Genomic DNA, 114807 nt, shown 5'->3' with positions numbered 1-114807 from the left:
AAACACAAAAAACTGGGCCTGAGAATTGTTTTTCATGAAACTGTCAATGCAATTGAAATTATTGAAGTCATTGCTATTGGTAAGAGAAGTGATAACGAAATTTATACAATTTCTGAAAAACGTATAAGAAACAGATGAAGCTATTTTAACCAACCTACATAAAAGAAAGAAACACCTACTAACATATTCAAGAAATTAAAAGTAAATGAGATAAGAAAACTGGAACTACTTTCACATATAAAAAAATGAAAATTCATTCAAATTAAAGTATAATAAAATAAGAACAAGTTGTTACTAAAGATAAAATTTTTAGAATAAAAAATTACCGTAACTAATTAATATTTATATAAGAAAGTGGATGATTCCAATGTGCAAACTATAATTATCAATTCTTAATATCCAATTTTGTTATGAAATCTCGGTAGGTGATTAACATGAAAAAAATACTATTTACTCTATTATTTAGTTGTTTAGCATTATTTTGTCTCCCTATTTCTGTAAGCGCTGACACTACTGGTGACCTCACCGTAAAATTCAATGAATTACAATTTACTGTTGAGGATTATAATGTTCCTAATCCAGAAGTGATCTATTCAAAATCAGGGGTCACAGAAGTTGCGACTGTTATTGATCGCGATACTGGAAAAGTTGTTGAAACTATTGAACTTATCCCAGACCTTTCTCGCTCTACAATTACTTCACATACATTGATAAGAAGTGCAACATTTGCTAGAACTACACTTCAATTAAGTGTAAATATTGAGCTATATAATAATGGTTCTTTCCGTCAAATTAACTCAGTTAAAGGTTATTACCTAGGAATAACAAATTTTATTGCAAACACATTTATTGAAGGGAAAAATGTTAATGTTTGGTCTCCAAATGGATACCCTACAACAAGTATAAAGTATGCTTATAATGGTACTTTAACAGCAGTTATAGACAGTAATGCTTCAGGTCAAATTAAAGCAGAGTTGTTAGGAGCTGGTTTTAATTTTGGAGGTAGTATTGGAGGCAAAACTTATTATAGAGTCCCATTTAATCAAAACGGAACTATTAGTCTATACTAACTTAGGAGATAATCGATATTATGAATGAAAAAAAACGTACATATTTTATTTGTGCAAGTATTATTATTTCATCTATAATTTTAGGACTCTTTATTTATTACGGAATTTATAACGGATTTGACGTTTTGGGTCAATTTATACACGATGGCCTCAGGATAATTAGTAATAATCTTAATACTACTAGTAGTATTAACTAGTAGTATTAGGTAGTTAATAGTAATAGAATTTAAATAAAAAACGGTAATTTAGTGAATGCTGATTGCCGTTTTTTGATTGCTAATTCCAATAACCATTGATAGTGTAAAAAAGAATGTAAATGTTTAACAAAAGATTTGACAAATGGTTTGTACCGAAAAAGTCAGATTGGTTTTAGGAAATTATTCAAAGAAAATTAAAGCTACGTTGAAACATGATGATATTGGGGGCATCAAATCTTTCTTCTTTTAAGTTTTACAAAACAACATTTCAATATGTTCTACCAATTGAAGGCTATTTTTTAGAAAACAACCGTTGCCACCAGCTTTTTTTAGTTTCTAACAATAATGTTTCATTTTTCATCGTGAGAGCTCCAATAAGCTGCAGCTGGCTGTTGCTTGTTTCGATCATGTCAGCAATCTGCTTGTCTTTTTGATCGATTTGATCGACTAGTTGAGTGCGTTCACGCTCAAAATCCTCACGTAATTGATCGATTTGATCTTGTAGCATCTTTTCTACACGTGCGCTAGAATGTGTAGCATCATCTATATTTGTATCGACATCTTCTACAATACATCTATCCAATACATATTGCGTTAGACTTTTGTTTTGTTTTTTAGCCAGCTCTACAAGTTTTTCTTTTTGCTCTTTTGATACACGCATGCTGATTTGTACACTCATTTTTCTCACCTTTTTTTGTCAATTATATACGATATACATAATGTTATGTATATCAATTATAGCACGTTCTATACTTTTTCTGTACAACTATTTCATTAAAATCGATTCTAAGCCCCCATTTCCTTATCAAACCCTTTAAAAAATGAAATAAAGGGGGTTGGGAGGGTAAATATACCACCCCAACCTTTTAGGTTCTTAAAACGCATTATATAACGTTAAAAAGCGACATAAGAAAAAAGCATGGTTTATTCAACCGTGCTTTTTTCTGTTTTATAGTCTATAACTAGGCTATTAGACTAGTTAGAATTTTCTTCCGAAATAGTAACCGACTACAAAAGCAGGTAAAAAGAACAACATACGCAATCTCCTTTTTATTTATTTTAACACTATAGTATCATTAAAAGCACAGATAGTAAAGCCCTTTCAGAGTCTAAAAAGATGTTCTATAGGTTCTTTTAAAACTTTAGCTAATTTTAAAGCTATTTCTACGGATGGTATTGTTTTACTATTTTCTATTAAGCCTATCATTTGCCTTGAAGTATTTATTTTTTTAGCTAATTCTTCCTGTGTCAACCCCTCTCTAACTCTAAAATGCTTTATATTGTTTTGATAATTATTTTTTTCTGACACCCTGGCACCTCTTTCCATAATCGTTTATTAGTTCTGTTCTTTCTGTCGTTTTGTTACTCTAACCTCCCCAATATTTCTTTTTTCCGCTCCTCTAGGTCGATTTTTGTTTCTTCTGACGTCTCGTTAACATAATCAGGTTTGGACCACTTTGGTACGTTTGTTTCTTTTACTTTTGAACTGTACTTATTATCTTCCCACGCGTCTCGGGCTTCTTTATCAAAATGGAATCTGTAAGATGTGACTTTCGGTCTGCCACGTTCTCCCCTTTTGCGTTTTGCTTTTACTTCCTCTAACCTCAAGTTTGGATAGTATTTTTTTAATTCCTCCAAAGCTGGGTTTATGATTTTTTCTCTAATTTTTGTAGCACCGTAGCTGTCTGGGATCGCTAAATAACGTTTGAAATTTTCTACCGTTACGACCCAAAATCCTGTGTCTGCAAACTGACGCAAAAATTTGTATATGTCGATAGTGTACTGTTTACTAAAGCTGTTCCCGATCTGTAGCGGAAATTTTGTATATTCGTTCGCAAAGTCTTTTATCAGAGGAAAGTAATCAGGATTAACCCGTACCGTTATTTCTCCATTCTGTTTGTCGACTTTTCTAGCTGTAAATAACATGAACTCTTCGTAAGATGTTTCAGTTTCAATCTCTGTTATTGATAGAGATAAAATCTTACGAAAAGTCTGACGAATTAATCTGATTCCATCTTCTAGCGATTTTGGCTTTGCTTGTGTCAAATATATAAAACGTTCATAATCAATCGTAATCTCGCTGCCATCCGTTTCTTTAATCAGCCAAATCAACGTCATTAATATTTTCTTTTGTACTAATGAGAAGTCCTTCAACGGAACTGCATTAAAGTCATTAGAATACTTTGCTACTTCTCTAATTTCATTTTTTTCTTCTTCCATAGCAATAAAATCCTTTTTCATTTTATGCCACATATTGTATCACAAAATCATATTTAATTCAATAATAAAATCCTTTTTCATTTTATTTCGGAGAAAGTCACTTTATTCTCGGAGAAAGTCACTTTATTCTCGGAGAAAGTCACTTTATTCTCGGAGAAAGGGATTTTATTCGTCAGCTTTCCTTAGAGCCTCAAGGGATAGCCAGACCCTACAATATTACTTTACAATATATATATACAATATTAATTACAATAGCGCTTCGCGCTTATAACCATATCCATTTTATAACAATGAAAATTAAGTCGCTTCGCTCACTGCCTACAAGGGGAAGCTGGATAACTTAAAGTCTCATTATGGCATTATAGTTTAGATGAAAATTAAAGTTTTACTTATAAAGCCAATAAGAATTGATTAACTCTTTAATTTCGTATAGACAATAGATAATCTTTTTAAAAGTTAGTTTCATTAGCCTAAAGGTGATTAAAAGCATTGATATATCTAGATTACTAGACTAATTGAATACAACTTTGTTAATAAAATCCATAAGGATTTTATTTCGGAAAAAGGGATTTTATTACTAGGCTAATAATCAAGCTATCTACTCAAATCTAGGTCATCTCTATCAAATGTCCTATCTCCATCTTCCAACTCAAGATCCTTTCTCTGAATGATCTTTTCAGCAATCTCCTCACGTTCTTGTTCTGTCAGATAATATTTTTGGTCCTGCAATTGAGATCTGTATTTGTTTCTATCTTCAATTACAGCCGTTAATTCTTTAGATAAGCTATCATTTTCTCTAAGTAGACCAGCCATTTCTTCTTTTAGTCTAGCAATTGTAGCCCTCAGACGTTTTACAATTCCTAGACCGAGAATATGCTCTTTGAAATCACTCAGCAACTGCATCAGCGGGCCAGAATTAGCCCTACGTGCCAAGTCATCAAAATCCTTTTCTGGAACCATAACATAACGTTGTTTTTCCTCGCCAAATCCTTTCTCTTTGATTCGATAGTTCCGCTTATCGTCGATTGGTTTATCTGCAATCAGCTGCATCTTCAACATTGCATCGACAGTTTTATCTTCGATTCGTTTCATATCAAGCTTTTCAGACTCGCTCATGATCTCATCGTTCATCTGCTTAATAATTCTAGCTTGTTGCTTCTTACTAGCTTTAAAAGCTTCATCTCTTTTTTGGATCATTTCTTCTTGTTGTTTCAATCTCTCGTTTAACTCATTCATCTTTTCTTCATGAGCCTTTTCTTCTCGCTGGATTTTAACAACCTGACTTGATCTTCGATTCTCAATATATTCCATCGCGTCTTTATATTCACGCATATCCTTGATATCATTGGTTTGCCCAGCTTTTCTATCGATTCCGATTTCATGGACAAACTCATGCAGACGATGGACTTCTGCATCTCTAAACGCTTTAAACTGCTCGTGTCCAGATGGTCCAAATCCTTCCTGTTCCAACGCTTTTCTAAATGACGGTTGGACTGAAAGCCCATTTTTGTACCCATTCGCTGTTGGAACGACATTAAAATGTGCATGAGGGGCCCCACCTTCGTCCAGATGGACGATTGCGTTGTAAATAGTCATATTACCGTGTCGTTCGTTAAAATCGACCACGTAACGTTTTAGAGCCTCTCCAACTTCCTGCTTTTCTTCAAAACTCAATTTTTCCCAATCTGCCTTATTGCCGACTGCAACAATGAATTCCCTTTGTAGGTCCAAGTTTTTGGACTTCTGGACGTGTTTATAATAATCATCGATTTTACGATCCTTGCGCTTTTGCTTTGCGTTGTAAGCATTCAACGCATCGTCAAATAGTTCGTGATAAACGTCTTTGATATCGCGTTTGAAAATCTGAATATTGTATTTCGATTTTTCACGTTTAATGTGCTTGTGAGCGTCGCTTTTAAATTCCTTTTCTGTCAGCTCTCTGTTATTGTGTCTAATATTCGTTTTACGTGGATTCGTCTTAAAAGATAATGTCATTGTTTTATTCATAATTTAAACCTACCTTTTTAAAAGTTACTATTTTTAAAAGCTACTAATAGTATGCCATCTTTTGTTAAAAATAAAGACAAAACAGAAGAAAAAACGCAACACTCAAAAAGTTTAACTAGGCTAATAGCCTAGTTAATAAAAATCATGGATAGATATAGAGATCCATGATTTATCAATATCATGGGTTTGTATATAAGTCCATGAAAAATAAAAATTATGGTCTATATAGTTGTCCATTATTTGAATATAAAATGGACTATATAGAAGACCATAGAAATATAGAATAATGGGCTACATAGTAGACCACGAAATAATAAAATCATGGAACATGTATAAATCCATTATTTATATAAAAAATGGACTACATATAGGCCCATTATTGGGCTTAAACGTGGTCCAGTATACAAAACCATTAACCAGCTTTAAAAATGCGCAAGGTAGCCCGAAAAACGGGCTAAGACGCAGCGCTATCGCTATTCTGCGTCGCTATTGTCGATTGAAAACAGACGTAAAAATAATAATCTACAGTCGGGATTTAGCAGGAGTTTCTGTTACTCTTTGGCAAAGAGTAACGTTTTTGCACCTTTGACATTGCTTCGCAACGTACAAAGGTAAAACGCTCCTGCGGAGGACTTGGGTTGCACCCCTTTTTTGTCCCATCATGGCCCAAAAAATTCACTGCGTTTTTCGGCCCACTTTTGTGGTCTCGAAAAAAATCGGCGCGAACAACGCACCGAAAAAATTGCCCCCTGCAATTTTTGCTTGCCCATCTTTTGCTAATAAAATAATTTCAGTTCCGCTAAAATTATCAGCAAAAAATGGTCTTCGCCCGTCGCACGAACCAGCGTGCGATTTGTCCGCGAATCACGCAGACAAAAAAAGAGAGCTTGTAACTCCCTACCATCATTATTTTAACTAGGCTATTACTGTAGTTAATGTTTGCGATTCGACATATATTCATCGTATGAGATTTCCAATGGCTCATAAATTGAAATAGTATTAAGCTCAATTATCGGTTGTTTCGTGTCGTTTCTTTTTTTCCGTTTTGCTGTATTATCCAATGACATATTTGAAGCATCGTTATCAATCATCACTAAATTATTAAGCGACACATGACTTCGTTTATCCTTTTCATGATCGTAATAATTAAGACGATAACTGCTACCAGTCCGCGAAGAAACTCGAACAGCTCTATCTCCATCATATTTAGATAGCAGTTCAATTGCTGTATCATACTTTTTGGATAACTCTTTTAACGTTGATTCGTGTCTTTCAACTTCGAAATCTTGAGATGCAGCCAATTTTTCTAACTCTTCTGCATCAGTTGTTTTATTTTTGGCAAGATGTAATTCTTGCAGAATGACACGATGTTCGCTCATCTCTTTCTCAGTACTTTTGTTATAAATTCTATAAAGCAGATCAAGACACTTTTCAACTGACGTTGTATTCGTATGTTTAGAATCTTTGATGGATAAAGAGAGAGACGATGCAGAACGCAATCGGCTACGGCCAATTGTGATAGCATTGTTTGAATTTCCTTCGTTTGCGTTTTTTTCTAATGCAGCCACCTCTTTCTCTAGTCTATCCAAAACAGCAGTAGGAGCAATAACGATATACTTGCTACCAGATACAATTTTCCCGTTATTCATTTCGGCTAGTGGTTTTTCGTATACAACATATTCGTTATGTCTTCTAATCAAGTCGTCAAATCCTTTGTACATTTCGGACAAATTCATTTTTTCTTACCTTCTTTCTTGCTAGCTTTTTAAGCTAGTTTTTTCTTACGAAAGTAGTATGCCATCTTTTTGAAGAAAAACGCCTTTTTTTTTGTTTTTTTTTACTTGAGAAAATATTGTTAAAACATCTTCGTGATGTTATAATTAGTCGAGCATTTTATACGATAGTATAAAATGCACTAGGCGACCCCTAGAACTTGCTTCCTCTTTTGTGAGAGAATTGTCCATAGTTCTACCTCGCTTTGACCTTGGCCGAGGATTCAAGATTTTTTTGGCCCAAGGAGCAAAAGATGAAATTTTACTTACGTAAAACATCTAAGAGTCTAACTCTTAGCATCGAAGTGAATGCAACCTTAATTAGCTGGTTAATCGCTTCGTTCATCAGCTTTATTACAAAATAAAGCACTAAAGCCCACTATCACCCAATAGTGGGCTTGTTTTATATAAAAAAAAAGCGTTTCCCCAAACGCTTTTTTCTATGTCCATAAGTAGTTTGCCATTTCTTTTCTCCTTTTTTCAATGAAAAATAAACTTTTGATAGTTTATGATCCTGGAAGGAGCTTCATTCATCGCCAAGAGCGAAAGATGAAAAATAGCAACCTTAATTAGCTATTATTGTTATATCATAGTTAAGATTAAGAGTCAAATGATTTATAGAAATAATTTATTTTATTTGTAAAGCTTTTATAAATATATTTTGGCACCTAGTCGTACTTTACAACTTTCCGAAAAATTGATCTTTTTCGGAAAGTTGAACAATAAGCAAAAAAACAGCCCAACCGTTGGGGCTGTAAGTAATTTTAGCGATAGATTGTCCGCCCTCTAAACTGAAATCAGCTCAGAATGACTATCTCAGCATCATTTTTTGACAATTTATGCAAAAAAATTATCATTGAGAAAAAACAGTTTGAAAAAATCGTCTTTTTTGTGTATAATATACACAAAAAAGAAGAGGTGATTTAAATGGCTATTACAACTACAAAAGCAAGATTGAATCTAAGTATTGACTCTGAATTAAAACAGGAAGTTGGTGAGGTCTTAAACGAGATTGGACTTGACTATACTACAGCAATTAATTTATATTTCAATAAAATCAGACGTGATCGTAAAATTCCATTTGAACTTGAAGCACGAAAAAATTTAACTGTCGATGAATTTCTTGGTTCAAATTGGCGTGAAGGTTTGGAAAATGTAGAGGATGGTTGGGATTGAGTTATAAAGTTGAATTGATACCTGAAGCGCAAGATGATTTTTATAAATTAGATAATAGTCAAAGTCTTCATGTTAAAAAGTCACTTATCAAGTTAGAAAATCAAGGGATGCTTGCCGGAGAGGCTCTTCACGGTAATTTAGCAGGTTACAGGAAGTTAAAACACAAAAAATTGGGCCTGAGAATTGTTTTTCATGAAACTGTCAATGCAATTGAAATTATTGAAGTCATTGCTATTGGTAAGAGAAGTGATAACGAAATTTATACAATTTCTGAAAAACGTATAAGAAACAGATGAAGCTATTTTAACCAACCTGCATAAAAGAAAGAAACACCTACTAACATATTCAAGAAATTAAAAGTAAATGAGATAAGAAAACTGGAACTACTTTCACATATAAAAAATGGAATTTCATTCAAATTAAAGTATAATAAAATAAGAAAAAGTTGTTACTAAAGATAAAATTTTTAGAATAAAAAATTACCGTAACTAATTAATATTTATATAAGAAAGTGGATGATTCCAATGTGCAAACTATAATTATCAATTCTTAAGCTGTAAATAGTAATGCTTCAGGTCAAATTAAAGCAGAGTTGTTAGGAGCTGGTTTTAATTTTGGAGGTATTGTTGGAGGCAAAACTTATTATAGAGTCCCATTTAATCAAAACGGAACTATTAGTCTATACTAACTTAGGAGATAATCGATATTATGAATGAAAAAAATCGTACATATTTTATTTGTGCAAGTATTATTATTTCATCTATAATTTTAGGACTCTTTATTTATAACGGAATTTATAACGGATTTGACGTTTTGGGTCAATATATAAACGATGGCCTCAGGGTAATTAATAGTAATTTACCTAATATTTTTAGGTAGTTAATAGTAATAGAATTTAAATAAAAAACGGTAATTTAGTGAATGCTGATTGCCGTTTTTTGTTTGCTAATTCCAATGACCATTGATAGTGTAAAAAAGAATGTAAATGTTTAACAAAAGATTTGACAAATGGCTTGTACCGAAAAAGTCAGATTGGTTTTAGGAAATTATTCAAAGAAAATTAAAGTTACGTTGAAACATGATGATATTGGGGGGCATCAAATCTTTCTTCTTTTAAGTTTTACAAAACAACATTTCAATATGTTCTACTAATTGACGGCTATTTTTTAGAAAACAACCGTTGCCACCAGCTTTTTTAGTTTCTAACAATAATGTTTCATCGTGAGAGCTCCAATAAGCTGCAGCTGGCTGTTGCTTATCCAATCATGACGAAGTATTAAAAAAAGCTTCCAACACTATTAAAGCAATTAAAAGTGGGAAAACTTAATCCGTTTAGAAAGATAAACATTTGTCTTTTTTCACATTTTTGCATCGTCTAAATTAACTATTAAATAGTGAAAGGGGGTAGTAAATGGATAAAGTGATAAAAATCGTTGGCGTGTCTTAACGCTTTTATCGGTTGGCTTTTCGTCTTCTTCTATGAGACTGACCTAGTTTATAGTGTCACAGTGCCTCAGATATGAACGATAGCCTTCAAATAAAGATAATCAACAACAAAATAAACAAGAATAGGGAAAAGTCTTTAGGATCAAAAAACGCATAATATTAGGTTTTGAAGAACCTTGATACTATGCGTTTTATTGTGGGGAGATTTACTTTATTTTCTCCTGAAATTGAGTTTTTACCTAGTATCGTTTTACTTCCGATTAGAGATAACAAATTTATCAATGAATAGTAAGTGATATAATGCAAGTACAAATCCCCAGAAACTACCACGAAGAGAGAATTCTTGATGATTAAGAGGAAGCAAATCACGGTTTCCTATATAGATGCATGTTAAAATCACAAATAGAATCCAAAATAAATCAGTCCATTTATATTTTGAAAAATATTTTTTTAACATAATAACACCTTCTTTCTTTGCTATAATAACATTATATAATAAAATGTAAGCGGATACAAATAAGAAAGGAGAAAAGCTCATAAAAACTACTAAATTTTTTGTAGTTGCTATTTCTACAGGTATCTTAACTTTTAGTCTCGCTTCGACGTCTCTTGCCTTTGCGCAAAGTTTGGCACACCACCAAAATCTCATGATGCAAAACTCCAGACTAAGCGAGTTGTTCTTGAAGAAAGTAAAATTTATAGTTTACAGGATTTATTCAATTCTTCTAATTTAAGTGTTGAAGAACAAGAATAAATTACTAAAGAAAAACTAAAAATTTATGTACAATTGACTAAACTAAAGCTAAACCATTGATACAACTGATTTAGAAGCATAAAATACATTCTTTAAAAAGTGTATTTTATTTTTGTTTTGTAAATTATTCTGAAACTACTTTCACATATAAAAAATTGAATCCGAATTACTGCAGGCCTATAATAAAGATAGGAATAATAAGAATTCTTCCTAGAAAGGAGTATACTGTATCATATGTGACAGTATTATTAATGAATCATGAAAAAAATAATTACTATAGTACAGTGCATTTTGTTCCTCGTGTCTCCTTACATAGCTAGAGAACTATGCTTGATGAGTAAAAATCTGGTGGATAATATGTTCCTCACATTCTTTATCATGCTAACAATTTCTTTTTGGCTTGGTATTTGGAAGTTGGGAGATCTTGTGGGAAATCCAAAATAGAAAGTAAAAAGTTGTGCTAGAGATGAGATTTTTATTTATTTTAATTATTAATACACCTTATTTCTTTTATTTAAAATGGAAGGATAAGCCTAAACAAAAAAATAAGTCCTTTTGTTATCTTTATAAGTTTTACATGATTTACTTGTGGTTTATCCTCATAATTTCCGTAATGGCTATCGGTATTTTATCCCTTGGAGTAGTAGCTGGTATGGGAAGAAAACTTCCGTTTGGTTTCTTTGTTATATCTTTTTTATGTATAGTTCTATTTAGTTTCTATATTTTTAGTATTCTAAAAGAGATAAAGGACTTAAAGCAAATAAAAGGTAAGTAAATATTAACTAAGAGAACTAGCTAACTAGCTTAAGTAAAATATAACACGGCCATGATTCATGAGCCGTGTTTTTGTATGAATGTACAATTGAAAAATTTTTAGTTTTCACTTAAATAAAGTACATAATTGACAATGATTAGCTAAAAACATTTTTTGGTTATCTTAGAATTGAATGTTTAGAATGTGTGGTGGAGGATAAGAAGCCTTATTCATATTTGGATAGGCAAAAGGTTTTTTAGAAAGTAAAAGTATCTAACAACATCTTATGTCGTGAGCAATTATAAAATTAGTCAATTTCTTATAATTAATTTTTGAAATTTATTAACTATTATATAGTAAAAAAGGAGACTATGCGCTAGTCTCTTTTTTGTCGCTTAGATTTTTATTAGAAAAAATAAATTATTCTTTTGGTAATGAGTATACTTCGATATGATTTCCAAGTATTTTAATCTTGACTGGAAGTTTATCTGATTTATCACCGTCAACATCTGATTCTAACTCAGTATCAGAAGAAATTCTAATATTTTTTGCTTTAATATATTCGATGTGATCATTTGACACAACATCTCCTTTTAACAAATCTGGAATTGCAGATAGTTTAGAAAGGATGGAGGCATCTTTTAAAATTAAGATATTTCCATATCCATCTTTATTTTCGTCAAATAGTTTTTTATCAGCGTAATAGTTGGATAATAAGACTAAGACTTGACTGGCCTCACCGTTATAACTTCCATTTTAAGTTTCAATATGAATATTAAACACATCGTCTTTTATGATTGACTTCATTGTATTTAATGCATATGCGAAGATCCCAAATTTTGTTTTATTTTCTATATTTTGAAAAATTTGAACACAAAAATAATGCCATGTTATTAACTTTTTCCTCTTAATACACTGAAAAAATGGTAATGAAGATATTAAAGATTATTAGTTATCATTTTCTCTCTTTTGCATAGAGAGAAACTCTTGAAGGAATAGTTTTTTAGCCTCTCCATCTGATGAAGTATCTAAATCCTCGATAATCATTCTGGCTACTTCTTCGCGTGAGGTTGTTCCGTACTCTTCTAACAATTTATAATCAATCCGTTCTTCAACGTTTGTATACGGGTAACGATCAAGTAAGTCATCGATACGATTATCAAATTCATACTCAGTCCATAACTCTTCAAAGACATCCCTATAATTCTCTATATTAGACTCTGAAGCAATTAAAGATAATGTATCCAAAAAGCCAGATTTATATCCTTTTATTTCTGAACAGAGAGCTATGACTTCATCTTTATTAATTTTGGTTAAATCTTCTCGGATGTCTAACAAGTCCTTATCTCTAAAAAGTTTTTCAAAACCTTCAAGTTGAGTATTGAAGCTGCTTAGTTTTGAATGCTCTGGTTGAACCAATATTTCTCTAAAATCCATAATAATCTCCAAATTTCTCTAAATAAAATATTAGAGTGTCGTGAATAGACACTCTTGGAATGGTAGCTAAAAGTCAAATTAGCTTGTAAGGGCTTACATATAAATATTATACATTTTATAAAAGTATACGTCAAATTTTATAAAAAATTCTCTATAAAATATAGTATTTTAAAAAAATTTTTTAAAAAAGCTCAAATTTCTATCGAATAGAGACTGATATACCATCTTAAATTAAATATAAAATACAATAAAGTAAATCTTTTATTCATTTTATTAGTGATCGAGATAGAACAAATAATATAGAAAACAAACAAGACTAAACACGCTTTTATAGGAATATAAACAAATGAGTATAAAAATTAGCATAAATTAAAATGTTGTGAAAACGAAAACAATCTTACTATATAAAGGTTTGTTGTCGAATAAGAATATTTATGCTTTTTAAAAATACCCAAGCATTTTAGTTGACTTTGTTTGGGTAAAGGTTTATAGTTATACCAATCATAGAAAAATATTTTGGAAAAAATATCCAAAATAAGATTTTAGCTAAAATTCTACTATTTATTTTATCAATTCAAATTGATAATATTATTAATCAATGGAGATAGATAATATTTAAATAAATATTCTTTGATTTAGAAAGGTGGCCCATTATGCTATGGTCTATTATTGTAGGAGGCCTTATTGGTCTCATTGCAGGAGGAATTACTAAAAAAGGTGGTTCAATGGGTATCATTGCTAATGTTTTAGCAGGTTTAATTGGTTCATCAGTTGGACAATCCCTTTTGGGCACTTGGGGCCCATCTTTAGCAGGCATGGCATTGCTTCCTTCAATTGCGGGAGCTGTCATTGTTGTTTGTGTCGTTTCATTCTTCTTAGGGAAAAAAGAATAAAGTTCTTTTTCAAGAATAAATCATAATCTTTAAGACAGGGCAAGGTTATGATTTGATTGTATTCGTGAAAGGATTCAATATGTCAAAATCTAAGAAAATACTTTCTCTTATATTTTGTATTTTAATCTTGACAATTTTGATTCCTATTTTGCTAGATTATCATAAAGTTAGCGGTTTAGAGCTCCATTTGATTAATTGGAAGAGGATTTCTTTTTTAGGATATTATCTTTCTAGATACATTTTTTGGGGTACTTTAGTTCTTTCAATTTTAATTTTATTATCTATGTTAGTGATAGTTTTTTATCCTAAACAACATTTAGAAATAGAGTTAGAAAATGCTGGTGGTGAACTAAAACTAAAAAGTTCTGCTATTGAAGGATTTGTTCGTAGTGTGGTTAATGAAAATAACTTCATTAAGAACCCTAAAGTTCGTGTAAATAGTCGGAAAAATAAATGTTTAGTTTACGTAGAAGGAGAAATTCTTCCTTCAGATAATATTATTAAAAGAACCCAGTCTATAAAAGATGAAATCGGTAATGGATTAACACAGTTTTTTGGACTAAACCATGGTGTTAAGCTTGATGTTTCTGTAAAAGATTATAAGCCTAAAAAACCAACTAAAAAAACTGTGAGTCGTGTAAAGTAAGGAAATAAAAAATGGAATGGTTTAAAAAATACCAGTATCCACTCCTGTCTGGGTTAGCAGGTATTATTTTAGCTTGCCTCATTCTCTCCTATGGTTTCTTTAAAACATTATTTGTTTTAATCTTCGCCGTCTTAGGAGCTGGAGTTGGATATTATTTACAACAGAAAAATTTATTTAAATAAAAGGAGTTTCATATGTCAAACGAAAAAAATATCAAAGAAACTAATGCGAAAGCAGAAGATGTTAAACAAACTAATGTAAAATCAGAAGAAGTGAAGGGTGAATTGACTTACGAAGACAAAGTCATTCAAAAAATTATCGGACTTTCTTTAGAAAAAGTAAATGGCTTGTTGGCTGTTGACGGAGGATTTTTCTCTAATCTAACTGATAAGATTATCAACACTGACAATGTTGCTAACGGAGTAAACGTTGAAGTTGGAAAAGAACAAGTTGCTGTCGACTTGAATGTCGTGGTTGAATATCAAAAGAATGTTCCTGAAATATACAAACACATTAAAGATGTAGTTGTATCACAAGTTTCTAAGATGACTGACTTGGAAGTTGTTGAAGTGAATGTGAATGTTGTTGATATTAAAACAAAAGAACAACATGAAGCTGACTCAGTAAGCTTGCAAGATCGTGTGACTGGAGTTGTTGAATCAACAGGTGAATTCGCATCTGAACAGTTTGAAAATGTTAAAACAGGTTTAGGAAATGGATTCTCAGCAGTTAAAGAAAAAGTTGGTGAAGGCGTAGAAGCTGTAACTGACTCTTCATCAAATGAAAAACCACGTGTTCATTAATTTGAATTTGGATATATAAAAACATATACAAACGGAGGTAAGACCATGTCTACAGAAGAAAAAGTAAACCAAGCAAAAGGAGCAGTCAAAGAAGGATTCGGTAAATTGACTGGCGATAAGAAAACAGAAAAAGAAGGGGCTGCTGAAAAAGTAGTTTCTAAAGTTAAAGAAGTAGCAGAAGACGCAAAAGATGCTGTTGAAGGAGCAATCGAAGGCGTTAAAAATATGATTAAAGGTGACGACAAATAGTTGTCAAGATAAAAGATGGTAAATGGTCATAAGCCAACTAATAGGTTAAATGACGATCAGATTTAATTCGAGTAAAAATTATTCATAGAATAAATAAATTATAACGGAGGCAAGACTATGTCAACTGAAGAAAAATTAAACCAAGCAAAAGGTGCTGTAAAAGAAAAAGTTGGTGAACTAACTGGCGATGAAAAAACAGAAAAAGAAGGAACTGCTGAAAAAGTAATTTCTAAAGTTAAAGAAGTTGCCGAAGACGCAAAGGATGCTGTTGAAGGAGCAATCGAAGGCGTTAAAAATATGATTAAAGGTGACGACAAATAATAGTTATTTGTTATCATTCAATCAAAACTAGTCTATCCTAAAAAAGCACCCTAAATTCTATAGTTTTTATATCTACTATAGAAGATGGGGTGCTTTTTGATCAAATTTTTAAGAGGTTGTTACTATACAGATATGTTGAGAATCTAAAAAAATCTTTTAATGATATAAGCAATTAGCTACATTTCTGCTTTTCTTTAAAAATTAACGAAACACACACTTTGTATTTATTTTATACATTAAACAAATGTAAATAACTATAAAAAATAAAGTGAGATAAGACATAATTTAAAAGCAGAAAAATATATATAAATCAATATACAATAGAATGATTCAACATATATTTTCTATTTGTTTATCACAAACAATAATACTATTTAGGTATTTTGTTTTATAATTTAATATATTTAAACAATTTTAAAAAAGTCAAGTATTTTAGTTGACTCCATATAAAAAATAGTCTATAATTATATTATCCCTAGAAAAGTAAGCGCTTTAATTTTTTATTCAATAAGAGACTTTTAGTTAAAAAATTAAAATACAAAAATGTTATATTCATCATACTTGCTTATTGAATATGATTTAAATAGTGTTTCTTTGAGATAGAAAGGAGTCCTATTATGCTTTGGTCTATTATTGTAGGAGGTCTTATTGGTCTCATTGCAGGAGGAATCACAAAAAAGGGTGGTTCAATGGGTATCATTGCTAATGTTTTAGCAGGTTTAATTGGTTCATCAGTTGGACAATCTCTTTTGGGTACTTGGGGACCATCTTTGGCAGGTATGGCATTGCTTCCTTCAATTGCGGGAGCTGTCATTGTTATTTGTGTCGTTTCATTCTTCTTAGGGAAGAAGGAATAAATTTCTTTTTTCAAAAATAGATCATAATCTTTATAACAGGAAAAGATTATGATTTGATTGTAGTTTTGAAAAGATTCGTTATTTCAAAATTACAGAAGAAAAAGGCAACTAAGTAAAAGATGCTGTTTAAGGCGCAATCAAAGATATAAAGAATTTATTTAATCGTGATGACAAATAAGTCATAAGTATAATCGATTTTTCGTGTTAGATCAACATACTCTATACAATTTTTAGTTCTGTTCATATTAACTTTTACAATAAGATTATATAGGCTATAAGCCGATATAATCAAATAAACCTAAGTAAAGCACTATTTCAATTTAACTGAATGATGGCACACTTAGCATAAGATTTAAGCGAAAAATCGATTTTCTTTTGATATAAAATAAAATATATTACAGATGGAGGTAATAGTATGTCTACAGAAGAAAAAATCAATCAAGCAAAAGGTACAGTCAAAGAAGGATTCGGTAAATTGACTGGCGACAAGAAAACAGAAAAAGAAGGGGCTGCTGAAAAAGTAGTTTCTAAAGTTAAAGAAGTCGCAGAAGACGCAAAAGATGCTGTTGAAGGAGCAATCGAAGGCGTTAAAAATATGATTAAAGGTGACGATAAATAATTGTTAATAGTCATCTTTTAGTCCCTAATGACGCATTCTAATTAGCTCCACTATGGAGAATAGAGTGCGTTTTTGATTTTGTGAGATTAATTTGCTATTGTAACAGACATCTTTAAAAATTGCTGTTATCATAGATATTTTCGTAGTATTCCTGTAATGGTATTTTGTTATAACATAAACAATTAAGGAGGTATTACATTGGATAAACTATTGATTCTACTATTTTTAACGATTTTGAGTATGCCTTTAATTTCATGCTCTAATCAAAGAAATCAGACTTTGGATGGGGAATATTATTGGGTTAGTGAATCTAGAAATGAACGAGCATTTACTATCTCAGGAAATAAAGGGATACTTGATAGTAGTGTTGCTGACAACTTTGTAATTGATCGAAAGAATGAAACAATTGAGTTAATGGGCTCGCAAATGTTAAACCGTACAACAAGTTATATATACGAAGATGGTGTCTTTACTGTAGATATTTCTGGTGTAGAGCGTGATTATTATAAGAAAGATAGTGAGGCTTATAAGAAGGCACTGAAGGATTTAGATGAAAATTGACCACAATAATTAATCTTTTCTTTTGCTCTTGTCATTTAACGCTTATCCTATACAAAGGGATTGAGCGTTTTTATATTATAGTCTTTCTTGGTTATGAATTGATTCTCAGTTTTCCTAGTGTACCAAATCCTACGAATTTGACAAAACTATATAAATTTGCTATAATAAATTTATATAAGGAATTGAATTAAATTACTACAACTAAGAAATATCCTTTAAATAATAAGCTAGCCTTGTTGCTTACTGTTACTTATAAAATAGAACAAGTTGTATAAATAGAAAGTGAGATTACTAGATGAGAATAACAAGTTTTAGAGATATGGACACCACTGAAGATTTTGAATTTGTAGAAGAAAAAATGGGAGATTATTTCCGTTGGGGAATTGCTGATTTCTATTCACTTCAACAAGCTACATATTGGATTGGTGATCTTTTAAGAAAAGAGCCTAGCGCTAATTTTGAAGTAAGAGCACGCCTTTCAGGAAGTGAAGATGTAGATGACTATGAAAGAATTGTGTTGTACGAAGGAGACCAGTGTTTTGATTCTTGGTTTTTAGAAGAGAAAGCAAGCTTCATGGCACCATATTCTATGATACTATTTCTCAATAAGGATACAAATGTGGCGTATGCTATTGAGAAAAATGAATCTGATGAGCCTGGACATGTGAAATATTTATGTGAGATAAGAAAATAAGAGAGTTGAAAAACTCTCTTTAAATTTAGTTATTAGTATATTGACAATTTTATTTTTCAAAACCTTTTGATAAGAAGAAGGCGACCGACCATAAAATAGTTATGGAAATCAAACATAATAAAATACTTGCATTACTAATTATTAATCTCTTCTTGATTGTGCTGGTTTTATTACATACCCAAGAATGTAATAAAGCAGTATGAGCAGATAATGTTTTACTAGAAGCATTTACTTTTTCTGCGGATTAATTTTCATCAAAAGGGTCTCAGGCTATAGAAGAAGAGCAGTATATGGTCATACACTACAAGAGAAACTAAATGAAGAATTTGATAACGTTAGAAAACTTTTATAATTATTTGGTACAAAAAACAAAATGACAAGCAAAAAAGCCTTGGTTACCAAGGCTTTTTCCTGTTGATTTAGATGTCCCCTGTATGGATTTGGAAAGGAGTTTTCATATTGAGAGTAATTAAAAATATTGAAATATAAATGAATTTCGGAAGGTGCTTTTAGGTGTTTTCAATATCATGATTTAAAAATGGGGCAAAAAACCTACTGAATTGAACTGTTTAGTAGCTTAAATATATCATGGTGCTATCTAAAAAGTTAATTTTATAGAGTTTGTTGGGATAGTTACTGAGTTTTTTGTTTAACATTCAAACTTTATTATTATATCAAAAAAATAATTAGAAAAACAGACTTGTATTATTTTGAAATTTGTATATGATGAAGGTGTAAGAACTATAAAATAGCCTGGTAGAAAGGGGAATGAAAGAATTAATCAGGCTATATAAAATTGGTAATTGGTATTTAATGTTGGAAAACAAGAAAGGAAAAGGTAAAAAATGCAAATACATAAAAAAATTTTTATAGTGGCGTTGGTTTTATCTATTTGTATCTCACTATATTTTCTTATCAATCCGTCTAATATCTTCACCTTTCCGATCCGTGTGCATGAATTTGATGACACATTTAAATATTACATGTTTGTGAAGATTGGAATTGTATTATTATTTATCAAATTCTTACTGGATATATGCTTAGAGTATATCAAGAATTGGTTTAAAAAGTTTTGATATATCTTCACACAAAAGAGTCTGAGACAGTGTTTTGTCCCAGACTCTTTTTTGAGTTGTGAGCTCTGTTTTATAGATTCCACTGCTTGAGGGAAATTTCGCCACTATTGAGCCAGATTTCTTCTTGATTTTCTAACTGGACCAAGAGTTGGCCGGTATCGGAGATGTCTTTGGCGAGGCCCTGATAGGTCTGCTGGTTCTGCTCAAAGGTGACAGTTCGTCCTAAGACCAGGGAGCGCTCTTTGTAGAGGTAGACCAGTTCATCGATATCCCTATGAAGAAATTCTCTCCAAATCTCGCTGATGAGGTCATTGCGGGTGATGGGACAAGGGCCTTCAAATAAGGAACCAGCCTTACTTTCTAGCTCATCTGGAAAAGTAGAGATAGCCAAATTGAGACCGACTCCGATAATGACATCCGTGACAAGGCCAGTCTCGATGGATGTGATAGCTTCGGTTAGGATTCCCCCAATTTTTTTATGGCGATAGTAAATATCATTGACCCATTTGATATCGACATCGATCAGGGTCAGATTTTTAATAGCCTTATAGATGGCTCCTGCGACCATGAGGGTATAAGGGGGGAGCTCCGCAGGTGGGAGTTGGGGCTTGAGATGAAGAGACATATAGATGCCGCCTTGATCGGGAGAGTAGTAGTCGCGACCAAAGCGGCCCTTTCCAGCAGATTGGGATTTGGCCAGGTAGAGAGCCCTGCCCTCTTTATGGGCTTCCATGCCTAATTTTGCGTCCAATTGGGTAGAATGACATTCTTCATTCAAAGTAACGGTCAACTGGGTATTGTTTGCGATGACTTCAGGAAGCAGAATATCGCCTGAGACCAGTCTATAACCCTTCTTTTTTAGGGATTCGATGACGACCCCATCTTTTTCCAGGCGCTGAATAGCTTTCCAGATGGAGGTGCGAGAAACACCTAATTCTTTTGCCAACTGTTCCCCGTTGACGTAATCATCTGCCTGAGAAAGGGTTTGAAAGAGGATTTCGTGTGTTTTCATAAGACTAAGACCTCCTAGCGACTGCTGTCTCGAATCGTCAGTTTGGTGGCTAATTTGACCATGCAGGGAACACTTGATTGACTCCCTTGAAAGGTTTGCCGCAACAGCTGAATGGCTTGCTTGCCCATTTCTTCTGTGTATACGGTCACTGTAGAGAGGGCCGGAAAGACATACTTAGCAATCGAGGTATCATTGAAGGAAATGAGACTGACGCGATCAGGTACTGCGATTTGGTGCTCCTGAAGGGACCGAAGGGCCCCAACAGCTATGGCATCACTGGCCATGAAAAAGGCAGTTGGCAAGTCGTCGCCCAGTGCTTGAATCAGCTGCTCCATCATCTGATAGCCTGACTCAGTTGAGAACTGACCGACAGCGACAAAGCGCTCCTCATAAAGCCCTTTTTCCGTGAGAAACTGTTGAAAGATTCGTTGACGAGGATCCATCTGAAGCGGTGTCGCATCTGCGGTCTCTTCTTGCCCAACCAAGAGTCCGATCTCCTTGTGATGATGCTCAAGGAAATGCTCGAGAGCGGTGATAACAGAATCTTCTAAATCTGTCGTCACGCAAGAATGCCCCAGATAGAGGGTATTGCTATCGACAAAGATCAGGGGTTTGCCGTAGCTTTCTAGATCTTGAATGGTCTTGGGACTGAATTTCCCAAGAGCAATAATGCCGTCTGCCTCCTGAATCAAAGACCAATCGTCCTTGTTAAAGATACGAAAGATCTCATAGCCTAATTCCTGGGCTTGTTTCTCCAAGCCCATCCGAATGGCATAGTAGTAGAGGTCCTCTAATTCTTCTTCGCGCGTGTACCATTCAAAGATGACGATTTTATGAGAATCTTCGACTGGTTGAGGCGCTGTTTTGCGGCTTTTCTTTTGGTAATGCAGGTCCTCAGCGATGCGAAGAATCCGACTGCGCGTGTCTTCACCAACCGATAAGGTCGCATCCTGGTTGAGGACGCGAGAGACCGTTGCCTGAGAAACGCCTGCTTTTTCCGCAATGTCTTTAATCGTTGCCATAGTTCATCCTTTATTGATTTCTACTTCCAGTATACTCTAAAAATTAGTAAAAAGAAATAAAATTTTACTAAATTTTATGTTTGTTGCGATATTGGCTAGGAGTTAGGTGGCTATAGGCCTTAAAGGCCTTTGAAAAATAGAGGGGATCTGAAAAGCCAACAGAGTAAGCCACGATCTTGATGCTCTCGTCTGTATTGGTCAGTAACTGCTGGGCACGCTGCATGCGGACTGAGTGCAGGAATTCTTTGGGAGAGATCTGGTGAAACTCCTTAAAAACAGTTGTTAGGTAAGACCGATGGACATTGAGGTCATCGGCGATCTCTTGAATACTTAGATGATCTTTATTGTAATGCGTCTCAATCATATGCTTGCAGGTCAGATAGAGCTGATAGGTGGGAGATGGATGGCTCCGATGGATATCGGGAGCCACTTCACTGATAAGAAATAGCAGTTCATAGATCTGAGAGAGAAGGTGGAGTTGGTAGTGCGAGGTCATCTTAGAGTCCTCTGCCTTGTGGACAAGCTGCTCCATAAACAGCCCGATCCGCTCTGTGTCCACCTCTGTTTTCTTTAGAAAACCTTTGGCATGTATGGTTGAAAAGCGCATGAAATCACTCACCTTGGTGCCACTAATCCCAATCCAGTAGTAGGACCAAGGATCTTCCGCGTCTGCCTGGTAGTAGGTCACCATATTTTTAGGGAGAAGGAAGAGATCCCCGGCTTCTAAATGGATTTCATTTTTATTGATGTGAAAGACACCTTTTCCCTTGGTGATAAAATGCAGAACAAAATTGTCTCGAAAGCTAGGACCAATTTCATAATTCTTGGGGCAATCTTCGTAGCCGTAAAAATCAAGGGCTATATCAATGGTGTCGGTTTGGTATTCTGAAAAGACTAACATAGGTAAACCTCCTACCTAACATTTTACCATATAAGCCCAACAAAATTCCATTTTCGAAAGCGTTTACAACATTTAAAATAAAGACATGTGAAAAAAGAAAAATATTGGAACTGAATATAAAAATACATAGTGATATTTTTAGGGTCCAATGGAGGAAGATATGGCAATTCGTATCGAACAAAATTTGTTCTATGTAGAAAGTAAGGGACTGAGCCTCATCCTTGAAAATCGAGATGGCTACCTGATGCTCAAGCATCTGGGACGTCCGATCCCGTCTTATCATTTTTCCAATACCGTGCATGAGAAGGACCATGCTTTCGCTGGAAATCCAACACCTGACAATCGAACTTTTAGTCTAGATACCCAGCGACAGGTCTTGGGCCAGCACGGACTAGGAGATTTTCGAAAACCGTCTATTCAGATCCAACACGGTGCTACAGAAGTGACGGATTTCCTCTATGTTGGAGCTAATATCTACTCTGGCAGTGTCGAGGCAACTGGTCTTCCCAATTCACATACAGTAGATAGTGCTGAAACCTTGGCCTTGGTCTTTGAAGATGATCAAGCGGCCTTGCGTTTGACCCTCTACTACACCGCCTACGAGGATCGGGCAACCATCACTAGCTTCTCAAAGATTGAAAACTTGAGTGATGAAAAGGTTGTGATCCACAAGGCTCTCAGTGTGTTGGCCGATCTGCCAGCCAGTGATTACGATATCATCACTCTGCAAGGAGCTTATGCGAGAGAAAAAACAGTTCGCCGTCAGCAAGTGGAGCAAGGAATCTTCTCCATCAGCTCCAACCGTGGTGCTTCTGGACATGCCCAGACTCCAGCCCTCATTCTTGCCGATCATGAAGTGACAGAAGATGCGGGCTCTGCTCTGGCCTTCCAACTGCTCTACAGTGGAAATTTTGAAGGATTTGTTCAAAAGAATCAACTCAATGAAGTTCGGGTTGGATTGGGGATCAATCCAGAAAACTTCGCTTGGGAATTGGAACCAAATCAGAGCTTTGATACGCCAGTGGCCATGATCACATACTCCCATGAGGGCTTGACCGGTCTCAGTCAAGAGAGTCAAGCATTTGTCCAAAACCATATCATTCCTAGCCCCTTTGCTCATAAAGAACGTCCAATTCTTATCAACAACTGGGAAGCGACCTACTTTGATTTCAAGAAAGACAAATTATTGGAGCTAGCAGACGAGGCTCAAAAAGTGGGGATCGAACTCTTTGTTCTTGATGATGGCTGGTTTGGCAATCGTTATGATGACAATCGGGCCCTCGGTGATTGGACTGTCAATGAAGAAAAATTAGGTGGAAGTCTAGCAGAATTGATCCAAGGCATCCACGACAAGGGACTTCAATTTGGCCTTTGGGTGGAGCCCGAAATGATTTCTGTTGATAGCGACCTCTACCGGGCTCATCCGGACTGGGCTATTCAAGTCCCAGGCTATGAACACACCTATTCACGGAATCAACTGGTGCTTGATTTCGCAAATAAAGAAGTAGTAGCTTATATCAAGCAGGTCTTGGATGACTTGCTTGGAAACCATGAGATCGACTATATCAAATGGGATATGAACCGCAATATCACCAAGCTTGGAAATGGGAAAACCTACCTGGAAACTAAGATGCAATCCCATGCTTATATCTTAGGTCTCTATGAAGTGGTTTCGTACTTGACGGAGAAGTACGACAACATCCTCTTTGAGTCTTGCTCCGGTGGTGGTGGTCGCAATGACCTTGGTATGATGCGTTACTTCCCGCAGGTCTGGGCAAGTGATAATACGGATGCCATTGCCAGACTTCCGATCCAGTATGGTTCTAGCTACCTCTATCCTACCATTTCTATGGGGGCTCATGTATCAGCGGTTCCAAATCACCAGATGGGAAGGATGACACCGCTTGAAACGCGAGGTCATGTAGCTATGATGGGAAATCTGGGCTATGAATTGGATCTAACCAGTCTTCCGCAAGAAGAGTTGGATAAGATCGCAGCTCAAGTCGCTCATTACAAAACGATTCGACCACTTGTTCAATTCGGAAAACACTACCGCTTGATCAATCCAAGCCATGGTAGCAATCAAGCAGCCGTCCAGTTTACTTATCAAGACCGCACAGTTGTAACTTATGTACGAGTCTTATCAACGGTTGAGGAGATCGAGCCGACCCTGAAACTCAAAGGATTGGAAGAAGATGCGCTCTATAGCTTAAAAGGGACGGACCAAGTCTATTCAGGAGCTGAGCTCATGTATGCTGGCTTAACCGTCATTCTTCCTCAGGGAGATTTCCTCACTAAACAATATGTTTTTGTCAAAAAATAAAAGGAGACAGCCAAATGAAATGGTATAAAAAAATCGGACTTCTTGCGACAACAGGCTTAGCCTTGTTTGGGCTTGGTGCTTGCTCCAACGAAGGTAAATCGGCGGATGGCACAGTGACCATCGAGTATTTCAACCAGAAAAAAGAAATGACTAAAACTTTGGAAGAAATCGCTCGTGATTTTGAAAAGGAAAACCCAAAGGTCAAGGTCAAAGTTGTCAATGTACCGAACGGTGGTGAAGTATTGAAAACACGTGTCCTCGCAGGAGATGTACCAGATGTGGTTAATATATACCCACAGTCCATCGAACTACAAGAATGGGCAAAAGCAGGTGTCTTCGAAGATTTGTCGAATAAAGACTATCTGAAACGCGTGAAAAATGGCTATGCTGAAAAATATGCCGTGAACGGAAAAGTCTACAACGTTCCCTTTACAGCCAATGCTTATGGAATTTACTACAACAAAGATAAATTCGAAGAACTGGGCTTGAAGGTTCCTGAAACCTGGGATGAATTTGAACAGTTAGTCAAAGACATCGTTGCTAAAGGACAAACACCATTTGGAATTGCAGGTGCAGATGCTTGGACACTCAATGGTTACAATCAATTAGCCTTTGCGACAGCAGCAGGTGGAGGAAAAGAAGCCAATCAATACCTTCGTTATTCTCAACCAAATGCTATTAAATTGACTGATCCGATTATGAAAGATGACATCAAGGTGATGGATATTCTTCGCATTAAAGGTTCGAAGCAAAAGAACTGGGAAGGCGCTGGCTATACAGACGTTATCGGAGCCTTCGCGCGTGGAGATGTCCTCATGACACCAAATGGATCTTGGGCGGTTACAGCGATTAATGAACAAAAACCGAAATTTAAGATTGGAACCTTCATGATTCCAGGAAAAGAAAAAGGACAAAGCTTAACCGTTGGTGCAGGTGACTTGGCATGGTCTATCTCAGCTACTACCAAACATTCAAAAGAAGCCAATGCCTTTGTGGAATACATGACCCGTCCAGAAGTCATGCAAAAATACTACGACGTGGACGGATCTCCAACAGCGATCGAAGGGGTCAAACAAGCAGGAGAGGATTCACCGCTTGCTGGGATGACCAAATATGCCTTTACGGATCGTCACTTGGTCTGGTTGCAACAATACTGGACCAGTGAAGCAGACTTCCATACCTTGACCATGAACTATGTCTTGACAGGTGATAAACAAGGAATGGTCAATGATTTGAATGCCTTCTTTAACCCGATGAAAGCGGATGTGGATTAGGAGTAGAGAGACTATGAAAAAAGTATTACAAAAATATTGGGCATGGGCTTTTGTGGTCATTCCCCTCTTGTTACAAGCAATTTTCTTCTATGTGCCGATGTTCCAAGGAGCCTTTTACAGTTTTACCAACTGGACAGGTTTGACGTATAACTACAAGTTTGTCGGCTTAAACAACTTTAAACTCCTCTTCATGGATCCAAAATTCATGAATGCGATTGGATTTACCGCGATCATCACCATTGCCATGGTGGTTGGTGAGATTGCCCTTGGGATCTTCATTGCGCGTGTCTTGAACTCTAAAATCAAAGGTCAGACCTTCTTCCGTGCATGGTTCTTCTTCCCAGCTGTTTTGTCTGGTTTGACAGTAGCTTTGATCTTCAAGCAAGTCTTCAACTACGGTCTTCCAGCGATTGGGAATGCCCTTCATATTGAGTTCCTCCAAACCAGTCTTTTAGGGACTAAGTGGGGAGCAATCTTTGCGGCTGTCTTTGTCCTTCTATGGCAAGGGGTGGCTATGCCTATCATTATCTTCCTAGCAGGTCTGCAATCCATCCCAACTGAGATTACAGAAGCTGCGAAGATCGATGGCGCGACTAGCAAGCAAGTCTTCTGGAATATTGAATTGCCTTACTTGCTACCAAGTGTCTCTATGGTCTTTATCCTAGCCCTAAAAGGTGGGCTAACCGCCTTTGACCAAGTCTTTGCCATGACTGGTGGTGGTCCAAACAATGCCACAACCTCACTTGGGCTCTTGGTTTATAACTATGCCTTTAAAAACAACCAATTCGGTTATGCCAATGCCATTGCCGTAATCTTGTTCTTCTTGATTGTAGTGATTTCAATCATCCAATTGAGAGTATCTAAGAAATTTGAAATTTAAGAGGAGAAGCACGATGAAACAAGATGAAAGAAAAGCCTTGATTGGCAAATACATTCTATTGATTCTAGGATCGGTTCTGATTTTAGTGCCACTCCTTGCCACCCTCTTTAGTTCCTTCAAACCCACCAAGGATATCGTAGACAATTTCTTTGGATTCCCGACGAATTTCACATTGGACAATTTTAGTCGACTCTTGGCTGATGGAATCGGAGGCTATTACTGGAACTCTGTCGTCATCACTGTCTTGTCTTTACTTGCAGTAATGATCTTTATCCCCATGGCGGCCTACTCCATCGCTCGCAATATGAGTAAAAGAAAAGCCTTTACTATCATGTATACCCTCTTAATCCTCGGAATCTTCGTACCTTTCCAAGTCATCATGATTCCGATTACGGTTATGATGAGTAAACTCGGTTTGGCTAATACCTTTGGTTTGATCTTGCTCTACTTGACCTATGCGATTCCACAGACCCTCTTCCTCTATGTGGGCTATATCAAAATCTCGATCCCAGAAAGTCTGGATGAAGCAGCAGAGATCGATGGGGCTAATAAATTTACAACCTATTTCCGCATCATCTTCCCAATGATGAAACCCATGCATGCAACAACCATGATCATCAATGCCCTTTGGTTCTGGAATGATTTCATGTTGCCACTCCTTGTCTTGAACCGGGATTCCAAAATGTGGACTCTGCCATTGTTCCAATACAACTACGCAGGCCAATATTTCAACGACTACGGACCAAGCTTTGCCTCATACGTTGTCGGCATTATCAGTATCACCATTGTCTATCTCTTCTTCCAACGCCATATCATCGCAGGAATGAGCAACGGCGCAGTGAAATAATAAGATACAAAGCCCGTTAAAAGCTCACAGTGAAAATAGGGAATCTGAATAAGAAGCCTTGGCTTCTTGGAGGATTCATCTTTTTCACACAGAGCTTAGGGTGTGTTCAATTCTAGAAACAAAGGGACGATTCAGCTTGCTGAAAATTTCTGTAGTACCCTAGGGCATCCACATCCGTAGACTACTGAAGTAGTAACGGCTGTGGAAATATAGGAAATCGACGTAGTGTGCTTGCACACAAGGAGATTTATCTTTTTTCCTAAGAAATTAGTCCCGTGTTCAATTCTGTACACAAAGGGACGATTCAGCTTGCTGATTTCAATCGTATCCTAGGAAGCAATTCTAAAATAGAAAAACTCAAGAAAGCCAGGTCTCCTAAGACTTGGCTTTCAAAAAAGAAAAGGAAACCATTATGCCAATTCAAAATAAAACCATGTTAATTACTTACTCAGATAGCTTAGGAAATAACCTTAAGGATCTCTATGAAAATCTGGAGAAGCACTTTGGAGATGCAGTAGGTGGAGTACACCTCTTGCCATTTTTCCCATCAACTGGTGACCGTGGATTTGCGCCTGTAGACTATGATCAAGTGGATCCAGCCTTTGGGGATTGGGAAGATGTTAAACGCCTGGGGGACAAGTATTATCTCATGTTTGACTTTATGATCAATCACATTTCCCGTCAGTCTAAATACTACAAAGATTATCAAGCGAAGCATGACCAAAGTGCTTACAAGGATCTCTTTCTCAACTGGGACAAGTTCTGGCCGGAGAATCGTCCTACTCAAGCAGACGTAGACTTGATTTATAAGCGCAAAGATCGAGCTCCCAAGCAAGAAATTACCTTTGCGGATGGGACAACTGAGCATCTCTGGAATACCTTCGGGGAAGAGCAGATTGACCTGGACGTGACCAAGGAAGTGACCATGGACTTTATTCGCAAGACTATCGAACACCTGGCAAGCAATGGCTGTGACCTCATTCGTTTGGACGCCTTTGCCTATGCGGTGAAGAAATTGGACACCAATGATTTCTTCGTTGAGCCAGACATTTGGGATTTGTTGGATAAGGTGCGCGATATGGCAGCAGGCTACGGTGCTGAGCTTCTTCCAGAGATTCATGAGCACTATTCCATTCAATTTAAGATTGCCGATCACGACTATTATGTCTATGACTTTGCCCTTCCAATGGTGACCCTCTATACCCTCTATAGCTCAAAAGTGGAGCGCCTTGCTAAGTGGTTGAAGATGAGTCCGATGAAGCAATTCACGACACTCGATACCCATGACGGGATTGGGGTGGTTGATGTCAAGGATATCTTGACAGATGAAGAAATTGACTATGCATCAAATGAGCTCTACAAGGTAGGAGCAAATGTGAAACGCAAATATTCAACAGCAGAGTATAACAACTTGGACATCTACCAAATCAATTCGACCTACTATTCAGCGCTTGGAGATGACGATAGCAAGTACTTCCTAGCCCGCTTGATTCAAGCATTTGCGCCAGGTATTCCACAAGTGTATTATGTTGGATTCCTAGCTGGGAAGAATGATTTGGAACTCTTAGAAAACACCAAAGAAGGCCGCAATATCAACCGTCATTACTACAGCAATGAAGAAATTGCTCAAGAAGTAGAGCGTCCAGTTGTGAAATCCCTTCTCAAGCTCTTTAGTTTCCGGAACAACTCGCAAGCTTTTGACCTAGAAGGAAGCATTGAAGTGGAAACACCAGATGAACATACCATTGTCATCACGCGCCAAAACAAAGACCAGACCGCCACAGCAGTAGCCCGAATCAATCTTGCTGACGGGACTTACCAAGTGACAGAAAATGGTCAAGACATTGAGTTTTAAAAAAATATGAATGAACGAAAGGATAAGTGAAAAATCGCTTATCCTATTTTTTATTTCAGATATTGCAACCGTTTACAAAACTATAAAACAATGGTACAATATCTATTGAAAGAAAGGAGGTCGCTTTATGAAAAAAATCATGTATCCATCTGCGGCCCTATTAGCGGCTTTTGCTCTATTGTCCGTCCAAACAGCAAAAGCAGACACAGCTCAAGCGTCGGATCAAGCCAATGAACCGGCAGCAACAGTAGAAGAGGTGGTGGCTTCTCCAACGCCAGAAACCACCACAGAAAATCAGGGAGAAGTGGCCGAAACGCCAACTTCAACAGACCGTGCAGTAACCCCTACAACCTCCCCAACGGAAACAACAACGGAGACGGCCTCTCCCCAAGTGGAAAAACTGCTTGAAGATATGCCTCTCAAGCAAAAGGTTACGCAAATGATCATGCCGGACTTCCGTAAGTGGCAGGAGGCAGGTCAGGAGTCGCCACAGGATCTCACCAAGGTCAATGCTGAAGTAGCAGATGCGATTGATAAATATGATTTTGGAGGCGTCATTCTTTTTGCTGAAAACGTCAAAGAAACCAAGCAGACCCTAGCTCTGACCCAAGATATGCAAAAGGCAGCGATTGAAAACAAGGCCAATAACGGGAAGATTCCTCTCTTGTTAGCCATCGACCAAGAAGGGGGCATTGTCTACCGCTTGGGCACAGGGACAGCCCTTCCGGGCAATATGGCCATCGGAGCGACCAATGATCCCAAGTTAGCGACCGAAGCTGGACAAATTATTGGTCGAGAACTTTCTGCTCTTGGTTTGAATGTTGATTTCGCACCTGTATTGGATACCAATAACAATCCACAAAACCCTGTCATTGGTCTACGTTCTTTCTCATCTGATCCAAACCGGGTTGCTTACTTAGGAATTCCAATGATGAAAGGGATTCAAGACTACAATGTCGCTGTAGCGGCCAAGCACTTCCCAGGCCACGGGGATACAGCGGTCGATTCCCATACAGGTCTCCCATTGGTGGATAAATCTCTTGCCGAACTTGAAAAATTGGAGCTCCTTCCATTCAAAAAAGCTATGGATGAAGGGGTAGACCTCTTGATGACAGCCCATATCCAATACCCACAGATTGAAAAAGATCAGGTTGTGTCAAAAGAAACGGGTGAGAAAATCTATGTTCCAGCGACACTTTCAGATGATATTTTAACGGGCTTGGTAAGGAAGAAATACGGCTATAAGGGCGTGATTGTCTCCGATGCCATGGGAATGGATGCCATTGCCAAGAACTTCGGTGAGGTGGAAGCTGTGAAAATGGCCATCAAAGCAGGAGTTGACCTAGTCTTGATGCCAACGACCCTTCGCAGTAAAGCCGATTTGAGCAAGATTGATACCATTGTCGATGCAGTGGTAGATGCCGTGAAAACCGGTGACATTTCAGAAGAGCGCTTAAATGAGTCGGTTCGTCGGATCCTGACTCTCAAAGAAAAACGTGGGGTCCTAAATTTTGATCCAAGTGCTCGGACAGCTGAAAAAGCAGAAGAAGCAGTCGGATCTAGTCTCAACCGTGACTTGGAACGTAAGATTGCAGCAGCAGCGGTGACGGTTGTAAAAAATGAAGACAATACCTTGCCATTTAAGGTGCAAACAGGGGACCATGTCTTACTCTTAGGAGCTTTTGAAAACGAAGTTCCTGGACTCGATTTGGGTATGCGTCGCTTAATTGCTGACGGAGTGCTTCCAAAAGACACCTCCTTTGTGGCCAAGAACTTCACTAAAGAATCTACTCTGGATAGTCTAAAAGAAGATCTTGAAAAAGCGACTCACATCGTAGTCATTTCAGAGATCGGTTATGAAGGGCAACTGGATAAAGATTTCTGGCGGACCAAGATCCCAACAGAGATCGTCAATTATGCCAATACCAACCATAAGAAGGCAGCTGTCCTTTCTATCTCTAAACCTTATGATGTAGCCAACTATCCAGCAGCCAAAGCCATTTTGGCAGTCTATGGAAATAAGGGAATGGATCCAACGGAATCCCTCAAACCAGACAATGCATTTGGTCCTAATATTCCTGCAGGAGTGGAAGTCATCTTCAATGGCAAAGAACATCTAGGTACCTTACCGGTTGATATTCCAAAAATTGTAGACGGAAAAATGTCGGAAACAGAGTACGCCTACCGTATTGGTCATGGTCTCTTCTATCCAGCACCTGCACCATTGCCAACACCAGAAACCCAAGATCCAACTTCACCAGTTCAAGATCCAACCCATCAGACACAACCAGTAGAGGTTGGTCACACTGGAACACAGGTTCTTGTTAGCAAGCAAGAAAAGGTGAGCCCTCTTGATGGTCCACAAGTCACTCCGGTTTCTGTATCACATGACACTGCTCAGGTTCCTGCAAGTGTTTCAGCCAGTCCTGCATCATCGGTATTGCCAAAAACCGGTCAAACAGGGAACCTCCTCTCCCTTATGGGTGTCAGCCTCTTAACCTTCCTTGGATCTTTTGTCTATCCAAGAAAGAAAAACTAATGAATTAAGAATCTCAATTGGGTGATTTCCCAATTGAGATTTTTTAGTAAAGTTTTACTAATATTAACTCGAACGATACCAATTTAGTTGGAAATAATATATGGTTTAAAACCTATATTGTAGGCTTTTTAAATATAAAATAAAAATTAAATAAAATTTTACTAAAAACACTTGAACTTTTACTTCTGATCAGATATAATACAAGTATAAAAACGTTTACAAAACTAAAGGAGTTTCTCATGACGACAACAATCACATCTCAAGATTTACAAGCAAAATTCCAGGCTGTCTTTGGGGAAAAGGCTGACCACACTTTCTTCTCACCAGGACGGATTAATCTGATTGGTGAACATACTGACTATAATGGTGGCCATGTCTTCCCAGCGGCTATCACACTTGGTACCTACGGAGCGGCAAGAAAGCGTGAGGATAAGGTCTTGCGTTTCTTCTCAGGAAACTTTGAAGACAAGGGGATCATTGAAGTCCCACTGGATAATCTCCACTTTGAAAAAGAGCACAACTGGACCAACTATCCAAAAGGCGTGCTCCATTTCTTGCAAGAAGCGGGTCATGTTATTGATAGCGGAATGGACGTCTATGTCTACGGCAATATTCCAAATGGATCCGGTCTTTCTTCTTCAGCTTCGCTTGAGCTCTTGATTGGCGTTATCGCTGAGAAACTATATGATCTTCAGTTAGATCGTCTAGATCTGGTCAAGATCGGCAAACAAACTGAAAATCACTTCATCGGAGTCAACTCTGGGATCATGGACCAATTTGCCATCGGTATGGGAGCCGACCAACGGGCTATTTATCTCGATACCAACACCCTAGAGTATGATTTGGTACCGCTGGACCTCAAAGACAATGTCGTAGTCATCATGAATACCAACAAACGCCGGGAATTAGCGGATTCAAAATACAATGAACGTCGTTCAGAATGTGAAACCGCCGTCTCTGAACTCCAAGAAAAATTGGATATCCAAACCTTAGGGGAATTGGATCTCTGGTCTTTTGATGCCTACAGCTACTTGATCAAGGATGAAAATCGCATCAAACGGGCTCGTCATGCTGTACTTGAAAACCAACGGACCCTCCAAGCTCGTAAGGCACTTGAAGCAGGTGATTTGGAAGGCTTTGGCCGTCTCATGAATGCTTCCCACGTATCCTTGGAGCATGACTACGAAGTGACTGGTCTAGAATTAGATACCTTGGTGCATACAGCCTGGGAACAAGAAGGCGTCTTGGGTGCTCGTATGACTGGAGCAGGCTTTGGTGGTTGTGCCATTGCCCTCGTAAACAAAGATAAGGTTGAAGCATTTAAAGAAGCTGTCGGCAAACGCTATGAAGAAGTCGTTGGTTATGCGCCTAGCTTTTATATTGCAGAAGTTGCGGCAGGGACACGAGTTTTAGACTAGGTGATAATAATGGAAGCTGTAATATTTGATTTAGATGGCTTATTAGCCGATACTGAAATCATTTCTCTAAAAGTTTATCAAGAATTGCTTAGAGATTTTGGAATTCCTTTCACAGAAGAAACTTATTCTAGAGACTACAGTGGACATAGGGAAGAGGAGAATGTTCAACGGTTTTTGGATACCTATGATTTACCTTGGAACTTTGACCAAACCTTGGCTAAAGTCTATGAACTGGAAGCTAAAATCTTAGCCCAAGGTGTTCATTTAAAAAAAGGTGCTAAGAATTTACTTACTTTTTTGAAAACAGAGGGCATTCCAATCGCCTTAGCAACTTCAAGTGTTGAATCTCGGGCTAGAATGATCTTGGATAGCAATGGGATCCTGTCCCTATTTGATCATCTAGTTTTTGCAAAAGATGTCAAACGAAGTAAACCTTACCCAGATATATTTTTAAAGGCTTGTAGTGATTTGAATGCTTTACCAGAGAATTGCTTAGTACTAGAGGATAGTGAGGCAGGGATTGAAGCAGCCTATCGGGCTGGAATCCCAGTCATATGTGTTCCAGATTTAAAAGTACCAGCACAGTCTTTCTTAACTAAAGCAGAACAAGTTTTCCAGGATTTGGATGCTGTCAGAGACTATTTAAAACGTAAGAAGGAGAATCAATGAATCAGGGAATTTTGGATGCATTTGTCACAGCCGTCATAGCGGCGAGTGACTACGAAGAGATGGATCGGATTTATCTAAAAAATCGCATCATGAGTCGCGTTGGAGAAGAAGGGCTAGACGGACCAGTCCAAAAAGAAGAGTTGATCGCACTTAAAGATCAGCTGGTAGAGATCGCTGTTGCAAATAGCAAGATCCAGGATAGTATGGCCGCAAAAGACAGTTTGGGTGCGGAGTTGATGGATTGGATCACCCCTAGTCCTAGTCAAGTCAACCATCGCTTTTGGGAGACCTACCGTCAGTCCAAGGAAGACGCGATTGCGGATTTCTATGCCCTCTCTAAGCGCAATGATTACATCAAGGTCAAAGCCATTGCGCAAAATATTGCCTTTGAGACACAAACTCCCTACGGTTCTCTTGAAATCACCATCAATCTGTCAAAACCTGAAAAAGATCCTAAAGACATTGCAGCGGCCAAGCTTGCCAAAGCCAGTCATTATCCAGCCTGCCAATTGTGCTTTGAAAATGAAGGCTATCAAGGTCGCCTAGACCATCCAGCCCGGGCCAATCATCGGATTATCCGTTTTGACATGGACGGTCATGACTGGGGCTTTCAGTATTCCCCTTATGCCTACTTCAATGAACACTGCATTTTCCTCGATAGCCAGCATGTTCCCATGGCCATTAGTCGCAAGACCTTTGAGCGACTCTTGACCATTGTCGAGACTTTTCCAGGCTATTTTGCGGGCTCCAATGCAGACCTGCCCATTGTAGGGGGATCCATCCTGACTCATGACCATTACCAAGGCGGACGCCACACCTTCCCTATGGAGCTGGCTCCTGTGGAGGAAAGCTTTACCATTAAGGGATTTGAGGCTGTATCGGTAGGAATTGTCAACTGGCCCATGTCAGTTCTTCGTTTGAATTCAGATGACAAGGCGCAATTGATTGCCCTGGCAGACCATATCCTAACAGCCTGGCGAGGCTACTCGGATCCAGCTGTTCAGGTCTTAGCGGCATCCGACGGTCAGCCCCACCATACCATTACCCCCATTGCACGGATTCGTGATGGGCATTATGAATTGGACTTGGTGCTCCGTGACAACCAAACCTCACCAGAGCATCCCGATGGCATTTATCACCCACATGCGGATGTGCAACACATCAAAAAAGAAAATATCGGCCTGATCGAAGTCATGGGCTTGGCCATTTTGCCACCTCGCCTCAAGGAAGAGCTCAAGCAGGTTCAAGACTATTTGATTGGACGTGAGAGTACAGTGGCAACCTACCACCAGCCTTGGGCAGATGATTTGAAAGCCACTAACCCAGCCATCACAGATGGAGCAGAGGCAGAAGCCCTTGTCCGTGAATCGGTTGGCCAGATCTTTGCGCGCGTGCTGGAAGATGCTGGAGTCTACAAGCGAACGGCAGAAGGACAAGCTGCCTTTAGGCGCTTTGTTGTGACACTTTAAGTGTGGAGAAGCGGCAGAAATTTGGTACAATAAGATAGAAGATAAGAAGCGAAAGGAAAACAAATGGCAATACTCGTACTCGGAGGAGCTGGTTACATCGGTTCCCACATGGTGGACCGTTTGGTCAATGAAGGACAGGAAAAAGTCGTCGTGGTCGATAGTCTGGTCACAGGCCACCGTGCAGCGGTGCATCCAGATGCCGTCTTTTACCAAGGAGACCTGGCGGACAAAGACTTTATGCGCACTGTGTTTAAAGAACACGCAGATATCGATGCGGTCATCCACTTTGCGGCCTATTCACTGGTCGCTGAGTCCATGGCAGATCCATTAAAATATTTTGACAACAATACAGCAGGCATGGTCAAACTCTTGGAAGTCATGCATGAATGTGGGGGGCACTACATCGTCTTTTCTTCAACTGCTGCCACTTACGGCATTCCAGAAGAAATTCCGATTCTTGAAACCACTCCACAAAAACCAATCAATCCATACGGGGAAAGCAAGCTCATGATGGAAACCATTATGCGCTGGGCTGATCAAGCCTACGGGATCAAGTATGTGCCCCTTCGTTACTTTAATGTAGCAGGTGCTAAGCCAGATGGATCCATCGGAGAAGACCATGGACCAGAGACCCATCTCCTGCCAATCGTCTTGCAAGTGGCCCAAGGCAAACGCGAGAAGATCTCTATTTTTGGAGATGACTACCAGACACCAGATGGCACCAATGTTCGGGACTACGTCCATCCATTTGACTTGGCAGATGCCCATCTTTTAGCAGTGGAATATCTCCGAAATGGCAACCCATCCACTGCCTTTAATCTGGGCTCATCGACAGGATTCTCCAATCTTCAAATCGTTGAAGCAGCCCGCAAGGTGACAGGACATCCGATCCCACTTGAGCTGGCCGATCGCAGACCAGGAGATCCAGATACCCTGATCGCATCCTCTGAGAAGGCGCGTGCCATCCTCGGTTGGCAACCTAAATTTGACAATATCGAAACCATTATCCAAACAGCCTGGGCTTGGCATTCCAGCCACCCAGATGGCTACAATGATCGATAAGGAGGGACTGCGGACATCATTTTTGAGACTTTTCTAATAACATTTAAAATGACAGTTGATCTTGCTAAATGACTCGTTTCAAACGTCAGTCATTTCCTTAACCATCATAAAAAGTGAGGTATTCAAAATGAATAAAACCACAAAAATGTTAGCCGTCTTCTTGACAGCAGGTCTTCTTTTAGCTGGTTGCGCACAAAAAGAGAGTACAAAATCTACTAGTCCATCGTCTACTAAGGCGACCAGTAAAGCAACAAGCAAATCATCCGCTAAAGAAAAGACAAAAGAGTCATCAACTGATGAAAGCAAAAAAGAAGATGCACTAGCAGGTGCACAAAAAACCGTTCTCGAAACGAGTGATGAAGCAGGTAAGTCAACTATCACCTTGTATTACAAGGGAGATACCTTGTTATTACAAGAAAAAGTTGATGATTACGACGTCTCAAAAGTGCCTGGTGAGAACCCTCTTGAAACCATGAAAGAAGCCGTGGCCAAGAGCCAAGAAAAATTCAAAGATCTGATGGGCCATGGATTTGAACTAACATCAGAATACAAAGACGGAATCTTTTATATCCGCAATACCATTGATTACACAAAAATCGATTTTAATAAATTAAAAGAAATCGTCCCAGGCTTTAATCCCCTAGATGACAAAACAGTCAGTTATTCAGTAACGAAAGACAGTCTTATCAAGGGCGGAATGGTCGAAAAATAAACCAAATGGAGAGCAGCTCAGTTTGCTGCTCTTTTTTTTGTTTTGGTATGAATTCATGGGCATATTTTGGTAGAATAGGATTTAAACAAAAGTGAGTTTAAAGAAATTTAACTTAACTGTAGTATGAAAAAATAGCATTAGTTAATGAGGTTTTTCTAATGATGAACAGTAGTATGAAAGAGACTTTTTTAGAAGCGATCGATCATTTGTTGTCTATCATTGACAAATATAATATTAAAAATATTGGTCCACAAGTAGATGAGCTACATATTTTGAAAGAATATGTAAATACTAATAAAGAAATGAGTTTAAGAGATAAATTGACAATTTATCAAGCCCTTTTTCCACCACATGGGGGATTATCTGACATTTACTATTGGAATAATGATATTGAAATAAGAAAACAGACAAACGAGACTATTGCTGAATTAACAATGATTATTGCTAATTATTTATTGGAACGGTAACCTTTGCTGATATTATCGAATTATGTAAAGTCATTAAAATTAGAACTCGATTGATGATCTAAGATATTGATACTCCGGTTTGTTAAATATTTGGGTAATTATTGTAAGTTTTTGAGTGACGGCTCGGAGTTTTAAATAATGGAGAAGTGATGAACAATAAAGAATTTGAAAATTTATTTTATAAAGTCCCTGAAGGGGTTGATTATGCTGATATATTGGAAGATGTTGATCTAGAGGATGTTCCTGAAGAAACGATTCAAAAGTTGACTTCATTATTGGACAGTGATGATGACTATTTACGTTATCAAGCCTCTCGATTGTTGACCATTTGGGGAATTAGAGAAGGCTTTGATGTCTTGACTCAGATGTTCAGTCAAGGGCAATTAGAAGGGATGATTTCGCATCGTCTGTATGGTTATGATGATACCAATCGGATTTTTCTATATGATATCGTAAATTATTGGGCGAGCCGGTATGATTTGGGCGAAGAGAAGATAGCTAGAGGGGGAATTTATCCTTATGTTTGTAAAATCATCGAACAGGCTGAGACTGGATATTATGATATTTCAAAAATATATCGACTGGTTAGCGAGGAACATTATACGGAATACATCCCATACCTGAAACACTTCCTTTCAACTATTATGGACAAACCTGAGGATAATTATTGGCGAATTCATGATACCTTGAAGCTATTCCTCAAGGTAGAGCCTGATTATGTGACACAGTTATTAAAAGAAAAGCAAAAATCATTGGGAGATTTTGGAATCGAGGATAAAGGTGAAAGAAATTAAATTTTATAAAGTAAATGATGAGTATGGTTTTATGTCCAATTTTGCTCCCTACCCTTTTTCAGATGGTAGCAGAATCTGGCCAACATCAGAGCATTATTTTCAAGCACAAAAGTTTTTAGTACCCCAAATTCAAGAGAAAATTCGTCAGATAGCATCTCCAATGGATGCTGCTTTGGAGGGACGCAATCGTCAAAATCCCTTGAGATCAGATTGGGAAGAGGTCAAAGATGAGGTAATGCTCCAGGCTCTTCGGATGAAATTTAGCCAAAATCCAGAAATCGTAAGGGAATTGCTGGCGACAGGAGATGCCAACATCATCGAACATACGCGAAACGACGCCTACTGGGCTGATGGGGGAGATGGCACTGGGAAGAACAAACTAGGCCTTCTCTTAATGCAAGTGCGGGAAGAGTTGAAAAACTCTATCCTGTAAGATCTCTCCTCTAGTTATTCCATTTAACAGTCTGGGTTTGGTATAACAGTCAACTAGATAGTTACAATGATCAACAGGAGATATTCCTGAATGTGTAATGAAAGATATTAGTACAAAGAGCGGAGAGCATACATGGAACATAGTAAATTAGAATGGGAAGATGTTATCCAGTTTGAAGAAGTAGAAGGATACGGGAAGTCAATCTGGAAAAATGAGGACAAATATTATTTAGTTTTAGAAGAGGGAACTGTGGCTTCTTGGTTAGCAGTCTATGATTTACCCCAAGAATTATTCTCTCTATTAGATAGTGGAGAGAGATCACTACTCGAAATATCTTGGAAGATTAAGCATGATTCTTGGCCACCGACGGAAGAAGAAAAGAGGGCTAGTGAGAAACGTTTCATAGAAGAGAGTCCCACATCATTAATTGATATACCTGAAACTAGAGAATTATTTACTCAGGAAGAGCTAAAAAGATTAATTCCGATTGCTGAGCAAATGTGGATTGACTGGAGAGGTAAACTTCCAGATGATTATGTATCACCATTGAAATAGCTTGTAAGGAATTTGTTTATACACTATTAGTTGTAAGCAAGTTCCTGTTTTTACTTTAAGTGGACTAAATGAATCGCTCCGAAAATGTGTCCAAAATATTGACAGAATTCCATTATTACCAAATCAATGGCCATTAGACTGGATAGTGAATATAGGAATTGTACCAAGTTGATGTTTTGAACTATGAAAAATAAATATATGAAATATACAGACAAATTACAAGATTTAATTGACTTAGAATATCCAAGTCAAAAGTTATACCCGGGAATTATACAGGATATATATAACTTAACTAAGTGTATAAGAAGAGGAGAAAATATCGGTGACATTAATTTTTTTAGTTTAGCAAGAAGATTTATAGATGAAACTATGGATTATAAAAGCGAAATTTTAGTAGTCTTAAAACAATTAGAGAAAGAGTTAAAAAAAGAAAATTGATGGACAATAGATTAATTGATTAGATAATGAACCTAAGAATATGTTATGATAAAAGTATAGAGATACAATTATTTAAAGAATTATTACAGACAAAATTTTTGTGCCCTATCAGTATTGATGATCACCAAATATTAATACAAAGAGCGGATAATGTTCATGAAATATAGTAAACTAGGCTGGGAAGAAGTTAGTAAGTTTGAGGAAATAAAAGGTTATGGACAACATATTTGGCGACATCATGAGAAATATTTTTTTGTTACAGATGAAGGGGGAATAGCTGAACGGAGGGTAGTCTATGAATTACCATTAGAACTATTTCAATCACCCTACCAAGTTTTTCTGAGTTACTTGAAAAGTCTAACTTAATTTGACAATTTAGGCAATAAAGAAATCCTAGACAAGCTTTTGAGCTATTCAGAAGACTTGAAATACCACTATAATCTCTATCAGCTCTTGCTTTTTCACTTTCAGAATAAGGAACCAGAGAAATTTTTTGGACTCATTGAAGACAATATAAAGAAGGTTCATTCTCTTTTTCAGACTGTCTTTAAAACATTTCTAAAGGACAAAGGGAAAATCATCAATGCCCTTCAGTTATCCTATTCCAACGCAAAATTGGAAGCGACTAATAATCTCATCAAACTTATCAAACGCAACGCCTTTGGTTTTCGGAACTTTGAAAACTTCAAGAAGCGAATTTTCATCGCTCTGAATATCAAAAAAGAAAGGACGAAATTTGTCCTTTCTCGAGCTTAGCTTTTCTTCAACCCACTACAGTTGACAAAGAGTCGTAGATTTTAGGTATTTACCTTGTCTACTTAAGAGGTATCATATCATCGAGATAAAGGTGATTTGTTTGTTCCTAAGAATGAGGTTTTAGGTTTGACTTGTGGCAACTTCTGGAAAAAGCTTGTCTAGGATTTTTGGAGTGATAGCTTGTCCAGGACCTTCAGCACAATAGGTGTGAATATACATAGCGGGATTGAAGTTGAGCTCGATACAAGTGCAATGAGGTTTTTCCTTGCTAGCAGGCTGAGTTTTATCTGGAATGATGAGGTCAACCCCGCAAGCCCAGGCCCCCATGCTAGTTGCCATAGCTGCTGCCAATTCTTGGTAAGAGGAATCTATTGTCTCAGTGACATCAATAGAGTCACCACCCGTAGAGATGTTGGAGTTACGGCGGAGATTGACCTTTTTCCCTTCTGGGAGAATATCATCAGGTGCATAACCTTGCTGAGTCAACATCAATTGTTCGATGTCTCCTAGCTTAATGATTTCCAGAGGTGAGCGGTGGTCACGGCCTCGCAATGGATTGGCATTTTTCTGAGCGACTAATTCACGAATGGTGTGTTTGCCATCACCGACAACATTAGCAGCGACACGAAGGAGGACAGACTCACAACGCCCGTCCAGAATGAAGAAACGGTATTCGGTTCCTGGGATAAATTCTTCAACAAGAACAGCTGTATCTTCTGCAAAGGCAATCTCGAGAGCTTTCTTATAGTTATCAAGGCTGGCAGGCTCTTGGAAAATGGAAATGCCCAGCCCGAAGTTGGTTGATTTTGGTTTAACCACAATTTGCTTGCCCTTGATAAGAGGATAGTAGGCTAGACCTTGTTCTAGACTGGTAAATTCGTCGCCGGCAGGGACAGGGAAGCCAGCATCAGCCAGGATTTTTTTGGTCACGGTTTTATTAGCCATGGCAAGAGGAACTACATAGTTGTCTTTTGAGGTCATGTTACCATTTTTGACGTACTCAACATGATCTTTATGCCAGAGTTTAAGGAATTGATCCTGCTCATCTAGGATTTCAAAATGAAGCCCTTTTTGAATGGCATCAAAGAGCAGCATCTGGGTAGAAAGTTCCATCTCCTCATAACCCTTAAGGGCATAGTGGGCAGTCCAGTCGTAATCATGATAGGCAAGCGCCTTGTCAAGGGCAAAGTCAGAAAGGGACTTGTCTTTGATATGAGGAAGAAGTTGAGCAGCTAGTGTCTGACTGGAATCTGCAAAGGCATCTTTAACTTGTTTGACCAGACCTTGATGATAGTCACCAAGCCCAAAATGTTGCACCAGTTGGTCTAGAGCTGTCGTAATGTTCTGAGTTTCAGCTTCAGAAGGTAGAGGTTCTAAAGGATGAGAGAGGGCAATTTTTTCATTCAGCGCGTGACCTTGAGCCAGAGCCTGATCAACATTTTCAGGGGCATCCAGCCAGAGGAAGGCTAGAAGGAGTAGGTGTACGGTATCCATGGTAGTTTGGCTAATACCGATACGCTCAAAGGGGTTGAGGTCGAAGTTACGGAATTCTAGGTAGGTGATTCCCTTGTCAAGGAAGGAGCGATTAACCTTTTGTCCACGGAAACGAACAGCCGAGTAAAATTCCTTTTCCGCAATCAAATCACCTTGTTCGATATAGTTTTCGATGGCAGAGACATAGTCTTCTAGGCTTGCAAAAGATACTTGTATTTCTTCCTTATTGACATAACCATGGTCGCTGTTTCGGAAGGAACGCACGAGTTCTGGCACTTCTTGGTCGAAGAAGCCTTGCTCAGCAACAGGTGCAGCACCAAAGAGATAGGTAATCACCCAACGATAGCGCAAATAGTTCTGAGCCAGCTTAAGATAGAGGGCGTTTTTGAAAGCAATTATATCAATCTGGTCACTTTCTTGGAATAGGGCTTCAACCAAATCTTTCCCTAGTTCCATATTATAGTGGATACCTGAGATAGCTTGTAGTTTAGTTCCGTATTTTTCGGCCAGGTAGTTACGATAATAGCGTTCAAATTCATTTTCCAGTTGGGCAACTTGGATTTCTTGGGCGTTGATACGAGGAGGCATGGACAAGGGCCAGAGAAGTTCATCTTTACTGATGGAACGTCCAGCTACATCGGTAATGGCTCCAAGAAATCGACGAGCCTCAGTGGTAGATTTAGCAACTGGTGTGATGAGTTCCATCTGAAACTCACAAAAATCTGTTTGAATATAAGGGTGGAAACTTCGAGCTCCTAGGCAGGAAGGGTGAGGCGTATGTGCTAATTTTCCCTGTCTATCGACACGAAGACTTTCGCGTTCAATTCCAAAGTTAGCTTGAAGGATAGGGCTAGTAGGCTCCAGCTTTTGAAGCAGTTGATTTATAGTCATAGAGTCACCTTTTCATCTAATGTTAGTGATAGTCTATTATAAATAGGAGAAGAAAACAACTTTCCGCTACGGTTAAGGGGAATTTCCGAATGTTTCAGATAAGAATTCTTAAAACCAGTTGTTTTTTAGCTATATTATATGGAAAAATTGTAAAATACCCACTGATTTTTATGTAAAATGTTATTTCTCTTGGAATTTAAATCAAATTAGCCTATACTAATGACGTATATATGAGAACGAAAGAATCCCTAGGGTCGGCACTGCACCCATAAAATGAGACACAAGAAAACACTCCTGTTGAAATCTGGTAAACTAGAAACAGGAGTGTTTTGTTATGGTCAAAAAAGCATATTCGGTAGAAACTAAGTTAGCCTGTATCGAAATGAAGAAGGCAGGCAAATCAAATAAAGTTATCATGGATACCCTCAGTATCAAAAATGCTAGTCAGGCCAAGAACTGGTTGCGATGGTATCAGAATGATGAATTGTACCGTTTCCACCAACCCGTGGGGAAACAATATACTTATGGTAATGGGATGAAACAGTTATCTGAAGTGGAACAGTTACGTTTGCAGGTAGAATTACTAAAAAAGTATCAGAGCTTGATAAGAGAATCGACAAAGTAAGTCTTATCAAGCTAGTAGAAGAGTATAAGAAAACGTGCGCTGTATCTATTATTTTAGAATGTTTCGGCGTCAAACGCTCCACCTTTATCGCTGGAAACAGGAGTGTAAGAATTCTCAGAAAAGAGGCGAAATAGCAGATAATGGCTGTATCGAATGGTTTCACTCTGTTCTCAAGTCTGAAACCTTCTATCTCCATAAGTGGAGAAACATAACTGAAGATAGTCTAACAGATATTGTCAAAAATTACATCATATTTTATCCTGATAATTATGTATCACCATTGAAATAGCCTGCGTGGAACTTGTTTAGACACCGTTAGTTGTGGACAAGTTTCTTTTTTTATTTTAGGTGCACTAGATGAATCTCTCCCAAAATGTGTTGAAAATATAAATAGAACTCTGGCTTTCTCCTAATGCAAGTACGGGAAGAGTTGAAAAACTCCACTCTGTAACCTCTCCTCTAGCTATTCCAACTATTTCATGCTAGAATAAAGAAAAACATATTTGGAGGCATTATGAATCAGACAGTGACTTATTTACAGGAATTGACAGCCATTCCTTCACCGACCGGTTTTACACGTGAGATCGCAGACTATTTGGTCAAAACCATTGAAGGCTTTGGGTACGAAGTAACTCGGACTGCTAAGGGTGGCGTGAATGTGACCATTCCTGGTGTGATCACAGACAAGCAACGCTACGTCACAGCCCATGTGGATACCTTGGGGGCTATTGTCCGCGCTGTGAAAGCAGATGGCCGCCTCAAGCTGGACCGTATCGGTGGTTTCCCTTGGAATATGATTGAAGGGGAAAATTGTACGGTCCATGTGGCTAATACCGGAAAGACCCATTCGGGTACGATTTTGGTCCATCAGACTTCTTGCCACGTCTACAAGGAGGCGGGGACTGTCGAGCGGACCCAGGACAATATGGAAGTCCGTCTGGATGAAAAAGTGACCAATGAGAAAAAAACCCGTGCCCTTGGTATTGAAGTGGGTGATTTTGTCAGCTTTGATCCCCGGACCATTGTGACAGATACTGGCTTTATTAAATCTCGTCACTTAGATGACAAGGTGAGTGCGGCGATTCTCTTGAATCTTCTGCGCGTGTACAAGGAAGAGCAGATCCAATTGCCAGTAACGACCACCTTTGCCTTTTCAGTCTTTGAAGAAGTGGGGCATGGGGCTAATTCCAGTATTCCGGCTGAAGTGGTCGAATACTTGGCAGTGGACATGGGGGCTATGGGAGATGACCAAGCGACGGATGAATACACGGTATCCATCTGTGTCAAAGACGCTTCTGGACCGTATCACTACGAATTCCGTCAGCATTTGGTAGCCTTGGCAAAAGCTCAAGAAATCCCTTATAAGTTGGATATCTATCCTTTCTATGGATCAGATGCCTCTGCAGCCATGAGCGCAGGAGCAGAAGTCAAACATGCCCTCCTCGGAGCAGGTATCGAATCTAGCCACTCATATGAGCGGACTCACTTGGATTCTGTAGTCGCAACAGAGCGCATGGTCGATGCCTACCTCAAGAGCGACTTAGTAGATTAAAAATTGGAACTACTCTCCGGAGTAGTTTTTTATAAACTAAAATTTTCTGAAAATTCCTTTTCTTCTGAAAATCTTTGTGGTATAATCTTAAAATAAACTTAAAATTTCTTAAGGAGTTTTACATGAAAAAAAGAAATGTCATTGCACTTGCGGGAGTTGCCCTCCTTTCAGCAGGTATCCTAGCAGCTTGTTCGGGTGGTTCTAAATCATCTAGCTCAAGCAACGGTCAAAAATTCTCATATGTTTATGAGACTGAGCCAGAAAACCTAAACTATATCACATCTGGTAAAGCAGCAACCCACGATATCACTGGAAACTTGATTGATGGTTTGTTTGAAAATGATAAATACGGGAACTTGATTCCATCTCTTGCAAAAGATTGGACAGTTTCGCAAGATGGCTTGACTTATACTTATAAACTTCGTGACGATGCTAAATGGTATGATTCAGAAGGCGAAGAGTATGCGGATGTAACAGCTAAAGATTTCGTCACAGGGATTAAATATGCGGCTGATAACAAATCAGAAATGCTCTACATCATCCAAGATTCTATCAAAGGCTTGAATGACTACGTCAGTGGTAAAAATAAAGATTTCTCAGCTGTAGGAGTAAAAGCAGTTGATGATCATACCCTTCAAATCACTTTGAACCAACCAGAATCTTACTGGAACTCTAAATTGACTCTTGGGATCACTTTCCCTGTCAACGAAAAATTCGTGAAATCAAAAGGGGATAAATTCGCTCAAGCAAGTGATACTAGCTCCCTTCTTTACAATGGTCCTTACATCTTGAAGAGCTTTACTTCAAAATCTTCTATCGAAATGACCAAGAATGAAAACTACTGGGATAAAGACAAGGTCTACATCTCAGATGTGAAATTGGAATTCTACGATGGACAAGACCAAAGTAAATTGGCTAAATCATTCGGTGAAAATGCTCTTAGCTTGGCCAAACTCTTCCCAACTGGATCTGGTTACTCAGAGCAAGCCAAAGAATTCAAAGACGAAATCACCTACACTCCTCAAGATGCTGCTTCTTATGTTATTGGTACCAACATCGACCGTCAATCTTACAAACACACAGCTAAGAAGACCGATGAAGAAAAACAATCTACTAAGAAAGCTCTCTTGAACAAGGACTTCCGTCAAGCGATCAGCTTTGCCTTCAACCGTGAAGCGTATGCTGCTCAATTGAACGGAAAAGACGGAGCAAGCAAGATCATCCGTAACCTCTACATTCCACCAACATTTGTCCAAGCTAATGGCAAGACCTTTGGTGAAATGGTGAAAACTCAATTGGATACCTACGGAGATGAGTGGAAATCTACTAAACTAGACGATGGTCAAAATGGTCTCTTCGATGCTAAGAAAGCGAAGGAAGAGTTTGCAAAAGCGAAGACTGCCTTGGAAGCAGAAGGTGTGAAATTCCCAATTCACATCGATATGCCTGTAGACCAAACCACACCATCAAGAGTTCAACGGGTACAATCCTTCAAACAATCAGTTGAAGAAGCACTTGGTAAAGAAAATATCGTCATCGATATCCAAATGCTTTCGAAGGAAGACCTTCAAAATGTGACCCTCTTTGCACCAAATGCGGCTGGCGAAGATTGGGATCTCTCTGATAATGTTGGATGGAGCCCTGACTACCAAGACCCATCAACTTACATGGATATCTTGAAAGCTTCATCTGGTGAAAATACTAAGACTTTCCTTGGATTTGACCCAAGTGAAAACAATGAAGCAGCTAAAAAAGTTGGTCTGTACGACTTTGAAAAGATGATTAAAGATGCTGGTGCAGAAACACAAGACGTCAACAAACGCTATGAAAAATATGCGGCAGCGCAAGCTTGGTTGACAGATAGTGCCCTTGTTATGCCAACTTCTTCATCAACTGGACGTCCATTCTTGACACGTATCGAACCATTCTCAGCTCCATTTGCATGGACTGGTGGTAAAGGAAAAGACCACGTGATCTACAAAGGGATGAAACTCCAAGATAAAGCTGTGACAACTGCTGACTACAACAAAGCCCTTGAAAAATGGCAAAAAGAACAAGCAGAGTCAAACAAAAAAGCACAAGAAGATCTTAAGAAACACGTCAAATAAGGATCGATAACCGAGGCTGATGCCTCGGTTTTTTTTGGATCAGATGAACATCTGTTTGATATAAAAACGCTTACATAGTATAATAGGAGTGTTGATTACAAAAAGTGAGGAGATTGACATGAAAAAGAAAACAATGGTTTCCATTGTCGCATCGAGCTTACTGATCGCACCGATGGTCTTGCATCAAGTAGCAGCAGCAGACGAGCAAACGGAAGAGTTAGCCCCATCGACAGAAGTGGTCCATGCTCCATCTACTGAAGCAAGACCGACAACAAGTGACGCAAGTACTGTCACTAGTGAAGAAGCAGCAAACTTGAATGATGCATCGCTGGATCGGACAGCAGTTGCCAATCAAGCAAACCCTGCTACAGAAGAACACACAAGACAAAGTGAGCCTACGGTCCCAGTAGTAACTCCAGAGGCAACAAACAGGGAAGCTGCACCTCAATCCACTCCTACTTCAGAAGCACTGGCAACAAGTCAGGATTTGGCAAAAGTCACAGGTTCGACCCTTGCAGCGGATCAGACCTCTAAAGAGTTGACAGTGCAAGATGCTGTTAATGGCTTGCTTCAATGGGCAGCAACGGATCCAAGCCAATTTGGCCAAAGCCAAGCAGATCGGGAACGCTTTGCCAAGAGTTTAGGTTTGATTGAAAGATCAGAAGATCTGACTCGTAAGGTCAGTCAGCCAGAATTGGCCAAGATGTACGAAACAGCTAAGAAACTCTATGATGCTTACCGGGCTGAAAAGAAAAGCCCTCTCTTTTTAAATGGTCGTGCTCAGCCTATTTTCCCTTATATGACGGGAGAAAAAGCAGATGAAGACTACAAATATGAGGACAGCCAAATTGTCCGCTTCCCAGTCTATGTCGAAACGGACTACGACACCGATGCAGATGGCAAGCCAGACTTGGTCAAAGCCATTGTTCAATTACCAAAGGCAGTCGCGCAAGGTGACTTTAAGGCGGCGACCATTCTGGAAGCGCGTCCTTACGTAGCAGGAACACTAGACGAAAACTACGTGACCCTTGAAAGTCTGGGGCTTCCGACAGATGGTAGCTACGACATGAAGAAACTGCACAGCCAACCTGCAAAGAGACAGCCAGTAAGCAGTGAGACAACAGTAGAAGCAGCGAAAAAAGCCAAAGCATCGGATTGGTACTACTACAGTCCCTACGAGTATATCTATGACTACGAAGATCTCAACTGGTACGACTATTTCTTGGTCAGAGGCTATGCCTTTATCTCGAGTGCTGGACTTGGGACCAAGGGATCAGAAGGATTTAACACGACAGGGTCTGACCTCGAAATCAATGCCTTCAAGAATATCATCGAATGGGTCAATGGCAAACGCAAAGCCTACACCGATAAGACCAGCAATATCGAAATAAAGGCAGACTGGGCAAGTGGCAATGTCGCAATGACCGGTCTATCCTGGGCTGGCACCACAACATTTGGTGTGGCAGCGACAGGCGTAGAAGGCCTAAAGACCATCGTTCCAGCAGCAGGGATTGCTTCTTGGTATGATTATTTCAATAGCCAAGGGACCCAATTTGGCAATGCACCTTATAGTGACCTTTCATGGCTCTCCCTCTACGTTAGCACGCGGATGCTGGATCAAGACGATTGGGCAGGGATTTGGCAAAACTATTCCAACTACATCAACCAATTGAACAAGGACCAGTACGCCCATGATCGTAACTACAGTGATGTCTGGAAGGAGCGGGATTATACCCTTCATCCGGAAAATCTCAAGACCAGCGCCCTGATCGTCCATGGCTTGAATGATGACAATGTCAAGACCAAACACTTTGAACTCATGTACGATGCCCTCAAGAAAGCAGGCCAAGATGTCAAGCTCTATCTTCACCAAGGAGATCACGTCTATCCAGCGGCTATGTCACGGGGATACGGCATCACCGCCAATGGTCAGGACTTTTATGACCTGCTCAATACCTGGCTGACCCATTACCTCTACGGAGTGGACAATCACGTCGAAAGCTTGCCAGCGGTCCTAGCTCAAAACAACTATGATCCAAGCAAGTGGACCAGCTATGATAACTGGAAGAGCAGTCAACGTCTCTTCTTGAATGCAAGCTCGAAACGTCTAGAAGAAACCATTTCTAGTGATTATGCGGCTGCAGGTGTTGAGATCGCTAACCGTAATGAAACTGTCAGCAAAGCCTCCTCTAAGGCCAATCTGACCTTCGTTTCTGATGTTACTGAGGACACTACGATCAAGGGCCACATCCCTGTTCATTTCAAGGCAGCTCTTGCCAAGGGTCAAGGAAAGAATTTCCAAATCAACGCCCTCTTGGTAGATGTGGCAGATGAGGACTTTGACGTGGTAGGAAATGGTAGCGTCAAGCCAGATAAAACAGCAGACGCTTTCTGGATGGGAAGCAATTTAAGCAACCTATCTGTTGCCGAATACGAAACCATCAAGACCAAGTACAAGGTGATCGCAAAAGGCTGGATCAACCTTGCGAACCCTGAGTCTGGCTACGATTCAGCAAGCTCTCGCGCAAGTATTGAGCCAAAAGTTGGGGAATACCATGATTATACAGTTTATCTCCAACCAAATCTCTATACGGTTAAGAAAGGTCACAAGTTAGCTCTAGTCTTTAACACCTATGACCCATCAGATTTAACGGTGGAGCACCCATATGAAGTGACCTTCAAGACAGACTCTATCCAGGCGGCGATTCCAATTGTCGAAAAGACCCGCGCTCAAAAGGCATCCTATGTACCAAGTGCAACAGATACTGACTATGCGAAATTGCCAGAAATAGAAGGAACTGCTCTAGTCGCTCCAGAAGTACACTACAAGGAAGAATATACGCTTCCAACTCCAGAACACCTTGTCCAACCAAGCCAAACTCTTCCTGAAAAAGATGAACAGATGCAAACAGGATCAGCAAGACAAGAGCAATCTCATCTTACACTAGCTGTATCTTATGGACCTCAATTTGTTTCACAAGGATTTGTAGAAGATCCTCAAGAAGTGACTCCTGCAGTAGGAGGAGAGCAGGTAGACCATACCCTTCCTCAAACAGGCAGCAAAGACCATGCTCTGGGTCTCTTAGGTATGATCAGTCTAACAGCTTCTAGCCTCATCTTTTGGCGCAAAAAGAGAGAAGATGCCTAAGGAGTCCCCGTAGCAAATATTTCTAAAATGGCATCTTTTAGTGTAAAATAAAAGTAGAAATGCAGAATCAGTAGTCACTACTGAAAAAGGAGGAAATATGGCACACGTAATCACAGATGCAACTTTTGAACAAGAAACCAGCCAAGGCCTTGTCCTGATTGACTTTTGGGCAACTTGGTGTGGTCCATGCCGCATGCAAGCTCCGATCTTGGATCAGTTGGCAGAAGAAGTACATGAAGATGATTTGAAAATCTGTAAGATGGATGTAGATGAAAATCCAAATACAGCACGTCAATTCGGTATCATGTCGATCCCAACTCTTCTATTTAAAAAAGATGGACAAGTTGTCAAACAAGTGGCTGGAGTTCATACGAAAGCCCAATTGAAAGAAATCATTGCAGAATTGAGCTAAAAAGAAGGGAGTGGGAAAGAACTCCGACTAGTTAAAAAGAGTTCGTTTTCCCACCCCCGTATAGCTTCAACAGTCTGGGAGACTGTTGAAGGTTGTGGATAAAGGAAACTTTGTTTCCCTCATTAGGTATCTTCGGAGCTTAATAAGCGAACGAAGATACCAATCAACCACTGCGTCATACAGTTATTTCTATCAAACATCGAAGGCTGGATAATTTTTTCCAGCTTTTTTTGATGCTCTTTATTTCTTTCAAATAGACGCGATACCCATTGACAGCGCTTTCTTATAGTGCTAAAATGAAGCTGTATTTCCTATAAAATTTTTACAGGAAAAAATTCTCCTAGGAAGATGTAGATCCTAGGAGAACATTACATATAAAGGTTATTGCCCCTCTGTATTTTGGGCTACCCAGACACTGACGGAGCGCTCTGCCACTGGGAATTCGGCAGTACCGTCTTCTTGGACTTGGACGGTTTCGTTACAATTTTCTAGGACATCATAGTAGGTGAGACCTGCGTAGGATGAGCCGATCTCCATGATTTTTGTAGCAGCTTGGTTATTGGAAATCAAGCAGGCGATTGGTGCTGATTCTTCTGAACCTGAACGTGTCCAACCAATGCAATTAGGATCATCGAAGTAGTCCGTTTGTTCCCCATAGGCCAGATCTTTACGAACCCATAAGAGGCGATCGAGAACCTCTTGGAAACTTTCTTGCGCAAATTTGCCCTCGATCCCGTAGTAGTCTCCATAGAAGACACAAGGCAAACCAGCTTCACGAAGTAAGATCAAGGCATAGGCTGCAGGCTTAAACCATTCTTCAATGGTAGATTCCAAGGCTTGTCCTCGTTGGGTATCATGGTTGTCCACAAAGGTTACGGCTTCTTCAGAATGATTGAGCGCTAGTGTTCCGTCAAAAATAGTTCGCAGGTCGAAATTTTCACCTTCTTGACTAGCTCTGAAGAGATTTTGGTGGAGGGCTACGTCGACCAGGTCATACAGGTAATCAATGCTTTCCAAGTACTCATCGTTGGTTTCTGTGTCCCCATTCCAAAATTCACCAAAGACGTAGAAATCTTCACCATATTTTTTGGTAATATTGTGGATGAAATTCTTCATAAAGAAGGAGTCAATGTGTTTGACTGCATCCAGACGGAAGCCCTCAACCCCTGTCGTTTCGATAAACCATTCAGCCCATTGATCGAGATTTTCTACAACCTCGGGATGTTTGAAATCGATATCGGCGTACATGAGGTAATCGTAGTTTCCGTTTTCTTTGTCTACCAGATCTCCATGAGCCCAACCTTTGTTGTCCCCTTGGATTTGGTAGATTCCATTCTTATTACGAGAAGCATCGTAGTCCGTACCGGTGAAATGGTACCAATGCCAGTGGAAGTCATTATAGGCGCCATTTCGGCCATCAAAGGTGAATTTGGTCCATCCTTGAATGGTGAAGGGCTCAGTGAGGACCTTGTTTCGATCCATTGGATCCACCTCAACGACCTCGAATTCCTCTAAGCCATCGGCAGCAGCTTTATGGTTGAGAACGACATCGGCCATTGGTTGAATCCCTGCATCTTTGAGGGCTTGAATGGCTTGAAGATAATCGTCTTTGAAGCCATATTTGGTGCGAACCGTTCCTTTTTGATCGAACTCGCCCAAATCAAAGAGGTCATAGACTCCGTACCCAACGTCATTGTTAGAAGTAGCTTTAAAGGCAGGCGGCATCCAGACCTTGCGAATACCCAAGTCTGCTAAGTGTTGCGCATCTTCAGCAAGACGCGACCAGTGGTTCCCATCAGCGGGCAAATACCACTCAAAATATTGCATTAAGGTTTGATTTTCCATTTTTATTTCTTCTTTCATGTGAATGTCCCTATTTTACCAAAAATAGTTGGATGCGACAAACGTTTGCGCTGGAAGCAAGCCCTTTCTGGAAAAGAAATCGCATACATGAAAGAAATGAAGTGAGAATATAAAAAGTAGCATTTTATTTACGTAGAAATATCAGTCCGGTACATATATTTCTATTCATTTTATAGTTTGATCATAACAAAGGAGGATTGGTTTGAAAGTGAAAACCACCAATAGAGAGAGCATCGAAAGGATTTTTACCGAAGCCTTGGCCATTCCGAGCTTCACCAATACTGAGACAGAGCAAGCAATCGAAGCCTATCTGGATCAACGGATTGGCCAGATCCCCTATTTCAAGGAACATCCGGACCATTTTGGGCGCTATCAGGTGCCACAGGATCACTTGCATCGGTCGGTCAATTGGGCCTTGGTTGATAAGGGCAAGAAAAAAACAGTTATCCTTTTCCACCACCATGATACAGTCGATTTAGAAGACTATGGAAATTTGTCGGAGATCGCGCTCGATTCTGATCAAGTAGCAGAAGCCTTGAAAACATTGGATAGGCGACCCGATATGCAGGCAGATTTAGCTTCTGGAGAATGGAAATTTGGCAGAGGCTCTTGCGATATGAAAGCAGCCTTGGCCCTGCAATTGGGAGTTCTGGAAGCCTATGCAGCAGCTCCCTCAGAAGGTCAGGTCAATCTGCTCTATCTCTCTGTTGGAGATGAGGAATCCTATTCACGTGGGATGCGAGGAGCCTTGGGCCTCCTCACAGATTTGCAGGAAACCTTTGATCTCAATTATGTATTAGCAGTGGATTCAGAACCCTTTGAATCAGAAGTAGGAAAAGAAAAGGTCCTTCACATTGGCACAGTCGGCAAACTCATGCCGGTCGTTGTGGCGCAAGGTGTCTTGTCCCATATGAAGGAGCCCCTCAAAGGGATCAATGCCTTGTCGCTCCTAGTAGCCATCGCAAGCCAGCTAGATCTTCATCCCGATCTGGCAGATCAGGCCTTGGGAGAAACGTCTCCCCTTCCTTCTTGGTCCTATCTCAGAGATTTGAAGGAGCAGTACGATGTATCGACCGTGCTGTATGCGGCTGGTTATTTCAGTGTGTTGCATTTGAAGAAAACACCCCAAGAGCTCTTGCAACGAATCTATGAGCTTAGTCAGGAGGCCTTGGACGCCTTCTACAAGAAGTATGAGCACTTGCAGGATCAGGCTGGCCAAGAACATATTATTGCAAGGCCAAGAGTCATCACCTATCAAGAACTAGAGGAACGTTGCCAAGCCTTAGAGGGCTACCAAGACTTTAGAGAAGCTTCTAATAAAAAAGCGGAGCAAGATTTTCGTAATGGGACCAGCTACCAGGGCCTTGCGATTCAGCAAATCCAGCGACTCCTTGAGTTTCTCGGAGATAAGGATCCTATGGTGGTTATTGGTTTTGCGCCCCCATATTATCCTTCCATGAACTGCCGCTTTTTAGACAATACCGATTTCAATATCGTGTCCCTCATCACTGATTACCGCGAGTATCTGGACCAAAGAGGTTACCTCTTGAAAGTGGAAGAATACTTTATGGGGATTAACGACACCAGTTATTGTGCCTTGGAAAAGGATGTGGCCTCTTATCAAGTCGTCCTAGATAGCCTAGCTACACCAGCCCAGGTCTATGATCTGGATCTGGAAAAAATTGCTCAAATTCAGGTTCCAGCGGTCAATCTAGGCCCTTGGGGCAAAGAATTGCATAAGCGAGGAGAGCGGGTCTACAAAGAAGACTTCTTGGAGACCATTCCAAACTATCTGCTAGAATTGCTCTACCATTTCGATGATCGCTTATCAACAGAATAAGAAAAACGGTCCCAACGAGGATCAATTAGGGAGTTAACATGATTACATTTCACGGAGTTACCAAAGATTACGATGGGCACATTGCCCTCAACCACTTGGATCTGACCATCGAAGATGGACAAATTGTCGGCTTGATTGGTCACAACGGAGCTGGAAAGTCAACGACGATTAAGAGCCTGGTCAGTGTCATCACCCCAACCACTGGATCAATTGAAGTGGATGGTCAGGACCTCTATAGCCATCGACTGGCGATCAAAAAGAAGATCGGTTATGTGGCAGATTCGCCAGATCTTTTCTTGCGTCTCACAGCCAATGAATTCTGGGAGTTGGTTGCGACCTCTTATGATATGAGTCAGAAAGACTGTGATCAACGATTAGAAGAGCTTCTTACGATCTTTGATTTTCAGAGCCACCGCTATGAAGTGATTGAATCCTTTTCACATGGGATGCGCCAGAAGGTCTTTGTTATTGCAGCCCTCTTGTCAGATCCAGATATCTGGGTCTTGGACGAACCCATGACCGGTTTGGATCCACAGGCTTCTTACGATTTAAAACAAATGATGCGTCAGCATGCGGATCGGGGCAAGACGGTTATTTTCTCTACCCACGTCTTAGAAGTGGCTGAACAACTCTGTGATAAAATCGCCATTCTTAAAAAGGGAAATCTCATTTTCTATGGGACGATCGAGGAATTAAAGGGCCAGCACCCCGAAAAAAGTCTGGAAAGTATTTATCTCAGCTTAGCGGGTCGTAAGGAAGAAGGTGGCGATCATGCGTCTTAAGATTATCCAGCAGCTTGTCAATGTCAATATCATCTATGCCAGTCAGCCCGCTCAGATCGCAAAATTACGTGCCAAACAGGCCAAAAAACCAGACGTCAAACTCAATGTCGCCCGCAAATCGGTGCTCAACTACCTCTTTTTAGGATTAGTCTATTTCCTCATATTTGGCTTGCTCTTTAGTATCTATGATTTTGTCCACCAACCAGCCTTCTTTGTCAATATGGTGGCCCTCTTTTCCTTGATGACCATTTCCCAAGGCTTTATGAGCTTTTACAATGTCTTTTATGAAAGCAAGGACCTCCAGTTTTACCGGCCCTATGCCTTCTCAGATGCGGAAGTCATTGCTGGAAAGAGTATCTCGGTCATCCTGACCCTCCTCATGGCTATCCTTCCCTTGGTCAGCTATTTTCTGATTCTGCCTGTCCAAGCAGGCGGCTTCAATCCGTTAGGGATCCTGCTAGGCCTCTTTTGTGCCTTAATTCTCTTAGGCGTTCTCTTTTTAGCGACGATCATCCTAGCTCATTTGATTACCAAGACCGTGTTTTTTAAAAAACATACGACCCTGGTCTCCAACATCATGGTCGGAATTGGTTCCCTTCTGAGTCTAGGAGCTTATCTCTATCTAAATCTAGTCCAAACTCACCGGGTAGAGGTGTCGGGTGGAACGGATATTCCCATTCTATTTCCACCTTTTACGGCTTTTCATCAGTTCATTCTCCATCCTTTTGATGGAGAAGCGCTCCTGGGCCTCTTAGGCTGGATCCTGGTGCTTTTGGTCTTGATTGGCCTGGTTCGCAAAATCGTGATCCCGCAGTTCTATGATGCGGCCCTTGCAGTTGCGACCAACCAAACCGTCAAAGAGCGGGTGAGAGTGCTCCATGTGGGTCAGAAAGACTCCTTTAGACGATTTGTCATTCAGTATCATCGCAGACTCTTGAGCGATGGAACCCTTATGGTGCAAGTCCTCTTGATGATGAGTATTCTGCCATATATTTTCCTCCTCAGTGGAGCAGCAGGAGCATCAAAAAATATAGGGGGCCTCAGTCCTTACTTAACACCCCAGTATCTGGTACCACTGACCCTTGTTGCCATCTTGATCGGTGTTTTCAATAGTTTTGGAGGCTTGACCAGTATCGGTATTTCGCTAGAGCGCGAAAACTTTGAATACTTGAGATCGCTCCCTATTGATTTTAAACGCTATCTCTTTATGAAATTTTGGTTGCTCTATCTGGTGCAATCCATTCTTCCTGTCATTCTTCTAGTTGGCGTTTGTCTCTATTTTGGCGTCCATCCCTTGGCTATCCTAGCCATGTTGCTGATCTGGGTTGTAACAACCATTCCGATCTGCATTCGAGACTATGTCAAGGATTTTCAGAACTTTAGCACCAATTGGACCAATATCACGGAGTTGATGACCCGCCATCGTGGGAATGCAGTTCTTCAGTCTATTCTCTTGATTGTCTTTCTCTTTGTGATGTTTCTCTTGATCATTGTCAGCTTTATTTGGACCTATCATTCCGTCAGCACCCTGCTGGCTGTGATCCTTTATAGTATCATCCTGTTAATTGGAGTAGGGATCAGCTATAGCATCTACCGCAAAAAAATCCGTACCCTCTACCAAGAGATCGGACAATAAAAAGAGAGAGTGGGACAGAAATCAGTCATTCGTTAGAATTCGATTTCGTCGTCCCACCCTCCGCACAGTTGAGTAGGGCTGTAAAGCTGATGAAATCAGCGTAGTAGAGCCCACTCAACCACTGCGTCTTGCTCGACAATTCAAAAACAATTGAGAGGCTAGGACTTTTGTCCTAGCCTCTTTTTAGTGGTGATTAAATTTCATAGCCCATGAGGAGGCCGCCTTCTTCTGCGTAGAAACTACAAAGTCCAGAAGTAGGAAGGACTTCAATCATTGCACGGGCAAATTTTTCACGAACCAATTCAGAGAATTGCTCGATAAATTTTTCATTGTTGCGGTGGGCGATGGTAATATGCCCGCCATTATAGCCTGCCTTGATTAATTCATCAAAAGCAGCCTTGATCGCTTTCTTTTGGCCCCGTGCTTTTTGAAGCAACTCGAGGGTACCCGTCTTACTAGCTTCCCCAACCATACGGATATTGAGGAGCCCGACAACCGTTCCAATCAATTTGCTGAGACGCCCATTTTTGACCAGATTATCAACCTTGGCCAAAACAAAGAGCAACTTGGTTTTTTCTTGATATTTGGTGATAACTTCGACCACTTGATCAAAATCGAGACCTTCAGCGACCAACTGATTGAGCTTGCGAACGATTAGGTCCACCTCGCCCCCAGCTGACAAGCTATTAATGACGTGAATATTGGTATTCGGATGCTCTTCCAGATAAATTTTCTTGGCCACCTCAGCACTATTGTAACTACCAGAAAGGGTCCCTGTGATGGTAACAACGAAGATATTATCCGCCCCTTCAAAAGACTTCATATAATCATCCGGACTTGGGCAGGCAGACTTAGATGCAGTCGCAGTCGCATACATCTCCTCCATCATCTGATTGATATTGAGGTGGGCATCATCTGTATAGATGGTATCACCCACTTGGATGGTCAATGGGACACTGACAAACTCCGTATCCGGTGCCAGATTGTCCAAAGAGCGGTAGTCACAGCCTGAATCCGCAATAATTTTCCATTTCATCAGTTCATACCTCATAATTGTATAAAAATGTACATTGACAAGTAGTATGTCTTCTTTTACAATTATATCATGAAGTACAATGCTATCCAAGCAGATATCATCAGGTGAGACAGATAGAAAGTAAATGTTATGGCAGAAAGAAAAATATCCGAGAAATCCTTGGAAAATCTCAAACGATTTAACCGAGAAAACAATGCGATTACACGAGAATCCATCGAAATCTCTCTCCTGCAATTGTTGGAGAAAAAAGATCTGAAAAAGATCACCATCTCTGAGCTGGTTCAGCGTGCGGGTGTCTCTCGCGCAGCCTTTTACCGTAATTATGACTCCAAAGAAGAGATTCTAGAGTCCATCTTTCAATCTAGTATCGCAAAGATTACCAAATCTTTAGATGGCTATAACCTCAAGACAGACCTCTACCAAGTTTGGGTCTACCTCTTTAAGGAAGTCAAGAAAGAAGCCAAGATCATCAGTCTAGCCATTGATTATAATTTCGAGCGGCTCTTGACCAAGGCAGTCTATGATTTTTTAGAAAAACGAAATGGCAGCTCCTCGAATGGCGCTGGCAGTTACCTCAATTCCTTCTGGAGCTCAGCCATTGTCTCTGTCATCTCCAAATGGATCAAGGATGGCATGAAGATCCCCGCCGAGAAGATCGCGACCCTAGGCCTGCCCCTCTTTCCACAAAAGAAGAAGTAATCACCACCGAGAGGTGGTTTTTTTCTTGCAACTATTTCCAACTAGTGAGGAAGTTGCCCCAGTCGCAAAATTTCGGTATCATGGTAGGAGTTAACTAGGAGAGTGGAGGTTGAAATGAAACGAGTGAATAAGAAAATAATAGGAGTGCTAGTCCTTTTAGTAAGTATAGGATCTTTCTACTTGTTGAAGCAAGTTCAAAAGCATGGAAAAACGAGTCAGCAAGAAACCAAGCAGAAATATATAGATGCGAAAACTCAGAAACCTACAATTCATCTTTTTGATGACAATAAATTTGTATTTGTTGCGCAAAAAGATGGGATAGGTGGGATAGCATTTGGTCAAGATTATATTTCGGTTTTGGATGTCCATCAAAAAGAGATCAATCAAAGTATGATTGATAGAGAGAAAAATGGTTCACCTAAAATTGCAAAAGATGAGTATTTTAATATTATTTCTTATGATTTAAATGCTACTGGATTTCCAAGTAAAAAGACGGAAGTATATCAATTATTAGGGAAAAAAGAGTATCGAGGTGCGTACGATATCAGTCAGTATTATGCAGATAACAAGGATTACATACCGGTAACTTTGTATAAAGTTGGAAATAATGATAGTAGAAAAATCATAGTTGATATTACGAATCAAAAAATTGAAGACCTTGAAAATTTTGAGGATTATGGTAAATCACTTTTTTCTGCCACTGAACAGGAAATGTCTAAGGGGAATGTTTATAATAACATTCGGCAAGCTATGAAAGAAAAGTACCATTTGAAATTCACAGCTGGTTATATTGATACCTCACTTTCAAAAGAAGATCGTGAAAAGATAGATATTTCCAATACAAATTTTGCACAAGACTATCCGGAAATGGCTAAGGATATAAAGAATTTAGCTCGTTTATATATGAGACCTAAGCAGTTTTCAACCAAAGAGTGGTTTGATACAGTTCTTCATTGGTTTGCGCCAAAGGGACAGGACGTGTTAGAGGTCTATGCGACGGATCCAAAGACCGGTGAGAAAACACAAATAAAATCCTACGATGAACTGCAGGCTTGGTCTACTAATCATCCAGAGTAGTGTGTGAAAGAAACAATATGAAAAGAAAAAGTTACGTTGAAAATATTAAAAATAAAAATGAGTAAACAAATGGAATTAAAATTTAAAAATTCAAATATGACCTGTATTCAGATTGTCCAGATAGATCAAGAATCGAAAAAGTATATCATGGATACGAGTACAATGAGTCCTAAGAGTTACTACTGGGGAATTAAAACAGATACGATTATAGTGGATATGGTGGAGATTGAAAAGAATAATACCCAGTTCGAAATCAAACCTACAACACCTATCAGTACGACAATGGCAGCCATCATTGTCCAACCAATTGTCAAAGTTGGTTATGATGTTCTAAAGCGGCTTTTTATTCAAAACAATCTTAGTGAGCAAGTATTATTAAAGTTATTACTCTTTGCAATTTCTATGCTGATTTCTTATTTTGCTATTCTGATTTCATTAAAGTTGGCCCATAAAAAAGCAGATAAATGGATTCCTAAAAACAGCCGTAAATACACAGTTACCTTTACAACTATTAAGAAAAGTAACGGAGGAGTATATCCTTTAGTTGGAGCAATTTTCATTTGTTTACTTTTCTTTCTTGGTTTGAATAATGGAACAGAAGGAGCTTTTTTGGTAATCAATGGAATCGTATCCTTATTCTTTTTCATGTTTACTCTAGGAAGTTACCCAATTGCTCTTCCCTACAAGCAAGGTCAAATTATTCTTGAAAAAATAGAAGAACAGTAGACGTTTTGTGATATCGTAGAAGTTACTTAATTGGCAAATAACATTAATTCAGAAAGTGATCAAATAAAATAAATGGCAGTTAATTTTAAAGCCTTGGATGTCTATTATTTTGGCATCCTTGAAATGGATGGAAAAAGGTATGTTTTAGATTCAAATTCGTTGACCTCTAAAAGTTACTATTGGGGATTTGCTCCTAAGGAGTTCAAGTTGGATATCATAGAGTTAGAGGATTCAAATAGAAACTTTGATAAAAAAATTAAAATGGCTCCTTAAGGTAGCCATTCGTTAGCGGTAAGTCTTGGAATTGGACTTAGTTTGGTCCTCAATAGAATCTGGGCTGGAATTTTTAGATATTATAGCATTAGTCAGAATCTCCATTTAAAAATCCTATTTTTTTTATTGTCAATTCTGCTAGCTTTTGTTATTTATAGATTCATCCTCTGGAGATCACGAAAAGAAATTGCCAGACGCCTTACACCCAATCGTCCAAAATATAAGATCGTCTTTCGAAATGTAAAGAAGCAGCGACAATTTCATGCTTATCTTTTTCTTATTCCAATTTTTATTGTGTTTGGATTCTATATGAATACTCATGATGGAACTGAAGCTTGTTTTCTTTATATCAATGGCATGTTGGCTTATCTTTGTATTTGGATAGAGTCAGGTAGTCTTCTATTTGAATATGCGTTTGAGAAAGGGCGTATTGAATTTGAGAGACTGGAAGCAGTGGATGAGGATAAATCTATTTACAAAGAAAATTAGAAGGAACTATGCATGCTAAAAAAAGCAAAAATTGAACAATTATCAAAAATCAATCTTCGTTACCGGATCTTACAAATGGACGGAGAGTCTTATTTACTCGATGCCGATCGTCCATTTCTCATCAGCTATTTCTTTCCATGGATTTTAAGCTTCATCCCTCATCTAGCCTATCCTTTAACCAAGGAAGAAGTGCAGTCTCTAGCTCCTTCGGATCTTTCTAAAGTTCTCAATAAAAAGGATACTCAGAAGAAAGGTCTTGCTTCAGCTTTCGGTATGGGTACAACTGCCGTGCTGTTATCGAAAGCCTTTCCTATTGAAAAGTATCTCTATTTTTCTTCGCATGTGCTAAATCTGGGAATCTTGCTTCTAGTATATAGCCTTGTAATAGGGATTCGGATATGGATAAGTATTCGGAAACCGATGCCTAACATTGTTAATAGCAACCACCCTATAAAGGTATACCTCGTCACAAATGATAGAAAGCATCGATTATTATCAATGATGGCTCCAACTATTTTTGCTGGATTGGTTGTATTTTCATCTTGTGCAATATTTAGTAATATTGCCCCAAACTTTATCCTTCATATAGTTTTGTTGATATTTTTATCGATCTTCATGTTTTCAGGTAATGTGCTATTTTTTTCACCAGTGGTGGATTACAAAGTAAAAATTAAATCTCCTAGAAAGGATCTGTTTAAATCGTGAAAATGACAAAGAAAAAAATGATGCTAGCCTTACTGGTTTTGCTCTCGCTCATTGGTGGGATTTGGCTCTATATCCGTTTTTCAACTGAGAGTTATTACAAGCAATTTCAGGAATATAGTGGAAAAGCCAAAATTGATGACTATGAGATGATTGCGGATGGTGCAGGCATGATTACTCACTGGAAATCAACCGATCCCAAGGAAGATCGGTTGATGAGGGAATATGGGTCTTATTATTATTTTGATCCTATCAGAGTCGGTTCAAAGCACATTTTGCATATGAATGTGAAATTTAGAGAAAATTTTTACTATCGTACAACTCCTCCAGAAAAGGATGAATATTGGACTGTTAGTGTCTACAAGGTTAATGGTGAACGATTGAAAGAAGAGAAAGAGCTTGATTTGTTTAAAGTTGTAGAACAATTTGATCCGGATTATATTCCTACAGAATTAGGCTCAGTATATTCATGGAATGGACGTGAGTTAGTTTCCTTACAAATTCGCAGTACCAAAGATAACTCAGTTCGAAAAATGATGTACTTGAATCTAGACACTCGTAAACTTGAAAGAAATGAGACCTTAGAGAATGATCACCAAAGAAAACCGATTCCAGATTTCAATGTACCAATTGATCGTGAGAAGAGCAGTATTGAAGAATTGAAATTTTTTAAAAATTGGTTTTCGATTGATCCCAAGGATCTCTCAAAAACGCAATTTAAGAAGTCTTCGAAGGCCTATAAACTCTTAAATCAAAAAGATACGAAAGTCATAGTAATAAAACCCCAGAATAGTGCGGATCAATATGCAAGAAGTATTGCTGTATTTGAACTCTTTATGAAGAAGGGTGTGAATCTCTATCAAGATGTCACGATTCCAGCTGAGCTATCAAGAGATGGGCAGACCCATACTACGCAGACAAAAGAAGAATTTGATCACTATTACGATCTAGAAAAGGCTCATAAGGTGTATAATGAGATTGATTGAAGTAAGAAAGACAAAGGACAAGAACGATGATCGAAGAACGAATCCAAGCTGCTAAGCAGTATGTTAAAACCTTATTTGCTGATCGAGCGGATGGCCATGATGTGGAGCATACTCTCCGCGTCTATACCAATGCTATGAGAATCGCACAAGCAGAAGGTCCATGTGATCTGGAGATAGTGGGCTTGTCGGCTCTTCTTCACGATGCTGATGATGATAAATTGTTTCAAACAGAGAATAATGCAAATGCTCGTAAGTTTCTAGAAGAGATTGCTACTCCTAAAAACCAAATCGACCAGATTTGTCGGGTAATCAATGCTGTTTCTTTCAGCAAAAATCGCGGTAAACATCCAGAAACCTTAGAAGGCAAGATTGTCCAGGATGCAGACCGCCTCGATGCGATAGGAGCTGTAGGAATTGCGCGAACTTTTTCCTATGGTGGCCACAAAGGGAGGTCCCTCACTGATACTGTCCAACATTTCTATGACAAGTTGCTCCTCTTAAAAGATGAAATGAACACGGAGACTGCAAAGCAAATAGCAGAAAGTCGCCATCAATTTTTAATCACCTTTCTAAAAGAACTAGAGAAGGAACTCTAACAAAAGAGAGTGGGACAGAAATCGGTAATTCGTTAGAATTCGATTTCGTCGTCCCACCTCCGCACAGTTGAGTAGGGCTGTAAAAGCTGATGAAATCAGCGTAGTAGAGCCCACTCAACCACTGCGTCTTACTCGACAATCCAAAAATAATTGAGAGGCTAGGACTTTTGTCCCAGCCTCTTTCTTTAATCTTGAATCATAGCTAAAAGATCCTCTCCTGTAGTGGTTGGAAGGATCCGGACTCGTTTGAGGGCGTAGAGGCCATCAGCGGAGCTGGCGAGTCCATTTTTAGTGGTGAGGCCTAATTTGTAGTCAGCTTTCTTGGCTTGGTCGATCGTGACCTGGCTGTAGCGACCGGATGGGTAGACGATAACGCTAGTATTTTGATCCAGCACCTTATCCAGCAGGCGTTTAGAAGCAACCAGCTCATTCTTTTGGGTCTCAAGACTGGAATTGGCTAGGTCTGGATGATTGACCGTATGGCTTTCAAAGGTCAAGCCAGCACTTTTCATCTCTTTGATTTGATCAAAGGTCAGGACATTTTCTTTTTCTTTTTGGGTAAAGTCTGTGATGATATTGTTGGTGGCCGTCATCTTGTATTTCTTAAGAAGCGGATAGACGATGGTATAGAAATCTTCGACGCCATCATCAAACGTGAGCCAGACAAATTTCTTTCCTTTTGGCACTTCATTTTTTGCGAGGATCCGATAGGCTTCCTCAGGTGTCAGGGTGTAATAACCCGCATTTTTCAGGGCCTTTAGTTGGCTTTCAAAGGTTTCTGGATCGACAATCAGATTGGCATTGGCAGCTTCAGACTCGGCCATATTGTGCACGGAGTGGTACATGAGGATGGGCAGTTTGACCGGCTTTTTCACTCGGGTCCACTCGATAGAGGAACTACCTTCTTCGAGAGAACGCGTCATGGCAGTGCCACTGGTATTCCCCTCATTCGGCTGAGTGATGCGCTTGATTAGAAGAAAGCTACAAATAAAGATACAGACCAGTAGGAGGGCATTGATTCCAAGTAGGGCTTTGATTTTTTTAGGTACTCTTCGTTTACTCATAGTGTCACCGTTTTCATTATTTTCTTTATTGTACCACAAATTCTATGTTCTTTTCCAGAACTTGCTACAGGCAGATCCTGTCATGAAAATTCAGAATTTTTAAGGCAATTGGCTGTCAAACGCTCAAGTTTTTGTTATAATGGAGCTACTATAGAAAATTCAAGGAGTCAATAGGATGTCTGTTAAGATTGCCTTACTAGGATTTGGTACTGTTGCAAGTGGCGTACCATTTTTATTAAAAGAAAACCATGAAAAAATCACCCAGGCAGCTCAAGATGAAATCGAGATCGCTAAGGTCTTGGTTCGAGATGATGCTGAAAAGGAAAGCTTGCAAGCGGCTGGTCACAACTACAACTTTGTGACCAATGTCGATGAGATCATTGAAGACAAGGACATTGCCATCGTGGTCGAGTTGATGGGTCGTATCGAGCCAGCGAAAACCTTTATCACCCGTGCGCTGGAAGCAGGCAAGCACGTAGTTTCTGCTAACAAAGACCTTCTTGCCGTTCATGGAAGCGAGTTGCTAGAGATTGCTCAAAAACACAAAGTGGCCCTTTATTACGAAGCTGCCGTAGCTGGTGGGATCCCAATCCTTCGGACCTTGGTGAATTCTTTGGCCTCAGACAAGGTGACCAAAGTGCTCGGTGTGGTCAATGGAACCTCTAACTTCATGATGACTAAAATGGTCGAAGAAGGCTGGACTTATGAGGATGCTTTAGCAGAAGCGCAACGTCTTGGTTACGCTGAAAGTGATCCAACCAACGACGTTGAAGGAATTGATGCTGCTTACAAGATGGTGATCTTGAGCCAATTTGCCTTTGGGATGAATATCCAATTTGACCAAGTAGGTCACAAAGGAATCAGCCAAATCACTCCTCAAGATGTCTCAGTTGCTCAAAGCCTTGGCTATGTCATCAAGCTGGTCGGATCTATCGTTGAAACAGAGTCAGGGATCGCAGCAGAAGTGACACCAACCTTCCTTCCAAAACAACATCCACTCGCAGGAGTGAACGACGTTATGAATGCGGTCTATGTGGAATCCATCGGTATTGGGGAGTCTATGTACTACGGACCAGGTGCTGGTCAAAAACCAACTGCGACCAGTGTCGTAGCCGACCTCGTTCGCATTGTCCGTCGACTAAAAGAAGGAACAATCGGTAAAGCCTTCAATGAATACAGCCGCCCTCTTCAATTGGCTAAACCAGAAGACGTGAAGAACAATTATTACTTCTCAATCAAGGCACCAGATGCGACTGGTCAAATCTTGCGTCTTGCGGAGATCTTTAATGCAGAAGGAGCTTCCTTCAAGCAAATCCTCCAAGAAGACTCAGATGGACACTATGCAAGTGTGGTCATCATTACCCACCAAGTCAACCAAACACAATTTAAGAACCTGGTTGAAAAACTGGATTCAGAGGCGAATTTCGAACTCTTGAATACCTTTAAGGTCTTGGGAGAATAAGCATGAAAATTATTGTTCCAGCAACCAGTGCCAATGTAGGGCCAGGATTTGATTCGGTTGGGATTGCCGTGACTCGCTATTTGACCATCGAAGTCCTTGAACCAGCAGATGCTTGGTTGATTGAGCATGATCTAGGAGCAGGGATTCCGACAGACGAGAAAAACCTTTTGCTCTCAACAGCTCTTTCTATTTCAACAGACATGCAACCCCATCGGATCAAGATGACCAGTCAAGTGCCCTTGGCGCGTGGTCTTGGTTCTTCTAGCTCGGTCATTGTCGCAGGGATTGAATTGGCCAACCAATTAGCCAACCTCCAGCTGTCAGATGCTGAGAAATTACGCATCGCGACCGAGATCGAAGGTCATCCAGATAATGTAGCTCCAGCTATTTTTGGAAATATGGTCATCGCGAGCTACATCAGTGAAGATGTCCAATATGTCACGGCTGACTTCCCAAGCTGTGACCTTGTGGCCTTTGTACCGAGCTACCAATTGAAGACCAGTGATAGTCGAAATGTCCTACCGAAAGAATGGTCTTATAAAGAAGCTGTTGCAGCTAGTAGCGTAGCCAATGTCGCTATCGCAGCTCTCCTCAAGGGAGATTTGCTGACGGCCGGTCGCTCTATCGAGTCAGATCATTTCCATGAGCGCTACCGTCAATCTCTTATCAAAGAGTTCCCTCAGGTCAAAGAAGTCGCACATGCGCATGGGGCCTACGCTACCTATCTGTCAGGAGCAGGCCCAACAATCATGAACCTCTTAGCGCCAGAACATACAGCAGCCTTTGTCGCAGCTCTTGAAAAACTCGGGCTAGAAGGTCAGATTTTCCAACTTAAAATCGACACTTTTGGTGTTCGTGTTGAGAAATAAACCTCAATGTAACACAAATGAAAGAAGGATGTATACGAATGTATATGTCCTTTTTGCTTCTCCTATGGTAGAATGGGAATTGTATGGGGAAAAGCTCAAGCTTTCCCGAAAATCTAGGGGGAAATATGAAACCAGAATATTTATATAGTATTGCTACCGATCTTGGGCTGCAATTTGATGGCGAAGCCCGTGTGATGTATGGAGAGCGTGAAGGCTTCTTGTTAGTCATTGAAGGCGCTCAAACCAAGAATGTATTTACCATTTCACTCAGTGTGAAACAAGGTTCTGAAGGAGACTTAATCGAAGATAGTGAAATTCTTTGGAATGAATTAAAAGAACAATCAAAAGCCATTAATGCCATCTCTTTTGATGGTTACTTGACCTCGATCGTCGTCAAGGGCGGAATGACCAAAGGGAAGGCTGTCGAAACCTTATGGACAGCTATCCAAGATATTGTTGATTTCTTGCTCAACCACCAATTTGTGCAAGTGAATGCGCAAACGGGTGAGGAAGGGCCAATCGGTCTGTATCAAATTGGAGATGCGATCTTTTTAATCGACGATGAAACCTTTAGAGCCTACCAAGCCGAAGTGCAAGATACAGTTGAGGCTTATGAAGCGCGGGAAGAAAACTTCCTTTTAGGGATTGTAGGGGCTGTGATCGGTGTAATCATCGGTGGAGCAGTTGCCCTCTTGGTAGCGCGTCTTGGCTATGTATCTGTTTTAGCAGGGGCTGCCCTCGGTTATTGTACTATCAAAGGTTATGAGATTCTTGGTAAGAAATTGACTAAAAAAGGTGTGGTAGTTTCAGCTATTTTGATGGTCTTGACCGTCTTTTTGGTCAACCAATTAGATTATACTTTGGCGCTTATGAGTGAACTGGATTTGCCATTTGATATGTCCTGGACGCTTCTCAATGAAGCGACATTTTCAGGGGACGTCCCAGATAAATTTTACTTGAATCTAGGCTTGCTAGCTGTCTTTACTCTTGGTGGTGCTTGGATTTCGGTCAAATCTGCTCTGGATGGACAAAAGAATCGTGCTATCGCACGTAAAATTGCATAATAAATTGTAAAAGGAAGGCCTGAATATTATAGGTCTTCTTTTGTTTTTTAGGGTCGAAAAATAGTCAAAAATTTGGTATAATAGTTTGTATTTTTATAGAGAGAGAACAGACAGAAAGATGAATGAAAAAATGAATCAAATTCTTGAAGGGATTGATATCCGTTTTCAAGAACCTTTAAAACATTATACCTTCACAAAGGTCGGTGGGAATGCTGAATTTTTAGCCTTCCCTCGCAACCAATACGAATTAAAACGCATCGTCCAATTTGCCAACCAAGAGCAAATTCCATGGATGGTCCTGGGCAATGCGTCCAATATCATTGTCCGTGATGGGGGCATTCCGGGATTTGTCATTATGTTTGATCGCTTGCGTGACATCAGTGTGGACGGCTATGTGATCGAAGCAGAGGCAGGAGCTAAACTCATCGAAACGACTCATGTAGCCTTGTATCATAGTTTGAAAGGTCTTGAGTTTGCTAGTGGCATTCCAGGCAGTGTTGGTGGTGCTGTCTTTATGAATGCAGGAGCCTATGGAGGAGAGATTGCTCATGTCCTTGTATCCTGTAAGGTCTTAACCAAGGAAGGGGAAATTGAAACCTTGTCGGCGAAAGAGTTGGCTTTTGGCTATCGTCACTCAAAGATTCAAGAGACAGGTGCTGTGGTCATCTCTGCCAAATTTGCTTTGTCTCCAGGCAATCACGAGCAAATCAAACAGGAGATGGAGCGTTTGACCCATCTTCGTCAGTTGAAACAACCCCTTGAATACCCTTCTTGTGGATCTGTCTTTAAGCGTCCTGTCGGTCATTTTGCAGGTCAATTGATCAGCGAAGCAGGTCTGAAAGGCTATCGAATTGGTGGTGTGGAAGTCTCTGAAAAGCATGCTGGCTTTATGGTCAATGTGGACAATGGAACAGCTAAGGACTACGAAGACCTGATCGCCCATGTCATTGAAGCAGTCGAGGCTCATTCAGGTGTCCGTTTAGAACCGGAAGTTCGCATTATCGGCCAAGCCTAAGAACGTTAGTATTGAAGAACAATTGATAGTGTAAACATCGATAGCATCAGTTGGAAAGGGGGTGAGTGCCTATCGATACCGTAAATAGGTGGGGCAGTCTAGTAAGTCCCCGAGAGGTATTGGTGGCCTGACAGGCCTTCCTGTCAGCCGCTGCGTTTTCGTTTGAAAAGCAGTTTGGTAATCGTAGTAAAGAAGGAATTTATGTGAATTGAAAAAACCAATTATTGAGTTTAAAAATGTAACAAAGGTCTTTGAAGATAGCGGAACCGTTGTCCTAAAGGATATCAATTTTGAATTGGAAGAAGGGAAGTTCTATACCCTGCTCGGTGCATCTGGATCAGGAAAATCAACTATCCTGAATATTATTGCCGGTCTTTTAGATGCTAGCTCTGGAGATGTCTACCTTGATGGGGAACGGATCAATGATGTCCCTACCAACAAGCGGGATGTCCACACCGTCTTTCAGTCCTATGCCCTGTTTCCGCATATGACGGTCTTTGAAAATGTGGCTTTCCCCCTTCGTTTGAAAAAGCTGGACAAGGCTGAGATCGAACGTCGGGTTTCAGAAGTATTGAAAATGGTCCAGTTAGCAGGATTTGAAAAACGTTCGATCCAAAAATTATCGGGTGGTCAACGTCAGCGGGTAGCTATTGCACGGGCTATTATCAATGAACCACGAGTGGTCCTTTTAGATGAGCCTTTGTCAGCCCTTGACTTGAAACTTCGAACAGACATGCAGTATGAGTTGCGGGAATTGCAACAACGCTTGGGCATTACCTTTGTCTTTGTTACCCACGACCAAGAAGAAGCCCTTGCCATGAGTGACTGGATCTTTGTCATGAATGAGGGAGAGATCGTCCAATCTGGTACTCCCGTGGATATCTATGATGAACCGATCAACCACTTTGTAGCGACTTTTATCGGGGAGTCCAACATCCTAGATGGTCGCATGATCGAGGACTACTTGGTTGAGTTCAATGGTAAACGCTTTGAAGCGGTCGATGGGGGAATGCGTCCAAATGAACCAGTTGAAGTCGTCATTCGTCCTGAAGACTTGCAAATCACTCTTCCTGAAGAAGGCAAGCTCCAAGTGAAGGTGGACACCCAGCTCTTCCGTGGTGTGCATTACGAGATCATCGCTTATGATGATTTGGGAAATGAGTGGATGATTCACTCCACTCGGAAGGCTATCGTGGGAGAAGTCATTGGGCTAGACTTTGAACCAGAAGATATCCACGTTATGCGTCTCAACGAAACCGAAGAAGAATTCGATGCGCGGATCGAAGAGTACGTTGAAGTGGAAGAGCAAGAAGCTGGTTTGATTAATGCCATTGAGGAGGAAAGAGATGAAGAAAACAACCTCTAATCTATTTATCCTCCCCTATTTCTTGTGGATTTTTCTCTTTGTCCTAGCTCCCGTAGTCATGATCATCTTTCAATCGTTTTTCAACGTTGAAGGGCAGTTTTCACTTGAAAACTACAAAGAGTTCTTTACTTCACAAAATTTGACCTATTTAAAGATGAGCTTTAATTCGGTCCTTTATGCTGGAATCGTCACCCTGGTGACGCTCTTGATCTCCTACCCGACTGCTTACTTTTTGACGCTGCTCAAACACCGGCAGTTGTGGTTGATGTTGATCGTCTTGCCGACCTGGGTCAATCTCTTGCTCAAGGCCTATGCCTTTATCGGAATCTTTGGTCAAAATGGCTCCATCAATAGCTTTTTAAGCTTTCTCGGAGTCGCTCCCCAGCAGATCCTCTTTACCGATTTCTCCTTTATCTTTGTAGCTAGCTACATCGAGTTGCCTTTCATGATTTTGCCGATCTTTAATGTCTTAGATGACTTAGATCCAAACTTGATTAATGCCAGCTATGATTTGGGAGCCAATCGTTGGGATACCTTCCGTCATGTGGTCTTCCCCTTGTCCATGAATGGAGTCCGCTCAGGTGTGCAGTCTGTCTTTATTCCTAGTCTGAGTCTCTTCATGTTGACACGGATGATCGGTGGAAATCGCGTCATTACCTTAGGGACTGCGATTGAACAGCACTTCCTGACAACACAAAACTGGGGAATGGGTTCTACCATCGGAGTTGTTCTGATCCTTGCTATGCTCTTTACCATGTGGGCAACTAGAGAAAGGAGAGAACGATGAAAAAAGTATCTCATTTCTATCTAGGTTTCGTCTTTCTGATCCTCTATCTTCCTATCTTTTATTTGATCTTTTATGCCTTCAATAAAGGGGGAGATATGAATGCCTTCACAGGCTTCACGCTTGAGCATTTCAATGAATTGTTCGCAGATAGTCGCCTGATGCTGATCTTATCAGAGACCTTCCTCTTGGCCTTTTTGTCAGCCTTGATTGCGACAGTGATTGGAACCTTTGGAGCCATTTATATTTACCAATCGAAGAAGAAGTTAGAAGGACCTTTGCTCTCTATCAACAACATTCTTATGGTAGCGCCAGACGTTATGATCGGGGCCAGCTTCTTGATTCTCTTTACGACGGTGAAGTACCAGCTAGGTTTCCTATCTGTTTTGGCTAGCCACGTGGCTTTCTCGATTCCCATTGTGGTCTTGATGGTCTTGCCACGACTCAAGGAAATGAACCGGGATATGGTCAATGCTGCCTATGACTTGGGAGCTACCCAAGTGCAAATGCTCAAAGAGATCATGTTGCCGTATCTGACACCAGCCATTATTGCTGGCTACTTTATGGCCTTTACCTATTCGCTTGACGACTTTGCCGTGACCTTCTTTGTAACCGGAAATGGCTTTACAACCTTGTCTGTAGAGATTTACTCACGTGCGCGTCAAGGGATCTCCCTCAGTATCAATGCCTTGTCCGCCCTTGTCTTTCTCTTTAGTGTGCTCTTGGTCATCGGTTATTACTTTATTACCCGTGAAAAGGAGGAAGCAGCATGAAAAAACTTTATTCATTCCTAACTGGGATTGTCCTTGTCATTCTGGTCCTCTGGGGAATTAGCCACCAGATCGAAGCGAGCATGAATACCAAGAATAGTGACAAGTTGGTCATCTACAACTGGGGAGATTATATCGATCCAGAATTGCTCAAGGAATTTACAAAAGAGACAGGGATTCAGGTGCAATATGATACCTTTGATTCCAACGAAGCCATGTACACCAAGATCAAGCAAGGGGGAACCACCTACGATATTGCTATACCTAGTGAATACATGATTGCCAAGATGATGGATGAGCATCTGGTTGAAAAGTTGGACCAATCCAAGATCAAAGGGATGGAAAATATCGATCCAAAACTCTTGAACCAATCGTTTGATCCGGGCAACCAATATTCAGTCCCTTACTTCTGGGGTACCTTGGGGATCGTCTACAATACCAAGATGGTCAAAAATGCTCCTGAACATTGGTCAGATCTCTGGCGTGAAGAGTACAGAAATGACATCATGATGTACGATGGTGCGCGTGAGGTCATGGGAATTGGTCTCAATACCTTGGGCTATAGCCTCAATGAAAAGGATCCAAAGAAATTGCAAGAGGCAGTAGATAAACTCTACACCTTGACGCCAAACATCAAAGCTTTGGTTGCTGATGAGATGAAAGGCTATATGATCCAAAACAATGCGGCTATTGGGGTGACCTTCTCAGGAGAAGCCAGCCAAATGCTCGAAGCCAATAAGGATCTTCGCTATGTCGTCCCAACTGAAGCCAGCAACCTTTGGTTTGATAACATTGTCATTCCAAAAACCGTGAAAAATAAAGAAGCAGCATATGCCTTTATTAACTTCATGCTTCGTCCTAAAAATGCTTTAAAAAATGCTCTTTATGTCGGCTACTCAACGCCAAATAAAAAAGCCAAAGCCATGTTGCCGAAAGAAATCCAAGATGACCAATCCTTCTATCCAAGCGATGAAACACTGGACCATTTGGAAGTCTATCAACAATTAGGCAAGAAATTGCTTGGAGTCTATAACGATCTTTACCTTCAGGTCAAGATGTATCGAAAATAACACAAAAGGAACTTCCGGGTTCCTTTTTGATTACCTTTAAAAAGCTCTAACTAGTGACTTAGATTGAGATTCAAATGAAAGATGCTATAATAGTAAGGAAAGTGACCGCCTATTTAGTCATGAAAGGAAGGATTGGAGAAAAAAAATGAAGAGACGAGTGGAATTATTTTTAATCATCCTGTTACCGATTCTAGGACTGGTTTTTCTTGGAGGAAAAATCATGACCCTGACCAAAAGGCCGGAGCAGAAGATAACAAGCACTTCTTCAAAGAAAGTTGTACAAAAATCAAAGGAAGAAATAAAAAAAGAGCAAATCGCTTATCTAAAAGAGCACGAGCAAGAAATCGTCGATTTTGTGAAATCCCAAAATCCAAAAGTCGAATCCGTTCAGGTTAATTGGAACAGTATGCAAATTGAAGAGTCTGGGAATGGAACGCCTCAGGGTGGTGGATACAATTTATCTATTTCTGGTAAAATTAATCAATTAGAAAACACAAAATTCTCCGTTGATTTTTACCTAGAAGATCAAAATAGCATACCAACTATCAAAAAAATGGGGATGCTAAATGATATCTATATCGAGGAAAATGGTGGCTGGAAAATTTTTTCCTAAGTAAATAGAAGTATTAGTGTTATTAGGAAACATGAAAAGTAAAATGAATTGTACACTTAAGTTAATATCTTTAATGCTAATTTTCACAATTATTGGAGGTTGTAGTGTAAAGCAAAAAGCTCATACGAAACAAGCACAAACTGCAACCTCTTCCTCCACTAAAGAAGATACAGCAACTGTTACTCAAAGGCAAGTCGACTTCTTAAAAAAACACGAGTCCGAAATTACGAACTACATAAAGTCGAATGATCCAGAAGTTGTTCGGGTCAAGTATGACTGGGATAGCGTGAAAGTAGGAGATAGTGGTTCTTTTACAGAATCTGGGTTTGACATTCGTTTAAAGGTCTATGGGGCAAATGATAAGGAACTCAATGGTTATTCATTTTTTATTGTCCCAAAACCAAATGTTGAGAATCCAACTTCAATTGATTCAATCTCTGGTTCGAATTTTCCTTAATAAAATCAACAGATCATTCTAGCTATGAAGAGGGAAGGATTCCAAAAATACTTAAGCTATGAGTTTATAATAGATCCAGAAATGATAGGTGGACATTTTAAAGAAAAATCTGTACAAAATGGTAGGAGGACTTATGAAAAGTCGAAAAATCATGATGATAGGTGTATCAATTGCGGTGGTGCTATGTATAGTTGGATGTACCGTGAAACAGAAGGAAGATACCAAGCAAGATAAAACGAATGTTTCATCGTCAATCAAAGTAGACAAAAAAGCCATTAAACAAAAACAGCTCGCTATTCTCAAGGAACATGAGCAAGAAATCGTCGATTTTGTGAAAGCCCAAAATCCGAAAGTTGAATCCGTTCAAATATATTGGGATGAAACTGAGTGGGGAGTAGCAGGAAATGGGACGCCACAAGGTGGTGACGAGATGATTCTCATTTTTGGCGGATTTAATCAAAATTCTGAATCGAGTTGGAGAGTTGATGTAGTTGTGGAAGATGGAAAAATAAAATTAAAGACAATGTCTTTGGGCCAATACTTAAGGATAGGTGGAAGAATTTTCGAATAAATAAGTTGATAGATCAATTTGAAGTGTATAGATTGGAGAAGATTAAATGAAGAGACAAATGGAACTATTTTTGATTATTTTGTTACCAATCCTAGGACTGGTTTTTCTTGGAGGAAAAATCATGCCCTTGACCAAAAGACCCGAACAGAAGATAACGACCTCATCTCCAAAGAAAGTCGTACAAAAACCAGAAGGAGACATAAAAAAAGAACAACTGGACTACCTAAAAGAACACGAACAGAAGGTTATTGATTTAGTCAAAGCACAAAATTCAAAAGTTGAATCCGTTCAGATTGATTGGGATCAGACACAATGGGGTGATGGTGGACTGACAACTCCTGAATATTATATGAGTGTTTATGGACGTATAAATAATATTGAAGAATCGGGTTGGGGAGTAGATATCCCAATTAATGATGACAATACATTGAATCTAGATGAGATGTATATAGGATCCGACATTAACATAGGGGGAAGATTATTTGAGTAATTTGAACTTAAAATGATAGGAAAAAACGTGCTATGTGTAAGTAATAGACCATTAGTCTAGATCGTAACCAACGTCATAACTCTTTAATTTAAAACTTTGATAATCAAAAGTAAAGAATTAATTAACTCATGTTTTAAAAAGCTCTATGTAGTGAGATAACTTGATTTTCAAACTATAAATGCTATAATAATTAAAATAATATTCATCTAGTTTTCAATCTTAGAATAGAAAATAGCAGATAAATAGTATGAGTTGAACAAATGACTATTACAATGAGTTTGTTAAGAGAAATGACAGGTGGAAATTTTAGAGAATAATCTGTACAGAATGATAGGAGGACTCATGAAAAGTCGAAAAATCATGATAATAGTTGCTTCAATTGCAGTGTTGCTAAGTATAGGAGGATGTACCGTGAAACATAAAGATGATACAAAACAAGGAAAAACGATTGCTGCTTCATCTACGAAAGACCTAAAGGAAGATGAAGAAACTATAAAGAAAAAACAACTGGACTATCTAAAAGAACACGAACAGGAGATTGTTGATTTAGTCAAAGCACAAAATTCAAAAGTTGAATCCGTTCAGATTGATTGGGATCAGACACAATGGAGTGATGGTGGACTGACAACTCCTGAATATTATATGAATGTTTTTGGACGTATAAATAATATTGAAGAATCGGGTTGGGGAGTAGATATCCCAATTAATGAGGATAATACATTAAATTTAGATGAGATGTATGTAGGATCCTACATTAGAGTAGGGGGGAAATTATTTGACTAATTGGCATTTAAAAAGTTTTGATAATCTATATGCTTCATTAGCAGAATCAGCTTACAGAGATAGACCAAATAAGTTTCCATATGAACAATTGGATCCGGAAAGTCGAAAAAAATTTGATTCAGGGAAATCCATTGAATTTAATTTCTCCATAGATGCAAAAGATAAGGATGGACAGATAACTAAAGGTGGCGGTACGGATCTACCGAATGGTGGCAATGTTTATCTTCAACCGGATAATAAAAAGTTGTTAGAGGATGAAGAAACTGGATACCACGCTTATTATGTCACAGATACTGATACGATCAACGCGAATACGCACCAGACTTATTTTTCGATTCGTGGAAGTGATGGTTTTGGAATTAATTTACCACAAATCAAAAAAGGTAATTTTAAGGAATTTAACTATCAAGATTGGATCAATAATGATGCAGCTTTTGCTCTTACGGATGCGATCGTCCCTCAAGCACAGTATGCTACAAAAGGGATGAAAGAAAAGATCGCTGAATTAGAGGAAAAAGCTGCACCGGATGCTAAAATGGATGTAACGGCTCATTCGCTTGGAACAATGGTATCCGTACAAGGTTTGGCAGGATTATCTGAATCAGAATTGAATCACGTTGGAAAAGCAGTTCTTTTTGATGGCCCAGATACAACAGCTAGTTTAAAAAAAGCTGGGTATAGTGATGAAAAACTGAAATTATTGGATAAAAAAATTGTTTATTATGTCAATCCTTTTGATCCAGTTAGTATGCTCAATCGTGATAAACCATGGGATCAACAACTTGGTCAAGTTAATGTAGTTGTCCCGATTAAGTATACTAGTATGATGGACAAGTATTCATCCCATGATTTTGGTGCCTATCAAATAGATAGTTATGGGAATATCCTAACTGCATCGGAATCCTATCATCCAGAGTTGTTAGTTGCTGGCCAGAGACTTGCTAAGCTGAATAGAAGAACTATAGATAACCTGAAGAATTATATTCCTGAGGAAGCAATTGAACGCATTGTGACAATGAAACCAGAAGTATTTCAAAAACTTGCTTCATTGTTACATGAAGCATTAAAAGATCCTTGGAATAATAAGACAGAAATTTATTTAATATTACGTGACGGATTTGGTATTGGTATCACTGATGCCACGAAAATAGCAGCTAATATACCCTCAATTGCTTCAGGACTTTCAGAATATTTACAAGAATATGCTAAAATTATAAAAGATGCTCAGAAAGCTTCTTTGGAATGGGATCGAAAAAATTTAGACCTTAAGAATCCCAATAATTTGCACAACAAAATTAAAAGTGCTGGGAGCTATGCGGAACGAATCTTACTTCGAACAGAATTGTTATATGCAGCAGTTCAATTGGCAGATGCAGATATTGAGCAGAAGGTGTCAGAAACAGAGAAAATGATCACGACTGCGGAAAAAAATGTAAAAGCTTCGGTTGAATCATCCAGAAATACTGTTTATGCATTAGGATGGGCATTATCGGCAAGTGAAAGAGAAAGTTTAATGACTGACTTGACTTTTGAACATTTGTGGGATAGCGGAATTGCGGAGACCGATAAAAGTAATTTAAAGAACTACAAAGAAAAAATGAGTGGCTTCTCAAAGAGTATGATTCAATGTGCGCAGAAACTTGTAGAGGTTGATGAACAAGGCGCTGCTGATATTTTTGGATCCTTATCATAAAAGAAGGAGAAAACGATGCCAATAAGTTTACCGTTTATGAATGAAAAACTACTGGAAGTACTGAAAGCACAGCAGAGATTAGCAGTAAAAGCGGCTGTTGCAGTGGCAGTAAATACTATAAAATTTACAAATGCTCCTCTTCAACGAAACTTGAAAACAAAAGCAGAGGAATTGGAAAACTATGCTAAAAAGACTTACAGTCAAAATATCACGGATGGTCTTGAGGGGCAAGCCGCAACTGCAGCAAAAGACTATTTATCTAAAGTGAGTAAACCAGAACTGACTAGTCCGCTAAGAAATTGAGAATTGACAGAAGATGAAGGAAAACCTTTATAAATTAGAACTTGAATTTGATAGCAAAATGAAACAGTTAAAGAAAAAAGAGGAATCTCTTGAAGAAGATCTCTCTTATTTTCTACAGCAAACGGACCAGTTGAAAGAAGAAGTCTATCGCATGGCAGAAGGTGAGTTACCTGCCGAAGTTCATACTTATTTTTTCCAAATGGATGAAAATAGTGAACGATTTCGACGTGACGTCTTTGAACAATTGGATCAAATCCAGGAAGAGCGCTCAAAGCTCAAATGGGAGTATGATAACGAGATCGATGCTTTCTATAAAAATCAGAAAAAGCTGGAATCGAAAGCAAAAAAAAATCAGTAAGGTTGTCCTTACTGTTTTTTTAGTTGGTTCCAGATGATGCTGTATCTGCGCCACTGTCTGTTGCTGTGGAGCCTTGGTCTTGTGCAGCAGATGAACTGGTTTCTGTAGCAGATGAGCTATCGGTTTCTTTTTGTGAACTTGTTTCTGTATTGCTTGAATTGGTTTGCGTATTGGTATTTGTGTTGGTATCTGTCGCGGTGGAGTCAGAACTTTTATCGTGAACCACGACGACGCTGGTGCTACTAGATGGCTTATCTTCTGTTTTTTGATTGTCTTTATTAAGCAGGCTTATAATCGTAAAAGAAGTGACGATAATCCCTAAAAGACTGGCAATCGTGGCGACAACTGTTTGAAATAGTGACAGGCCTTGTTTGACTTTTTCACCACGTGAGGGTCTTGTATCTGCCTTTTCCTCTGGTTTTTGGTTTTTGTTGCTTCTTGAATATTGTGACATGTTCACTCTCTTTCTATCAAAAATTGTTTTTTAACACTTTCCTATTATAAGTCATTTTCTGAAAAATGTCTAAAAAGAACTGAATTTTATGAAGTGATTTTACCTCATCTCTCTTTATCAAATCCTTGTCCCAAGCGGTTAGAAATGATAAAATAGAAGTTACGTAAAAAGAAAGTGATGGATGCGTAGGACATGATTTATTTTGACAATTCAGCAACGACTAAACCCTATCCAGAAGCCCTTGCGACTTATACAGAAGTAGCGACTCGGATCTGGGGCAACCCATCTAGTTTGCACAATCTAGGTAGTCAAGCTACTCGTATTTTGGAAGCTTCTCGGAAACAAATTGCGGAGCTAATTGGCAAGAAAGCTGATGAAATTTACTTCACGTCTGGTGGGACCGAAGGGGACAACTGGATCCTTAAGGGTGTCGCTTTTGAGAAAGCTCCTTATGGCAAGCATATCATTGTCTCTGACATCGAGCATCCCGCTATCAAGGAGTCCGCTGCTTGGTTAAAGACGCAGGGATTCGAAGTGGATTATGTTCCAGTGGATGCGCGTGGCTTTGTCAAAGTGGATGCCTTGGCTAGTCTTCTCCGTCCGGATACGACCTTGGCCTCTATTATGGCCGTTAACAATGAGATTGGCTCCATCCAGCCCATCCATGAAATTGCGGCTCTCCTTGAGGATCGCCCAACGATTAGTTTCCATGTCGATGCTGTTCAAGCTTTAGCTAAGGTAGAAACAAAAGTCTATCTACCAGAGCGCGTGGACTTTGCGACCTTCTCTAGTCACAAATTCCATGGCCTTCGTGGAGTTGGCTTTGTCTACATCAAAGAAGGCAAAAAGATCACACCCCTCTTAACGGGTGGAGGTCAAGAAAAAGAAATGCGCTCGACAACTGAGAACGTGGCAGGGATCGCAGCAACAGCAAAAGCCCTACGCTTAGCTATGGAAAACCAAGTAGCTTTTGCTAGCAAGACCCAGCAGATGAAAGAAGTGATCCGCAAAGAATTGGCCAACTATCCAGATGTCACTATCTTTTCTGGTGAGGATCACTTTGCCCCTCACATCTTGACTTTTGGGATCAAGGGAGTTCGTGGTGAAGTAGTGGTCCATGCCTTTGAAGAGTTTGATATTTACATCTCGACCACCAGTGCCTGCTCGTCCAAGGCTGGAAAACCAGCTGGTACCTTGATTGCCATGGGAGTGGACAAGAGTGTTGCACAGACAGCAGTTCGCTTGAGTCTCGATCTGGAAAATGACATGAGCCAAGTCGAGCAATTCTTGACCAAGTTCAAACTGATTTACGAACAAACACGAAAAGTACGCTAATTTTAGAAGGAAATCAATATGACCTTAACCTATTCAGAAATTATGATTCGCTATGGAGAGCTTTCTACTAAAGGGAAAAACCGCATGCGTTTCATCAATAAACTTCGCAATAATATCCAAGATGTTTTATCTATTTATCCGGCTGTCAAAGTGACAGCGGACCGCGATCGGGCTCATGCTTATCTACATGGGACGGATTATGAGCCGGTGGCAGAATCCCTCAAGCAAGTTTTTGGAATCCAAAATTTTTCACCTGTTTACAAGATCGAAAAATCAGTACCAGCCTTAAAAGCAGCGGTGCAAGAGATTATGAAGGAGATATACAAGGACGGCTTGACCTTTAAAATCTCAAGTAAGCGTAGCGATCACACTTTTGAACTCGATAGTCGCGAACTCAATCAAACCCTAGGTGGTGCTGTCTTTGAAGCCATTCCAACCATTCAGGCCCAAATGAAAAAACCAGATATCAATCTGCAAGTCGAAATCCGAGAAGAAGCAGCCTACATCTCTTATGAAACCATCAAGGGAGCAGGAGGTCTTCCAGTTGGGACTTCTGGGAAAGGGATGCTCATGCTTTCTGGTGGGATCGACTCTCCAGTAGCTGGCTACCTAGCCTTGAAGCGCGGTGTGGACATTGAGGCGGTTCACTTTGCGAGTCCCCCATATACCAGCCCAGGTGCTCTTAAAAAAGCCCATGATTTAACACGGAAGTTGACCAAGTTTGGGGGCAATATCCAATTTATCGAGGTGCCCTTCACAGAGATCCAAGAGGAAATCAAGGCAAAAGCGCCGGAAGCTTACCTCATGACCCTGACCCGTCGCTTTATGATGCGCATCACAGATCGTATTCGCGAGGTTCGCGGTGGTTTGGTGATTATTAATGGTGAAAGCTTAGGACAAGTGGCTAGTCAAACCTTAGAGAGTATGCAGGCCATCAATGCGGTAACCAATACACCGGTTATCCGTCCAGTGGTAACCATGGACAAGTTGGAAATCATCGATATTGCCCAAGCCATTGATACCTTTGAAATCTCTATCCAACCGTTTGAAGACTGTTGTACCATCTTTGCACCAGATCGTCCAAAGACGAATCCGAAACTCAAAAATGCAGAGCAGTATGAGCAACGGTTGGATGTGGAAGCCTTAGTTGAGCGAGCTGTAGCAGGCATCATCGTAACAGAGATCACACCAAAAGTAGAAAAAGACGAGGTTGATGACCTGATTGAGGATTTGCTATAGGAGAGACTGGGCGTATCCAGCCTCTTTTTCTAACCAACTTAAAGGAGACAAGATGAAAAAAATTATCGTATTAATGACAAGTTTGCTTCTGTTGACAGGCTGTGTCAAAGTATCGTTTACTGGCCCGAAAAAAGAAGAGAAGACTAGCCAATCAAGCAATAGAAAAAAAGAACCCCTCACATTTGTCAGGGCCGAGCAGTATAAAGACCAGGACAACGAAGTCTTGGAAGCGTCTGAGAAATTTATCAAGGAACATCCAACGCTTGGAGAAGCTGGAAAATTATTTGTCTTTTTTCCAGGATATACCTTTGGAAATGAGGAAAATCGCTTCGCCTTATTCTTTATTGTGAATCGTACCACCACAACCATCGATCGTGATGGATCCTTTGTCCTGAATTTGGAATATGATGGAGAGCCACTTTTTAAAGATGTCACAGTGGACTATGAAGTGAGCGAATCAGGGGTGTTGAAACCTAATACGGCTGCAGCCATTCCTATCAAAATCACCAAGGAACAAGAAGAAAAGATGAAGAGCATGAACGATTCTTCAAAAGCAAAAATGAGCTTCAATGACTTTAAATTTAAGGATAAGTAGATGAAGAAGTCGGACTGACAAGCGATCTTAAAATAAAAGATATAAAATAATCGATTTTATAAAAGAAATTCGTTTTCAAAGCGCAAAAATACTTGTCTTTGTCTGATAGAAGTGATATACTAAGAGAGTTGACTATGCACATGCCTGTGCAACCGCTCGAACATCGTCGCTCATTTCCATGAGAGTAAGTGGTTCGTCCCACGATGCTAGGCGAGTCTTCACAAAAATACGGGGAAACCCAAAAATACATAGGAGGTGCATAATGAGCACATACGCAATCATTAAAACTGGCGGAAAACAAGTTAAAGTTGAAGTTGGTCAAGCTATCTACGTTGAAAAATTGAACGTTGAAGCTGGTCAAGAAGTTACATTTAACGAAGTTGTTCTTGTTGGTGGTGAAAACACTGTTGTCGGAACTCCACTTGTTTCAGGAGCTACTGTTGTTGGAACTGTTGAAAAACAAGGAAAACAAAAGAAAGTTGTTACTTACAAGTACAAACCTAAAAAAGGTAGCCACCGTAAACAAGGTCACCGTCAACCTTACACTAAAGTTGTCATCAACGCTATCAACGCTTAATTTTAGGAGAACACATGATACAAGCAGTCTTTGAACGAGCCGAAGATGGCGAGCTGAGGAGTGCAGAAATCACTGGGCACGCTGGAAGCGGTGAATACGGCTTTGATGTCGTGTGTGCATCGGTTTCGACTCTAGCCATTAACTTTGTCAACTCTGTTGAGAAATTTGCAGGCTACGAACCGGATCTAGAATTAAACGAAGAAGAAGGTGGCTTCCTGCGGGTGACGATCCCGACAGATATTCCACCTCATCAAAGAGAAATGACCCAACTATTCTTTGAATCATTTTTCTTAGGGATGGCAAACTTATCGGAGAACTCATCAGAGTTCGTCCAAACAAGAGTTATCACAGAAAACTAACATGGAGGAAAACAATTATGTTGAAATTGAATCTTGCTAACTTGCAACTTTTCGCCCACAAAAAAGGTGGAGGTTCTACATCAAACGGACGTGATTCACAAGCAAAACGTCTTGGAGCTAAAGCAGCTGATGGACAAACTGTAACAGGTGGATCTATCCTTTACCGTCAACGCGGTACTCACATCTACCCAGGTGTGAACGTTGGACGTGGTGGAGACGATACTTTGTTCGCAAAAGTTGAAGGCGTAGTACGCTTCGAACGTAAAGGTCGCGATAAAAAACAAGTTTCTGTTTACCCAATCGCAAAATAAAAAGGTTTCCTTAACCTTTTTATCCCGAGCCTTGAAATATTAAGGTGAGGAAGCTAGAAATAGCATAAATCAAAGCTTTCCGGATTAACGGAAGGCTTTTTTCTTTTATTTATTTAAAAATATCATGTTTACTCTTGTTAATATAATGTTTGAATTTGTGTTTTTTGAAAAAAGTAGTATAATAGAGACAAATATAGTAGGAATGGAAGTAGTACCATGAAAGATAGCAGACATGTTGAAATTCTTCAGGAACTGGATCGAAAAAGTGTGGTATCGGTCAAAGAGCTTAAGGAACTCTTTGGGGTGACAGACATGACCATTCGTCGCGATCTGATCGATCTTGAAAAACAAGGTCTTTTAGTTCGTGTACATGGTGGGGCCCACAAAAAAGTCAAAGATAGTTTATTAGAAGCTTCTCACAGTGAGAAAAATCTGATCAATATTGATGAGAAACGATCCATTGCCAAAAAATGTGCAGACTTGATCGAAAATGGGGATACCGTCTTTATTGGCTCTGGTACAACAACAGACTTTATCGGAGATTATTTAGAAGGGAAAGAAATTAGCATCGTCACCAACTCCCTACCAATTTTTGAGAAATTAAAGGATTTTCCAAATTATGACCTGATCTTAGTTGGTGGTCGCTACCGGGTGAAGACACAAACTTTTGTCGGTCAATTTGCCAATAAACTCTTGAAAGAAATCAAGGTTTCTAAAGCTTTCATCGGGGTCAATGGAATCGATGGCCATAGTGTATCTACTGCTAATGAAGAAGAAGGAAATGGCAATGCCATTATTCTGAACAATGCGATAGAGAAATATGTGGTAGCTGATAACAGCAAGTTTGATAGTTATTCCTTCTACAGTTTCTATCGTGTGGAAGATCTAAATGCCATTATTACCGATGATAGTATTCCAAAGAAAATCAAAGACAAATACGCCTTGTATACGAGAATCATATAAAATCAGAGGCTGGGACAAAAGTCCTAGCCTCTCAATTGTCTTTGGATTGTTGAGCAAGACGCAGTGGTTGAGTGGGCTCTACTACGCTGATTTCATCAGCTTTTACAGCCCTACTCAACTGTGCGGAGGTGGGACGACGAAATCGAATTCTAACGAATTACCGATTTCTGTCCCACTCTCACTTTTTACTTATTTAATAATGTTAGAAAATGACGGTTAGGAAGCGCTTTAAAGGGTAATATAAACAAAAATAAACAAAATACGACAAAAAATGATTGACAATCAATCAATATAGTGATATACTCTAACCATAAAATAAATAGTTAGATAAGGAGGTGGCAACAATGGGATTAAATCAACTCTTTAACAAAGATCTTGTGTTTTGCCTACATGCCAAGGATCAAACAGATCTCTTTGAGCAGGTAGCAAGCTTATTGGAAGAGCGACAGATTGTGACACCAACCTATCGTTCCGCTTTGATTGAGCGTGAAAAGTCTTTCCCGACTGGATTAGACATGGAATTTCTTGGTAAGGACTTACCAAATGTGGCGATCCCGCATACAGACATTGTCCATAATCTCACTGAGAATGTGGTCGTGGTTCGTTTGGATCAACCCGTAACTTTCCATAATATGATTGCTCCAGATAAGGAAGTTCAAGTTTCACTCTTATTCTTTATTATCAATAATACGAGCTCAAGCCAAACCAATATTTTGGCCCAGCTGATGGATTTCTTTACATCCAATGGAAATCTCGAAGCTCTATCAAAATTAGATAGTGAAGATAAGCTTTATCAATACATTACGGAAACTATTTCCTAAAACATTCGTAAATATTTATAACGGAGGACATCCAAATGATTAAAATTTTAGCTGCCTGTGGTGCAGGTGTTAACTCTAGCCACCAAATTAAGAGTGCCTTGGAAGAAGAGTTGTCAAACCGTGGTTATGATGTGCGTTGTGACGCTGTCATGGTCAAAGACGTCAATGAAGATTTGATTTCAGGTTATGATATCTTTACTCCAATTGCTGCAACTGATTTGGGATTCGATCCTGGTATTCCAGTGGTAGAAGCAGGACCAATTTTATTCCGTATTCCAGCGATGAGTGCGCCAGTCTTTGATAACATCGAAGCTGCCATTAAAGAACATGGATTAAGTTAATATTTTTTTAAAACAGTTTGTAAGCGTTATCCAATTATAAAAGTGGGAACACTTTATGCCGTAAATTACAAAAAAATTATAAATCGGGAGGATTTATTATGAATGGCATTATTGATTTTGCCAATAAGTTTTTCAAACCCATCCTAGACATGGGTGCTCCGATCATCATGTTGATCGTCTTGACTTTATTGGCTCTCTTGTTTGGAGTGAAATTCTCTAAAGCCCTTGAAGGCGGTATTAAACTTGCCATCGCCCTTACTGGTATCGGTGCTATCATCGGTATGTTGAATGGAGCTTTCTCAGCATCTCTTGCAAAATTCGTTGAGAACACTGGTATTCAATTGAATATCACTGACGTTGGTTGGGCGCCTCTTGCGACCATCACTTGGGGGTCTGCCTGGACACTTTACTTCTTGTTGATTATGTTGATCGTCAACGTTATCATGCTTGCGATCAAGAAGACTGATACACTTGACGTCGATATCTTCGATATCTGGCACTTGTCTATCACTGGTCTTTTGATCAAATGGTATGCGGACAACAACGGTGTCAGCCAAGGTTTATCACTCTTCTTGGCAACTCTTGCAGTTGTCCTTGTAGGGATTATGAAAATCATCAACTCAGACTTGATGAAACCAACATTTGATGATCTTTTGAATGCACCAAGTTCATCACCTATGACTTCAACTCACATGAACTACATGATGAACCCAATCATCATGGTCTTGGATAAAATCTTTGACAAATTCTTCCCTGGTCTTGATAAATACGACTTCGACGCTGCTAAATTGAACAAGAAGATCGGTTTCTGGGGATCTAAATTCTTTATCGGTTTCCTTCTTGGTATCGTCATCGGTATCATGGGTACTCCACATCCAGTAGCTGGTGTCCCAGATGCTGCCAAATGGGAATTGGTTATTAAAGGTTGGTTGAGCCTTGGTTTGACTGCCGGTGTCTGCTTGGAATTGTTCTCATTGATCGGTTCTTGGTTCATCGCAGCGGTAGAACCATTGTCACAAGGTATTACAAACGTTGCTACTAAACGTCTTCAAGGACGTAAATTCAACATCGGTTTGGACTGGCCATTTATCGCTGGTCGTGCTGAAATCTGGGCTTGTGCGAACGTACTTGCACCAATCATGTTGATCGAAGCTGTGCTTCTTTCTAAAGTCGGAAATGGTATCTTGCCACTTGCAGGTATCATCGCTATGGGTGTGACTCCAGCCTTGTTGGTTGTAACACGCGGTAAATTGATCCGTATGATCATCTTCGGAAGCCTTCTCTTGCCACTCTTCCTTCTTTCAGGTACATTGATTGCACCATTTGCAACTCAATTGGCTAAGAGTGTTGATGCCTTCCCTAAAGGGGTAGCTTCTACTCAATTGATCACTCACTCAACTCTTGAAGGACCAGTTGAAAAATTGCTCGGTTGGACAATCGGTAACGCTACAACTGGAGATATCAAAGCTATCCTTGGTGTAGTTGTCTTCTTGGCATTCTATATCGGAATCTTCGCTTGGTACAGAAAACAAATGATCAAACGTAACGAAGAATATGCTGCAAATGCAAAATAATCGTCATATGTAGTTTGAAAACTGACACCATATCTTTTGTGGATATGGTGTTTTTATTTTAAAAAAATGTTCGAAAATAAACAATTTAATGTTGACTTTCGTTCAAAATAGGTGTAATATAATATCAAAAGTAAGAAAATGTTCCTTTGTGAAAAATTAACAACAGGGATATTTGCTGAAACGAACAAAAGGAGGACAGGACATGTCTATTGTAATTGGTGCAGATGCTGCAGGATTAAGATTAAAAGATCTCGTGAAAGAGTTTCTTGTAAAAGAAAACTTCGATGTTGTGGATGTAACTGCTGAAGGTCAAGATTTTGTAGATGTGACACTTGCAGTTGCGAGCGAAGTGAACAAAAACGATCAAAATCTTGGAATCGTAATTGATGCTTACGGAGCTGGTCCATTTATGGTTGCAACTAAAATCAAAGGAATGGTGGCAGCAGAAGTTTCAGATGAACGGTCTGCTTATATGACACGTGGACACAACAATTCTCGAATGATTACCATGGGTGCTGAAATTGTTGGGGATGAATTGGCCAAGAACATTGCCAAAGGCTTCGTCAATGGTAAATACGACGGTGGTCGTCACCAAATCCGTGTCGATATGTTGAATAAGATGTGCTAATGAGAGGAGAATTCAAATGAGAATTGCAATTGGTTGTGATCACATTGTGACAAATGAAAAAATGGCTGTTTCTGATTTTTTGAAATCAAAAGGATACGAAGTGCTCGACTTTGGGACTTATGACCATACACGTACCCACTATCCAATCTTTGGTAAGAAAGTCGGTGAAGCCGTAGCAAGTGGCCAAGCAGATCTTGGTGTTTGTATCTGTGGTACTGGTGTTGGGATTAACAATGCTGTTAACAAAGTACCTGGTATCCGTTCTGCCTTGGTACGCGATATGACAACTGCTCTCTATGCAAAAGAAGAATTGAACGCGAATGTCATCGGATTTGGTGGTAAAATTACTGGTGAATTGCTCATGTGCGATATCATTGAAGCATTTATCCACGCTGAATACAAACCAACTGAAGAAAATAAAAAATTGATCGCTAAGATCCAACATGTGGAAACCCATAATGCTCATCAAGCGGATGCTGATTTCTTTACAGAATTCCTTGAAAAATGGGACCGTGGTGAATACCACGACTAAGAGGTGACGTATGATATTAACGGTCACGATGAACCCTTCGATTGATATTTCTTATCCTTTGGATGTACTCCAGTTGGATACAGTCAATCGTGTGGCTGAGGTGAGTAAGACAGCTGGTGGGAAAGGTCTTAATGTTACTCGTGTACTTTCTGAGATAAAGGATCCAGTGGCAGCGACCGGCCTACTTGGTGGTCGGACGGGGCAATTCATTCTCGATCATTTAGAAGAAGGGATAGAGGAACGTTTCTTTGAAATTGCTGGAGATACACGTAATTGTATCGCCATCCTTCACGAAGGCAAGCAAACAGAAATCTTAGAAAAAGGTCCAACCATTTCTGAGAAAGAAGGGCAAGGTTTCCTCGACCATTACCGTCACTTGATCGATCAAGTGGAAGTGGTTGCGATCTCAGGTAGTCTTCCTGCTGGTTTACCAGTGGATTATTATGCTAGCCTTGTCAAGATTGCAAGGGAAGCTGGAAAACCAGTCGTACTCGACTGCTCGGGAGCTTCTTTAGAAGCTGCGATTCAAGCAGCTGTCAAGCCTACAGTCATTAAGCCTAACAATGAAGAGTTGTCTCAATTGTTAGGAAAAGAAGTGAGCAAGAATGTGGAAGACCTAAAAGAAATTCTTCAGGATTCTCTCTTTGATGGCATCGAATGGGTGATAGTCTCTCTTGGAGCAAATGGCGCTTTTGCGAAGCACGGGGATGTCTTCTATAAGGTAGATATTCCTAAGATTGATGTCGTCAATCCAGTCGGATCTGGTGATTCGACTGTTGCAGGAATTGCATCTGGTCTCTATCATCATGAGAGTGACGCAGACTTGCTCAAGAAAGCAAATGTTCTTGGAATGTTAAATGCGCAAGAAGCACAAACAGGACATGTCAACATGGGGCACTATGATGCCTTGTATCAACAATTAATCGTAAAAGAGGTATAAAATGGTATTAACAGAACAAAAACGCAACTATTTGGAACGTCTTAGTACAAAAGACGGTGTTATTTCAGCTTTGGCCTTCGACCAACGTGGGGCTTTGAAACGCTTGATGGCCAAATACCAGGACACTGAGCCAACTGTAGCACAAATGGAAGAATTGAAAGTTCTTGTAGCAGATGAATTGACAAAATATGCTTCATCAATGTTGTTGGACCCAGAATATGGTTTGCCTGCTACGAAAGCCTTGGACAAAGATGCTGGGCTCTTGCTTGCATATGAAAAGACTGGTTACGATACATCTAGCACCAAACGTTTGCCTGACTGCTTGAACCTTTGGTCAGCAAAACGCATCAAAGAACAAGGTGCAGATGCTGTGAAATTCTTGCTCTACTATGATGTAGATAGTGCAGAAGAACTCAACCAAGAAAAACAAGCTTATATCGAACGCATTGGTTCAGAATGTGTGGCAGAAGACATTCCATTCTTCCTTGAAATCTTGGCTTATGACGAAGGAATTGCGGATGCAACCTCTGCTGAATATGCAAAAGTGAAACCTCGTAAAGTCATTGAAGCTATGAAAGTCTTCTCAGATCCTCGTTTCAATATCGATGTATTGAAAGTAGAAGTTCCAGTTAATGTCAACTACGTGGAAGGATTTGGAGAAGGTGAAGTTGTCTATAGTCGTGAAGAAGCGGCTGCCTTCTTTAAAGAACAAGAAGAAGCAACCAACCTTCCATACATCTACCTCAGTGCTGGTGTATCAGCAAAACTCTTCCAAGAAACTTTGGAATTTGCTCATGCATCAGGTGCTAACTTCAACGGTGTCCTTTGTGGACGTGCGACATGGGCAGGTTCAGTAGAAGCTTACATCAAAGATGGAGAAGCAGCTGCTCGTGAATGGCTTCGTACAGAAGGTCGTCAAAATATTGAAGAATTGAATGCGGTCTTGGCTAAAGTGGCAACACCTTGGACAGAACGCGTGTAAGAAACAAATCGTTATTGCCTCCTAAAGCAACATTTAGAACATTGGAAGGAAGAAATTCCTTCCAATGTTCTTCATTATTTTTAGGCTTTGTTTCTTTTTTATAAAAAATGTTTAAAAATTTTCGCTGTAAGGGTTTACAAAATAAAAAACTTATGATAGAATAAGTCCATAAGTTAAATAGCAGTGAGCGTTACTAAGTTAGATTAGGCGTGACCACAAGTAGATTGAACAATTAGCGTAGGCTAGTTTTTTCAGTTGCTTCGTGGTCATTTTTATTTGCTTTTAACAAATTTTGCAAAGGAGAGCCTCATGTATCGTATTATCCATCCAATGAACAATAATGTTGCTTTGGTTCAAAATGAGCTTCAACAAGAGTTAATTGTTGTTGGGAGTGGGATTGCTTTTGGGAAAAAGAAACATGATCTGGTAGCTGATGATAAGGTCGAAAAAGTATTTCGTTTAAACACGGATGAATCAAGAGAAAACTTTATGGCCCTTCTAAAGGATGTTCCTCTTGATTTCATCACAACCACTTATGAAGTGATTGATACCTTGTCTAAGAAATATGCCTATCCTGTTCAAGAATATATCTATGTGACACTAACAGATCACATCTTTTGTTCTTACCAGGCGGTTCAACAGGGAAGATACAAACACAGTGATCTACCTGATGCGTCTGCTATGCATCCGATCCCCTATAAAATCGCAAAGGAAGCGATTGAAATCTTTCGAGAGCGGCTCTTGGATCAATTTCCCGATGACGAAGTGAACCGCATCGCCTATCACTTCATCAATGCACAAGGGGAAGTCATTCATGAGCAGGATCCTGATGTCCAAGATCGCCAAGCGATTTTGAAAGCTGTAGAGGAAAAATTAGCTCAAAATGGATTGAAACGAAAAGAAGAGAACAGTCATTTCTACGATCGCTTTATGATCCATCTTAATTATTTCCTTGACTCCCTAGATAAGGGAAGAGAGGATCCTGAAGGCTTGAGCGAGATGGAACAACTGATCCAGCTAAGTTATCCAAAGGCTTATGAGATTAGTCATCAGATCTACCAAACCATCGCTGAACAGACTGGAGCTAAGATATCTCCTAATGAAAAAGTCTATTTAGCCTTGCATATTCAACGTCTATTATAAAATTTTTAAAAAGGTTATCATAAGGAGGAACCAACATGAATAAAGAAGAAGTCCAATTACTTGGGTTTGAAATTGTCGCTTATGCCGGTGACGCTCGATCAAAATTGATAGAAGCCTTAAAAGCTGCTGAAAATGGTGATTTTGCGAAAGCAGAATCCTTAGTAGAAGAAGCGGGTAGCTGTATCGCTGAGGCTCACAAATCTCAAACGACCATGCTAGCGCAAGAAGCTGCAGGAGAAGAAATCCCCTATAGCATCACCATGATGCATGGTCAAGACCATCTCATGACAACGATCTTATTAAAAGACGTGATTCACCATCTGATTGAACTGTATAAAAGAGGAGCAAAATAATGAATAAACTGATTGAACTAATTGAAAAAGGGAAACCTTTCTTTGAAAAGATTTCTCGAAACAAATATTTGCGAGCGATTCGGGACGGCTTTATTGCAGGGATGCCTGTGATCCTCTTCTCATCTATCTTCATCCTAATTGCGTATGTACCAAACGCTTGGGGATTCCATTGGTCTAAAGATATTGAAACTTTCTTGATGACTCCATATAGCTATTCTATGGGCATCTTGGCCTTCTTCGTTGGTGGGACAACGGCTAAGGCTTTGACTGATTCAATGAACCGTGACCTCCCAGCAACCAACCAAATCAACTTCATTTCTACAATGTTGGCTTCTATGGTTGGCTTCTTGCTCATGGCTGCTGAACCTGCTAAAGATGGCGGATTCTTAACAGCATTCATGGGGACTAAAGGGTTGTTAACAGCCTTTATTGCTGCATTCATTACTGTTAATGTTTACAAAGTCTGTGTGAAAAACAATGTGACCATCCGCATGCCGGACGAGGTTCCACCAAATATTTCACAAGTATTTAAAGACTTGATTCCATTTACATTATCAGTTGTACTCTTGTATGCACTTGAATTAGTTGTTAAAGCAAGCCTTCATGTAACGGTTGCTGAATCAATCGGTACTCTTCTTGCTCCTCTATTCTCTGCTGCTGATGGTTACCTTGGAATTACAATCATCTTTGGTGCCTTCGCCTTCTTCTGGTTCGTAGGGATTCATGGTCCTTCAATCGTTGAACCAGCTATCGCAGCGATTACTTATGCAAATGCCGAAGTAAACTTGAACTTGATTCAACAAGGAATGCACGCTGATAAGATCCTTACTTCAGGTACTCAAATGTTTATCGTTACTATGGGTGGTACTGGTGCGACTCTTGTCGTTCCATTCATGTTCATGTGGTTAACGAAATCAAAACGTAACCGTGCCATTGGACGTGCATCTGTAGTTCCAACATTCTTTGGTGTCAACGAACCAATCTTGTTCGGTGCTCCATTGGTATTGAACCCAATCTTCTTTGTTCCATTTATCTTTGCTCCAATTGCAAACGTATGGATCTTCAAATTCTTTGTTGATACCTTGGGAATGAACTCATTTACTTCTAACCTACCATGGACAACTCCTGGACCTCTGGGTATTGTTCTTGGTACGAACTTCCAAGTACTTTCCTTCATCCTTGCTGCACTTCTAGTAGTAGTGGACGTAATCATTTACTATCCATTCGTGAAGGTTTATGATGAACAAATTCTTGAAGAAGAACGTTCTGGTAAAGCAAACGACAGCTTAAAAGAAAAAGTTGCTGCAAACTTCAATACAGCTAAAGCAGATGCGATTCTTGAAAAAGCTGGTGTTGAAGACGAACCTGTTCAAAACAATATCACAAAAGAAACAAACGTCTTGGTTCTCTGTGCCGGTGGTGGTACCAGTGGACTCCTTGCCAATGCCTTAAACAAGGCAGCAGCAGAATACAATGTTCCTGTCAAAGCAGCAGCAGGTGGCTATGGTGCTCACCGTGAAATGTTGCCAGAATTTGACTTGGTTATCCTTGCTCCTCAGGTTGCTTCTAACTATGAAGACATGAAGGCTGAAACAGATAAACTTGGAATCAAATTGGCTAAGACTGAAGGAGCTCAATACATCAAGTTGACTCGTGATGGTAAAGGCGCTCTTGCATTCGTTCAAGCTCAATTCGATTAACGATAGGGACTGTGAAACAGTCTCCTATCGTAACGGAAATCGCTATGGCGATTTTCCTAATCGACTTGTTAATTCGTCGGTAAAAATATATCGTTTTTACCTCCTCATGTCACAATTCGGTGGCTTGGTACAAGAAGTGAGATGGAGATGGATGGCTCACTAACTCCTCTCCATCTTGCTTTATTTTTATTTTATGATTGAGAAGGGGAAACTTATGTCAAAAACATTACCTAAAGATTTTATTTTCGGTGGGGCAACAGCGGCATATCAGGCTGAAGGTGCAACTCATACAGATGGTAAAGGACCAGTTGCATGGGACAAATACTTAGCAGACAACTATTGGTATACTGCTGAACCAGCAAGTGATTTCTACCATAAATATCCAGTAGACCTACAGTTGGCGGAAGAATATGGCGTAAACGGAATTCGTATTTCTATTGCTTGGTCACGTATTTTTCCAACTGGTTATGGTGAAGTCAATCCAAAAGGGGTTGAATTCTACCACAATCTATTTGCGGAATGCCACAAACGTCATGTAGAACCATTCGTAACTCTTCACCACTTTGATACTCCGGAAGCTCTTCACTCAAACGGAGACTTCTTGAATCGTGAAAATATCGAACACTTCGTAGATTATGCTGCCTTCTGTTTTGAAGAATTCCCAGAAGTCAACTATTGGACAACCTTCAATGAAATTGGCCCAATCGGTGATGGTCAATACTTGGTTGGTAAATTCCCACCAGGGATTCAATATGACCTTGCTAAAGTCTTCCAATCACACCACAATATGATGGTTTCTCATGCACGTGCTGTGAAATTGTACAAAGACAAAGGTTACAAAGGTGAAATCGGGGTTGTTCACGCCCTTCCAACTAAGTATCCATTGGATCCTAAAAATCCTGCAGACGTTCGTGCTGCTGAGTTGGAAGATATCATCCACAACAAATTTATCTTGGATGCAACCTACCTTGGACACTATTCAGATGCAACCATGGAAGGTGTAAACCACATTTTGTCTGTTAATGGTGGTAGTCTGGATCTTCGGGACGAAGACTTTGCAGCACTTGAAGCAGCTAAAGATTTGAACGACTTCCTTGGAATTAACTACTACATGAGTGACTGGATGGAAGCCTTTGATGGCGAAACTGAAATCATCCACAATGGTAAAGGGGAAAAAGGAAGCTCTAAATACCAAATCAAAGGTGTTGGACGTCGTGTAGCTCCTGACTATGTACCTCGTACTGACTGGGACTGGATCATCTACCCTCAAGGTTTGTATGATCAAATCATGCGTGTCAAGAAAGATTATCCAAACTACAAGAAGATCTACATCACTGAAAACGGACTTGGATACAAAGATGAATTTGTGGACAACACGGTTTACGATGATGGCCGGATTGATTATGTGAAACAACACTTGGAAGTATTGTCTGATGCGATTGCCGATGGTGCAAACGTCAAGGGCTACTTCATCTGGTCATTGATGGACGTCTTCTCATGGTCTAATGGTTATGAAAAACGTTACGGACTCTTCTATGTTGACTTTGAAACCCAAGAGCGCTATCCGAAGAAATCGGCTCATTGGTACAAGAAAGTAGCTGAAACTCAAGTGATTGAATAAGTATCAACTGGAACTGTTTTAGTTCCAGTTTTTTATTTTCACTTGATGAAGGTCTCTTAAACGCATCTCTTCTTTCAGCCCCTAATTTATGGTATAATAGATCGATACTGTAATAAGGAAAATAGAATGAATATACAACAATTACGATATGTAGTGGCGATTGCCAATAGTGGTACTTTTCGTGAGGCTGCTGAAAAAATGTATGTGAGTCAGCCGAGCTTGTCTATTTCAGTACGCGATCTGGAAAAGGAACTGGGCTTTAAAATTTTTCGTCGAACTAGTTCGGGGACATTTTTGACCCGTCGGGGAATGGAATTTTATGAAAAAGCGCAGGACGTGGTTAAGGGGTTTGATATTTTTCAAAATCAATATGCCAGTCCTGAAGAAGAGAAGAAAGAATTCTCTATTTCTAGTCAACACTATGACTTCTTGCCGCCTTTGATGACGGAATTCTCGATTCGTTATCCGGAAAATAAAAACTTCCGCATCTTTGAGTCAACGACGGTTCAAATTTTGGATGAAGTGGCTCAAGGGCATAGTGAGTTGGGGATTATTTATCTCAACCGTCAAAATACCAAGGGGATTATGCAACGGGTCGATAAATTAGGGCTTGAAGTGGTGGATTTGATTCCTTTTCAGACTCATATTTACCTTCGCAAGGGACACCCTCTGGCTAAGAAGAAAAAACTGGTCATGGAAGATCTAGCTCAGTTGCCAACTGTTCGCTTTACCCAAGAAAAAGATGAGTACCTCTATTATTCAGAGAACTTTGTCGATACCAGTTCGAGCTCCCAAATGTTCAATGTAACCGACCGGGCTACCTTGAATGGGATCTTGGAGCGGACAGATGCTTATGCGACAGGATCAGGCTTTTTAGATAGCCAGTCAGTGAATGGCATTACCGTGATTCCTTTAGAAGACAACTTGGACAATAAAATGGTCTATGTCAAACGCGAAGAGATGGATCTCTCTCCTGTAGCAGAGAAGTTTGTCGAGGTCATGGTAGAGTATTTTGATCAAAAGAGGTAAGAAATGAAGAGAAAAACAATGGTTCCGGTAGCAATCGTGCTATTGGTCCTACTGGATCAGTTGGTCAAATGGTATGTAGTCAAGAACATTCCACTGGGTGTCGTTAAGTCGTTTATTCCCCATGTGGTCAGCCTGACCTATCTTCAAAACACAGGTGCAGCTTTTTCGCTTCTTGAAAATCAGCAATGGTTCTTTACCCTCATCACTCTAGTCGTGATGGTGGGGGCCTTTTACTATCTTTATAAGCACCTCAAGGGGTCGCTTTGGATGGTGACGGGCTTGACCTTGGTGATTGCAGGTGGCTTGGGGAATTTTATCGATCGCCTGCGTCAAGGCTTTGTGGTCGATATGTTCCACCTGGATTTTATGAATTTTGCCATTTTTAATGTAGCAGATAGTTATTTGACAGTTGGAGTTTTCTTGCTCCTGATCCTGATGTTGAAAGAGGAAACGCATGGAAATTAAAATCGAAGTAGCCGGTGCGCGACTGGATAAGGTTTTGGCGGATTTGACTCCCTTGTCACGAGCTGTAGCCAATGAGCAGATCAAAGAAGGAAAAGTTCTGGTCAATGGAACTGTGAAAAAAGCTAAGTATACGGTCAAAGAAGGAGACATCATCCAGTATGAAGTCCCAGAAGTGGAAGAGGTCAGCTATGACGCAGAAGATCTGCCCTTAGACATCGTTTATGAGGACCAGGATGTTGTGGTGGTCAATAAGCCTCAAGGCATGGTCGTTCACCCCAGTGCGGGTCATACCAGCGGGACCTTGGTCAATGCCCTTTTATACCATGTCAAGGACCTTTCAGGGATCAATGGGGAATTGCGTCCAGGGATCGTTCACCGGATTGACAAAGACACGTCAGGCCTCTTGATGGTCGCAAAAAATGACCAAGCCCACGTCGCCTTAGCAGAGGAACTAAAAGACAAAAAATCTCTCCGGAAGTATTGGGCCATTGTCCATGGCAATCTTCCTAACGATCGGGGCATGATCGAAGCACCAATTGGTCGCAGTGAAAAGGACCGGAAAAAACAAGCGGTGACGGCTAAAGGAAAACCTGCAGTGACCCGTTTTCAAGTCTTGGAACGCTTTGGAAATTACACCTTGGTAGAGTTGCAACTGGAGACTGGTCGCACCCACCAAATTCGGGTGCACATGGCCTATATTGGCCATCCAGTAGCCGGAGATCCTGCTTATGGACCTAAGAAAACACTCAAAGGACAAGGACAGTTTCTTCATGCGCGGACACTTGGTTTTACCCACCCTCGCACAGGAGAGACTTTGGAATTTACAGCAGAAGTGCCAGCGATCTTTGAGAAAACGCTGGAAGACCTTCGAAAAGGATAATGAAGAATGGCTGAATGGAGATTCAGTCACTTTCATTACATACGAAATAAATAGTATTAGAAAGAAGCATAGAGATGAAAGCAAAACGAATCGTCTTTAAAGTAGGGACCTCGTCTTTGACCAATCCCAATGGGAGTCTCTCCAGACAGAAGGTCAAGGTCATTACCCAGCAGTTGGCTCTCTTACACGAATCGGGTCATGAGTTGATCTTGGTCTCATCAGGGGCGGTTGCTGCTGGGTTTGGTGCCCTAGGTTTTAAGAAACGGCCGACTAAGGTGGCAGACAAGCAAGCCTCTGCGGCAGTTGGTCAAGGTTTATTGATGGAAGAATATACCTCTAATCTTCTTTTACGCAACATTGTTTCTGCACAAATTTTATTAACCCAGGATGACTTTGCGGATCAACGTCGCTATAAGAATGCCCACCAGGCCCTTTCTGTCTTACTCAACCGTGGGGCGATTCCGATTATCAATGAAAATGATACGGTTTCTATCGCTGAGCTAAAAGTTGGTGACAATGATACCTTGAGTGCGCAGGTTGCGGCCATGGCCCAGGCGGATCTTTTGGTGCTGTTGACGGATGTAGATGGCCTCTATACAGCCAATCCTTCTCAGGATCCAACAGCCAAGCGTTTGGAGCGGATCGAGCACATTTCTCGCGAGATGATCGAGATGGCTGGAGGTGCGGGTAGTAGCAATGGAACTGGCGGTATGCTGACCAAACTCAAGGCAGCCACCCTGGCGACAGAGTCAGGAGTTCCAGTCTATATTTGCTCGTCTCTCAAGCCTGATGCCTTGATCGAAGCGGCGCAAGAGCAAGCAGATGGCAGTTACTTCCTAGCAGAGGACAAGGGGTTAAAAACCCAGAAGCAATGGCTAGCCTTTTATGCAGATAGCAAAGGTGCCGTTTGGGTAGATGCTGGAGCAGCGCAAGCCCTGTTGGATCATGGAAAGAGTCTATTGATTTCTGGTGTGACCAAGGCAGAAGGCGATTTTTCTTATCACGACATCGTCAGCGTCTATCATCAAGAGACTGGTCAATTACTAGGAAAAGGCAAGGTCCGTCTCGGCCAATCAGCTGTGCGCGATCTACTCCAATCTAAAAAAGCCAAGGGAATCCTCATCCACCGGGATGACTGGATCTCGGTAACTCCTGAGATTGACCTACTCTTTACAGAATTCTAGAGGAAAACGTATGGGAACAACACAAGAACAATTAGCCTTAGCGAAATCAGCTAAGAAAAGCATCAATACAGCCAGTACCGCTCTTAAAAATCAGGCCTTGGAAGCCATGGCTAGCCAGCTTCTGAAAGCGACGGAAGCCATTTTAGTAGCCAATCAAATCGATATAGAAGCGGCACGCGGGAAGATCTCTGAAGTCATGCTGGATCGCCTATTTCTGGATCAAGAGCGGATTGCAGGGATGGCTCAAGGAATTCGTGCTTTAATAGACTTGCCAGATCCAATTGGGGAAGTGCTGGATACGGAAGTCTTGGAAAATGGTCTTGAAATCCAGAAAGTTCGAGTCGCTATGGGCGTCATCGGGATCATTTATGAAAGCCGTCCAAATGTAACGTCAGATGCTGCAGCGCTTGCCATCAAGAGTGGAAATGCAGTGGTCCTTCGTACTGGGAAGGATGCCTTTCATTCTGCTCAAGCGATCGTGACAGCCCTCAAGGCTGGATTGGAAGAAGCTGGACTCAATCCAGATCTGCTCCAACTGATCCAAGATACGAGTCGTGCATCTAGCCTTGCTATGATGAAGGCTAAGGGCTATCTGGATTTGCTCATTCCACGTGGTGGTGCTGGATTGATCCAAGCAGTGGTTGAAAATGCCATTGTCCCGGTTATCGAGACAGGAACTGGGATCGTCCATGTCTATGTGGATAAGGAGGCTGATTTCCAGAAAGCACTCGCCATTATCGAAAATGCCAAGACAAGCCGCCCATCCGTCTGCAATGCCATGGAGGTCTTGTTGGTCGATCGAGCGATCGCGTCTGATTTCTTGCCCTTGGTCAAAGAGCGTTTAGTGGATGATCGGGAAAGATCCGTTGAGTTGCGCCTAGATGAGCAAGCACAGGCTATCATTTCTGGAACAGCAGCACAGGAACAGGATTTTGATACCGAATTTTTAGATTATATTTTAGCAGTCAAGGTTGTTGACGGAGTGGAGGAAGCGGTGGACCACATTGAAGCTCACAGCACCCATCATTCGGATGCCATTGTGACTGAAAATCCTGAGACAGCCGCTTATTTCACCAAGAAAGTAGATTCAGCAGCCGTTTATGTCAATGCTTCTACACGCTTTACAGATGGGGGTCAATTTGGCCTAGGTTGTGAAATGGGGATCTCGACCCAAAAACTCCATGCGCGTGGACCCATGGGACTCCGGGAAATGACCAGTTACAAGTATATCGTCAGTGGAAATGGTCAAGTGAGGTAAGAAATGAAAGTTGCATTTATCGGTCTTGGAAACATGGGAGCTAGTTTAGCCAAAGCAGTTGCAAAAGAAGTGGATGCGCAAGACCTGCTCTTGGTCAATCGCTCTCCTCAAAAGGTGCAAGAGTTTATCAGCCAATATGGGGGAACAGCGTCTGATCTTGAACAAGTCTTTCAAGAGGCTGAAGTGATTTTTTTAGGGGTCAAACCCTATCAGATTTGCCCTCTCCTAGAGGAGTATCAAGGTATCTTGGCCCAACGCTCTAATCTCTTACTGGTTTCCATAGCTGCAGGCCTGGAACTAGAAAAGATGGCTGACGTGATCCAGAACGACCAGCTAGGGCTTATTCGCATCATGCCCAATACGCCTGTAGCCATTGGTCAAGGGGTTATCAGTCTGGCCCGCTCCCAAGCAGTGACAGACCAGCAAGTAGCCAAAGTCAACCAGCTCTTATCAGGAGCAGGGGCCCTCTATGAAATTGAAGAAAAATTGATGGATCCTGCAACGGCTGTCGCAGGCTGTGGGCCAGCCTTTGTCTATCAGATGATTGAAGCCATGGCAGATGCAGGAGTAGGATTAGGACTTACACGAGAGCAAGCCTTGCAGATGGCTGCACAGACCTTCCAAGGAGCTAGTCAAATGGTCCTAGAGACAGGCGAGCATCCAGCCCGCTTGCGAGATGCAGTTTGTAGCCCAGGTGGCTCTACTATTTTAGGAGTCAATCGCCTGGAACAAGTCGGCTTACGGGGCGACATCATTGCTGGAGTGGAAGCTGCATACAAACGCACCCAAGAAATGGGACAAGAGGCAGCGAAGGAATAGAAAAAGATTGGTTTTTTGGCCAATCTTTTTTACGTTAGAGCGACTCTATTTCTACCAAACCATTTTCGGTCAGACGATAGATTTTTTTGCAGACTTCTTTGAGGAAGGTCCGGTCGTGAGAGACCGTGACTAGTCCGCCTGCGTAGTCTGCGAAAAGGCGTCGAATTTCTGGTTGGGAAGTAGGGGAAAAATTGCGGGTAGGCTCGTCCAAGAGTAGAAACTGGGGACTTGTGAGGACTAGTTGTAGGAGAAAGAGTTTTCCTTGCTGACCACCAGAAAGTTCTGATATCGGATGGTGCATTTCAGAATAGGTAAAGTTGAGGGAGGCTAAATACAATTGAATGGTGTTGATTTCTTCGCGATCGCCTGAATGCTGTAAGAATTGAACGGGTGTCTGAGTCAGAGGGAGGCCTTCAGTGTAATCTTGAGGCATATAGGCAGTGCGGATGCTCTCATTCTTCTGTAGACTTTTCCATATCATTTTTAGGAAAGTGGATTTCCCCACACCGTTGGAACCGATAATCCCTATTTTATCCTGTCCTAGAAGAGTAAGGGAGAGGTTCTTGACCAGGACTCGGTCACCAATTGCGAGTTCTTCCTGATCTAATAGAAGGACTCGTTTTTGAGGAGACAAGGGAGTAAGGGGAGGAAAATGCAGATTGATGACTTCCTCATCATAGGGTTGAGAAGTCATGGATTGGAATTCTCGCTCGTAGCGCTTTTCTTGTGAGAGGAGGGACTTCATTTTCTTTGCCAGGAGACGTCCGGCAGTGCTATCCTTAGTGTTTCGTAAGGATGTTTCAACTTGCTGGCGGACGCGGCGATGCTTCTCCATTGTTTTCTTGTAGGTTCGTTGATCGTTGGCAGCTTGCTGGGACTGCTGCTTGAATTGTTGCTCCCTTTGGCTACTGTAGTCCTGATAGCCTATGTGCTCTACAATGGTTTCAGCCTCCTTGCGGTGTTTGATCTGTCTTAGGTGGATGATCGTATCCGCCGTCTGAGTCAAAAAATCCTCATGATGGGAAATAAATAGGATGGTTTGGGGACTGGTTTGGATCATCTGCTGGAGCCAGTCCAAGGTCTCCAAATCCAGATCGTTTGAAGGTTCATCTAAAAATAGTAATTCATGAGGACGGCAAAGTTCGTGAAGCAGTTGGACTTTGAGGGCTTCTCCTCCAGATAGACTTCCAATAATTTGGTCGCTTGAAAAGCGGTCGCTATCAAATTGCAATTGATCAGCCAGTCTGTAGAGGATGGCATAGTCTAGCTCGTCTTCTCCAAAAAAATATTCTTCCAATGTTTTTCCCTTCAATGCTTCCGGCAAAGACTGGGGAATATAGGCATAGGAGTGAAAATTAGTGGTGATTTCTCCTTCTATGGTCAGATAATCTGGTAGAGATTTTGGGGACATAAGGACTTGAAGTAAGGAAGATTTTCCATTCCCTTCTTCGCCAATAATAGCAACTTTTTCTCCTTCATGAATGGTCAGGGACAGATCACGAACCAGATCGCGTAAATCTTTTGTATGGCGGATAGTAAGGTGGGATAGTTTTAGCATAAGATTCCTTTCTACTGGGGCAAAAAAACAGCTCTACCTATTTAGTAGAGCTGTATTCAAGTGGAACCCAGGCAGAAAAAGACCTTATTTAGCCAAAAAAAGTTGGAAAATAGGCAAGAGGGTACACAAAAAGAGATAGAACAAGCAGTCCACTAAATAAAGTATTTTATTTAACGAAACTTAGTTGTTCATATCTCCTTACCTCCGAATATGATTAAATTTATTCTATTCCTTTTATTCCTTCTTGTCAAGGAATTCCTGACTTCTTATTCCCTTTTATTTTCGGACTCGGGGGGATTTTATGGTATAATTAAAGGTATGCATACAAAACCAACGTCCGCTTATGTCCACATCCCATTTTGTACCCAGATTTGTTTTTATTGTGATTTTTCGAAGGTCTTTATTAAGAACCAACCAGTCGATGCCTATTTGGAGCATTTGATCCAAGAATTTCGTCGGGAAGAAATCACAAACCTACGGACTCTCTATATTGGGGGTGGGACACCGACAGCTCTAACTGCGGATCAGCTAGCCTATCTTCTCAAGGAGCTGACCAAGTCGCTTGATCTGTCTCAGATGGAAGAGCTGACGATCGAGGCCAATCCTGGTGATTTGGATCCGGATAAGATTGCGGTCTTAAAGGATTCGCCGGTTAATCGGGTTTCATTGGGAGTGCAGACCTTTGATAATCGTTTGCTCAAGAAGATTGGTCGAAGCCACCAAGAGCAGGACATTTATGACAATATCGACCGTCTGAAACTGGCTGGTTTTGACAATATTTCGATTGACCTCATCTATGCCCTTCCGACGCAAACCATGGAGCAGGTCAAGGAAAATGTCGCTAAGGCTCTTGGCCTCGATATTCCCCATATGAGTCTTTATAGCTTGATTCTGGAGAATCACACAGTCTTTATGAATCGCATGAGACGGGGCAAGCTTCCTCTACCTAAAGAGGAGCTGGAAGCGGAGATGTTTGAATACATCATTCAGGAGTTGGAGCGTGCAGGCTTTGAGCATTACGAAATTTCCAATTTCTCCAAGCCTGGTTTTGAAAGTCGACATAATCTCATGTATTGGGATAATGCCGAGTATTATGGTCTGGGAGCTGGAGCATCCGGCTATGTCAACGGTGTTCGCTACAAGAATCATGGACCTATTCGTCACTATATGCAGGCTGTTGATAAGGGAAATGCGCGTGTCCAAGAAGAACATCTGACTCAGACTGAAATGATGGAAGAAGAGATGTTTCTGGGACTCCGTAAGAAAACTGGTGTTTCTAAGAAGCGTTTCGAAGAGAAATTTGGTGTGAATTTTGACCAACAATATGGACCAGTGGTTGAGGAATTGACCCAGCAGGGCCTTTTGGTACCTGACAAGGACATTGTACGAATGACCAAGAAAGGTCTCTTTTTAGGAGACACTGTAGCAGAGAAGTTTATTTTGGAGTAGAAGATGGCAAAAACATTTGAATACAGCATGAAAATTCCGTTTGATATGAGCGATGTCAATGGTTATATTAAGATTCCCCAATTGATCTTACTGTCTTTACAGGTATCGGGCATGCAATCGATTGAGCTGGGTATGAGTGATATGTACATTTTAGAGAACTACAATCTAGTCTGGATTATCACGGATTACAATATGAAGATCGAGCGTCTCCCTGTTTTTGATGAGAAAATCACTATCGAAACCTATGCCAAGAGTCACAATCGACTTTTCTGCTACCGGGCCTTTAATATCAAGGATGAAGCAGGAAATACTATCATTGAGATGGTCGCGACCTTTGTCTTGATGGATCGTGATACACGCAAGGTTCATCCTGTTATGAGTGAAATCACGGATGCCTTTGACTCTGAATTTTCAAAAACCATGCTCCGTGGTCCCCGTTTCAAAGAATTAGAAGGCGGCGTCGAACAAGAATACCGGGTTCGGTTTTACGACTTGGATATGAACGGACATGTCAACAATAGCAAGTACTTGGACTGGGTTTTTGAGGTGATGGGAGCAGACTTCTTGACCCATCATATCCCTAAAAAAGTTCATCTAAAATATGTCAAAGAAGTGCTAGCAGGAGGTCTCATCACCTCTCAATATGAACAAGAGGGCTTGAAAACTCAGCACCAAATTACTTCAGATAGTCAGATCAATGCCCAAGCTGAAATTGAGTGGGAAGAAGTAGAAGAAAAGGGTTGGAATTATGGAAAGTAGAAGATTAAAAAATAAAAAACAGGAACTTGAAAGCTATCAAAAACGGGTTGTGGCCTATGCCAAGCGTCAAAAGAACCCTTTGTACATGTTGGGAGATTGGCTCTTGACTCTTTGTGCTTTGGGCATCATCCTGGTAGAGGAAATTTATAAATTTTTCCGCTATCGCTTGAATTTAGAGAGTTTTAATCGCTTTTTAAGAGAAGATATACGCTGGTATCGGGTCTGGATCCATTTCACCTTGGCCTTTCTTTTACCGGTCATGATCTTCTCGATTGGGATTACTAGCCAATCAGGATCCTTCTGGTCCAATTTCTATCACCGCTTGTCTCAAGGCGTGCTCTTTAGCACGACAGTCAGCCTCGCTGCGACCTTGGTGACGGATTTTGTGGAGAATTTGCAACCAGAAACTAAGTCTGACGGGAAAAATCGGAGCACTAAACGCACGGTTTATCAAATCAGTGTGGATCAGGCAACCGTGATAGGCTTGTTATTGACCATTGTGATCCTCATGGTAGCATCCTTCTTGTTCACCCAATCGGGAAGTCAAGGGATTAATTTTACAGGTTTGGTGTTACAATTTGTCCTCTATGCTGGTGCATTGCTCTTATATGGTTCTGGTGGACGAGTCGATGCAGAGAAGTTTCATGAAGAAGCTGACACAGAAAGGGAAGAATAAATGCACTATAAGGGCTATTTGATTGATTTGGATGGCACTATTTACAAAGGAAAATCACGAATTCCTGCAGGAGAAGCTTTTGTTCATGAACTGCAGGCGCGTGAGATTCCCTATCTCTTTGTGACCAACAATACAACCCGCACACCAGAGACTGTTCGGGATATGCTGGCGAATCACTTCAATATTGAAACCCCTGTGTCGACCATCTATACAGCTACCCTTGCGACCATTGACTACATGAATGACCAAAACTTGGGCAAAAAAGTCTATGTGATCGGAGAAGCAGGGCTCAAAGATGCTATTGAAGAAGCTGGCTATATCATCGATGAAGAAGCACCTGATTATGTGGTGATTGGACTGGATTGGCAAGTGGATTATGAGAAGTTTGCTATTGCGACCTTGGCGATTCAAAAGGGAGCTCACTTTATCGGGACCAACCCTGACCTCAATATCCCAACTGAGCGTGGCTTGTTGCCGGGTGCAGGATCTCTGATTGCCCTTGTTGAAGCAGCGACACGGGTCGAGCCTGTGATCATTGGCAAACCAAAGGCCATCATTATGGATAAGGCCATTGAACACCTGGGGCTTGCAAGAGAAGAAGTGGTTATGGTTGGGGACAATTATTTAACAGATATTCGTGCGGGTATTGACAATGGGATTCCAACCCTTTTGGTAACGACAGGTTTTACCAAACCAGAAGAAGTGCCAACCTTACCAATTGCACCGACACATGTTGTTGCCAGTCTAGCGGAGTGGGATTTTGATGCTTAAAAGTTTGAAATCAATTAACCTATTTTTCTTTATCTTGTCAGCTGCAATCCTTCTCACCATTGCTCTCGCTTGGGCCCTCTATCCCATGGAGATTCATTGGTTGGGGATTCAAAGTCGGACTGGTTTTTCGGCATCTGTCATCATGAAGAATTTTAATGTTTTGATGAACTATTTGACCAATCCGTTTCAATGGGTGTTGAAGATGCCTCAATTCCCCTCTTCAAAAAATGGACTGCACCATTTTGAGGCCGTCAAGTACCTATTTCACTTAGTGACAGTCGTTTTCGTGGTGACACTCCCTGGTTTTATCCAGTTTATGCGGACAGTTGTCAAAAAAGGCTACTTGGCCTTGTACCGTAGTCTCTTCTTTTGGATGATGGTTTTACCAGTAGTGCTTGCAGTGGTGGCTGTTATGATTGGCTTTGATCAATTCTTTACGCTCTTTCATCAGGTCTTATTTGCTGGGGACAATACTTGGCTCTTTGATCCGCGCGTGGATTCGATTATTCTTGCATTACCAGAAGACTACTTTATGCATGCCTTTTTGATTTTCTTTGTCTTATACGAAGGAATGTGTGCGAGTTTTTATCTATTTTCTAGGAGGAAGAAATGAACCAATACAACCGATTATTAGACCCTAAAAAAGATATAGGAAGGTATTCCGGGACACTTGCTATTTATCTCTTGGTAATGACCTTAGTAACAGTCCTGTGGGAAGTCCTCCTTGGATTGACCATAGCAGGCTCTCTCAGAAAAGATCCGAGTCAAGTAACGGAGAAACTCAATGCCCTGAATGTTTGGGCTGGTATTCCCTACCTTATCTCTATTTCCATTGGACTCTTTCTCTTTAATGCCTATCGTAAGAAGGCCCTCTATAAATATGATCTTAAGCACAAGGGACGTAAGATGACTCTTTCAGTCTTCTTTATCCTTCTCGCCTTTCTTGGCTTTTCTCAAGTCTTTTCATCTGTGATGACACAAGTGATTGAGCGCATGTTTGAGACCATTGGCCTTCATTCTCCAACACCCGATCTAGGTGATACGATTGAGCGATCATGGACCATGCTCTTGTATGCTGGCTTTTTTGGTCCTATCACAGAGGAATTCTTCTTCCGTGGGGCAGGCTTGCGTGGCCTGGAACGGTATGGCAAGATCTTCGCCATTGTCATGACGGCTATCTTGTTTGGTCTCTTCCATGCCAACTTTGACCAGCTCTTTTTCGCAAGTATTATTGGCCTAGGATTCGGCTACATTGCCTTTGAATACAATATCTGGTGGGCTATTTTCTATCACATTTTCAATAATTTTGTGATTTCCCAAGGCTTGCATTATGTGGCCTATCATGTGGACGAGGGACTAGCGAATTGGCTCCAAATCGGTGTTTTAGCCATTGGTTCCATTGTCATGATAGTGGTTCTTGCGACTAAATGGCCAGCTATCAAGGCTTATATTCAAGTCAATAAACCTCAACCGGGAGTTTTCCAGCGTGCCCTCGCGTCCTTCTGGTTCTGGTTCTTCGTGTTATTTACTATCCTGATGTCTATTGTTCCTTATGTGATTCCGATCTTCCAGATGGCTAATCTCAAAGGATAAAGTTTATCGATTGCTAGTAAAGGGGGATCCTTTAAGATCCCTCTTTTTGCTATGAAAAAGGGCAAGTGAAGATGAAGGAGTGAGGATGAGGGTCTGATATACTATTTAATAATTATTTTTTACTTGATGAAGGTGGATAACAATAATACAAACAAACTAGAGAGAGGCTAACCCCTCCCTTTTTTGCTATAATAGAGAGTATGAATAACTTGATTAAATCCAAGCTCGAGCTCTTGCCGACGAGTCCGGGCTGTTACATTCACAAAGATAAGAACGGAACCATCATCTATGTGGGGAAGGCCAAGAATCTTCGCAACCGGGTGCGGTCCTATTTCAGAGGGAGCCACGATACCAAGACAGAAGCCCTGGTATCTGAGATTGTGGATTTTGAATTTATCGTCACCGAGTCCAATATTGAGGCCTTGCTTCTTGAGATCAACCTCATCAAGGAGAACAAGCCCAAGTACAATATCATGCTCAAGGACGACAAGTCCTATCCCTTCATCAAGATTACCAATGAGCGCTATCCGCGTCTCATCATCACGCGCCAGGTCAAAAAGGATGGTGGTCTCTATTTCGGTCCCTATCCAGATGTGGGAGCGGCTAATGAGATCAAGCGGCTATTGGATCGAATTTTCCCATTCCGCAAGTGTACCAATCCGCCTTCTAAGGTTTGCTTTTACTACCATTTAGGGCAATGTATGGCTCACACAGTCTGCCACAAGGACGAGGCCTATTTCAAGGGTATGGCCCAAGAGGTCTCTGATTTCCTCAAGGGGCAGGATGACAAGATTATCGATGAGCTCAAGCTCAAGATGAATACCGCTGCGCAAAACATGGAATTCGAGCGGGCGGCAGAGTACCGGGATCTGATCCAGGCTATTGGGACCCTGCGGACCAAACAGCGGGTCATGGCCAAGGATTTGCAGAACCGGGATGTCTTTGGCTACTACGTGGACAAGGGTTGGATGTGTGTGCAGGTCTTCTTTGTCCGTCAGGGCAAGCTGATCGAGCGCGACGTCAATCTTTTCCCTTACTACAATGATCCGGACGAGGATTTCTTGACCTATGTGGGGCAGTTTTACCAGGAGAAATCCCACCTGATCCCCAATGAAATCCTGATTCCTCAGGATATCGACGAGGAAGCAGTCAAGGCCATAGTGGATACTAAGGTTCTCAAGCCCCAGCGTGGGGAGAAGAAGCAGTTGGTCAATCTGGCCATCAAGAATGCGCGTGTCAGTCTGGAGCAGAAGTTCAATCTCCTTGAAAAATCCATGGAAAAGACCCAAGGTGCCATTGAAAATCTTGGAAAACTCCTGCAAATCCCAACTCCTGTGCGTATTGAATCTTTTGACAACTCCAACATCATGGGGACCAGTCCGGTCTCAGCCATGGTGGTCTTTGTCAACGGGAAGCCAAGCAAAAAGGACTACCGCAAGTACAAGATCAAGACCGTCGTCGGGCCAGACGACTATGCCAGCATGCGGGAGGTCATTCGCAGACGCTATAACCGGGTCATGCGGGATGGCCTGACGCCACCAGATCTGATCGTCATCGATGGGGGTCAGGGCCAGGTCAATGTCGCTAAGCAAGTCATCCAGGAAGAGTTGGGGCTGGACATTCCTATTGCAGGACTTCAGAAGAATGACAAGCACCAAACCCATGAATTGCTCTTTGGCGATCCTCTCCAAGTCATTGAACTCTCTCGGACCTCGCAGGAATTTTTCCTCCTGCAACGGATCCAGGATGAAGTCCACCGTTTTGCCATCACCTTCCACCGCCAGCTTCGTTCTAAGAATTCCTTCTCTTCTCAGCTGGACGGCATCGAAGGCTTAGGACCAAAACGCAAGCAATTGCTGATGAAGCACTTCAAGTCACTGACCAAGATCAAAGAAGCTACTGTAGATGAGATCGTCACAGTCGGCATTCCACGAGCAGTCGCGGAGGCAGTGCAAGCCAAGCTCCATCAAGGACAGCAAGAAGAAGCAAGTCCCTTGGTGGAAGTGGCGGAGTCCGCAAAAGACTTGCAGTAAAGATAGGACACCAGAGGGTCAAGTGCTTGATTATTTTGACGGTGATTTTTTAATGGAAATCGTAGAATCATTGGGCTATGATGTTCAGTATGATAAGCGAGAACGATTTTTCCATATTAACTTGCAGCAAGTTGAGAATTTTCGTTTTGGTTTTCATTTTGCTTTTGAACATGGTAGATTGGAATTGATTTGGCTCATATATGAAGGAGATAAAGCCATCATGGGTAGTCCCTTTGCATCTTATGCTAAATGGCTAATTTCTAGAGAGTATATTATTCTAGATCCAGTTATTTCTGATTATATTGATTTTCGGGATGTTATGAAAATTGCTTTTGAAATGTATGAGGATTTTAAGCAAGCATTTTTAAAGATTGCTAAAGATCAATAATTTAAAAATTTCAATTGACTATCAGGCTACTTCTACGCAAAAATGTGATAACTAGAGTGTTATCGCATTTTTTATTTTTGTAAGTTTTTGTTATACTGGATTTAAACTTCTAACACTTTATTACCAGTCAGCTACTGGCCACCTCGGAAATAAATACAAATCCTATAGAGCTAGTCAAGCAGCCAATGTCAATATCCACAGTGGGGAAGCGACTAGCTTTAAGGCTAGCATTAAAGATCGCGTCAAATCAACTTGGACAGATGTCAAGACCAAGGTGGGCGATGTCAAGGTTCAAGCTGGAGAAGCTTTTGAACACTTCAAGAACCGTGTTTCAAATGTGAAGAATAAAACTGTTGCGGCAGGTGCAGAAGCGCTTTCCAATAAAGTTCGGAACTTCAATGATGCGATGGAAACAGGTCGACAAAATGTTCAAAACATGATGGATTCCATTGGAAATCAACGTCAACCTGCCTTTGCTCTTGCAGGGGATGGAAATGTTAATCTACCAAAGTCTAACGTCTCAACGAAGATAGATGATTTCGCCGATCGCATCCAACAAATCTCAGTCGATCACAAACAGAAGATTGCAGCATTCGAAGGTAGAGGTGGGGGAAGATCGATTCCTACACCAGTTAATAATATGCAAGAATTTTTTGAGACGGATTTTGGTGAACAGTTAAAAAGTTCGGTGAGAAAGACCAAGAGACAGTATGATGGACAAACCATATATGAAGTGGTAGATAAGAGAATTCCTGGCCTTAAAAAAGGTGATCAGTTATACTTAGATGGTTTGCATAAAGACCATATTGAAGTATTTGATAAGAGAGGTAGATTTAGAAAAGTAATTAATTTGGATGGATCTAAAAATATAATTAAATCAGATGCAGGAGTAGGAAGGAGTATTTAATTGTTATGAAAGAATTATTACAACAATTAACAGCCGTTTATTCTAAACTAAATTCTTATTACAGTGAACAATTAGTTGATTCAGAAAAGATATCAGATGTTAATGACGACATTAACGAAGATTTCCAGGAAGATATTGAGAACCTTGCCAGAGGGATTCATTTAATGGAAAAATTAGACATAGATACATTGAAAGATACCAACAATCAATTATACTTAAACGGGATGTTTGATATTTACACTTCATTGCTGAATTTTGAGAATTATTTTGCTGATTTGAGAGAGATTCATATACAAGTTTCAAAGAAAATTAGATATCTAAATGGTGAAATCACTCAAGAAGAATACCTGGATGATGGTCGCTTGAATGTCGAGGTTGTTGATGAAGAAGAGGATGACGCAGGGAATATCTAGTTCATTCTAGAAGCCTAATAAAAATATAGTCTAAACCATCCAATTCAAATGGATGGTTTTCACTTTTTTTTTGTTTTTGTTATACTTAAGGCACACAGATTTTTCAATCCAAAAAGGAGTAGTTATGAACCATCGAATCGCTATTTTATCTGATATCCACGGAGATACGACAGCCCTGGAGGCAGTGATTGTGGATGCTCGTTCTCTAGGCGCAACGGAATACTGGCTTTTAGGGGATATTTTGCTACCGGGGCCTGGAAGAGAGGAACTTTTTGAGTTGCTGGATGCGATTCCGATCACAGCAGCTGTTCGTGGAAATTGGGACGATTGTGTCCTAGAGGCCTTGGATGGCGAGTACGGGCTTGAGGATCCGCAGGAGATCCAACTTCTTCGCCTCACTCAGTACCTCATGGAAGGACTAGATCCTAAGCTAATCGATTGGCTTCGATCCCTTCCCTTGGTAGAGAAGAAGGAGGTCAACGGTATTCGCTTTTCACTAAGCCACAACTTGCCAGAAAAGAATTACGGTGGAGACTTGCGTCCAGCAAATGCGACGGAGAACTTTGACCAACTGCTGGATGATCAGACGGATATGGCGATCTACGGTCATGTCCACAAGCAGTTGCTTCGCTACGGCAGCCAGGGCCAGCAGATTCTTAATCCAGGGACTATTGGCATGCCATATTTCGACTGGGAACCAATTCAAAACCACAGAGCTCAATATGCTCTGATCGATGTCGAAGAAGATGGGGTGACCAACCTGCAATTTCGTAAGGTGGCCTATGACTATGAAGCAGAGCTCCAAGATGCTAAGGACAAGGGTCTTCCTTTTATTGAGATGTACGAAGAATTGAGACGCAAGGATAACTATCGGGGCCATAACATCGAGCTTCTAACTTCCTTGATTGAACAACACGACTATCTTAAGGAGGCTAATGCCTTCCTTGAGTCTATAAAAACTCATAAGGGAAAATGACAAAGAAATGGGATTAAATTTCGATAAACATAGAGAGCATTTGGAGAAGGATATCCGAGAAGCCCTTCAACATGTTTTTGGTGAGAATTTTGAAATTATAGACATACAGAATATTGTGTTCAATGCTTATTGTCCGACATTTAATTTTGAGATTGAACTTAAAGATTACAAGAATAAAATAGATATTTTAATTGATGGTATAGATTTAAAACTATACTGGGGTGAAGAAAGGTATGCGCTTGGATATGAGTATGACTGCGATCACCTTGACGAAGGTTTACGACGAATCAAAGCTTACCTAGATCAACCGGAATTAATTTTCAATGAACCTGTAACGCCTCAAAACATCTATCTAAAGGTGAAAGTCCTTGAAAGAATGATAGAATCTACCTTCGAAGGAATAGCAAAAATAGACTACTGGAAAAGGCCCTTCGAAAAGAATGAATCATGTAGGTTCCTTATTACTTGTCTTTTGCCTCATTATCCATCTTTTTTTAGCTTTGAAATAGCGGGGCAGCAGTTTGTCTTCTTAGAGATAGACCCAATGGCTTCTAGCATAGAAAGCCAAGCCTTTCCACTTCAACAGCCTATTGATTTAACCGTATCCAATATGACTTCTTTCTTGGATTGGTTTAAAGATAGTCTAGAAGGGATGCTAAAAAAGAATTCTTCTACCGTCACGCTTTCTTGTTTAAGGCTCCCTCTTGATCCTGCTACAGTTGAAGAGAATATTTCTCAAGTACAAGAGATAATCCGATCGACGTTTACAAAGGATGTTTCTTTTATGGAAGCGAACAAACTGGTTAAGTCTAATAGTTTTTATGGTGTTGATTTTTCAGTTAGATCTGAATATTATGATGCGATCTTTTCAATTAGCTTGGTCGGACGACACTTTGATCTTCATGTTATGAAGCCAGATAAACCAGAAAAGAAAGACAATTGGATGATTAATGGCTTTCCTTATCTGCTGACAGAGGAAAATGTTAGCAAAGTAATCAGGGAAGCGGAAGCCTATTTTGCAAGACAGGTAGAACCAGTTGAAGCGAAAGTAGGGTCAACTGAAAGCAATAGTAAAGTAAAACCAAGCACCCAAGCTCTGATAGAAGTAGACCAAGCTAAGGACAAAGAAGAGGCGCTCAAAAAAGAGTATTTAGGATTAAGAAAACTATGGAAAGTCCAATTCTTGATCTTCTGTCTTTTGATGATCGTCGTCTTCGCCCTAGAAGTGTATATGGAGGGAGCTGGTTATAAGGCCTTTAAGATGAAAATTAAATATAGTTGGATTTCTGTCCATAGTTTCTCATTTCTCTTTCTGACCTTGTATGCATTGTTGACCCTCTTCCCGACTCAAAAGAGAGTCTATGAGCTCTTGCCTCTAAACCCTAGTTGGAAATCTCTTTCGACCAAGGGAGTTCGCCTACCTAAGAAGGAAACTGGCTGGACCTCTTTAGTGATCCTGATCTTAGTTCTTCTGGGGACTCTTGATTTCCTCAGTCGCAAGCCAGAACCAAAGGTTGAAAATCCGTTGAACTATCAAGAAATCAACAATCTCTATGAGGAAGAAAGAAATTCTCACTACGACGACATCATCAACAAAATCCAAGACTCTAGTGGCCAGTTCTTTGAAAAAGAAAGTCCCGCGTCAGAATAATTTGAGTCCATAGAAGGGTGAGTAGCTTAGTTGAAAAGGAAACAGGGTGCTCAATGAAAAAACTCTGCAAGCTCTTTCATTTTGTGTTAAAATAGAGGTAACAGAAATAGAAAAGGAAGAAGCTTATGAAATTTCTAGAGCTCAATAAAAAACGCCATGCGATCAAGCATTTCACTGACCAACCGGTCGATCCAAAGGATGTACGGACTGCCATTGAAATCGCAACCTTGGCCCCTAGTGCCCACAATAGCCAGCCTTGGAAATTTGTGGTCGTTCGTCAAAAAAATGCTGAATTGGCAAAATTAGCCTATGGTGCAAACTATGATCAAGTCATGGAAGCACCTGTGACCATCGCCCTCTTTACAGATACTGATTTGCAAAAACGGGCTCGCAAGATTGCACGTGTCGGTGGGGTTAAAAACTTCACAGACGAGCAGTTGCAATACTTTATGCAAAATCTTCCTGCTGAATTTGCGCGCTATGATGCCCAACAAACAAGTGATTACTTGGCTTTGAATGCCGGGCTTGTGGCCATGAACTTGGTACTTGCTTTGACGGACCAAGGCATTGGAACCAATATTATCTTGGGATTTGATAAATCAAAAATCAATGAAGTATTGGACATCGAAGAGCGTTTCCGTCCGGAAGTCTTGATTACGGTTGGCTATGCGGCTGAAAAAGTAGAGCCAAGCTATCGCTTACCAGTGGACGAAATCATTGACAAACGCTAAGCCAATTAGCAAATAGAAGATCGAGGAGGAATTCATGACAACAGTTGACTTTAAAGCAGAAGTAGAAAAACGTCGCGATGAGATGATGGCTGACCTATACAGCCTCTTGGAAATCAATTCTGAACGCGATGACAGCAAGGCAGATGCAGAGCAT

112 protein-coding genes, 5 pseudogenes and 1 other annotated feature (1 of these 118 cut by a window edge) are annotated in these 114807 nt (G+C 40.3%); of the genes and pseudogenes, 100 read left to right on the top strand and 17 right to left on the bottom strand.

Features of this window, described 5'->3' with window-relative positions; translation table 11 throughout:
• A pseudogene (locus PCY11_RS04295) lies at window positions 1-138 on the top strand (addiction module toxin RelE); the annotation flags it as partial.
• Between the two features lie 296 nt (window positions 139-434).
• Entirely contained in the window at window positions 435-1070 is a 636-nt protein-coding gene (locus tag PCY11_RS04290) for a hypothetical protein (RefSeq protein WP_049484037.1), read from the top strand.
• Window positions 1071-1559: 489 nt separating this feature from the next.
• Here the strand turns inward: PCY11_RS04290 and PCY11_RS04285 are convergent, their stop codons facing one another.
• The 5 genes from PCY11_RS04285 to PCY11_RS04265 form a co-directional block, all read right to left on the bottom strand.
• Entirely contained in the window at window positions 1560-1946 is a 387-nt protein-coding gene (locus PCY11_RS04285) for a hypothetical protein (protein WP_079453657.1), read from the bottom strand.
• Window positions 1947-2369: 423 nt separating this feature from the next.
• Window positions 2370-2576 (bottom strand): helix-turn-helix transcriptional regulator, encoded by a 207-nt coding sequence (locus tag PCY11_RS04280; protein ID WP_231082287.1) that lies wholly within the window; start codon window positions 2574-2576, stop codon window positions 2370-2372.
• Between the two features lie 53 nt (window positions 2577-2629).
• Complete coding sequence (locus PCY11_RS04275) at window positions 2630-3508, bottom strand: replication initiation protein (RefSeq protein WP_199805146.1); 879 nt, start codon at window positions 3506-3508, stop codon at window positions 2630-2632.
• Between the two features lie 573 nt (window positions 3509-4081).
• Window positions 4082-5494, bottom strand: a complete 1413-nt coding sequence (locus PCY11_RS04270) for a plasmid recombination protein (protein ID WP_301362522.1) — start codon at window positions 5492-5494, stop codon at window positions 4082-4084.
• Window positions 5495-6426: 932 nt separating this feature from the next.
• Window positions 6427-7230 carry a hypothetical protein gene (locus PCY11_RS04265; protein ID WP_301362521.1) on the bottom strand — a complete coding sequence of 268 codons (804 nt, stop codon included), beginning with the start codon at window positions 7228-7230 and terminating at the stop codon, window positions 6427-6429.
• A gap of 963 nt (window positions 7231-8193) precedes the next feature.
• On the opposite strand from PCY11_RS04265, the gene PCY11_RS04260 reads away from it, so the two are divergent.
• Window positions 8194-8442 (top strand): type II toxin-antitoxin system RelB/DinJ family antitoxin, encoded by a 249-nt coding sequence (locus PCY11_RS04260; protein ID WP_001018847.1) that lies wholly within the window; start codon window positions 8194-8196, stop codon window positions 8440-8442.
• A complete protein-coding gene (locus PCY11_RS04255; protein ID WP_301362520.1) occupies window positions 8439-8738 on the top strand; it encodes a type II toxin-antitoxin system RelE/ParE family toxin in 300 nt (99 codons plus the stop codon). Before PCY11_RS04260 ends, PCY11_RS04255 begins: the two co-directional genes overlap by 4 nt.
• Window positions 8739-10138: 1400 nt before the next feature.
• Here PCY11_RS04255 and PCY11_RS04250 read toward each other — a convergent pair.
• The 3 genes and pseudogenes from PCY11_RS04250 to PCY11_RS04240 all read right to left on the bottom strand — a co-directional run bounded on the left by PCY11_RS04250 (window position 10139) and on the right by PCY11_RS04240 (window position 12833).
• Entirely contained in the window at window positions 10139-10345 is a 207-nt protein-coding gene (locus PCY11_RS04250; RefSeq protein WP_037608378.1) for a hypothetical protein, read from the bottom strand.
• A 1471-nt stretch (window positions 10346-11816) separates the two neighbouring features.
• Window positions 11817-12251: pseudogene (locus tag PCY11_RS04245) on the bottom strand (diacylglycerol kinase family protein); the annotation flags it as partial.
• 93 nt (window positions 12252-12344) lie between these two features.
• Entirely contained in the window at window positions 12345-12833 is a 489-nt protein-coding gene (locus PCY11_RS04240; protein ID WP_003010649.1) for a hypothetical protein, read from the bottom strand.
• Between the two features lie 653 nt (window positions 12834-13486).
• On the opposite strand from PCY11_RS04240, the gene PCY11_RS04235 reads away from it, so the two are divergent.
• The 10 genes from PCY11_RS04235 to PCY11_RS04190 all read left to right on the top strand — a co-directional run bounded on the left by PCY11_RS04235 (window position 13487) and on the right by PCY11_RS04190 (window position 18476).
• The gene (locus PCY11_RS04235; protein ID WP_003007835.1) at window positions 13487-13726 is read left to right on the top strand and encodes a GlsB/YeaQ/YmgE family stress response membrane protein; all 240 of its coding nucleotides are present in this window, start codon (window positions 13487-13489) and stop codon (window positions 13724-13726) included.
• A 79-nt stretch (window positions 13727-13805) separates the two neighbouring features.
• Entirely contained in the window at window positions 13806-14372 is a 567-nt protein-coding gene (amaP, locus tag PCY11_RS04230) for an alkaline shock response membrane anchor protein AmaP (RefSeq protein WP_070846576.1), read from the top strand.
• Window positions 14373-14383: 11 nt separating this feature from the next.
• Window positions 14384-14554, top strand: coding sequence for a DUF2273 domain-containing protein (locus PCY11_RS04225; protein ID WP_021153478.1), 171 nt, complete (start codon window positions 14384-14386; stop codon window positions 14552-14554).
• A gap of 12 nt (window positions 14555-14566) precedes the next feature.
• Window positions 14567-15175, top strand: a complete 609-nt coding sequence (locus PCY11_RS04220; protein ID WP_021153477.1) for an Asp23/Gls24 family envelope stress response protein — start codon at window positions 14567-14569, stop codon at window positions 15173-15175.
• A gap of 45 nt (window positions 15176-15220) precedes the next feature.
• A complete protein-coding gene (locus PCY11_RS04215) occupies window positions 15221-15424 on the top strand; it encodes a CsbD family protein (RefSeq protein WP_021153476.1) in 204 nt (67 codons plus the stop codon).
• A gap of 117 nt (window positions 15425-15541) precedes the next feature.
• Window positions 15542-15745 carry a CsbD family protein gene (locus PCY11_RS04210; RefSeq protein ID WP_049472676.1) on the top strand — a complete coding sequence of 68 codons (204 nt, stop codon included), beginning with the start codon at window positions 15542-15544 and terminating at the stop codon, window positions 15743-15745.
• A 617-nt stretch (window positions 15746-16362) separates the two neighbouring features.
• Window positions 16363-16602: a GlsB/YeaQ/YmgE family stress response membrane protein gene (locus tag PCY11_RS04205; RefSeq protein WP_070846575.1), complete on the top strand. Its 240-nt coding sequence runs from the start codon at window positions 16363-16365 to the stop codon at window positions 16600-16602.
• A 415-nt stretch (window positions 16603-17017) separates the two neighbouring features.
• Entirely contained in the window at window positions 17018-17221 is a 204-nt protein-coding gene (locus tag PCY11_RS04200) for a CsbD family protein (RefSeq protein ID WP_021153475.1), read from the top strand.
• A gap of 198 nt (window positions 17222-17419) precedes the next feature.
• Window positions 17420-17782 (top strand): hypothetical protein, encoded by a 363-nt coding sequence (locus PCY11_RS04195; protein WP_042759940.1) that lies wholly within the window; start codon window positions 17420-17422, stop codon window positions 17780-17782.
• Between the two features lie 295 nt (window positions 17783-18077).
• The gene (locus tag PCY11_RS04190) at window positions 18078-18476 is read left to right on the top strand and encodes a hypothetical protein (protein ID WP_070846574.1); all 399 of its coding nucleotides are present in this window, start codon (window positions 18078-18080) and stop codon (window positions 18474-18476) included.
• Between the two features lie 1146 nt (window positions 18477-19622).
• Here the strand turns inward: PCY11_RS04190 and birA are convergent.
• From birA to PCY11_RS04175, 3 genes are all read right to left on the bottom strand, one after another.
• Window positions 19623-20564, bottom strand: a complete 942-nt coding sequence (gene birA, locus PCY11_RS04185; RefSeq protein ID WP_125826428.1) for a bifunctional biotin--[acetyl-CoA-carboxylase] ligase/biotin operon repressor BirA — start codon at window positions 20562-20564, stop codon at window positions 19623-19625.
• A 14-nt stretch (window positions 20565-20578) separates the two neighbouring features.
• Window positions 20579-21586: a LacI family DNA-binding transcriptional regulator gene (locus tag PCY11_RS04180; protein ID WP_070846572.1), complete on the bottom strand. Its 1008-nt coding sequence runs from the start codon at window positions 21584-21586 to the stop codon at window positions 20579-20581.
• Between the two features lie 67 nt (window positions 21587-21653).
• Entirely contained in the window at window positions 21654-22487 is an 834-nt protein-coding gene (locus tag PCY11_RS04175; protein WP_070846571.1) for an AraC family transcriptional regulator, read from the bottom strand.
• A gap of 160 nt (window positions 22488-22647) precedes the next feature.
• Here PCY11_RS04175 and PCY11_RS04170 point away from each other — a divergent pair, with 160 nt between their 5' ends.
• The 17 genes and pseudogenes from PCY11_RS04170 to PCY11_RS04090 form a co-directional block, all read left to right on the top strand.
• A complete protein-coding gene (locus PCY11_RS04170) occupies window positions 22648-24810 on the top strand; it encodes an alpha-galactosidase (protein ID WP_301362519.1) in 2163 nt (720 codons plus the stop codon).
• A gap of 14 nt (window positions 24811-24824) precedes the next feature.
• The gene (locus PCY11_RS04165) at window positions 24825-26084 is read left to right on the top strand and encodes an extracellular solute-binding protein (RefSeq protein ID WP_049523551.1); all 1260 of its coding nucleotides are present in this window, start codon (window positions 24825-24827) and stop codon (window positions 26082-26084) included.
• Window positions 26085-26097: 13 nt separating this feature from the next.
• Complete coding sequence (locus PCY11_RS04160) at window positions 26098-26964, top strand: carbohydrate ABC transporter permease (RefSeq protein ID WP_049523549.1); 867 nt, start codon at window positions 26098-26100, stop codon at window positions 26962-26964.
• A 13-nt stretch (window positions 26965-26977) separates the two neighbouring features.
• On the top strand, window positions 26978-27811 hold the full coding sequence (locus PCY11_RS04155) for a carbohydrate ABC transporter permease (RefSeq protein ID WP_031573763.1): 834 nt from the start codon (window positions 26978-26980) through the stop codon (window positions 27809-27811).
• 412 nt (window positions 27812-28223) lie between these two features.
• On the top strand, window positions 28224-29666 hold the full coding sequence (gene gtfA, locus PCY11_RS04150) for a sucrose phosphorylase (RefSeq protein WP_070846570.1): 1443 nt from the start codon (window positions 28224-28226) through the stop codon (window positions 29664-29666).
• 127 nt (window positions 29667-29793) lie between these two features.
• Entirely contained in the window at window positions 29794-32205 is a 2412-nt protein-coding gene (locus PCY11_RS04145) for a glycoside hydrolase family 3 N-terminal domain-containing protein (RefSeq protein ID WP_070846569.1), read from the top strand.
• Window positions 32206-32456: 251 nt separating this feature from the next.
• On the top strand, window positions 32457-33623 hold the full coding sequence (locus tag PCY11_RS04140) for a galactokinase (protein WP_070675790.1): 1167 nt from the start codon (window positions 32457-32459) through the stop codon (window positions 33621-33623).
• A gap of 9 nt (window positions 33624-33632) precedes the next feature.
• Window positions 33633-34292: an HAD family phosphatase gene (locus PCY11_RS04135; RefSeq protein ID WP_070675721.1), complete on the top strand. Its 660-nt coding sequence runs from the start codon at window positions 33633-33635 to the stop codon at window positions 34290-34292.
• The gene (gene galT, locus PCY11_RS04130) at window positions 34289-35761 is read left to right on the top strand and encodes a UDP-glucose--hexose-1-phosphate uridylyltransferase (RefSeq protein ID WP_070846568.1); all 1473 of its coding nucleotides are present in this window, start codon (window positions 34289-34291) and stop codon (window positions 35759-35761) included. The genes PCY11_RS04135 and galT overlap by 4 nt, the downstream gene beginning before the upstream one ends.
• A 63-nt stretch (window positions 35762-35824) precedes the next feature.
• A complete protein-coding gene (gene galE / locus PCY11_RS04125; protein ID WP_070675716.1) occupies window positions 35825-36823 on the top strand; it encodes a UDP-glucose 4-epimerase GalE in 999 nt (332 codons plus the stop codon).
• Window positions 36824-36950: 127 nt separating this feature from the next.
• Window positions 36951-37535 (top strand): DUF1307 domain-containing protein, encoded by a 585-nt coding sequence (locus PCY11_RS04120; RefSeq protein WP_003007820.1) that lies wholly within the window; start codon window positions 36951-36953, stop codon window positions 37533-37535.
• A 158-nt stretch (window positions 37536-37693) separates the two neighbouring features.
• Entirely contained in the window at window positions 37694-38002 is a 309-nt protein-coding gene (locus PCY11_RS04115) for an ABC transporter (RefSeq protein ID WP_081103057.1), read from the top strand.
• Window positions 38003-38151: 149 nt separating this feature from the next.
• Window positions 38152-38796 carry a hypothetical protein gene (locus PCY11_RS04110; protein WP_070846567.1) on the top strand — a complete coding sequence of 215 codons (645 nt, stop codon included), beginning with the start codon at window positions 38152-38154 and terminating at the stop codon, window positions 38794-38796.
• Window positions 38783-39229 carry an NADAR family protein gene (locus PCY11_RS04105; protein ID WP_061590737.1) on the top strand — a complete coding sequence of 149 codons (447 nt, stop codon included), beginning with the start codon at window positions 38783-38785 and terminating at the stop codon, window positions 39227-39229. The genes PCY11_RS04110 and PCY11_RS04105 overlap by 14 nt, the downstream gene beginning before the upstream one ends.
• A 132-nt stretch (window positions 39230-39361) precedes the next feature.
• The gene (locus tag PCY11_RS04100) at window positions 39362-39784 is read left to right on the top strand and encodes a hypothetical protein (RefSeq protein ID WP_049506594.1); all 423 of its coding nucleotides are present in this window, start codon (window positions 39362-39364) and stop codon (window positions 39782-39784) included.
• 198 nt (window positions 39785-39982) lie between these two features.
• The gene (locus PCY11_RS04095) at window positions 39983-40222 is read left to right on the top strand and encodes a hypothetical protein (protein ID WP_141754482.1); all 240 of its coding nucleotides are present in this window, start codon (window positions 39983-39985) and stop codon (window positions 40220-40222) included.
• Window positions 40223-40603: 381 nt separating this feature from the next.
• A pseudogene (locus tag PCY11_RS04090) lies at window positions 40604-40978 on the top strand (transposase); the annotation flags it as partial.
• Window positions 40979-41098: 120 nt separating this feature from the next.
• Here PCY11_RS04090 and gshAB read toward each other — a convergent pair.
• Window positions 41099-43363, bottom strand: coding sequence for a bifunctional glutamate--cysteine ligase GshA/glutathione synthetase GshB (gene gshAB / locus PCY11_RS04085; protein ID WP_061590736.1), 2265 nt, complete (start codon window positions 43361-43363; stop codon window positions 41099-41101).
• 334 nt (window positions 43364-43697) lie between these two features.
• Here gshAB and PCY11_RS04080 point away from each other — a divergent pair.
• The 5 genes and pseudogenes from PCY11_RS04080 to trxA all read left to right on the top strand — a co-directional run.
• Window positions 43698-43952: pseudogene (locus PCY11_RS04080) on the top strand (IS3 family transposase); the annotation flags it as partial.
• A gap of 550 nt (window positions 43953-44502) precedes the next feature.
• A complete protein-coding gene (locus PCY11_RS04075) occupies window positions 44503-45540 on the top strand; it encodes a M42 family metallopeptidase (RefSeq protein ID WP_070846565.1) in 1038 nt (345 codons plus the stop codon).
• A 122-nt stretch (window positions 45541-45662) separates the two neighbouring features.
• Window positions 45663-47648, top strand: a complete 1986-nt coding sequence (locus PCY11_RS04070; RefSeq protein ID WP_023918412.1) for a peptide ABC transporter substrate-binding protein — start codon at window positions 45663-45665, stop codon at window positions 47646-47648.
• Window positions 47649-47766: 118 nt separating this feature from the next.
• Complete coding sequence (locus PCY11_RS04065) at window positions 47767-50796, top strand: CocE/NonD family hydrolase (RefSeq protein WP_070846564.1); 3030 nt, start codon at window positions 47767-47769, stop codon at window positions 50794-50796.
• A gap of 97 nt (window positions 50797-50893) precedes the next feature.
• A complete protein-coding gene (gene trxA / locus PCY11_RS04060; RefSeq protein WP_003002728.1) occupies window positions 50894-51208 on the top strand; it encodes a thioredoxin in 315 nt (104 codons plus the stop codon).
• Between the two features lie 381 nt (window positions 51209-51589).
• Here the strand turns inward: trxA and PCY11_RS04055 are convergent, their stop codons facing one another.
• Window positions 51590-53071: an alpha-amylase gene (locus PCY11_RS04055; RefSeq protein ID WP_081103056.1), complete on the bottom strand. Its 1482-nt coding sequence runs from the start codon at window positions 53069-53071 to the stop codon at window positions 51590-51592.
• Window positions 53072-53279: 208 nt separating this feature from the next.
• On the opposite strand from PCY11_RS04055, the gene PCY11_RS04050 reads away from it, so the two are divergent.
• From PCY11_RS04050 to PCY11_RS04040, 3 genes are read left to right on the top strand one after another with little or no spacing between them, the layout of a single operon-like run.
• A complete protein-coding gene (locus PCY11_RS04050; RefSeq protein ID WP_070466693.1) occupies window positions 53280-54911 on the top strand; it encodes a M20/M25/M40 family metallo-hydrolase in 1632 nt (543 codons plus the stop codon).
• Between the two features lie 38 nt (window positions 54912-54949).
• A complete protein-coding gene (locus PCY11_RS04045; protein ID WP_070466157.1) occupies window positions 54950-55693 on the top strand; it encodes an ABC transporter ATP-binding protein in 744 nt (247 codons plus the stop codon).
• Window positions 55683-57329 (top strand): hypothetical protein, encoded by a 1647-nt coding sequence (locus tag PCY11_RS04040; RefSeq protein WP_301362517.1) that lies wholly within the window; start codon window positions 55683-55685, stop codon window positions 57327-57329. Before PCY11_RS04045 ends, PCY11_RS04040 begins: the two co-directional genes overlap by 11 nt.
• 193 nt (window positions 57330-57522) lie before the next feature.
• On the opposite strand, the gene PCY11_RS04035 is transcribed toward PCY11_RS04040, so the two are convergent.
• Complete coding sequence (locus tag PCY11_RS04035) at window positions 57523-58365, bottom strand: DegV family protein (protein WP_301362516.1); 843 nt, start codon at window positions 58363-58365, stop codon at window positions 57523-57525.
• A 129-nt stretch (window positions 58366-58494) separates the two neighbouring features.
• On the opposite strand from PCY11_RS04035, the gene PCY11_RS04030 reads away from it, so the two are divergent.
• The 7 genes and pseudogenes from PCY11_RS04030 (at window position 58495) to PCY11_RS04000 (ending at window position 63913) form a co-directional block, all read left to right on the top strand.
• Window positions 58495-59064, top strand: a complete 570-nt coding sequence (locus PCY11_RS04030; protein WP_003010925.1) for a TetR/AcrR family transcriptional regulator — start codon at window positions 58495-58497, stop codon at window positions 59062-59064.
• Between the two features lie 114 nt (window positions 59065-59178).
• Window positions 59179-60141 carry a hypothetical protein gene (locus PCY11_RS04025; RefSeq protein ID WP_301362515.1) on the top strand — a complete coding sequence of 321 codons (963 nt, stop codon included), beginning with the start codon at window positions 59179-59181 and terminating at the stop codon, window positions 60139-60141.
• 69 nt (window positions 60142-60210) lie between these two features.
• Window positions 60211-60867 carry a hypothetical protein gene (locus tag PCY11_RS04020; RefSeq protein WP_081103055.1) on the top strand — a complete coding sequence of 219 codons (657 nt, stop codon included), beginning with the start codon at window positions 60211-60213 and terminating at the stop codon, window positions 60865-60867.
• 72 nt (window positions 60868-60939) lie between these two features.
• Window positions 60940-61629, top strand: a pseudogene (locus PCY11_RS04015) (hypothetical protein).
• A 12-nt stretch (window positions 61630-61641) separates the two neighbouring features.
• Entirely contained in the window at window positions 61642-62334 is a 693-nt protein-coding gene (locus tag PCY11_RS04010) for a DUF443 family protein (protein WP_125826406.1), read from the top strand.
• A 2-nt stretch (window positions 62335-62336) separates the two neighbouring features.
• The gene (locus PCY11_RS04005; protein ID WP_301362514.1) at window positions 62337-63317 is read left to right on the top strand and encodes a hypothetical protein; all 981 of its coding nucleotides are present in this window, start codon (window positions 62337-62339) and stop codon (window positions 63315-63317) included.
• A 26-nt stretch (window positions 63318-63343) separates the two neighbouring features.
• Window positions 63344-63913: an HD domain-containing protein gene (locus tag PCY11_RS04000; protein ID WP_024055108.1), complete on the top strand. Its 570-nt coding sequence runs from the start codon at window positions 63344-63346 to the stop codon at window positions 63911-63913.
• Between the two features lie 185 nt (window positions 63914-64098).
• Here the strand turns inward: PCY11_RS04000 and PCY11_RS03995 are convergent, their stop codons facing one another.
• Window positions 64099-64977 carry a polysaccharide deacetylase family protein gene (locus tag PCY11_RS03995; RefSeq protein WP_061590842.1) on the bottom strand — a complete coding sequence of 293 codons (879 nt, stop codon included), beginning with the start codon at window positions 64975-64977 and terminating at the stop codon, window positions 64099-64101.
• Between the two features lie 175 nt (window positions 64978-65152).
• On the opposite strand from PCY11_RS03995, the gene PCY11_RS03990 reads away from it, so the two are divergent.
• The 16 genes from PCY11_RS03990 (at window position 65153) to PCY11_RS03915 (ending at window position 78645) form a co-directional block, all read left to right on the top strand.
• A complete protein-coding gene (locus PCY11_RS03990; protein WP_049507335.1) occupies window positions 65153-66439 on the top strand; it encodes a homoserine dehydrogenase in 1287 nt (428 codons plus the stop codon).
• Window positions 66440-66441: 2 nt separating this feature from the next.
• Window positions 66442-67308 (top strand): homoserine kinase, encoded by an 867-nt coding sequence (gene thrB / locus PCY11_RS03985; RefSeq protein WP_254742660.1) that lies wholly within the window; start codon window positions 66442-66444, stop codon window positions 67306-67308.
• Window positions 67309-67391: 83 nt separating this feature from the next.
• Window positions 67392-68372, top strand: coding sequence for a hypothetical protein (locus PCY11_RS03980; RefSeq protein WP_324737715.1), 981 nt, complete (start codon window positions 67392-67394; stop codon window positions 68370-68372).
• Window positions 68373-68490: 118 nt separating this feature from the next.
• Window positions 68491-69387: a UDP-N-acetylmuramate dehydrogenase gene (gene murB, locus PCY11_RS03975; protein ID WP_301362512.1), complete on the top strand. Its 897-nt coding sequence runs from the start codon at window positions 68491-68493 to the stop codon at window positions 69385-69387.
• Window positions 69388-69595: 208 nt separating this feature from the next.
• Window positions 69596-70753 carry an ABC transporter ATP-binding protein gene (locus tag PCY11_RS03970; protein WP_045759571.1) on the top strand — a complete coding sequence of 386 codons (1158 nt, stop codon included), beginning with the start codon at window positions 69596-69598 and terminating at the stop codon, window positions 70751-70753.
• The gene (locus tag PCY11_RS03965) at window positions 70734-71540 is read left to right on the top strand and encodes an ABC transporter permease (protein WP_003011144.1); all 807 of its coding nucleotides are present in this window, start codon (window positions 70734-70736) and stop codon (window positions 71538-71540) included. Before PCY11_RS03970 ends, PCY11_RS03965 begins: the two co-directional genes overlap by 20 nt.
• Window positions 71537-72310, top strand: a complete 774-nt coding sequence (locus PCY11_RS03960; RefSeq protein ID WP_003002847.1) for an ABC transporter permease — start codon at window positions 71537-71539, stop codon at window positions 72308-72310. The genes PCY11_RS03965 and PCY11_RS03960 overlap by 4 nt, the downstream gene beginning before the upstream one ends.
• Window positions 72307-73377, top strand: a complete 1071-nt coding sequence (locus PCY11_RS03955) for a PotD/PotF family extracellular solute-binding protein (protein ID WP_045759569.1) — start codon at window positions 72307-72309, stop codon at window positions 73375-73377. Before PCY11_RS03960 ends, PCY11_RS03955 begins: the two co-directional genes overlap by 4 nt.
• A 145-nt stretch (window positions 73378-73522) precedes the next feature.
• Window positions 73523-73990 carry a hypothetical protein gene (locus PCY11_RS03950; protein ID WP_049507336.1) on the top strand — a complete coding sequence of 156 codons (468 nt, stop codon included), beginning with the start codon at window positions 73523-73525 and terminating at the stop codon, window positions 73988-73990.
• A 31-nt stretch (window positions 73991-74021) separates the two neighbouring features.
• Window positions 74022-74447: a hypothetical protein gene (locus tag PCY11_RS03945; RefSeq protein WP_070466139.1), complete on the top strand. Its 426-nt coding sequence runs from the start codon at window positions 74022-74024 to the stop codon at window positions 74445-74447.
• 133 nt (window positions 74448-74580) lie between these two features.
• Window positions 74581-75018, top strand: a complete 438-nt coding sequence (locus PCY11_RS03940) for a lipoprotein BUG3 (protein WP_148130449.1) — start codon at window positions 74581-74583, stop codon at window positions 75016-75018.
• 46 nt (window positions 75019-75064) lie between these two features.
• Window positions 75065-75508: a hypothetical protein gene (locus PCY11_RS03935; RefSeq protein WP_070466135.1), complete on the top strand. Its 444-nt coding sequence runs from the start codon at window positions 75065-75067 to the stop codon at window positions 75506-75508.
• Window positions 75509-75850: 342 nt separating this feature from the next.
• Complete coding sequence (locus PCY11_RS03930; RefSeq protein ID WP_049507341.1) at window positions 75851-76291, top strand: hypothetical protein; 441 nt, start codon at window positions 75851-75853, stop codon at window positions 76289-76291.
• Window positions 76284-77984 carry a hypothetical protein gene (locus PCY11_RS03925; protein ID WP_301362510.1) on the top strand — a complete coding sequence of 567 codons (1701 nt, stop codon included), beginning with the start codon at window positions 76284-76286 and terminating at the stop codon, window positions 77982-77984. Before PCY11_RS03930 ends, PCY11_RS03925 begins: the two co-directional genes overlap by 8 nt.
• A 15-nt stretch (window positions 77985-77999) precedes the next feature.
• Window positions 78000-78287, top strand: coding sequence for a hypothetical protein (locus PCY11_RS03920; RefSeq protein WP_080979623.1), 288 nt, complete (start codon window positions 78000-78002; stop codon window positions 78285-78287).
• A 13-nt stretch (window positions 78288-78300) separates the two neighbouring features.
• Window positions 78301-78645, top strand: coding sequence for a hypothetical protein (locus tag PCY11_RS03915; protein WP_301362509.1), 345 nt, complete (start codon window positions 78301-78303; stop codon window positions 78643-78645).
• A gap of 19 nt (window positions 78646-78664) precedes the next feature.
• Here the strand turns inward: PCY11_RS03915 and PCY11_RS03910 are convergent, their stop codons facing one another.
• Window positions 78665-79099, bottom strand: a complete 435-nt coding sequence (locus tag PCY11_RS03910) for a DUF6556 family protein (RefSeq protein WP_301362508.1) — start codon at window positions 79097-79099, stop codon at window positions 78665-78667.
• Window positions 79100-79291: 192 nt separating this feature from the next.
• On the opposite strand from PCY11_RS03910, the gene PCY11_RS03905 reads away from it, so the two are divergent.
• From PCY11_RS03905 to proC, 24 genes are all read left to right on the top strand, one after another.
• Window positions 79292-80434 (top strand): cysteine desulfurase family protein, encoded by a 1143-nt coding sequence (locus PCY11_RS03905; RefSeq protein WP_301362507.1) that lies wholly within the window; start codon window positions 79292-79294, stop codon window positions 80432-80434.
• A gap of 18 nt (window positions 80435-80452) precedes the next feature.
• A complete protein-coding gene (gene thiI / locus PCY11_RS03900; RefSeq protein WP_070449094.1) occupies window positions 80453-81673 on the top strand; it encodes a tRNA uracil 4-sulfurtransferase ThiI in 1221 nt (406 codons plus the stop codon).
• Between the two features lie 52 nt (window positions 81674-81725).
• Entirely contained in the window at window positions 81726-82268 is a 543-nt protein-coding gene (locus PCY11_RS03895) for a hypothetical protein (RefSeq protein ID WP_301362506.1), read from the top strand.
• A 140-nt stretch (window positions 82269-82408) separates the two neighbouring features.
• Window positions 82409-82496: a sequence feature (ribosomal protein L21 leader region), on the top strand.
• Between the two features lie 34 nt (window positions 82497-82530).
• Window positions 82531-82845, top strand: a complete 315-nt coding sequence (rplU, locus tag PCY11_RS03890; protein ID WP_003002830.1) for a 50S ribosomal protein L21 — start codon at window positions 82531-82533, stop codon at window positions 82843-82845.
• Window positions 82846-82859: 14 nt separating this feature from the next.
• Window positions 82860-83204, top strand: a complete 345-nt coding sequence (locus PCY11_RS03885) for a ribosomal-processing cysteine protease Prp (RefSeq protein WP_003002581.1) — start codon at window positions 82860-82862, stop codon at window positions 83202-83204.
• A 17-nt stretch (window positions 83205-83221) separates the two neighbouring features.
• Window positions 83222-83515, top strand: a complete 294-nt coding sequence (rpmA, locus tag PCY11_RS03880) for a 50S ribosomal protein L27 (protein ID WP_003002805.1) — start codon at window positions 83222-83224, stop codon at window positions 83513-83515.
• Window positions 83516-83731: 216 nt separating this feature from the next.
• Window positions 83732-84478, top strand: coding sequence for a DeoR/GlpR family DNA-binding transcription regulator (locus PCY11_RS03875; protein WP_301362505.1), 747 nt, complete (start codon window positions 83732-83734; stop codon window positions 84476-84478).
• 344 nt (window positions 84479-84822) lie between these two features.
• Window positions 84823-85299, top strand: coding sequence for a PTS sugar transporter subunit IIA (locus PCY11_RS03870; RefSeq protein ID WP_023918370.1), 477 nt, complete (start codon window positions 84823-84825; stop codon window positions 85297-85299).
• Window positions 85300-85334: 35 nt separating this feature from the next.
• Window positions 85335-85640: a PTS sugar transporter subunit IIB gene (locus PCY11_RS03865; protein ID WP_049472544.1), complete on the top strand. Its 306-nt coding sequence runs from the start codon at window positions 85335-85337 to the stop codon at window positions 85638-85640.
• Between the two features lie 98 nt (window positions 85641-85738).
• Entirely contained in the window at window positions 85739-87214 is a 1476-nt protein-coding gene (locus PCY11_RS03860) for a PTS transporter subunit IIC (RefSeq protein ID WP_049474601.1), read from the top strand.
• A 202-nt stretch (window positions 87215-87416) separates the two neighbouring features.
• Window positions 87417-87842 (top strand): galactose-6-phosphate isomerase subunit LacA, encoded by a 426-nt coding sequence (gene lacA, locus PCY11_RS03855; protein WP_003007724.1) that lies wholly within the window; start codon window positions 87417-87419, stop codon window positions 87840-87842.
• 16 nt (window positions 87843-87858) lie between these two features.
• Entirely contained in the window at window positions 87859-88374 is a 516-nt protein-coding gene (gene lacB, locus PCY11_RS03850) for a galactose-6-phosphate isomerase subunit LacB (RefSeq protein WP_003002763.1), read from the top strand.
• Window positions 88375-88384: 10 nt separating this feature from the next.
• Window positions 88385-89314, top strand: a complete 930-nt coding sequence (locus PCY11_RS03845) for a tagatose-6-phosphate kinase (protein ID WP_301362504.1) — start codon at window positions 88385-88387, stop codon at window positions 89312-89314.
• A 1-nt stretch (window position 89315) separates the two neighbouring features.
• Entirely contained in the window at window positions 89316-90296 is a 981-nt protein-coding gene (gene lacD, locus PCY11_RS03840) for a tagatose-bisphosphate aldolase (protein WP_049484016.1), read from the top strand.
• A gap of 309 nt (window positions 90297-90605) precedes the next feature.
• Window positions 90606-91439, top strand: a complete 834-nt coding sequence (locus PCY11_RS03835) for a PRD domain-containing protein (protein WP_070466123.1) — start codon at window positions 90606-90608, stop codon at window positions 91437-91439.
• A gap of 35 nt (window positions 91440-91474) precedes the next feature.
• Window positions 91475-91792, top strand: a complete 318-nt coding sequence (locus tag PCY11_RS03830) for a PTS lactose/cellobiose transporter subunit IIA (RefSeq protein ID WP_049498249.1) — start codon at window positions 91475-91477, stop codon at window positions 91790-91792.
• Window positions 91792-93492: a lactose-specific PTS transporter subunit EIIC gene (locus PCY11_RS03825; protein ID WP_301362503.1), complete on the top strand. Its 1701-nt coding sequence runs from the start codon at window positions 91792-91794 to the stop codon at window positions 93490-93492. The genes PCY11_RS03830 and PCY11_RS03825 overlap by 1 nt, the downstream gene beginning before the upstream one ends.
• A gap of 214 nt (window positions 93493-93706) precedes the next feature.
• Window positions 93707-95113: a 6-phospho-beta-galactosidase gene (gene lacG / locus PCY11_RS03820; RefSeq protein WP_301362502.1), complete on the top strand. Its 1407-nt coding sequence runs from the start codon at window positions 93707-93709 to the stop codon at window positions 95111-95113.
• A 126-nt stretch (window positions 95114-95239) separates the two neighbouring features.
• Window positions 95240-96142, top strand: a complete 903-nt coding sequence (locus PCY11_RS03815) for a LysR family transcriptional regulator (RefSeq protein WP_003001728.1) — start codon at window positions 95240-95242, stop codon at window positions 96140-96142.
• 3 nt (window positions 96143-96145) lie between these two features.
• Window positions 96146-96607 (top strand): signal peptidase II, encoded by a 462-nt coding sequence (gene lspA / locus PCY11_RS03810; RefSeq protein ID WP_003001852.1) that lies wholly within the window; start codon window positions 96146-96148, stop codon window positions 96605-96607.
• Complete coding sequence (locus PCY11_RS03805) at window positions 96597-97487, top strand: RluA family pseudouridine synthase (protein ID WP_195423361.1); 891 nt, start codon at window positions 96597-96599, stop codon at window positions 97485-97487. The genes lspA and PCY11_RS03805 overlap by 11 nt, the downstream gene beginning before the upstream one ends.
• 74 nt (window positions 97488-97561) lie before the next feature.
• Entirely contained in the window at window positions 97562-98671 is a 1110-nt protein-coding gene (gene proB, locus PCY11_RS03800; RefSeq protein WP_247919656.1) for a glutamate 5-kinase, read from the top strand.
• 10 nt (window positions 98672-98681) lie between these two features.
• Window positions 98682-99929: a glutamate-5-semialdehyde dehydrogenase gene (locus tag PCY11_RS03795; protein ID WP_301362501.1), complete on the top strand. Its 1248-nt coding sequence runs from the start codon at window positions 98682-98684 to the stop codon at window positions 99927-99929.
• Window positions 99930-99932: 3 nt separating this feature from the next.
• Window positions 99933-100748: a pyrroline-5-carboxylate reductase gene (gene proC, locus PCY11_RS03790; RefSeq protein ID WP_247919658.1), complete on the top strand. Its 816-nt coding sequence runs from the start codon at window positions 99933-99935 to the stop codon at window positions 100746-100748.
• A 34-nt stretch (window positions 100749-100782) separates the two neighbouring features.
• Here the strand turns inward: proC and PCY11_RS03785 are convergent, their stop codons facing one another.
• Window positions 100783-102306, bottom strand: coding sequence for an ATP-binding cassette domain-containing protein (locus PCY11_RS03785; protein WP_301362500.1), 1524 nt, complete (start codon window positions 102304-102306; stop codon window positions 100783-100785).
• A 318-nt stretch (window positions 102307-102624) separates the two neighbouring features.
• On the opposite strand from PCY11_RS03785, the gene hemW reads away from it, so the two are divergent.
• The 14 genes from hemW to pepV form a co-directional block, all read left to right on the top strand.
• Window positions 102625-103755: a radical SAM family heme chaperone HemW gene (gene hemW / locus PCY11_RS03780; protein ID WP_195529673.1), complete on the top strand. Its 1131-nt coding sequence runs from the start codon at window positions 102625-102627 to the stop codon at window positions 103753-103755.
• Between the two features lie 3 nt (window positions 103756-103758).
• Window positions 103759-104514, top strand: coding sequence for an acyl-ACP thioesterase domain-containing protein (locus PCY11_RS03775; RefSeq protein ID WP_021153379.1), 756 nt, complete (start codon window positions 103759-103761; stop codon window positions 104512-104514).
• Complete coding sequence (locus PCY11_RS03770) at window positions 104504-105190, top strand: hypothetical protein (protein ID WP_021153378.1); 687 nt, start codon at window positions 104504-104506, stop codon at window positions 105188-105190. The genes PCY11_RS03775 and PCY11_RS03770 overlap by 11 nt, the downstream gene beginning before the upstream one ends.
• Complete coding sequence (locus PCY11_RS03765) at window positions 105191-105961, top strand: TIGR01457 family HAD-type hydrolase (RefSeq protein ID WP_301362499.1); 771 nt, start codon at window positions 105191-105193, stop codon at window positions 105959-105961. It begins immediately after the preceding gene.
• Window positions 105954-106574 (top strand): TIGR01906 family membrane protein, encoded by a 621-nt coding sequence (locus tag PCY11_RS03760; RefSeq protein ID WP_031573659.1) that lies wholly within the window; start codon window positions 105954-105956, stop codon window positions 106572-106574. Before PCY11_RS03765 ends, PCY11_RS03760 begins: the two co-directional genes overlap by 8 nt.
• Complete coding sequence (locus tag PCY11_RS03755; RefSeq protein ID WP_031573660.1) at window positions 106571-107554, top strand: CPBP family intramembrane glutamic endopeptidase; 984 nt, start codon at window positions 106571-106573, stop codon at window positions 107552-107554. The genes PCY11_RS03760 and PCY11_RS03755 overlap by 4 nt, the downstream gene beginning before the upstream one ends.
• A gap of 200 nt (window positions 107555-107754) precedes the next feature.
• A complete protein-coding gene (gene uvrC, locus PCY11_RS03750) occupies window positions 107755-109587 on the top strand; it encodes an excinuclease ABC subunit UvrC (protein WP_301362498.1) in 1833 nt (610 codons plus the stop codon).
• A 22-nt stretch (window positions 109588-109609) separates the two neighbouring features.
• The gene (locus PCY11_RS03745; RefSeq protein WP_301362497.1) at window positions 109610-109975 is read left to right on the top strand and encodes a hypothetical protein; all 366 of its coding nucleotides are present in this window, start codon (window positions 109610-109612) and stop codon (window positions 109973-109975) included.
• A 274-nt stretch (window positions 109976-110249) separates the two neighbouring features.
• Window positions 110250-110882 (top strand): hypothetical protein, encoded by a 633-nt coding sequence (locus PCY11_RS03740; protein WP_254742601.1) that lies wholly within the window; start codon window positions 110250-110252, stop codon window positions 110880-110882.
• 5 nt (window positions 110883-110887) lie between these two features.
• Window positions 110888-111295 carry a hypothetical protein gene (locus PCY11_RS03735; RefSeq protein ID WP_049507145.1) on the top strand — a complete coding sequence of 136 codons (408 nt, stop codon included), beginning with the start codon at window positions 110888-110890 and terminating at the stop codon, window positions 111293-111295.
• Window positions 111296-111419: 124 nt separating this feature from the next.
• Window positions 111420-112271, top strand: coding sequence for a metallophosphoesterase (locus PCY11_RS03730; RefSeq protein ID WP_301362496.1), 852 nt, complete (start codon window positions 111420-111422; stop codon window positions 112269-112271).
• A gap of 7 nt (window positions 112272-112278) precedes the next feature.
• Window positions 112279-113922, top strand: a complete 1644-nt coding sequence (locus tag PCY11_RS03725; RefSeq protein ID WP_301362495.1) for a hypothetical protein — start codon at window positions 112279-112281, stop codon at window positions 113920-113922.
• Window positions 113923-114047: 125 nt separating this feature from the next.
• Window positions 114048-114653: a nitroreductase family protein gene (locus PCY11_RS03720; protein WP_003001591.1), complete on the top strand. Its 606-nt coding sequence runs from the start codon at window positions 114048-114050 to the stop codon at window positions 114651-114653.
• A gap of 34 nt (window positions 114654-114687) precedes the next feature.
• On the top strand, window positions 114688-114807 hold the beginning of the coding sequence (gene pepV / locus PCY11_RS03715; protein WP_301362494.1) for a dipeptidase PepV. Its footprint extends 1287 nt past the window's final position; 120 of the gene's 1407 nt are visible here — the first part of the coding sequence; it begins with the start codon at window positions 114688-114690; its stop codon lies beyond the right edge, outside the window.

It is taken from the genome of Streptococcus sp. SP8, assembly GCF_030440045.1.
GTDB lineage: Bacteria > Bacillota > Bacilli > Lactobacillales > Streptococcaceae > Streptococcus > Streptococcus parasanguinis_I.
Note: the sequence above shows the minus strand (reverse complement) of the source record. Positions and strands in the feature narration are given on the sequence as shown.

What these genes read in the sequence shown, in the direction of transcription:
- PCY11_RS04290 (WP_049484037.1), top strand. Translation starts at nt 435, where the DNA reads ATGAAAAAAATACTATTTACTCTATTATTTAGTTGTTTAGCATTATTT.
- PCY11_RS04285 (WP_079453657.1), bottom strand. Translation starts at nt 1,946, where the DNA reads ATGAGTGTACAAATCAGCATGCGTGTATCAAAAGAGCAAAAAGAAAAA.
- PCY11_RS04275 (WP_199805146.1), bottom strand. Translation starts at nt 3,508, where the DNA reads ATGAAAAAGGATTTTATTGCTATGGAAGAAGAAAAAAATGAAATTAGA.
- PCY11_RS04270 (WP_301362522.1), bottom strand. Translation starts at nt 5,494, where the DNA reads ATGAATAAAACAATGACATTATCTTTTAAGACGAATCCACGTAAAACG.
- PCY11_RS04265 (WP_301362521.1), bottom strand. Translation starts at nt 7,230, where the DNA reads ATGAATTTGTCCGAAATGTACAAAGGATTTGACGACTTGATTAGAAGA.
- PCY11_RS04260 (WP_001018847.1), top strand. Translation starts at nt 8,194, where the DNA reads ATGGCTATTACAACTACAAAAGCAAGATTGAATCTAAGTATTGACTCT.
- PCY11_RS04250 (WP_037608378.1), bottom strand. Translation starts at nt 10,345, where the DNA reads ATGTTAAAAAAATATTTTTCAAAATATAAATGGACTGATTTATTTTGG.
- PCY11_RS04240 (WP_003010649.1), bottom strand. Translation starts at nt 12,833, where the DNA reads ATGGATTTTAGAGAAATATTGGTTCAACCAGAGCATTCAAAACTAAGC.
- PCY11_RS04235 (WP_003007835.1), top strand. Translation starts at nt 13,487, where the DNA reads ATGCTATGGTCTATTATTGTAGGAGGCCTTATTGGTCTCATTGCAGGA.
- amaP (WP_070846576.1), top strand. Translation starts at nt 13,806, where the DNA reads ATGTCAAAATCTAAGAAAATACTTTCTCTTATATTTTGTATTTTAATC.
- PCY11_RS04225 (WP_021153478.1), top strand. Translation starts at nt 14,384, where the DNA reads ATGGAATGGTTTAAAAAATACCAGTATCCACTCCTGTCTGGGTTAGCA.
- PCY11_RS04220 (WP_021153477.1), top strand. Translation starts at nt 14,567, where the DNA reads ATGTCAAACGAAAAAAATATCAAAGAAACTAATGCGAAAGCAGAAGAT.
- PCY11_RS04215 (WP_021153476.1), top strand. Translation starts at nt 15,221, where the DNA reads ATGTCTACAGAAGAAAAAGTAAACCAAGCAAAAGGAGCAGTCAAAGAA.
- PCY11_RS04210 (WP_049472676.1), top strand. Translation starts at nt 15,542, where the DNA reads ATGTCAACTGAAGAAAAATTAAACCAAGCAAAAGGTGCTGTAAAAGAA.
- PCY11_RS04205 (WP_070846575.1), top strand. Translation starts at nt 16,363, where the DNA reads ATGCTTTGGTCTATTATTGTAGGAGGTCTTATTGGTCTCATTGCAGGA.
- PCY11_RS04200 (WP_021153475.1), top strand. Translation starts at nt 17,018, where the DNA reads ATGTCTACAGAAGAAAAAATCAATCAAGCAAAAGGTACAGTCAAAGAA.
- PCY11_RS04190 (WP_070846574.1), top strand. Translation starts at nt 18,078, where the DNA reads ATGAGAATAACAAGTTTTAGAGATATGGACACCACTGAAGATTTTGAA.
- birA (WP_125826428.1), bottom strand. Translation starts at nt 20,564, where the DNA reads ATGAAAACACACGAAATCCTCTTTCAAACCCTTTCTCAGGCAGATGAT.
- PCY11_RS04180 (WP_070846572.1), bottom strand. Translation starts at nt 21,586, where the DNA reads ATGGCAACGATTAAAGACATTGCGGAAAAAGCAGGCGTTTCTCAGGCA.
- PCY11_RS04175 (WP_070846571.1), bottom strand. Translation starts at nt 22,487, where the DNA reads ATGTTAGTCTTTTCAGAATACCAAACCGACACCATTGATATAGCCCTT.
- PCY11_RS04170 (WP_301362519.1), top strand. Translation starts at nt 22,648, where the DNA reads ATGGCAATTCGTATCGAACAAAATTTGTTCTATGTAGAAAGTAAGGGA.
- PCY11_RS04165 (WP_049523551.1), top strand. Translation starts at nt 24,825, where the DNA reads ATGAAATGGTATAAAAAAATCGGACTTCTTGCGACAACAGGCTTAGCC.
- PCY11_RS04160 (WP_049523549.1), top strand. Translation starts at nt 26,098, where the DNA reads ATGAAAAAAGTATTACAAAAATATTGGGCATGGGCTTTTGTGGTCATT.
- PCY11_RS04155 (WP_031573763.1), top strand. Translation starts at nt 26,978, where the DNA reads ATGAAACAAGATGAAAGAAAAGCCTTGATTGGCAAATACATTCTATTG.
- gtfA (WP_070846570.1), top strand. Translation starts at nt 28,224, where the DNA reads ATGCCAATTCAAAATAAAACCATGTTAATTACTTACTCAGATAGCTTA.
- PCY11_RS04145 (WP_070846569.1), top strand. Translation starts at nt 29,794, where the DNA reads ATGAAAAAAATCATGTATCCATCTGCGGCCCTATTAGCGGCTTTTGCT.
- PCY11_RS04135 (WP_070675721.1), top strand. Translation starts at nt 33,633, where the DNA reads ATGGAAGCTGTAATATTTGATTTAGATGGCTTATTAGCCGATACTGAA.
- galT (WP_070846568.1), top strand. Translation starts at nt 34,289, where the DNA reads ATGAATCAGGGAATTTTGGATGCATTTGTCACAGCCGTCATAGCGGCG.
- galE (WP_070675716.1), top strand. Translation starts at nt 35,825, where the DNA reads ATGGCAATACTCGTACTCGGAGGAGCTGGTTACATCGGTTCCCACATG.
- PCY11_RS04120 (WP_003007820.1), top strand. Translation starts at nt 36,951, where the DNA reads ATGAATAAAACCACAAAAATGTTAGCCGTCTTCTTGACAGCAGGTCTT.
- PCY11_RS04115 (WP_081103057.1), top strand. Translation starts at nt 37,694, where the DNA reads ATGATGAACAGTAGTATGAAAGAGACTTTTTTAGAAGCGATCGATCAT.
- PCY11_RS04110 (WP_070846567.1), top strand. Translation starts at nt 38,152, where the DNA reads ATGAACAATAAAGAATTTGAAAATTTATTTTATAAAGTCCCTGAAGGG.
- PCY11_RS04100 (WP_049506594.1), top strand. Translation starts at nt 39,362, where the DNA reads ATGGAACATAGTAAATTAGAATGGGAAGATGTTATCCAGTTTGAAGAA.
- PCY11_RS04095 (WP_141754482.1), top strand. Translation starts at nt 39,983, where the DNA reads ATGAAATATACAGACAAATTACAAGATTTAATTGACTTAGAATATCCA.
- gshAB (WP_061590736.1), bottom strand. Translation starts at nt 43,363, where the DNA reads ATGACTATAAATCAACTGCTTCAAAAGCTGGAGCCTACTAGCCCTATC.
- PCY11_RS04075 (WP_070846565.1), top strand. Translation starts at nt 44,503, where the DNA reads ATGAATCAGACAGTGACTTATTTACAGGAATTGACAGCCATTCCTTCA.
- PCY11_RS04070 (WP_023918412.1), top strand. Translation starts at nt 45,663, where the DNA reads ATGAAAAAAAGAAATGTCATTGCACTTGCGGGAGTTGCCCTCCTTTCA.
- PCY11_RS04065 (WP_070846564.1), top strand. Translation starts at nt 47,767, where the DNA reads ATGAAAAAGAAAACAATGGTTTCCATTGTCGCATCGAGCTTACTGATC.
- trxA (WP_003002728.1), top strand. Translation starts at nt 50,894, where the DNA reads ATGGCACACGTAATCACAGATGCAACTTTTGAACAAGAAACCAGCCAA.
- PCY11_RS04055 (WP_081103056.1), bottom strand. Translation starts at nt 53,071, where the DNA reads ATGAAAGAAGAAATAAAAATGGAAAATCAAACCTTAATGCAATATTTT.
- PCY11_RS04045 (WP_070466157.1), top strand. Translation starts at nt 54,950, where the DNA reads ATGATTACATTTCACGGAGTTACCAAAGATTACGATGGGCACATTGCC.
- PCY11_RS04040 (WP_301362517.1), top strand. Translation starts at nt 55,683, where the DNA reads ATGCGTCTTAAGATTATCCAGCAGCTTGTCAATGTCAATATCATCTAT.
- PCY11_RS04035 (WP_301362516.1), bottom strand. Translation starts at nt 58,365, where the DNA reads ATGAAATGGAAAATTATTGCGGATTCAGGCTGTGACTACCGCTCTTTG.
- PCY11_RS04030 (WP_003010925.1), top strand. Translation starts at nt 58,495, where the DNA reads ATGGCAGAAAGAAAAATATCCGAGAAATCCTTGGAAAATCTCAAACGA.
- PCY11_RS04025 (WP_301362515.1), top strand. Translation starts at nt 59,179, where the DNA reads ATGAAACGAGTGAATAAGAAAATAATAGGAGTGCTAGTCCTTTTAGTA.
- PCY11_RS04020 (WP_081103055.1), top strand. Translation starts at nt 60,211, where the DNA reads ATGGAATTAAAATTTAAAAATTCAAATATGACCTGTATTCAGATTGTC.
- PCY11_RS04010 (WP_125826406.1), top strand. Translation starts at nt 61,642, where the DNA reads ATGCTAAAAAAAGCAAAAATTGAACAATTATCAAAAATCAATCTTCGT.
- PCY11_RS04005 (WP_301362514.1), top strand. Translation starts at nt 62,337, where the DNA reads ATGACAAAGAAAAAAATGATGCTAGCCTTACTGGTTTTGCTCTCGCTC.
- PCY11_RS04000 (WP_024055108.1), top strand. Translation starts at nt 63,344, where the DNA reads ATGATCGAAGAACGAATCCAAGCTGCTAAGCAGTATGTTAAAACCTTA.
- PCY11_RS03995 (WP_061590842.1), bottom strand. Translation starts at nt 64,977, where the DNA reads ATGAGTAAACGAAGAGTACCTAAAAAAATCAAAGCCCTACTTGGAATC.
- PCY11_RS03990 (WP_049507335.1), top strand. Translation starts at nt 65,153, where the DNA reads ATGTCTGTTAAGATTGCCTTACTAGGATTTGGTACTGTTGCAAGTGGC.
- thrB (WP_254742660.1), top strand. Translation starts at nt 66,442, where the DNA reads ATGAAAATTATTGTTCCAGCAACCAGTGCCAATGTAGGGCCAGGATTT.
- PCY11_RS03980 (WP_324737715.1), top strand. Translation starts at nt 67,392, where the DNA reads ATGGGGAAAAGCTCAAGCTTTCCCGAAAATCTAGGGGGAAATATGAAA.
- murB (WP_301362512.1), top strand. Translation starts at nt 68,491, where the DNA reads ATGAATGAAAAAATGAATCAAATTCTTGAAGGGATTGATATCCGTTTT.
- PCY11_RS03965 (WP_003011144.1), top strand. Translation starts at nt 70,734, where the DNA reads ATGAAGAAAACAACCTCTAATCTATTTATCCTCCCCTATTTCTTGTGG.
- PCY11_RS03960 (WP_003002847.1), top strand. Translation starts at nt 71,537, where the DNA reads ATGAAAAAAGTATCTCATTTCTATCTAGGTTTCGTCTTTCTGATCCTC.
- PCY11_RS03955 (WP_045759569.1), top strand. Translation starts at nt 72,307, where the DNA reads ATGAAAAAACTTTATTCATTCCTAACTGGGATTGTCCTTGTCATTCTG.
- PCY11_RS03950 (WP_049507336.1), top strand. Translation starts at nt 73,523, where the DNA reads ATGAAGAGACGAGTGGAATTATTTTTAATCATCCTGTTACCGATTCTA.
- PCY11_RS03945 (WP_070466139.1), top strand. Translation starts at nt 74,022, where the DNA reads ATGAAAAGTAAAATGAATTGTACACTTAAGTTAATATCTTTAATGCTA.
- PCY11_RS03940 (WP_148130449.1), top strand. Translation starts at nt 74,581, where the DNA reads ATGAAAAGTCGAAAAATCATGATGATAGGTGTATCAATTGCGGTGGTG.
- PCY11_RS03935 (WP_070466135.1), top strand. Translation starts at nt 75,065, where the DNA reads ATGAAGAGACAAATGGAACTATTTTTGATTATTTTGTTACCAATCCTA.
- PCY11_RS03930 (WP_049507341.1), top strand. Translation starts at nt 75,851, where the DNA reads ATGAAAAGTCGAAAAATCATGATAATAGTTGCTTCAATTGCAGTGTTG.
- PCY11_RS03920 (WP_080979623.1), top strand. Translation starts at nt 78,000, where the DNA reads ATGCCAATAAGTTTACCGTTTATGAATGAAAAACTACTGGAAGTACTG.
- PCY11_RS03915 (WP_301362509.1), top strand. Translation starts at nt 78,301, where the DNA reads ATGAAGGAAAACCTTTATAAATTAGAACTTGAATTTGATAGCAAAATG.
- PCY11_RS03910 (WP_301362508.1), bottom strand. Translation starts at nt 79,099, where the DNA reads ATGTCACAATATTCAAGAAGCAACAAAAACCAAAAACCAGAGGAAAAG.
- PCY11_RS03905 (WP_301362507.1), top strand. Translation starts at nt 79,292, where the DNA reads ATGATTTATTTTGACAATTCAGCAACGACTAAACCCTATCCAGAAGCC.
- thiI (WP_070449094.1), top strand. Translation starts at nt 80,453, where the DNA reads ATGACCTTAACCTATTCAGAAATTATGATTCGCTATGGAGAGCTTTCT.
- PCY11_RS03895 (WP_301362506.1), top strand. Translation starts at nt 81,726, where the DNA reads ATGAAAAAAATTATCGTATTAATGACAAGTTTGCTTCTGTTGACAGGC.
- rplU (WP_003002830.1), top strand. Translation starts at nt 82,531, where the DNA reads ATGAGCACATACGCAATCATTAAAACTGGCGGAAAACAAGTTAAAGTT.
- PCY11_RS03885 (WP_003002581.1), top strand. Translation starts at nt 82,860, where the DNA reads ATGATACAAGCAGTCTTTGAACGAGCCGAAGATGGCGAGCTGAGGAGT.
- rpmA (WP_003002805.1), top strand. Translation starts at nt 83,222, where the DNA reads ATGTTGAAATTGAATCTTGCTAACTTGCAACTTTTCGCCCACAAAAAA.
- PCY11_RS03875 (WP_301362505.1), top strand. Translation starts at nt 83,732, where the DNA reads ATGAAAGATAGCAGACATGTTGAAATTCTTCAGGAACTGGATCGAAAA.
- PCY11_RS03870 (WP_023918370.1), top strand. Translation starts at nt 84,823, where the DNA reads ATGGGATTAAATCAACTCTTTAACAAAGATCTTGTGTTTTGCCTACAT.
- PCY11_RS03865 (WP_049472544.1), top strand. Translation starts at nt 85,335, where the DNA reads ATGATTAAAATTTTAGCTGCCTGTGGTGCAGGTGTTAACTCTAGCCAC.
- PCY11_RS03860 (WP_049474601.1), top strand. Translation starts at nt 85,739, where the DNA reads ATGAATGGCATTATTGATTTTGCCAATAAGTTTTTCAAACCCATCCTA.
- lacA (WP_003007724.1), top strand. Translation starts at nt 87,417, where the DNA reads ATGTCTATTGTAATTGGTGCAGATGCTGCAGGATTAAGATTAAAAGAT.
- lacB (WP_003002763.1), top strand. Translation starts at nt 87,859, where the DNA reads ATGAGAATTGCAATTGGTTGTGATCACATTGTGACAAATGAAAAAATG.
- PCY11_RS03845 (WP_301362504.1), top strand. Translation starts at nt 88,385, where the DNA reads ATGATATTAACGGTCACGATGAACCCTTCGATTGATATTTCTTATCCT.
- lacD (WP_049484016.1), top strand. Translation starts at nt 89,316, where the DNA reads ATGGTATTAACAGAACAAAAACGCAACTATTTGGAACGTCTTAGTACA.
- PCY11_RS03835 (WP_070466123.1), top strand. Translation starts at nt 90,606, where the DNA reads ATGTATCGTATTATCCATCCAATGAACAATAATGTTGCTTTGGTTCAA.
- PCY11_RS03830 (WP_049498249.1), top strand. Translation starts at nt 91,475, where the DNA reads ATGAATAAAGAAGAAGTCCAATTACTTGGGTTTGAAATTGTCGCTTAT.
- PCY11_RS03825 (WP_301362503.1), top strand. Translation starts at nt 91,792, where the DNA reads ATGAATAAACTGATTGAACTAATTGAAAAAGGGAAACCTTTCTTTGAA.
- lacG (WP_301362502.1), top strand. Translation starts at nt 93,707, where the DNA reads ATGTCAAAAACATTACCTAAAGATTTTATTTTCGGTGGGGCAACAGCG.
- PCY11_RS03815 (WP_003001728.1), top strand. Translation starts at nt 95,240, where the DNA reads ATGAATATACAACAATTACGATATGTAGTGGCGATTGCCAATAGTGGT.
- lspA (WP_003001852.1), top strand. Translation starts at nt 96,146, where the DNA reads ATGAAGAGAAAAACAATGGTTCCGGTAGCAATCGTGCTATTGGTCCTA.
- PCY11_RS03805 (WP_195423361.1), top strand. Translation starts at nt 96,597, where the DNA reads ATGGAAATTAAAATCGAAGTAGCCGGTGCGCGACTGGATAAGGTTTTG.
- proB (WP_247919656.1), top strand. Translation starts at nt 97,562, where the DNA reads ATGAAAGCAAAACGAATCGTCTTTAAAGTAGGGACCTCGTCTTTGACC.
- PCY11_RS03795 (WP_301362501.1), top strand. Translation starts at nt 98,682, where the DNA reads ATGGGAACAACACAAGAACAATTAGCCTTAGCGAAATCAGCTAAGAAA.
- proC (WP_247919658.1), top strand. Translation starts at nt 99,933, where the DNA reads ATGAAAGTTGCATTTATCGGTCTTGGAAACATGGGAGCTAGTTTAGCC.
- PCY11_RS03785 (WP_301362500.1), bottom strand. Translation starts at nt 102,306, where the DNA reads ATGCTAAAACTATCCCACCTTACTATCCGCCATACAAAAGATTTACGC.
- hemW (WP_195529673.1), top strand. Translation starts at nt 102,625, where the DNA reads ATGCATACAAAACCAACGTCCGCTTATGTCCACATCCCATTTTGTACC.
- PCY11_RS03775 (WP_021153379.1), top strand. Translation starts at nt 103,759, where the DNA reads ATGGCAAAAACATTTGAATACAGCATGAAAATTCCGTTTGATATGAGC.
- PCY11_RS03770 (WP_021153378.1), top strand. Translation starts at nt 104,504, where the DNA reads ATGGAAAGTAGAAGATTAAAAAATAAAAAACAGGAACTTGAAAGCTAT.
- PCY11_RS03765 (WP_301362499.1), top strand. Translation starts at nt 105,191, where the DNA reads ATGCACTATAAGGGCTATTTGATTGATTTGGATGGCACTATTTACAAA.
- PCY11_RS03760 (WP_031573659.1), top strand. Translation starts at nt 105,954, where the DNA reads ATGCTTAAAAGTTTGAAATCAATTAACCTATTTTTCTTTATCTTGTCA.
- PCY11_RS03755 (WP_031573660.1), top strand. Translation starts at nt 106,571, where the DNA reads ATGAACCAATACAACCGATTATTAGACCCTAAAAAAGATATAGGAAGG.
- uvrC (WP_301362498.1), top strand. Translation starts at nt 107,755, where the DNA reads ATGAATAACTTGATTAAATCCAAGCTCGAGCTCTTGCCGACGAGTCCG.
- PCY11_RS03735 (WP_049507145.1), top strand. Translation starts at nt 110,888, where the DNA reads ATGAAAGAATTATTACAACAATTAACAGCCGTTTATTCTAAACTAAAT.
- PCY11_RS03730 (WP_301362496.1), top strand. Translation starts at nt 111,420, where the DNA reads ATGAACCATCGAATCGCTATTTTATCTGATATCCACGGAGATACGACA.
- PCY11_RS03725 (WP_301362495.1), top strand. Translation starts at nt 112,279, where the DNA reads ATGGGATTAAATTTCGATAAACATAGAGAGCATTTGGAGAAGGATATC.
- PCY11_RS03720 (WP_003001591.1), top strand. Translation starts at nt 114,048, where the DNA reads ATGAAATTTCTAGAGCTCAATAAAAAACGCCATGCGATCAAGCATTTC.